At 74.1% G+C, this 112,193-nt stretch carries 107 protein-coding genes and 1 riboswitch (2 of these 108 only partly in view); of the genes, 50 read left to right on the top strand and 57 right to left on the bottom strand.

Features of this window, described 5'->3' with window-relative positions:
* On the bottom strand, window positions 1-933 hold the 5' portion of the coding sequence (locus ACWDD9_RS17695; protein WP_375873317.1) for a CynX/NimT family MFS transporter. Its footprint begins 366 nt before the window's first position; only the first 933 of its 1,299 coding nucleotides appear in the window; the start codon lies at window positions 931-933; its stop codon lies off the left edge, out of view.
* A gap of 116 nt (window positions 934-1,049) precedes the next feature.
* Between ACWDD9_RS17695 and ACWDD9_RS17690 the strand changes: the two genes are divergently transcribed.
* The gene (locus ACWDD9_RS17690; protein WP_074001597.1) at window positions 1,050-1,724 is read left to right on the top strand and encodes a FadR/GntR family transcriptional regulator; all 675 of its coding nucleotides are present in this window, start codon (window positions 1,050-1,052) and stop codon (window positions 1,722-1,724) included.
* Window positions 1,725-1,803: 79 nt separating this feature from the next.
* Here ACWDD9_RS17690 and fabI read toward each other — a convergent pair whose 3' ends face one another.
* Window positions 1,804-2,571 carry an enoyl-ACP reductase FabI gene (fabI, locus tag ACWDD9_RS17685; RefSeq protein WP_049652095.1) on the bottom strand — a complete coding sequence of 256 codons (768 nt, stop codon included), beginning with the start codon at window positions 2,569-2,571 and terminating at the stop codon, window positions 1,804-1,806.
* A gap of 2 nt (window positions 2,572-2,573) precedes the next feature.
* Window positions 2,574-3,293: a 3-oxoacyl-[acyl-carrier-protein] reductase gene (gene fabG / locus ACWDD9_RS17680; RefSeq protein WP_049652094.1), complete on the bottom strand. Its 720-nt coding sequence runs from the start codon at window positions 3,291-3,293 to the stop codon at window positions 2,574-2,576.
* Between the two features lie 313 nt (window positions 3,294-3,606).
* Between fabG and ACWDD9_RS17675 the strand changes: the two genes are divergently transcribed.
* The 6 genes from ACWDD9_RS17675 to ACWDD9_RS17650 all read left to right on the top strand — a co-directional run bounded on the left by ACWDD9_RS17675 (window position 3,607) and on the right by ACWDD9_RS17650 (window position 9,517).
* Entirely contained in the window at window positions 3,607-4,752 is a 1,146-nt protein-coding gene (locus ACWDD9_RS17675) for an MBL fold metallo-hydrolase (RefSeq protein ID WP_380777730.1), read from the top strand.
* Window positions 4,753-4,932: 180 nt separating this feature from the next.
* Window positions 4,933-6,486 carry a TldD/PmbA family protein gene (locus ACWDD9_RS17670; protein WP_387826174.1) on the top strand — a complete coding sequence of 518 codons (1,554 nt, stop codon included), beginning with the start codon at window positions 4,933-4,935 and terminating at the stop codon, window positions 6,484-6,486.
* Entirely contained in the window at window positions 6,486-7,883 is a 1,398-nt protein-coding gene (locus tag ACWDD9_RS17665) for a metallopeptidase TldD-related protein (RefSeq protein WP_449811981.1), read from the top strand. Before ACWDD9_RS17670 ends, ACWDD9_RS17665 begins: the two co-directional genes overlap by 1 nt.
* Before the next feature lie 31 nt (window positions 7,884-7,914).
* Window positions 7,915-8,463 (top strand): RNA 2'-phosphotransferase, encoded by a 549-nt coding sequence (locus ACWDD9_RS17660; RefSeq protein ID WP_074002096.1) that lies wholly within the window; start codon window positions 7,915-7,917, stop codon window positions 8,461-8,463.
* A 166-nt stretch (window positions 8,464-8,629) separates the two neighbouring features.
* Complete coding sequence (locus ACWDD9_RS17655) at window positions 8,630-9,013, top strand: DUF3099 domain-containing protein (RefSeq protein ID WP_049653522.1); 384 nt, start codon at window positions 8,630-8,632, stop codon at window positions 9,011-9,013.
* A 264-nt stretch (window positions 9,014-9,277) separates the two neighbouring features.
* Window positions 9,278-9,517, top strand: coding sequence for a hypothetical protein (locus ACWDD9_RS17650; protein ID WP_049653520.1), 240 nt, complete (start codon window positions 9,278-9,280; stop codon window positions 9,515-9,517).
* Between the two features lie 52 nt (window positions 9,518-9,569).
* Here the strand turns inward: ACWDD9_RS17650 and moaA are convergent, their stop codons facing one another.
* From moaA to ACWDD9_RS17630, 4 genes are all read right to left on the bottom strand, one after another.
* A complete protein-coding gene (gene moaA / locus ACWDD9_RS17645) occupies window positions 9,570-10,559 on the bottom strand; it encodes a GTP 3',8-cyclase MoaA (RefSeq protein WP_049653518.1) in 990 nt (329 codons plus the stop codon).
* Window positions 10,560-10,635: 76 nt separating this feature from the next.
* The gene (locus ACWDD9_RS17640) at window positions 10,636-12,243 is read right to left on the bottom strand and encodes a solute symporter family protein (RefSeq protein ID WP_049653517.1); all 1,608 of its coding nucleotides are present in this window, start codon (window positions 12,241-12,243) and stop codon (window positions 10,636-10,638) included.
* A complete protein-coding gene (locus ACWDD9_RS17635; RefSeq protein ID WP_049653515.1) occupies window positions 12,240-12,599 on the bottom strand; it encodes a DUF485 domain-containing protein in 360 nt (119 codons plus the stop codon). The genes ACWDD9_RS17640 and ACWDD9_RS17635 overlap by 4 nt, the downstream gene beginning before the upstream one ends.
* Window positions 12,600-12,891: 292 nt before the next feature.
* Window positions 12,892-13,935 carry a zinc-dependent alcohol dehydrogenase family protein gene (locus tag ACWDD9_RS17630; RefSeq protein ID WP_049653512.1) on the bottom strand — a complete coding sequence of 348 codons (1,044 nt, stop codon included), beginning with the start codon at window positions 13,933-13,935 and terminating at the stop codon, window positions 12,892-12,894.
* Window positions 13,936-14,060: 125 nt separating this feature from the next.
* Between ACWDD9_RS17630 and ACWDD9_RS17625 the strand changes: the two genes are divergently transcribed.
* Window positions 14,061-15,056, top strand: coding sequence for a DEDDh family exonuclease (locus ACWDD9_RS17625; RefSeq protein ID WP_074001603.1), 996 nt, complete (start codon window positions 14,061-14,063; stop codon window positions 15,054-15,056).
* Between the two features lie 31 nt (window positions 15,057-15,087).
* Window positions 15,088-15,885, top strand: coding sequence for an SURF1 family cytochrome oxidase biogenesis protein (locus tag ACWDD9_RS17620; protein WP_074001604.1), 798 nt, complete (start codon window positions 15,088-15,090; stop codon window positions 15,883-15,885).
* On the opposite strand, the gene trxA is transcribed toward ACWDD9_RS17620, so the two are convergent.
* Window positions 15,882-16,214, bottom strand: coding sequence for a thioredoxin (gene trxA, locus ACWDD9_RS17615; RefSeq protein WP_049653505.1), 333 nt, complete (start codon window positions 16,212-16,214; stop codon window positions 15,882-15,884). The genes ACWDD9_RS17620 and trxA overlap by 4 nt on opposite strands.
* Window positions 16,215-16,217: 3 nt before the next feature.
* Window positions 16,218-16,625 carry a MerR family transcriptional regulator gene (locus ACWDD9_RS17610; RefSeq protein ID WP_449811980.1) on the bottom strand — a complete coding sequence of 136 codons (408 nt, stop codon included), beginning with the start codon at window positions 16,623-16,625 and terminating at the stop codon, window positions 16,218-16,220.
* Between the two features lie 110 nt (window positions 16,626-16,735).
* Here ACWDD9_RS17610 and ACWDD9_RS17605 point away from each other — a divergent pair, with 110 nt between their 5' ends.
* Window positions 16,736-17,497, top strand: coding sequence for an SDR family oxidoreductase (locus ACWDD9_RS17605; protein WP_049653500.1), 762 nt, complete (start codon window positions 16,736-16,738; stop codon window positions 17,495-17,497).
* 11 nt (window positions 17,498-17,508) lie between these two features.
* Here ACWDD9_RS17605 and ACWDD9_RS17600 read toward each other — a convergent pair whose 3' ends face one another.
* The 9 genes from ACWDD9_RS17600 to ACWDD9_RS17560 all read right to left on the bottom strand — a co-directional run bounded on the left by ACWDD9_RS17600 (window position 17,509) and on the right by ACWDD9_RS17560 (window position 24,668).
* Window positions 17,509-18,165 carry an alkaline shock response membrane anchor protein AmaP gene (locus ACWDD9_RS17600; protein WP_449811979.1) on the bottom strand — a complete coding sequence of 219 codons (657 nt, stop codon included), beginning with the start codon at window positions 18,163-18,165 and terminating at the stop codon, window positions 17,509-17,511.
* Complete coding sequence (locus ACWDD9_RS17595; RefSeq protein WP_380737359.1) at window positions 18,162-18,815, bottom strand: DUF6286 domain-containing protein; 654 nt, start codon at window positions 18,813-18,815, stop codon at window positions 18,162-18,164. Before ACWDD9_RS17595 ends, ACWDD9_RS17600 begins: the two co-directional genes overlap by 4 nt.
* Window positions 18,812-19,129, bottom strand: coding sequence for an Asp23/Gls24 family envelope stress response protein (locus ACWDD9_RS17590; protein WP_380777735.1), 318 nt, complete (start codon window positions 19,127-19,129; stop codon window positions 18,812-18,814). Before ACWDD9_RS17590 ends, ACWDD9_RS17595 begins: the two co-directional genes overlap by 4 nt.
* Window positions 19,130-19,218: 89 nt before the next feature.
* A complete protein-coding gene (locus ACWDD9_RS17585; protein ID WP_049658455.1) occupies window positions 19,219-19,410 on the bottom strand; it encodes a hypothetical protein in 192 nt (63 codons plus the stop codon).
* Between the two features lie 61 nt (window positions 19,411-19,471).
* Complete coding sequence (locus ACWDD9_RS17580; protein WP_449811991.1) at window positions 19,472-19,960, bottom strand: Asp23/Gls24 family envelope stress response protein; 489 nt, start codon at window positions 19,958-19,960, stop codon at window positions 19,472-19,474.
* A 193-nt stretch (window positions 19,961-20,153) separates the two neighbouring features.
* Entirely contained in the window at window positions 20,154-20,960 is an 807-nt protein-coding gene (locus tag ACWDD9_RS17575) for an enoyl-CoA hydratase/isomerase family protein (RefSeq protein ID WP_449811978.1), read from the bottom strand.
* A 301-nt stretch (window positions 20,961-21,261) separates the two neighbouring features.
* The gene (locus ACWDD9_RS17570) at window positions 21,262-21,495 is read right to left on the bottom strand and encodes a helix-turn-helix domain-containing protein (protein WP_049658450.1); all 234 of its coding nucleotides are present in this window, start codon (window positions 21,493-21,495) and stop codon (window positions 21,262-21,264) included.
* A 327-nt stretch (window positions 21,496-21,822) separates the two neighbouring features.
* Window positions 21,823-23,421 carry an ABC-F family ATP-binding cassette domain-containing protein gene (locus tag ACWDD9_RS17565; protein WP_049658446.1) on the bottom strand — a complete coding sequence of 533 codons (1,599 nt, stop codon included), beginning with the start codon at window positions 23,419-23,421 and terminating at the stop codon, window positions 21,823-21,825.
* A 236-nt stretch (window positions 23,422-23,657) separates the two neighbouring features.
* A complete protein-coding gene (locus ACWDD9_RS17560) occupies window positions 23,658-24,668 on the bottom strand; it encodes a hypothetical protein (protein ID WP_449811977.1) in 1,011 nt (336 codons plus the stop codon).
* Between the two features lie 369 nt (window positions 24,669-25,037).
* Between ACWDD9_RS17560 and ACWDD9_RS17555 the strand changes: the two genes are divergently transcribed.
* On the top strand, window positions 25,038-26,279 hold the full coding sequence (locus ACWDD9_RS17555) for a glycoside hydrolase family 26 protein (RefSeq protein ID WP_375873298.1): 1,242 nt from the start codon (window positions 25,038-25,040) through the stop codon (window positions 26,277-26,279).
* A 4-nt stretch (window positions 26,280-26,283) separates the two neighbouring features.
* On the opposite strand, the gene ACWDD9_RS17550 is transcribed toward ACWDD9_RS17555, so the two are convergent.
* From ACWDD9_RS17550 to ACWDD9_RS17510, 9 genes are all read right to left on the bottom strand, one after another.
* Window positions 26,284-27,444 (bottom strand): GNAT family N-acetyltransferase, encoded by a 1,161-nt coding sequence (locus ACWDD9_RS17550; protein WP_079271932.1) that lies wholly within the window; start codon window positions 27,442-27,444, stop codon window positions 26,284-26,286.
* A complete protein-coding gene (locus tag ACWDD9_RS17545; protein ID WP_449811976.1) occupies window positions 27,441-28,427 on the bottom strand; it encodes a Wzz/FepE/Etk N-terminal domain-containing protein in 987 nt (328 codons plus the stop codon). The genes ACWDD9_RS17550 and ACWDD9_RS17545 overlap by 4 nt, the downstream gene beginning before the upstream one ends.
* A 49-nt stretch (window positions 28,428-28,476) precedes the next feature.
* The gene (locus ACWDD9_RS17540) at window positions 28,477-29,592 is read right to left on the bottom strand and encodes a glycosyltransferase (RefSeq protein WP_049660228.1); all 1,116 of its coding nucleotides are present in this window, start codon (window positions 29,590-29,592) and stop codon (window positions 28,477-28,479) included.
* Window positions 29,589-30,440: a polysaccharide deacetylase family protein gene (locus ACWDD9_RS17535; protein ID WP_079271934.1), complete on the bottom strand. Its 852-nt coding sequence runs from the start codon at window positions 30,438-30,440 to the stop codon at window positions 29,589-29,591. Before ACWDD9_RS17535 ends, ACWDD9_RS17540 begins: the two co-directional genes overlap by 4 nt.
* Entirely contained in the window at window positions 30,430-32,166 is a 1,737-nt protein-coding gene (locus ACWDD9_RS17530; protein WP_074001613.1) for a lipid II flippase MurJ, read from the bottom strand. The genes ACWDD9_RS17535 and ACWDD9_RS17530 overlap by 11 nt, the downstream gene beginning before the upstream one ends.
* Complete coding sequence (locus tag ACWDD9_RS17525) at window positions 32,163-33,509, bottom strand: O-antigen ligase family protein (protein ID WP_449811975.1); 1,347 nt, start codon at window positions 33,507-33,509, stop codon at window positions 32,163-32,165. The genes ACWDD9_RS17530 and ACWDD9_RS17525 overlap by 4 nt, the downstream gene beginning before the upstream one ends.
* 7 nt (window positions 33,510-33,516) lie before the next feature.
* Window positions 33,517-35,040: a sugar transferase gene (locus ACWDD9_RS17520; RefSeq protein ID WP_449811974.1), complete on the bottom strand. Its 1,524-nt coding sequence runs from the start codon at window positions 35,038-35,040 to the stop codon at window positions 33,517-33,519.
* A 396-nt stretch (window positions 35,041-35,436) separates the two neighbouring features.
* Window positions 35,437-36,591: a glycosyltransferase gene (locus tag ACWDD9_RS17515; RefSeq protein WP_117490060.1), complete on the bottom strand. Its 1,155-nt coding sequence runs from the start codon at window positions 36,589-36,591 to the stop codon at window positions 35,437-35,439.
* 254 nt (window positions 36,592-36,845) lie between these two features.
* A complete protein-coding gene (locus tag ACWDD9_RS17510) occupies window positions 36,846-37,286 on the bottom strand; it encodes an SRPBCC family protein (protein ID WP_074001617.1) in 441 nt (146 codons plus the stop codon).
* Between the two features lie 91 nt (window positions 37,287-37,377).
* Between ACWDD9_RS17510 and ACWDD9_RS17505 the strand changes: the two genes are divergently transcribed.
* Entirely contained in the window at window positions 37,378-38,277 is a 900-nt protein-coding gene (locus ACWDD9_RS17505) for a HipA family kinase (protein WP_049659266.1), read from the top strand.
* Window positions 38,278-38,391: 114 nt separating this feature from the next.
* Here ACWDD9_RS17505 and ACWDD9_RS17500 read toward each other — a convergent pair whose 3' ends face one another.
* From ACWDD9_RS17500 to ACWDD9_RS17490, 3 genes are all read right to left on the bottom strand, one after another.
* Window positions 38,392-39,876 carry a S8 family peptidase gene (locus ACWDD9_RS17500; RefSeq protein WP_049659264.1) on the bottom strand — a complete coding sequence of 495 codons (1,485 nt, stop codon included), beginning with the start codon at window positions 39,874-39,876 and terminating at the stop codon, window positions 38,392-38,394.
* Window positions 39,877-40,128: 252 nt separating this feature from the next.
* The gene (locus tag ACWDD9_RS17495; protein WP_449811973.1) at window positions 40,129-41,247 is read right to left on the bottom strand and encodes an amidohydrolase family protein; all 1,119 of its coding nucleotides are present in this window, start codon (window positions 41,245-41,247) and stop codon (window positions 40,129-40,131) included.
* Window positions 41,248-41,250: 3 nt separating this feature from the next.
* On the bottom strand, window positions 41,251-42,714 hold the full coding sequence (locus ACWDD9_RS17490) for a glutamine synthetase (RefSeq protein WP_449811972.1): 1,464 nt from the start codon (window positions 42,712-42,714) through the stop codon (window positions 41,251-41,253).
* A 560-nt stretch (window positions 42,715-43,274) separates the two neighbouring features.
* On the opposite strand from ACWDD9_RS17490, the gene ACWDD9_RS17485 reads away from it, so the two are divergent.
* The 9 genes from ACWDD9_RS17485 to ACWDD9_RS17445 all read left to right on the top strand — a co-directional run bounded on the left by ACWDD9_RS17485 (window position 43,275) and on the right by ACWDD9_RS17445 (window position 54,899).
* The gene (locus ACWDD9_RS17485) at window positions 43,275-45,050 is read left to right on the top strand and encodes a 3-hydroxyacyl-CoA dehydrogenase family protein (RefSeq protein WP_375873289.1); all 1,776 of its coding nucleotides are present in this window, start codon (window positions 43,275-43,277) and stop codon (window positions 45,048-45,050) included.
* A gap of 224 nt (window positions 45,051-45,274) precedes the next feature.
* Entirely contained in the window at window positions 45,275-46,198 is a 924-nt protein-coding gene (locus tag ACWDD9_RS17480; RefSeq protein ID WP_449811971.1) for a TetR family transcriptional regulator, read from the top strand.
* A gap of 371 nt (window positions 46,199-46,569) precedes the next feature.
* Entirely contained in the window at window positions 46,570-47,907 is a 1,338-nt protein-coding gene (gene ccrA, locus ACWDD9_RS17475) for a crotonyl-CoA carboxylase/reductase (protein WP_049655667.1), read from the top strand.
* A complete protein-coding gene (locus ACWDD9_RS17470; RefSeq protein ID WP_449811970.1) occupies window positions 47,907-49,937 on the top strand; it encodes a protein meaA in 2,031 nt (676 codons plus the stop codon). Before ccrA ends, ACWDD9_RS17470 begins: the two co-directional genes overlap by 1 nt.
* A 42-nt stretch (window positions 49,938-49,979) precedes the next feature.
* Window positions 49,980-50,942, top strand: a complete 963-nt coding sequence (locus ACWDD9_RS17465; RefSeq protein ID WP_049655662.1) for an HpcH/HpaI aldolase/citrate lyase family protein — start codon at window positions 49,980-49,982, stop codon at window positions 50,940-50,942.
* A gap of 6 nt (window positions 50,943-50,948) precedes the next feature.
* Window positions 50,949-51,452, top strand: coding sequence for a MaoC family dehydratase (locus tag ACWDD9_RS17460; RefSeq protein WP_375873287.1), 504 nt, complete (start codon window positions 50,949-50,951; stop codon window positions 51,450-51,452).
* Between the two features lie 198 nt (window positions 51,453-51,650).
* Window positions 51,651-52,853, top strand: coding sequence for an acyl-CoA dehydrogenase family protein (locus tag ACWDD9_RS17455; RefSeq protein ID WP_074001622.1), 1,203 nt, complete (start codon window positions 51,651-51,653; stop codon window positions 52,851-52,853).
* A gap of 488 nt (window positions 52,854-53,341) precedes the next feature.
* On the top strand, window positions 53,342-54,034 hold the full coding sequence (locus ACWDD9_RS17450) for a phosphatidylserine decarboxylase (protein ID WP_049655656.1): 693 nt from the start codon (window positions 53,342-53,344) through the stop codon (window positions 54,032-54,034).
* Window positions 54,021-54,899 (top strand): CDP-alcohol phosphatidyltransferase family protein, encoded by an 879-nt coding sequence (locus ACWDD9_RS17445; protein ID WP_369808332.1) that lies wholly within the window; start codon window positions 54,021-54,023, stop codon window positions 54,897-54,899. The genes ACWDD9_RS17450 and ACWDD9_RS17445 overlap by 14 nt, the downstream gene beginning before the upstream one ends.
* A gap of 105 nt (window positions 54,900-55,004) precedes the next feature.
* Here the strand turns inward: ACWDD9_RS17445 and ACWDD9_RS17440 are convergent, their stop codons facing one another.
* Window positions 55,005-56,330 carry a hypothetical protein gene (locus ACWDD9_RS17440; protein ID WP_074001623.1) on the bottom strand — a complete coding sequence of 442 codons (1,326 nt, stop codon included), beginning with the start codon at window positions 56,328-56,330 and terminating at the stop codon, window positions 55,005-55,007.
* 727 nt (window positions 56,331-57,057) lie between these two features.
* Window positions 57,058-58,164 carry an alpha/beta hydrolase family protein gene (locus ACWDD9_RS17435; RefSeq protein WP_449811969.1) on the bottom strand — a complete coding sequence of 369 codons (1,107 nt, stop codon included), beginning with the start codon at window positions 58,162-58,164 and terminating at the stop codon, window positions 57,058-57,060.
* Window positions 58,165-58,478: 314 nt separating this feature from the next.
* Window positions 58,479-58,609, top strand: a riboswitch (cobalamin riboswitch).
* Window positions 58,610-58,717: 108 nt separating this feature from the next.
* On the opposite strand from ACWDD9_RS17435, the gene ACWDD9_RS17430 reads away from it, so the two are divergent.
* From ACWDD9_RS17430 to cpt, 6 genes are all read left to right on the top strand, one after another.
* Complete coding sequence (locus ACWDD9_RS17430) at window positions 58,718-59,731, top strand: cobalamin biosynthesis protein (RefSeq protein ID WP_375873284.1); 1,014 nt, start codon at window positions 58,718-58,720, stop codon at window positions 59,729-59,731.
* The gene (locus tag ACWDD9_RS17425; protein WP_388045939.1) at window positions 59,728-61,242 is read left to right on the top strand and encodes a cobyric acid synthase; all 1,515 of its coding nucleotides are present in this window, start codon (window positions 59,728-59,730) and stop codon (window positions 61,240-61,242) included. Before ACWDD9_RS17430 ends, ACWDD9_RS17425 begins: the two co-directional genes overlap by 4 nt.
* A 100-nt stretch (window positions 61,243-61,342) precedes the next feature.
* Entirely contained in the window at window positions 61,343-63,469 is a 2,127-nt protein-coding gene (locus ACWDD9_RS17420) for a putative cobaltochelatase (RefSeq protein ID WP_449811968.1), read from the top strand.
* A 6-nt stretch (window positions 63,470-63,475) separates the two neighbouring features.
* The gene (cobO, locus tag ACWDD9_RS17415) at window positions 63,476-64,081 is read left to right on the top strand and encodes a cob(I)yrinic acid a,c-diamide adenosyltransferase (RefSeq protein ID WP_049655361.1); all 606 of its coding nucleotides are present in this window, start codon (window positions 63,476-63,478) and stop codon (window positions 64,079-64,081) included.
* A 4-nt stretch (window positions 64,082-64,085) separates the two neighbouring features.
* The gene (locus tag ACWDD9_RS17410; RefSeq protein WP_449811967.1) at window positions 64,086-65,459 is read left to right on the top strand and encodes a cobyrinate a,c-diamide synthase; all 1,374 of its coding nucleotides are present in this window, start codon (window positions 64,086-64,088) and stop codon (window positions 65,457-65,459) included.
* 137 nt (window positions 65,460-65,596) lie between these two features.
* Window positions 65,597-66,133, top strand: a complete 537-nt coding sequence (gene cpt / locus ACWDD9_RS17405; RefSeq protein ID WP_449811990.1) for a chloramphenicol phosphotransferase CPT — start codon at window positions 65,597-65,599, stop codon at window positions 66,131-66,133.
* Between the two features lie 43 nt (window positions 66,134-66,176).
* Here cpt and ACWDD9_RS17400 read toward each other — a convergent pair whose 3' ends face one another.
* Window positions 66,177-67,904, bottom strand: coding sequence for a serine/threonine-protein kinase (locus ACWDD9_RS17400; protein ID WP_449811966.1), 1,728 nt, complete (start codon window positions 67,902-67,904; stop codon window positions 66,177-66,179).
* Between the two features lie 88 nt (window positions 67,905-67,992).
* Window positions 67,993-68,580 (bottom strand): TetR/AcrR family transcriptional regulator, encoded by a 588-nt coding sequence (locus ACWDD9_RS17395; RefSeq protein ID WP_388045946.1) that lies wholly within the window; start codon window positions 68,578-68,580, stop codon window positions 67,993-67,995.
* Between the two features lie 141 nt (window positions 68,581-68,721).
* Between ACWDD9_RS17395 and ACWDD9_RS17390 the strand changes: the two genes are divergently transcribed.
* Entirely contained in the window at window positions 68,722-69,903 is a 1,182-nt protein-coding gene (locus ACWDD9_RS17390; RefSeq protein WP_449811965.1) for an FAD-dependent monooxygenase, read from the top strand.
* Between the two features lie 272 nt (window positions 69,904-70,175).
* Here ACWDD9_RS17390 and ACWDD9_RS17385 read toward each other — a convergent pair whose 3' ends face one another.
* Window positions 70,176-70,637 carry a prevent-host-death family protein gene (locus tag ACWDD9_RS17385; protein ID WP_449811964.1) on the bottom strand — a complete coding sequence of 154 codons (462 nt, stop codon included), beginning with the start codon at window positions 70,635-70,637 and terminating at the stop codon, window positions 70,176-70,178.
* Window positions 70,638-70,719: 82 nt separating this feature from the next.
* Between ACWDD9_RS17385 and ACWDD9_RS17380 the strand changes: the two genes are divergently transcribed.
* Window positions 70,720-71,391 (top strand): class I SAM-dependent methyltransferase, encoded by a 672-nt coding sequence (locus ACWDD9_RS17380; protein WP_449811989.1) that lies wholly within the window; start codon window positions 70,720-70,722, stop codon window positions 71,389-71,391.
* 48 nt (window positions 71,392-71,439) lie between these two features.
* Here ACWDD9_RS17380 and ACWDD9_RS17375 read toward each other — a convergent pair whose 3' ends face one another.
* Both ACWDD9_RS17375 and ACWDD9_RS17370 read right to left on the bottom strand, forming a co-directional pair.
* Window positions 71,440-71,892 carry a hypothetical protein gene (locus tag ACWDD9_RS17375; protein WP_049655346.1) on the bottom strand — a complete coding sequence of 151 codons (453 nt, stop codon included), beginning with the start codon at window positions 71,890-71,892 and terminating at the stop codon, window positions 71,440-71,442.
* A gap of 97 nt (window positions 71,893-71,989) precedes the next feature.
* Window positions 71,990-72,499, bottom strand: coding sequence for a MarR family winged helix-turn-helix transcriptional regulator (locus ACWDD9_RS17370; RefSeq protein WP_375873277.1), 510 nt, complete (start codon window positions 72,497-72,499; stop codon window positions 71,990-71,992).
* A 162-nt stretch (window positions 72,500-72,661) separates the two neighbouring features.
* On the opposite strand from ACWDD9_RS17370, the gene ACWDD9_RS17365 reads away from it, so the two are divergent.
* The 3 genes from ACWDD9_RS17365 (at window position 72,662) to ACWDD9_RS17355 (ending at window position 75,555) form a co-directional block, all read left to right on the top strand.
* On the top strand, window positions 72,662-73,609 hold the full coding sequence (locus ACWDD9_RS17365) for an EamA family transporter (protein ID WP_117492054.1): 948 nt from the start codon (window positions 72,662-72,664) through the stop codon (window positions 73,607-73,609).
* A 161-nt stretch (window positions 73,610-73,770) separates the two neighbouring features.
* Window positions 73,771-74,574, top strand: a complete 804-nt coding sequence (locus ACWDD9_RS17360) for a serine hydrolase (protein WP_449811962.1) — start codon at window positions 73,771-73,773, stop codon at window positions 74,572-74,574.
* Window positions 74,575-74,601: 27 nt separating this feature from the next.
* On the top strand, window positions 74,602-75,555 hold the full coding sequence (locus tag ACWDD9_RS17355; protein WP_449811961.1) for a hypothetical protein: 954 nt from the start codon (window positions 74,602-74,604) through the stop codon (window positions 75,553-75,555).
* A gap of 18 nt (window positions 75,556-75,573) precedes the next feature.
* On the opposite strand, the gene ACWDD9_RS17350 is transcribed toward ACWDD9_RS17355, so the two are convergent.
* The 4 genes from ACWDD9_RS17350 to ACWDD9_RS17335 all read right to left on the bottom strand — a co-directional run bounded on the left by ACWDD9_RS17350 (window position 75,574) and on the right by ACWDD9_RS17335 (window position 79,893).
* Window positions 75,574-76,377, bottom strand: a complete 804-nt coding sequence (locus ACWDD9_RS17350; protein WP_449811960.1) for a hypothetical protein — start codon at window positions 76,375-76,377, stop codon at window positions 75,574-75,576.
* A gap of 122 nt (window positions 76,378-76,499) precedes the next feature.
* Window positions 76,500-77,531, bottom strand: a complete 1,032-nt coding sequence (locus ACWDD9_RS17345; protein WP_449811959.1) for a TolB family protein — start codon at window positions 77,529-77,531, stop codon at window positions 76,500-76,502.
* Window positions 77,528-78,922, bottom strand: a complete 1,395-nt coding sequence (locus ACWDD9_RS17340; protein ID WP_449811958.1) for an MFS transporter — start codon at window positions 78,920-78,922, stop codon at window positions 77,528-77,530. The genes ACWDD9_RS17345 and ACWDD9_RS17340 overlap by 4 nt, the downstream gene beginning before the upstream one ends.
* Before the next feature lie 5 nt (window positions 78,923-78,927).
* Window positions 78,928-79,893 (bottom strand): alkaline phosphatase family protein, encoded by a 966-nt coding sequence (locus ACWDD9_RS17335; protein WP_449811957.1) that lies wholly within the window; start codon window positions 79,891-79,893, stop codon window positions 78,928-78,930.
* A gap of 284 nt (window positions 79,894-80,177) precedes the next feature.
* Here ACWDD9_RS17335 and ACWDD9_RS17330 point away from each other — a divergent pair, with 284 nt between their 5' ends.
* Both ACWDD9_RS17330 and cobC read left to right on the top strand, forming a co-directional pair.
* Window positions 80,178-80,645, top strand: a complete 468-nt coding sequence (locus tag ACWDD9_RS17330; protein WP_449811956.1) for a cobalamin biosynthesis protein — start codon at window positions 80,178-80,180, stop codon at window positions 80,643-80,645.
* A 69-nt stretch (window positions 80,646-80,714) separates the two neighbouring features.
* Window positions 80,715-81,761 carry an Rv2231c family pyridoxal phosphate-dependent protein CobC gene (gene cobC, locus ACWDD9_RS17325; protein WP_449811955.1) on the top strand — a complete coding sequence of 349 codons (1,047 nt, stop codon included), beginning with the start codon at window positions 80,715-80,717 and terminating at the stop codon, window positions 81,759-81,761.
* A gap of 114 nt (window positions 81,762-81,875) precedes the next feature.
* Here cobC and ACWDD9_RS17320 read toward each other — a convergent pair whose 3' ends face one another.
* From ACWDD9_RS17320 to ACWDD9_RS17285, 8 genes are all read right to left on the bottom strand, one after another.
* A complete protein-coding gene (locus ACWDD9_RS17320; RefSeq protein WP_049656656.1) occupies window positions 81,876-82,943 on the bottom strand; it encodes a cobalamin-independent methionine synthase II family protein in 1,068 nt (355 codons plus the stop codon).
* Window positions 82,944-83,039: 96 nt separating this feature from the next.
* Window positions 83,040-83,633: an HAD domain-containing protein gene (locus tag ACWDD9_RS17315; protein WP_049656658.1), complete on the bottom strand. Its 594-nt coding sequence runs from the start codon at window positions 83,631-83,633 to the stop codon at window positions 83,040-83,042.
* Window positions 83,634-83,704: 71 nt separating this feature from the next.
* Entirely contained in the window at window positions 83,705-84,802 is a 1,098-nt protein-coding gene (locus tag ACWDD9_RS17310) for an LLM class flavin-dependent oxidoreductase (RefSeq protein WP_117490022.1), read from the bottom strand.
* Window positions 84,803-84,995: 193 nt separating this feature from the next.
* A complete protein-coding gene (locus ACWDD9_RS17305) occupies window positions 84,996-85,604 on the bottom strand; it encodes a hypothetical protein (RefSeq protein WP_449811954.1) in 609 nt (202 codons plus the stop codon).
* 220 nt (window positions 85,605-85,824) lie between these two features.
* A complete protein-coding gene (gene glnII / locus ACWDD9_RS17300; protein WP_049656664.1) occupies window positions 85,825-86,847 on the bottom strand; it encodes a glutamine synthetase in 1,023 nt (340 codons plus the stop codon).
* Window positions 86,848-87,134: 287 nt separating this feature from the next.
* Window positions 87,135-88,160 (bottom strand): SCO1860 family LAETG-anchored protein, encoded by a 1,026-nt coding sequence (locus ACWDD9_RS17295; protein WP_449811953.1) that lies wholly within the window; start codon window positions 88,158-88,160, stop codon window positions 87,135-87,137.
* Window positions 88,161-88,522: 362 nt separating this feature from the next.
* Window positions 88,523-89,200, bottom strand: coding sequence for a uracil-DNA glycosylase (locus ACWDD9_RS17290; RefSeq protein WP_049659571.1), 678 nt, complete (start codon window positions 89,198-89,200; stop codon window positions 88,523-88,525).
* A gap of 162 nt (window positions 89,201-89,362) precedes the next feature.
* On the bottom strand, window positions 89,363-90,454 hold the full coding sequence (locus ACWDD9_RS17285) for an amidohydrolase family protein (RefSeq protein ID WP_074001643.1): 1,092 nt from the start codon (window positions 90,452-90,454) through the stop codon (window positions 89,363-89,365).
* 124 nt (window positions 90,455-90,578) lie between these two features.
* Between ACWDD9_RS17285 and ACWDD9_RS17280 the strand changes: the two genes are divergently transcribed.
* Window positions 90,579-91,664, top strand: coding sequence for a pyridoxal-phosphate-dependent aminotransferase family protein (locus ACWDD9_RS17280; RefSeq protein ID WP_117490014.1), 1,086 nt, complete (start codon window positions 90,579-90,581; stop codon window positions 91,662-91,664).
* A gap of 99 nt (window positions 91,665-91,763) precedes the next feature.
* Here the strand turns inward: ACWDD9_RS17280 and ACWDD9_RS17275 are convergent, their stop codons facing one another.
* Window positions 91,764-93,401, bottom strand: a complete 1,638-nt coding sequence (locus tag ACWDD9_RS17275; protein ID WP_449811952.1) for an APC family permease — start codon at window positions 93,399-93,401, stop codon at window positions 91,764-91,766.
* Window positions 93,402-93,533: 132 nt separating this feature from the next.
* Complete coding sequence (locus ACWDD9_RS17270) at window positions 93,534-94,184, bottom strand: hypothetical protein (RefSeq protein WP_449811951.1); 651 nt, start codon at window positions 94,182-94,184, stop codon at window positions 93,534-93,536.
* Window positions 94,185-94,376: 192 nt separating this feature from the next.
* Here ACWDD9_RS17270 and tmpA point away from each other — a divergent pair, with 192 nt between their 5' ends.
* The gene (gene tmpA / locus ACWDD9_RS17265; RefSeq protein WP_375873264.1) at window positions 94,377-95,951 is read left to right on the top strand and encodes a 2-trimethylaminoethylphosphonate dioxygenase; all 1,575 of its coding nucleotides are present in this window, start codon (window positions 94,377-94,379) and stop codon (window positions 95,949-95,951) included.
* A gap of 10 nt (window positions 95,952-95,961) precedes the next feature.
* Here the strand turns inward: tmpA and ACWDD9_RS17260 are convergent, their stop codons facing one another.
* Window positions 95,962-96,804, bottom strand: coding sequence for a GntR family transcriptional regulator (locus tag ACWDD9_RS17260; protein WP_380779248.1), 843 nt, complete (start codon window positions 96,802-96,804; stop codon window positions 95,962-95,964).
* A 411-nt stretch (window positions 96,805-97,215) separates the two neighbouring features.
* Here ACWDD9_RS17260 and ACWDD9_RS17255 point away from each other — a divergent pair, with 411 nt between their 5' ends.
* From ACWDD9_RS17255 to ACWDD9_RS17205, 11 genes are all read left to right on the top strand, one after another.
* On the top strand, window positions 97,216-98,385 hold the full coding sequence (locus tag ACWDD9_RS17255) for an ABC transporter substrate-binding protein (protein ID WP_049657932.1): 1,170 nt from the start codon (window positions 97,216-97,218) through the stop codon (window positions 98,383-98,385).
* 43 nt (window positions 98,386-98,428) lie between these two features.
* A complete protein-coding gene (locus tag ACWDD9_RS17250) occupies window positions 98,429-99,409 on the top strand; it encodes an ABC transporter permease (protein ID WP_074001649.1) in 981 nt (326 codons plus the stop codon).
* Entirely contained in the window at window positions 99,397-100,242 is an 846-nt protein-coding gene (locus tag ACWDD9_RS17245; RefSeq protein WP_449811950.1) for an ABC transporter permease, read from the top strand. Before ACWDD9_RS17250 ends, ACWDD9_RS17245 begins: the two co-directional genes overlap by 13 nt.
* 21 nt (window positions 100,243-100,263) lie before the next feature.
* Window positions 100,264-101,349 (top strand): ABC transporter ATP-binding protein, encoded by a 1,086-nt coding sequence (locus ACWDD9_RS17240; RefSeq protein ID WP_449811949.1) that lies wholly within the window; start codon window positions 100,264-100,266, stop codon window positions 101,347-101,349.
* Window positions 101,350-101,442: 93 nt separating this feature from the next.
* On the top strand, window positions 101,443-102,141 hold the full coding sequence (locus tag ACWDD9_RS17235; protein WP_259316766.1) for an HAD family hydrolase: 699 nt from the start codon (window positions 101,443-101,445) through the stop codon (window positions 102,139-102,141).
* A gap of 1 nt (window position 102,142) precedes the next feature.
* Window positions 102,143-102,466: a DMT family transporter gene (locus ACWDD9_RS17230; RefSeq protein WP_049654278.1), complete on the top strand. Its 324-nt coding sequence runs from the start codon at window positions 102,143-102,145 to the stop codon at window positions 102,464-102,466.
* Window positions 102,467-102,589: 123 nt separating this feature from the next.
* A complete protein-coding gene (locus ACWDD9_RS17225) occupies window positions 102,590-103,081 on the top strand; it encodes a hypothetical protein (protein ID WP_074001651.1) in 492 nt (163 codons plus the stop codon).
* 169 nt (window positions 103,082-103,250) lie between these two features.
* Entirely contained in the window at window positions 103,251-103,547 is a 297-nt protein-coding gene (locus ACWDD9_RS17220; protein ID WP_049654274.1) for a hypothetical protein, read from the top strand.
* Complete coding sequence (locus tag ACWDD9_RS17215) at window positions 103,544-104,863, top strand: putative T7SS-secreted protein (RefSeq protein WP_449811948.1); 1,320 nt, start codon at window positions 103,544-103,546, stop codon at window positions 104,861-104,863. Before ACWDD9_RS17220 ends, ACWDD9_RS17215 begins: the two co-directional genes overlap by 4 nt.
* A complete protein-coding gene (locus ACWDD9_RS17210) occupies window positions 104,856-105,527 on the top strand; it encodes a hypothetical protein (protein WP_449811947.1) in 672 nt (223 codons plus the stop codon). Before ACWDD9_RS17215 ends, ACWDD9_RS17210 begins: the two co-directional genes overlap by 8 nt.
* Window positions 105,524-106,156 carry a hypothetical protein gene (locus ACWDD9_RS17205; protein WP_449811946.1) on the top strand — a complete coding sequence of 211 codons (633 nt, stop codon included), beginning with the start codon at window positions 105,524-105,526 and terminating at the stop codon, window positions 106,154-106,156. Before ACWDD9_RS17210 ends, ACWDD9_RS17205 begins: the two co-directional genes overlap by 4 nt.
* 62 nt (window positions 106,157-106,218) lie before the next feature.
* Here the strand turns inward: ACWDD9_RS17205 and ACWDD9_RS17200 are convergent, their stop codons facing one another.
* The 5 genes from ACWDD9_RS17200 to ACWDD9_RS17180 all read right to left on the bottom strand — a co-directional run bounded on the left by ACWDD9_RS17200 (window position 106,219) and on the right by ACWDD9_RS17180 (window position 110,187).
* A complete protein-coding gene (locus ACWDD9_RS17200; protein WP_304414270.1) occupies window positions 106,219-106,938 on the bottom strand; it encodes a phosphonatase-like hydrolase in 720 nt (239 codons plus the stop codon).
* An 11-nt stretch (window positions 106,939-106,949) separates the two neighbouring features.
* On the bottom strand, window positions 106,950-108,071 hold the full coding sequence (locus tag ACWDD9_RS17195; protein WP_049654265.1) for a TIGR03364 family FAD-dependent oxidoreductase: 1,122 nt from the start codon (window positions 108,069-108,071) through the stop codon (window positions 106,950-106,952).
* Between the two features lie 115 nt (window positions 108,072-108,186).
* Entirely contained in the window at window positions 108,187-108,702 is a 516-nt protein-coding gene (locus ACWDD9_RS17190) for a pyridoxamine 5'-phosphate oxidase family protein (RefSeq protein ID WP_049654261.1), read from the bottom strand.
* A gap of 148 nt (window positions 108,703-108,850) precedes the next feature.
* Window positions 108,851-109,522, bottom strand: coding sequence for a phosphatase PAP2 family protein (locus ACWDD9_RS17185; protein ID WP_074001654.1), 672 nt, complete (start codon window positions 109,520-109,522; stop codon window positions 108,851-108,853).
* Window positions 109,519-110,187, bottom strand: coding sequence for a DedA family protein (locus ACWDD9_RS17180; protein ID WP_375873259.1), 669 nt, complete (start codon window positions 110,185-110,187; stop codon window positions 109,519-109,521). The genes ACWDD9_RS17185 and ACWDD9_RS17180 overlap by 4 nt, the downstream gene beginning before the upstream one ends.
* Before the next feature lie 114 nt (window positions 110,188-110,301).
* Between ACWDD9_RS17180 and ACWDD9_RS17175 the strand changes: the two genes are divergently transcribed.
* The 3 genes from ACWDD9_RS17175 to ACWDD9_RS17165 form a co-directional block, all read left to right on the top strand.
* Window positions 110,302-110,706 (top strand): BlaI/MecI/CopY family transcriptional regulator, encoded by a 405-nt coding sequence (locus tag ACWDD9_RS17175; RefSeq protein ID WP_049654255.1) that lies wholly within the window; start codon window positions 110,302-110,304, stop codon window positions 110,704-110,706.
* Window positions 110,703-111,827 (top strand): M56 family metallopeptidase, encoded by a 1,125-nt coding sequence (locus tag ACWDD9_RS17170; protein ID WP_449811945.1) that lies wholly within the window; start codon window positions 110,703-110,705, stop codon window positions 111,825-111,827. The genes ACWDD9_RS17175 and ACWDD9_RS17170 overlap by 4 nt, the downstream gene beginning before the upstream one ends.
* 169 nt (window positions 111,828-111,996) lie before the next feature.
* Window positions 111,997-112,193 carry the 5' portion of a helix-turn-helix domain-containing protein gene (locus ACWDD9_RS17165; protein WP_220450064.1) on the top strand. It continues 1,240 nt past the right edge of the window, so only the first 197 of its 1,437 coding nucleotides appear in the window; it begins with the start codon at window positions 111,997-111,999; the stop codon falls past the right edge of the window.

Below are 112,193 nucleotides of genomic sequence, written 5' to 3'. Positions count from 1 at the left end.
GGCCAGCAGCACCACGAACAGCCGCTGGTCGCCGCGGCGGGCGGCCAGGTTGGGCAGCACGAAGGAGACCGGCACGCCGATCACCATGGTGACCGCGAGCAGCACGCCGGTGGTGCCCTCGCCGATGCCGGCGTCCTGGAAGATCTGCGACATCCAGCCCATGACCACGTACGCGCCGGTGGCCTGGAGGCCGAAGTACCCGGCCAGCGCCCAGGCGGTCCGGCTGCGGGTGATCGGCAGCCGGACGGGGGCGGTGGCGCCGCCGGCCCGCTCGCCGCGCTCCCGCTTGGCGATCAGCACGAACAGCCAGAGCACCAGGGCGAGCGCCCCCAGGACGGCCCAGACGCCCAGGCCGTAGCGCCAGTCGCCGCCGAGCGACTTGGTCAGCGGCACGGTGACGGCGGCGGCCAGCGCGGTGCCGGCGGACAGCGCCATCGAGTAGAGGCCGATCATCGGCCCGACCCGGTCGGGGAAGTACCGCTTGATCACCACCGGCAGCAGCACGTTGGAGACCGCCACCCCGGCCAGGGCGAGGGCGGTGAGCAGCAGGAACACGGCGGTGCCGCCGGCGAACGAGCGGGCCAGCACGCCCGCCGTGATGGCGCCCATGCCCGCCGTGACGACCGCGATCGGACCGATCCGACGGGCCGCCGCGGGCGCGGCGAAGCCGAACAGCCCGAAGCAGAGCGACGGGACGGCGGTGAGCAGCCCGGCGAGCGTCGGGTTCATCCCGAGGTCGTCGCGGACCTGCTTGAGCAGCGGCCCGAGGCTGGTGACCACGGGGCGCAGGTTGAAGGCGGCGGCGGCGATCGCGACGGCGAACAGCACGCCGAGGTACTTGGCGGAGCCGGAGGCGGCGGGCCGCTCTTCGGTCGGCGGCCGGCTCTCGGTCCGGGAGGAAGCGGTGGTGTCTGCTGCGGGCATAGAGAGCATCATAGAATGATGGGATGAATTGATGCACCTTGGAATTGGCATGATGTGCCGACCGTTCATCCACCGGCCACCTCCCACCCAGGCCCCACCCGAGCCGTAGCCGCAAGGAGTCCCCCGTGGCGCTGTCCTCGCCGAGGCGCACCCCGCTGTCCGACCAGGTGATCGCACAGCTGCGTGCCCAGATCACTTCCGGGGAGTGGCCGGTCGGCTCGCGCATCCCCACCGAGGCCGCCCTGGTCGAACAGCTCGGCGTCGCCCGCAACACCGTCCGCGAGGCCGTCCGCGCCCTCGCCCACAACGGGCTGCTCGACATCCGCCAGGGCTCCGGCACGTACGTGCTGGCCACCAGCGAGCTGGCCGGCGTGATGCACCGCCGCTTCGCCGACGCCGGCCAGGACCAGGTCGCCGAGCTGCGGGCGGCCCTGGAGACCTCGGCCGCGGGCCTCGCCGCCCACCGCCGCACCCCGCGCGACCTGGAGCTCCTGGACGGCGCCCTGGCCCGCCGGGAGGCCGCCTGGCACTCCGGCGACGCCGAGGACTTCGTCCAGGCCGACGCCGCCTTCCACCAGGCCGTGGTGGCCGCCGCCCACAACGACGTCCTGCTCGCCGTCTACGCCGACCTCGGCGAGGTCACCCGCGAGCACCTGCGGCACGACGTCGGCCCCGAGCTGATCGCCGAGCGCTACATCGGCCACCACACCATCCTGGAGGCCATCCGGGACGGCGACGCCCAGCGCGCCTCCGTCGAGGCCGGCCGCGCCATCGGCGCCTGCGGCACCGCGGACGTCTGACCGCGCCGGCGTCCACCCGGAACGCCGCTGCCCGGCACCCCCGCGAGGGAGGGCCGGGCAGCGGCGTACGGGCGGAGCGTCAGGCGCCGATGGCGTGCAGCCCGCCGTCGACGTGGATGATCTCGCCGGTGGTCTTCGGGAACCAGTCCGACAGCAGCGCGACGATGCCGCGGCCGGCCGGCTCCGGGTCGCTCAGGTCCCACTTCAGCGGGGAGCGGTGGTTCCAGGTGTCGGCCAGGTCGCCGAAGCCCGGGATGGACTTGGCGGCCATCGAGCCGATCGGACCGGCCGAGATCAGGTTGCAGCGGATGTCCCGGTCGCCCAGGTAGCGCGCCAGGTAGCGGTTGGTCGACTCCAGGGCGGCCTTGGCCGGGCCCATCCAGTCGTACTGCGGCCAGGCGTACTGCGCGTCGAAGGTCAGGCCGACCACCGAGCCGCCGTCCTGCATCAGCGGCAGCAGCGCCGTGGTCAGCGACTTCAGCGAGTACGCCGAGACGTGCATCGCGGTGGCCACGGACTCCCACGGGGTGTCCAGGAAGTTGCCGCCCAGCGCGTCCTGCGGGGCGAAGCCGATCGAGTGGACGATGCCGTCCAGGGTCGGCAGGTGCTCGCGGACCTGGTCGGCGATGCCGGCCAGCTGCTCCGGGTTGGAGACGTCCAGCTCCAGCACCTTGACCGGCTTCGGCAGCTTCCGGGCGATCCGCTCGGTCAGGCTCGGGCGCGGGAAGGCGGTGAGGATGATCTCCGCGCCCTGCTCCTGCGCGAGCTTGGCGGTGTGGAAGGCGATGGAGGACTCCATCAGCACACCGGTGATCAGGATCCGCTTGCCTTCGAGGATTCCACTCATGATCAGTGACCCATGCCCAATCCGCCGTCGACGGGAATGACGGCTCCAGTGATGTACGCGGCCTCGTCCGACCCGAGGAACCGCACGGTGGAGGCGACCTCTGCGGGCGCCGCGTAGCGGCCCAGCGGCACGCCCGCGACGATCTCCGCGCGGCGCTCGTCACTGAGCACGGCGGTCATGTCGGTGTCGACGAAGCCGGGGGCGACCACGTTGACGGTGATGTTGCGCGGGCCGAGCTCGCGCGCCAGCGACCGGGCGAAGCCGACCAGGCCGGCCTTGGAGGCGGCGTAGTTGGCCTGGCCCGGGGAGCCGGACAGGCCCACCACGGACGAGATCAGCACGACGCGGCCCTTCCTGGCGCGCATCATCAGCTTGGACGCGCGCTTGACCACCCGGAAGGTGCCGGTCAGGTTGGTGTCCACGACGGAGGTGAAGTCCTCCTCGGACATGCGCAGCATCAGCGTGTCCTTGGTGATGCCCGCGTTGGCGACCAGCACCTCGACCGCACCGTGCTTCTGCTCGATCTCGGTGAAGGCGGCGTCGACCTGCCCGGCGTCCGTGATGTCGCAGCGCACCGCGAGGACGTCGTACTTGGCCAGCGCCTCGGGCACCTCGCCCGAGCGGCTGGTGATGGCCACCTTGTCGCCCGCTTCGGCGAAGGCCTGGGCGATCGCGAGGCCGATGCCCCGGTTTCCTCCGGTGACGAGAACCGAGCGGCTCAACGATCCACCTCTCTCCGTGAGTGAGCGCGTACGTCGGAATGCGTACGCAGTGTGACGCTATCGGGCGGTCGGCGACGGCGGCGCATCGGTCTCCCACAGCGCCGCCCCGGCGGATCTGTCGCAATCCGACAATCCGTACCCGTCCGTGCCGTCCCGGCGACGGAGACCGCCCAGGCCCGGGCGCTGCCCGGATCGGGGCGACTGTACGGGAACAACACGGGCGGGCGCACCCGTTGCCCCCGTGGTGCAGGGCCGGCCCGGGACCGGCCGTACCGATCCCCGACCATCCCGGCGAGCGACGAAGGCAGAGCGGATGACCAAGGCACGGCCCCGGAGCACCCACCGACGCGGACGACTGCTGGCCCTCACCGCCCTGGCGGCCGGCCTGGGCGCGACCGCCTGGTCGCTGCGCGACCTGCCGGCGGCGTTCGGGCGACGGCCGGACGGCGAGCGCGAGGAGCGGGTGCGCAACTCCCCGCAGTACCGCGACGGCGTCTTCCACAACGCGCCCTCCGCGCTCGCCCGCGCCACCGGCGCCCCCGGCTTCGACGGCGCCACCGCCCGCCGGATGCTGTTCGAGCGGGCCGGCCGCGTCCCCGCCCACCCGGTGCCGACCGTCCGCCCCGCCACCCCGCCCGGGCCGGCCGCCGAGGGCGTGGAGGTCACCTGGTACGGGCACGCCTCCGCGCTGGTGGAGATCGAGGGCTTCCGGGTGCTGCTCGACCCGGTCTGGAGCGACCGCTGCTCCCCCGCCGCGCACGTCGGCCCCAAGCGGCTGCACCCGGTGCCGGTCGGGCTGGAGGAGCTGCCCCAGGTCGACGCGGTGCTGATCTCGCACGACCACTACGACCACCTGGACATGGCGACGGTCAAGCGCCTGGTGCGCAGCCAGTCCGCGCCCTTCGCGGTGCCGCTCGGCATCGGCGCCCACCTGCGCCGCTGGGGCGTCCCCGAGCACCGGATCATCGAACTGGACTGGGACGAGACCTGCACCCTGGGCGACCTGGTGCTCACCCTGACCGCGGCGCACCACTTCTCCGGCCGCGGGCTGACCCGCAACACCACCCTGTGGGGCTCCTGGGTGATCGCCGGCCCGAAGCGCAAGGTCTTCTACACCGGCGACTCCGGCTACTTCGAGGGCTACGCCCGGATCGGCGCGCAGCACGGCCCGTTCGACGCCGCGCTGGTCCAGATCGGCGCCTACGACGCGGCCTGGGCGGACATCCACATGACCCCCGAGGACGCCGTCCTCGCGCACCGGGACCTGACCGCCGGCCTGCTGGTGCCGGTCCACTGGTGCACCTTCAACCTGGGCCTGCACCCGTGGGCCGAGCCGATCGAACGGCTGGTGAAGGCCGCCAAGGAGCAGGCCGTCCCGCTGGCCGTGCCGCGCCCCGGCGAGCGGGTCGACGTCGACAACCCGCCGGAGCTGGACGGCTGGTGGGAGACCGTCGGCTGACGGCCCGGGCCCGAGGGCCGCGGAGCCGGGCACCGGAGGCCCGACCGGACGGTCCCTCACTGCGGCGCACCGGTCGAAATGCGCTGGCCGGAAACCCGGTGGACGGGAAATGATGCGGTGCGGGCGCCCCTGTGGCGCCGCACCGCCACCCTCCGCGACCTGGGAGCCCGATTGCCTCCGATCCCTCCGGCCGATCGCTCCGGTGCCCCGCACGGGCGCGCCGTCGACCCGGCGTTCCTCGCCCTGCCGCTGCGGCCCCTCGCCGACGCCGCCCTCGCCCGCGCCCGCGAACTGGGCGCGAGCCACGCCGACTTCCGCCTGGAGCGGATCCGCAGCGCCTCCTGGCGGCTGCGCGACGCGCGCCCGGCCGGCACCTCCGACAGCGTGCAGCTCGGTTTCGCCGTCCGGGTGGTGCTGGACGGCGCCTGGGGCTTCGCCGCCGGTGTCGACCTCACCCCCGACGCGGCGGCCCGGGTCGCCGAGCAGGCCGTCGCGGTGGCCCGCCTCTCCGGCGGGATCAGCCGGGCGGCCGGCTCCACCGAGCGGGTCGAACTGGCCGCCGAGCCGGTCCACCGGGACGTCACCTGGGTCTCCGCGTACGAGGTCAACCCCTTCGAGGTGCCGGACGCCGAGAAGACCGCGCTGCTCGCCGAGCGCAGCTCCCGGCTGCTGGCCGCCGAGGGCGTCTCGCACGTCCAGGCGGCCCTGCGGACCGTCCAGGAGAACAAGTTCTACGCGGACACCGCCGGCACGGTGACCACCCAGCAGCGGATCCGGGTGCACTCCGACCTGGAGGCCACCTCGGTCGACGAGCGCACCGGCGCCTTCGACTCGATGACGACCCTGGCCCCGCCGGTCGGCCGCGGCTACGAGTACGTCACCGGCACCGGCTGGGACTGGGACGCCGAACTCGCCGAACTGCCCGTCCTGCTGGCCGAGAAGATGCGGGCCCCGAGCGTCGAGGCCGGCCGCTACGACCTGGTGATCGACCCGACCAACCTCTGGCTGACCATCCACGAGTCGATCGGCCACGCCACCGAACTGGACCGCGCGCTCGGCTACGAGGCCGCCTACGCCGGCACCTCCTTCGCCACGTTCGACCAGCTCGGCTCGCTCAAGTACGGCTCCGAGCTGATGCACGTCACCGGCGACCGCACCGCCGAGCACGGCCTGTCCACCATCGGCTACGACGACGAGGGCGTGGCCACCCAGTCCTGGGACCTGGTCAGGGACGGCGTCCTGGTCGGCTACCAGCTCGACCGCCGCATCGCCGCGCTGAAGGGCTTCGAGCGCTCCAACGGCTGCGCCTTCGCCGACTCCCCCGCGCACGTCCCGGTGCAGCGGATGGCCAACGTCTCGCTCCGGCCGGCCGCCGACGGCCCGGACACCGCGGGCCTGGTCGGCCAGGTCGAGAACGGCCTCTACATCGTCGGCGACCGTTCCTGGTCGATCGACCAGCAGAGGTACAACTTCCAGTTCACGGGGCAGCGCGCCTACGCCATCAAGGACGGCGAACTCGCGGGCCAGGTCAAGGACTTCGCCTACCAGGCCACCACCACCGACTTCTGGGGCTCGATGGCGGCGGTCGGCGGCCCGCAGACCTACTTCCTCGGCGGCGCCTTCAACTGCGGCAAGGCGCAGCCCGGTCAGATCGCGGCGGTCAGCCACGGCTGCCCGTCGGCGCTGTTCCGCAACGTCAACGTGCTCAACACCCAGCAGGAGGCGGGTCACTGATGACCGCGAAGCAGCCCCACGAACTCGTCGAGCTGGCGCTCGGCCTCTCCCGCGCCGACGGCTGCGTGGTGATCGCCGACGAGGAGTCCACCGCCAACCTGCGCTGGGCCGGCAACGCCCTGACCACCAACGGCGTCACCCGCGGCCGCCGCCTCACCGTGATCGCCACCGTGGCCGGCTCCGAGGGCACCGCCTCCGGCGTGGTCTCCCGCGAGGCCGTCACCGCGGCGGAGGTGGAGGGCCTGGTACGGGCCGCCGAGGAGGCCGCCCGCGCGGCCGGACCGGCCGAGGACGCCCAGCCGCTGATCGCCGGCGGGCCCTCCTCGCCGGACTTCACCGAGCCGCCCGCGCTGACCTCCATCGAGGTGTTCGACGCCTTCGGCCCGGCCCTCGGCGAGGCCTTCGCCCGCGCCGCGGCCCAGGGCCAGCTCCTGTACGGCTTCGCCCGGCACGAGATGACCTCCAGCTACCTGGGCAGCTCCACCGGCCTGCGGCTGCGCCACGACCAGCCCACCGGCATGGTCGAGATCAACGCCAAGACCGCCGACCTCTCCAGCTCCGCCTGGGTGGGCGCCTCCACCCGGGACTTCGCCGACGTCGACGTCGCCGGCCTGCACACCGAGCTGACCAGGCGGCTCGGCTGGGGCGCCCGCAAGGTGGACCTGCCCGCCGGGCGGTACGAGGCGCTGCTGCCGCCCTCGGCCGTCGCCGACCTGCTGATCGTCCTCAACTGGTCCTCCGGCGGCCGGGACGCCCAGGAGGGCCGGACGGTCTTCTCCAAGCCCGGCGGAGGCACCCGGATCGGCGACAAGCTCAGCGCCCTGCCGCTGACCCTGCGCTCCGACCCGCGCGAACCCGGCCTGGAGGCCGCGCCGTTCGTGCTCACCCACTCCTCCGGCGGGGACTACTCGGTCTTCGACAACGGCCAGCCGATCACCGCCACCGAGTGGATCCGCGAGGGCGTGCTGAACGACCTGGTCACCACCCGCCACTCGGCCGCCCTCACCGGCCTGCCGCTGCGCCCGGCGATCGACAACCTCGTGCTGGAGACGGCCGACCAGGAGTCCGCGCCGACGCTGGACGAGATGATCGCCCGCACCGAGCGCGGCCTGCTGCTCACCTGCCTCTGGTACATCCGCGAGGTGGACCCGGCGACGCTGCTGCTCACCGGGCTCACCCGGGACGGCGTCTACCTGGTGGAGAACGGCGAGGTCGTCGGCGAGGTCAACAACTTCCGGTTCAACGAGTCCCCGGTGGACCTGCTGAACCGGATCACCGAGGTGGGCCGCACCGAACGCTGCCTGCCCCGCGAGTGGAGCGACAACGTCACCCGCACCGCGATGCCACCCGTGCGTGTCACGGACTTCAACATGAGTTCGGTCAGCCAGGCCTCTTAGCCGCTGACCGACGGGGGATACGAGAGACATGATGGACGAGAAGCGCCTGGTCAGGTCGAGCAAGATGCTGTCGCGGATCCTGCGGCACGAGCCCGGGCTGGCGGGGGTCGCGCTGGACGCGTCCGGCTGGGTCCGGGTCGACGAGCTGCTCGCCGGGCTCGCCGCCCGGGGCCGGCCGCTCACCCGCGCCGAGCTGGACCACGTCGTGGCGACCAACAACAAGCGCCGCTTCGGCTACTCGCCGGACGGTCTCTCGATCCGCGCCAACCAGGGCCACACGGTGGCGGTCGACCTCGGCCTGACCGCCACCGTGCCGCCGCCCGTGCTCTACCACGGCACCGCCGACCGGCACCTGGCGGCGATCTTCCGCGAGGGCCTGCGCCCGATGGCCCGCCAGGACGTCCACCTCTCGGCGGACACCGGGACGGCCACCGGGGTCGGCGCCCGGCACGGCCGTCCGGTGGTGCTGACCGTGAACGCGGCGGCGATGACGGCGGCCGGCCACGAGTTCCGGCTCAGCGAGAACGGCGTCTGGCTCACCGACGCCGTGCCCCCGCGGTACCTCTCCCGCCGCTCCTAGCTCCGCGCCGCACCGCCGAGGGCCTGTCCGCTCCGCCGGACAGGCCCTTCGCGTACCCGACCGGGTGGGTGCGGCCCACCCGGTCTCGTCGCCGGGTGCGCCCGGGCGTACCGTGAGGAGGCCGCGCGGCCAGGCGCGCGGGTGCGCGACGAGGGCGGTAGGACACATGGGCAAGAGCGCCGACGACGGGCAGGTCTTCCGGATCACGGGGGCGCGCAGCAGCCTCACCGAGGACGTCCGGGGACGCCAGCGCCGCTACGTCATCTCGATGCTGCTCCGCACGGTCTGCGTGCTGCTCGCGGTGGTGCTGTGGGACGTCCAGCGCTGGCTGGCGTTCGCGGCGCTGGCGGGCGCCGTCCTGCTGCCGTACTTCGCGGTGCTGATCGCCAACGCGGGCCGGGAGCGGGCCCCGGGGCTGCCGAGCACCTTCGACATCCCGCTGGACACCCCGCTGATGCTCGGCCCCGGTGGGACGGGTGGGGCTGGTGCGAAGGCTGGTACAGGAGAGGCAAAGGCCGTTCCCACCGATCCTTCACAGGACGTGGACTGACCGTCCGTTTCGTGCCGCTTCACCCCCGTCCGGCTCAGCGAAAGCTCAAAAGAAGCTCAGATTAATCATGCAAGACCTCCCCATCCGAGGGTCTTGGCGTGACATACTGCGTACGCGCTCCGCATCCCCCGTCGGAGCGACGGACCGACGCCGGGCGGCTCCCCCCGTGGCTGCCCGGCGTCGCCATGCCCGGATCCGGTCGGCCCGGACGGGCGTGACAGACTGGCGGTGCAGACCCACCCGCCAATCGCTGAGGACGGCCCGATGGACACCCCGCAGACGCCGATCTGCTCCGCCAAGGGCTGCCGGACGGACGCCGGCTGGGTGCTGGTGTGGAACAACCCCAAGCTGCACACCCCGGACCGCCGCAAGACCTGGCTCGCCTGCGACGGGCACCGCGAGCACCTGTCCCAGTTCCTCTCGGTGCGCGGCTTCCTCAAGGAGGTCGTCGCCTTCGCCGACTGGACCCCCGAGCCCGCCGAGGGCTCCGGGAAGCCGGCCTAGCGCCTGCCCGACCGGCTCAACCGGCCCAACCCGCTCGGCCCGCTCGGCCCGCTCAGCCGCCGATCGCGGACATCGGCCGCTCGGGCTGGAGGAACTCCGGGTCGTCGATCCCGGCCCCGGCCTTCTTGCCCCACATCGCCGCCCGCCACAGCGCGGCCAGTTCGGCGTCGTCCGCGCCGGAGCGCAGCGCGGTGCGCAGGTCGGTCTCGCCGGTCGCGAACAGGCAGTTGCGCACCTGGCCGTCGGCGGTCAGCCGGGTGCGGTCGCAGGCCCGGCAGAACGGCCGGGTGACCGAGGCGATCACGCCCACCCGGCCCGGGCCGCCGTCCACCAGCCAGCGCTCGGCGGGTGCCGCGCCCCGGCTCGCGGACGGCTCCGGGGTGAGCGTGAAGCGGGTGCGCAGCAGGTCCAGGATCTCCGTCGCGGTGACCATCGACGTACGGTCCCAGCCGTGCTGGGCGTCCAGCGGCATCTGCTCGATGAAGCGCAGCTCGTAGCCCCGCTCCAGGCACCAGGCCAGCAGGTCGGCCGCCTCGTGGTCGTTGACCCCGCGCATCAGCACCGCGTTCAGCTTCACCGGTGCCAGCCCGGCGGCCTCGGCGGCGGCCAGCCCGTCCAGGACGTCCTGGTGGCGGTGGCGGCGGGTGAGGGTGTGGAACACCTCGGGGTCGAGGGTGTCCAGCGAGACGTTGACCCGGTCGAGGCCGGCCTCGCGCAGCGCCGTCGCGGTGCGGGCCAGTCCGATGCCGTTGGTGGTCAGCGAGAGCTCCGGGCGCGGCTCCAGCTCCGAGCAGGCGGCGACGACGGCGACCAGTCCGGGACGCAGCAGCGGCTCGCCGCCGGTGAAGCGGACCTCGCGCACGCCCAGGTCGCGCACGGCCACGGTGACCAGCCGGACGATCTCCTCGTCGGTCAGCAGCTCGGGCTTGGCCAGCCACCGCAGGCCCTCCTCGGGCATGCAGTAGGTGCAGCGCAGGTTGCAGCGGTCCGTGAGGGAGACCCTCAGGTCGACGGCCTGGCGTCCGAAGGTGTCGAGCAGCACGTTCGTCCTTCCCCGAGATGCGGCCGGCCCGGCCACCGTCACGGCGGGCCGGGCCAGCATAGTCATCGCGGGACGATCAGTGGGCGCCCAGCCCGGTCAGCGAGCGGACCTCCAGTTCAGCGTACTTCGCCGCGTCGGGGCGTTCCCTGGACAGCAGCGTGCCGAGCCAGCCGGCCAGGAAGCCGACCGGGATGGAGACCAGGCCGGGGTTCTCCAGCGGGAACCAGTGGAAGTCGGAGTGCGGGAAGAGCGAGGTCTTCGCGCCGGAGACCACCGGGGAGAAGACCACCAGCGTCACCGAGGTGAGCAGTCCGGCGTAGACCGAGCTGACCGCGCCGACGGTGGTGAAGCGCTTCCAGAACAGCGAGTAGAGCAGGGTGGGCAGGTTCGCCGAGGCGGCGACGGCGAAGGCCAGCGCGACCAGGGCGGCGGTGTTGAGCTTGTCCGCGAAGAGGCTGAGCACGATCGCCACCGCCCCGATCGCGACCGCGGCCCACTTCGCCGACCGCACCTCCTCCTTCTCGCTCGCCTTCCCGCGCCGGATCACGTTGGCGTAGAGGTCGTGGGCGAAGGAGGCCGAGGAGGCGAGCGTGAGCCCGGCGACCACGGCCAGGATGGTGGCGAAGGCGACCGCCGAGATCACCGCGAGCAGGATCGCGCCGCCGGTGCTCCCGGCGCCCCCGCCGAGCGCCTCGGCCAGCTGCGGGGCCGCGGTGTTGCCCGCCGCGTTCGCCGCCTTGATCGCCTTGGAGCCGACCAGCGCGGCCGCGCCGAAGCCGAGCGCCAGGGTCATCAGGTAGAAGACGCCGATGATGCCGATCGCCCAGAGCACCGACTTCCGGGCCGCCTTGGCGGTGGGCACGGTGTAGAAGCGGACCAGGATGTGCGGCAGGCCGGCGGTGCCGAGCACCAGCGCGATGCCGAGGCTGATGAAGTCGAGCTTGGCGGTGCCGCTGCCGTACTTCTGTCCCGGTTGGAGGAAGGCCTCGCCCTTGCCGCTCGCGCTCGCCGCCGCGCCGAGCAGTTCGGAGGGGTTGAAGTGGTACTTGGCCAGCACCAGGACGGTCATCAGCGCGGCGCCGGCGATCAGCAGCACCGCCTTGACGATCTGCACCCAGGTGGTGCCCTTCATCCCTCCTATCACCACGTAGACGATCATCAGCGCGCCGACCCCGACGATGGTCCAGCGCTTGGCGGCGCCCCCCTCGGCCCCCAGCAGCAGGGCCACCAGGGTGCCGGCGCCGACCATCTGGGCGAGCAGGTAGAAGATCGACACCACGATGGTGGAGACGCCCGCCGCGGTGCGCACCGGGCGCTGGCGCATCCGGAACGCGAGCACGTCCGCCATCGTGAAGCGGCCGGAGTTGCGCAGCGGTTCGGCGATCAGCAGCAGGGCGACCAGCCAGGCGACCAGGAAGCCGATCGAGTAGAGGAAGCCGTCGTAGCCGCTGAGCGCGATGGTCCCGGCGATGCCGAGGAAGGAGGCGGCGGACATGTAGTCGCCGGAGATGGCCAGGCCGTTCTGGAAGCCGGTGAAGCCGCGGCCGCCGGCGTAGAAGTCGGCGGCGCTCCTGGTCTGCCGCCCGGCCCAGACGGTGATGCCGAGGGTGGCGAGGACGAACACGCCGAACAGGGCCATCGTCAGGCCGCGGTGCTCGGTGGCGGAGCTGGCGAGCAGGCTCATTCGGCGGACTCCCGGGGAGCGTGGACGACGGCGCCGTGCGCCTCGCGGATCGCCGCGGCGGGCGGGTCGATCCGCCGGTCCGCGTAGCGGGCGTACCAGGCGGCGATGGCGAAGGTGGTCACGAACTGCAGCAGCCCGAGGACCAGGGCCACGTTGACGTGCCCGAGGACCTTGGTGCGCATCAGTCCCGGGGCGTAGCAGGAGAGCAGGACGTAGAACAGGTACCAGAGCACGAAGCCGATGGTGACCGGGAAGGCGAAGCTCCGGAACGAGCGCCGCAGCGTACGGAACTCCTCGCTGTCGTCGATGAGTTGGGCTTCCGTGGCGGCGGTGGTGGTGAGCGGCGGCGAATCCACGCTGTCTCACTCCTTCGGCGTATTTGTCACACGGGGGGAACGATCGAACGTGAGGGGCGTCACATGTCTGGTGTGCGCCGCGCAATGCTAGGAGCGTCCTGCCCGCCCCGGAAGGGGTTGACCGCGATCAGTCGACCGTTCACCCCCTCGCACCATCCGATTGGCCGAAAAACAGTCCATCCCAGCGACCGCACCGCCCACGATCGGCCCCCGGAACCTCCCCGGAGAACGGCTCCGGCCCGTGCCGCACCCCGAACGGGGCGGCACGGGCCGGAGCCGGGAGGCCGAAGCCTCAGAACGCGATCCGCACCTTCAGGGCCGAGCGGTCGTCCATCGCGCGGTAGCCGTCCGGAACGCCGTCCAGGCCGACGGTCCGGTCGAAGACCAGGCCCGGCTCGATGGCGCCCGAGAGGACGTCCGGCAGCAGCTCGGGGATGTACGCGCGGGCCGGGGCGACGCCGCCGTTCAGCGAAACGTTCCGGCCGAACATCTGACCGATGTCGACGCCCGCGCTGCCGCCGTGCGGCACCCCGACGTAGCCCACCGCGCCGCCGTCCCGGGCTATCGAGACGGCCGTCCGCATCGACTCCTCGGTGCCGACCGCCTCCAGCACCGCGTGCGCGCCCTGCCCGCCGGTCAGCTCCTTCACCGCCTCGACCGCGGCCTCGCCGCGCTCCGCCACCACGTCCGTCGCACCGAAGCGGCGGGCCAGCTCGGTGCGGGCCGTGTGCCGGCCCAGCGCGATGATCCGGCCCGCGCCCAGCCGGTGCGCCGCCAGGACGCCGCACAGGCCCACCGCGCCGTCGCCGACCACCGCGACCGTCGCCCCGGGCCGCACCCGCGCCGAGACCGCCGCGTGGTGCCCGGTGGACATCACGTCGGACAGCGCCAGCAGCCCGGGCAGCAGCTTCTCGTCGCCCGCCGCCTCCTTCGGCAGCTTCACCAGCGTCCCGTCCGCGAACGGCACCCGCACCGCCTCGCCCTGGCCGCCGTCCGAACCGACCTGCCCCCAGAACCCGCCGTGCGGGCAGGAGGTCTGGAGGCCTTCGAGACAGAAGTCACACACGCCGTCCGACCAGACGAACGGCGCCACCACGAAGTCGCCCTTGGCGAAGCCGCGCACCTCGGCGCCGACCTCCTCGACCACGCCGAGGAACTCGTGCCCGATCCGCTGCCCGGCCACCCGCTGCGCGACCCCGCGGTACGCCCACAGGTCGCTGCCGCAGATACAGGCGTTCACCACCCGGAGCACCACGTCCGTCGGGTACTGGATCACCGGGTCCGGGACTTCTTCGATCCGGATGTCGTTGGGGCCGTGAATCACGGTGGCACGCATGCGCTGTTCCTTAGCTGAACGGTCTCGACCAGGTGTACGACACCCCCGCTGACCACTCTATTCCGGCCGGTCGGTCGGAACATTCCGGCCGGAGCCCCCCGCCCGGCCCCTTATCCTGTTGGACCATGCAACCGATCCAGCCCGAGACGTACGGAGCGCCGCGGACCGCCCCGGTCCCCGCGCAGCGCTCCGCCGCCCCCGCCGGGGGCTTCGCGGTCGTCGACGTCGAGACCACCGGTCTCGGCCGCTCGGACCGCGTCATCTCGGCGGGCGTCTACCAGCTGGACCCGGACGGCGAGGTCGTCGACCACTGGTACACCCTGGTCAACCCCGAGCGGGACCCCGGCCCGGTCTGGATCCACGGCCTCACCGCCGAGCTGCTCGCCACCGCCCCGACCTTCCCGCAGATCGCCGAGGAGTTCGCCGCGCGCCTGCACGACCGCGTCCTGGTCGCGCACAACGCGCTCTTCGACTGGAACATGATCTCCCGCGAGTTCTCCCGGGCCGGCCTGCGCGCCCCGGTCGAGCAGCGGCTGTGCACCATGGTCCTCTCCCGCGACCTGCGCCTGCCGCTGCCCAACGGCAAGCTGTCCTCGCTCGCCGCCCACTTCGGCGTCCGGCAGCGCCACGCCCACAACGCCCTGGACGACGCCCGGGTGCTCGCCGAGGCCTTCCGCCCCAGCCTGCACCTCGCCCGCGACGGCGGCGTGCCGCTGCCCCTGCAGAACTGCGTCGCGGTCACCGACCTCGGCGAGGAGGAGCCCGCCGCCCCCGGCCGCGGCAACTGGACCGGCGCCTCGTACCGCCAGGCCAAGAAGCGCCCGCCCTGCCCGTACCCCAACCCGGGGCGCTGGCAGGACGGCAAGCCGCTGGTCCAGGGCATGCGGGTGGCCATCACCGGCGACACCGCCACCGACCGCGAGGTCCTGGAGGACCGCGCGGTCGAGGCCGGCCTGCACATCGCCACCTCGGTGAGCCGCCTCACCAGCCTGCTGGTCACCAACGAGCCGGACAGCTGGAGCGGCAAGGCCCGCAAGGCCCGCGAGGTCGGCACCCCCGTCGTCGGCGAGGACGCCTTCCTCCAACTGCTGCGCGAGGTCGCCCCGCACCCCGGTGCGTGAGCCCGTTGTGAGGTCGGCGTACCGTTCCCATGTGTACCGTTTTCTGCTGACCCGACAGTGGCTGATCACCATGCTGGTCGCGCTGCTGCTGATCCCCGCGACGATCAAGCTGGGCTTCTGGCAGCTTCACCGCCACGAGGCACGGGTGGCCCGGAACGAGCTGATCGGCCAGGCCCTCACGGCCGCGCCGGTCCCCTTCGACACCCTGTCGCCGACCCCCGGCTTCGCGGTCCCCAAGGACCTCACCTGGCGCACGGTGACCGCCACCGGACAGTACGACCCGGCACACGAGTTCGTGGTCCGCAAGCGGACCGACTCCAGCGGGACCATCGGCTACTTCGTCGTGACCCCGTTCCGGCTCGCCGACGGCAAGGGCACCCTCCTGGTCAACCGCGGCTGGGTCGCCTCCGGCAACGGCGCCACCGAGTACCCGCCCGTCCCGGCCACCCCGGCCGGCGAGGTCGCCCTCACCGGCCGCCTGCGCGCCGAGGAGACCTACGGCGCCAGCGGCATCAAGGACCGCACCGGCCTGCCCGACCGCCAGTTCAACCTGATCAACACCGACGAGCAGGCCAAGCGGACCGGCGCCCCCCTCCTCGGCGGCTACCTCGAACTCGCCGGCACCACCCCGGCCCCGGCCGACCAGCCCCAACTGGTCCCCGAGCCCAACCACTCCGACATCGGCCCGCACATGGCCTACGCCATCCAGTGGTGGCTGTTCACCGCGATGATCCCGGTCGGCGTCTGGGTCCTCGCCCGCCGCGAGGCCAAGGACCGCGCCAAGCAGGCCGCCGAGGCCGAGGTCCCGCTCGACGCCGTCCCCGCCTAGAGGACGTCCTCCAGCTCCCGCAGCAGTCGCGCCTTCGCCCGCGCCCCCACCACCGACCGCACCGGCTGCCCGCCCCGGAACACCATCAGCGTCGGCATCGACAGCACCCCGTACGCCGCCTGGGTCCGCGGGTTGTGGTCCACGTCCAGGCTCACCACCCGCACCCGGTGCGCCTCCTCCCGCGCGATGTCCGCCAGCACCGGCGCCATCATCCGGCAGGGCGGGCACCAGTCCGCCGTGAAGTCCACCAGCACCGGACCCTCGGCCGCCAGCACCTCCGCGGCGAACGTCTCGTCCGTCACCGCCGGCACACCCGCGATCTCCACCACCGTCTACTCCTTCGCCAGTTCACAATGGGGCGGTTCCTCGACGGCAGCCAGCTCGTCCCGCGCCCGTACGGCCCGGTCGAACTGCCCCGCCACCTGCGCCCTTACGTCCTGGAGCCGGGCGATGCACTCGTCCAGCTCCCCCAGCTTCCGCCGGTACACCTCCAGCGAGGCCGGACACGAGTCCCCGTCCGGGTGCCCCGCCCGCAGGCACTCCACGAACGGCCTGGTCTCCTCCAGCCCGAACCCGAAGTCCTGCAGCATCCGGATCTCGCGCAGCAGCCTGAGGTCCGCCTCGTCGTACGCCCGGTACCCGTTGCCCGCCCGCCGGGCCGGCAACAACCCCAACTGCTCGTAGTACCGCAACGCCCGCGTGGTCGTCCCCGCCCGCTCCGCCAACTCCCCGATCCGCATGCCGAACCACTCCTCCCGCACTTCCGACGACGACCGTAAACCTTCCCCCCGGCGTCAACGCCAGCCCCCTCGACCCGCTCCCCACCCTCCACACCGGGCACTATGTCCCCATGGATCTCGGACTGAAGGACAAGGCCTACATCGTCACCGGCGCCACCCGGGGCCTCGGCCTCGCGAGCGCCCGCGAACTCGTCGCCGACGGCGCCCGCGTGCTCGTCAGCGGCCGCACCCGGCAAGCCGTCGACACCGCCGTCGCCGGACTCGAGACCCTCGGCACCGCCCACGGCCTCGTCGCCGACAACGCCGACCCCGACACCCCCGAGCGCCTCATCGCCGAGGCCCGGCACCGCTTCGGCCGGCTCGACGGCATCCTGATCAGCGTCGGCGGCCCCCAGGCCGGCCCCGTGGAGACCACCCCCGAGGAGGCCTGGCGGGACGCCTTCGAGTCCGTCTTCCTCGGCGCCCTCCGCCTCGCCCGCGCCACCGCCGCCGCGCTCCCCGACGGCGGGGTGATCGCCTTCGTGCTCTCCAGCTCGGTCCGCCAGCCGATCCCCGGCCTGGGCATCTCCAACGGTCTGCGCCCGGGTCTCGCCATGGCCGCCAAGGCCCTCGCCGACGAGCTCGGCCCCCGCGGCATCCGGGTGCTCGGCCTGCTCCCGGCCCGGATCGACACCGACCGGGTCCGCGAGCTCGACGGCCTCGCCGCCGACCCCGACGCGGCCCGCGCCCAGGCCACCGCCTCGATCCCGCTGGGCCGCTACGGCACCCCCGAGGAGTTCGGCAAGGTCGCCGCCTTCCTGCTCTCCCCCGCCGCCTCCTACCTGACCGGCATCATGGTCCCCGTCGACGGCGGCGCCCTCCGCGGCCTCTGAGCCCGACCCGCCTACTCCACCCGCGCCGGCCCGCGCCCCCGCCGACCGCGCCGCCCCCGCCCGGGCCGCGGCTCGGCGTGGGCCGCCTGGAGGACCCGGATCCGCAGGTCGGCCGGCAGCTCCGCCAGCCGCAGGCTCCCGCACGCGTCCGTCCGGGGCCCGTCCTCGAAGTGCTCCACCAGCGCGGCCGGATCCCCGCCCGGCCGCAGCCGCACCGCACCGCGCAGCCTCGGGTGCCCCGGCGCCCGCACCAGCCGCACCCCGGCCCGTTCGACGTCCGGCAGCACCGCCGTCCCGTTCTCCAGCGCCTCCTCCAACGCCCGCGCGCCGACCCGCAGCCGCAGCCCGCTCACCCCCGGCGTCGGCACCGCGATGCTCGACAGCCCGCTGCGCCGCAGCTGCGCCACCAGCCACCACGCCATCCCCGCCACCAGGGCGGTCAGTCCGCCGATCACCGTCGGCCACCACCACGACGACGCCACCCACCGCCCCCGGGACCGCGCGCTCACCACCGGCTGGTCAGGTGAGGTGAGCGGCCACCACTGCGGCGGGTGGACGCCCAGCCGCCGGTACAGGTCGAGCCCGCCCGCCAGCACCAGCACCCCGGCCGCCAGCAGCGCCGCCCCCACCACCCCCAGCACCACCCGGTTGACGACCGTCCTCCTCACCCGGCCGCCCCCTCGCCGCCGGCCGCCCCGGCCCCCGTCCCGGAACCGGTGGTCCCCGCCCCCGGGTCCTCCCCCACCACGCCCCCGGCCCCCCGCCCCGTCCGCACGTCCAGCCGCAGCGGCCGCCCCAGCCCCACCCGCTCCAGCTCATCCCGCAACTGCCGCTGCACCAGCGCCGGGTCCGCCACCCCCTCCAGCGAGATCCGGACCCGCCGCCGCCCGACCCGGATCCGCAGGCGGTCGATCCCGTCCAGGCCCGCCGCCCGGTCCGCGAGCAGGTGTCCGACCCCGGCCCGGTCGACGGCCGCGGTCGTCCCCCCGTAGGGCCGCAGCACGAGCCACCGTCGCAGCCCGGGCGCGACGGCGAGCCACAGCAGCCACCCGCCGAGCGCGGTCGCCGCTCCGGCCCCCACCAGCACCGCCAGGTCGTCGAGGTGGCGGGTCGCCAGCTCGTCCGCGATCTGCGCCCGCCACCGCCGCGCCGGCTGCCCCACCCGTACGGCGACCACGTCGTACAGCAGCGCCCCCGCCACCACCAGCACCGCCGTCGCCACCAGGGCCGCCGCGGCCGTACGGGGTGCCCGCAGCCGCCTGACCTTCTCCGGCCGGGCCCCCGGCACCGCCGCCGTTCCGGGCACCTCCTCGGTCACGAGGCGCCCCCCGTCACCAACTTCTCGACCACGACGACGACTTCCGACACCTTCGTCCCGGTCAGCCCCACCACCCGCTCCGCGATCCGCGTCCGAACAGCCCCGGCCAGCGCCGCGATGTCCGAGGGGAACGGCAGCTCGACCGCCACCCGGACCGTCACCGTGCTCCCCGGTACGGTCACCGAGACGTGCGGCGGCGCCCCCTTCGCCCGCCCGGCGGGCCAGGCCTCGGTCAGCACCTCCCGGACGGCCCGGGCCGCGATCCGCGCGTACACCCGGTCGGCGACCCGGAGCCGCCCCCGGCGCCCCGGCACGGAACCGGAACCAGACCCGGAACCCGGGCCGGGGCCCGGTACGGCACCCGACCCGGAGAGCGCGGCCGGAGCCGACGCGGGGCCCGCCATCAGCGGCGCCGGTCGCGGCCGCGGAGCAGGTCCCCGAGTTCGCCCAGCTCGATGTCGCCCTCCAGCAGGCGCCCGAGCACGAATCCGACCAGCCCGAGCGCGGCCACCAGCAGGAAGGCCGCGAACCCGCCGAAGTACCCGGCGAAGCCGAGGGCCATGCCCACCACCAGGCCGACGATGGCCAGGTTCATCCGCTACTCCCTCGTGTCCCGCTGCCTCGCCGGGTCCGCCGTCGGCCCGCCGCCGAACGCGCTACTTGAGCTTCGGCCGCTGCCCGGAGGGCGCCACCGGCTCCTCTTCCTCCTCGAACTCCGGTTCGTCCGGGAGGTGGACGTCGTTGACCGCGATGTTGACCTCGACGACCTCCAGGCCGGTCATCCGTTCCACCGCGTTGATGATGTTCTCCCGCACCTGGCGGGCGAGTTCGGGAATGACCACGCCGTACTCCACCACCAGGGCGATGTCGATCGCGGTCTGCTTCTCGCCGACCTCCGCCTTGATGCCCCGCCCGACGCTGGGCTTGCCGCCGGGCACCCGGTCCCGCATCGCGCCGAAGGTGCGGGCGAGCCCGGAGCCGAGCGCGTGGATCCCGGCGACCTCGCGGGCCGCCATCCCGGCGATCTTCTCCACCACGCCGACGGCCAGCGCGGTGCGGCCACGCTCCCCCACCGGCTTGGTACCGCCGCCGGCCCCCGGCGGACCGGGGTTCGGGGCGCTGCCGCTGCCGGTGTGCTTGGGCATGGTCGCGGGCGTCGGAGTGTCAGGCATGGGTGCTTCTCCCGTCGTACGGCACCAGCTATATCGCAAACCTCCCCAACTCTGGCATTTCGCCACGATCCCCGCCCGGCGAGCACCGGCGGCCCGCCGGGGGCACGGGAAAGGGCCCGGCCCGGGGGAATCTCCCCGGGCCGGGCCCCGCGTCATCACCGTGCGGTCAGTCGCCGATCCCGGCGAGCTCCCGCAGCCGACGGGCCTGCGCCGCCCGTTCGGCCGAACGCTGCTCGTCGAAGGAGCGCCCGGCGGCGCCCTGCAGCAGCGCCTTGGTCTCGATCACCGCGCCGCGCGGAGCGGCCAGCAGGGCCGCCGCGAGGTCCCGGGCGGCGGCGTCCAGCTCCTCGCCCGGCACCACCAGGTTGGCCAGTCCGATCGCGGCGGCCTCCTCGGCCCCCACCCAGCGGCCGGTCGCGCAGATCTCCAGCGCCCGCGCGTAGCCGACGAGTTCAGTGAGCGGCTTGGTGCCGGCCAGGTCCGGGACGAGGCCCAGCGAGGTCTCCTTCATCGCGAACCGGACGTCCTCGGCGACCACCCGCAGGTCGCAGCCGAGGGCCAGCTGGAAGCCCGCGCCGACGGCGTGGCCCTGGACCGCCGCGACGGAGACCAGGTCCGGACGGCGCCACCAGGTGAAGGCCTCCTGGTACGAGGCGATGGCGGCGTCCAGCTCCTGATCGGAGGAGGCGGCGAGCTGGAGGAAGGTGGGCTCGCCCGGGATGCCCTCGGGGGTGAACATGGCCCGGTCCAGCCCGGCGGAGAAGGAGACCCCCTCCGCGCGCAGCAGCACCACCCGGACGCTGCCGGGAAGGTCGCACCCGGCGGCGGCGAGGGCGCGCCAGAGCGCCGGCGACTGGGCGTTGCGCCGCTTGGGTCGGCACAGGGTCACGACGGCGAGTTCACCGTGGATCTCCAGGCGGACGCCGTCCCGCTCCCAACTCGGGGCCTGCGGGTCGGTGGCGGGAGCGGTCATGCGGGGAACCTCCGGTGGCGAGGGACGTGGCTACCGGAGAGTAACAAACCTCGACGCGCAAGGGCAGGGGCCCCGACCGGGAAGGATCGACGGGGCCCGGGACACTCGGCGGGGGAACGAAGGAGACGGTCCCGGGAGAAATGAACGGACTTCGGAAAACGGGGGACGGACGACACCCCGGACATGACGATCGGCGGCCGGTCCACACGACCCGAGGGCGGACGCCCGGCTGAATGGTCAACCGTCGTCTCCTCGGTCGGCGTCCTGCCGCCGCGTCATCCAGCCAATGGCTGACGAACCGTCAGGAACTGGCCCCGGCAGTCGCTTTGTTCTTGCCCCGCGTGGCACCGCCGCGGCCCCGGAGAATGACTCCGGATTCGCTCAGCATCCGGTGCACGAAGCCGTACGAACGACCGGTCTCCTCCGCGAGAGCGCGAATGCTCGCCCCGGAGTCGTACTTCTTCTTGAGATCGGCCGCGAGCTTCTCACGCGCGGCACCGGTCACCCGGCTGCCCTTTTTCAGAGTCTCGGCCACCCGTGCCTCCTCGTAGCGTTGCTCGGTCAGATTCCCATGATCACCCATCCACCGCGTCCTGGCCACCCATTCGACAAGGTCGATGTCGGAATTGCGTGGTCCACCGGTGGTGATCCGAGCGCAGCAGGGCGCTCACACAGAGTGCGCGCCCCCGGACTGATGCCGCCGTTTGCCGAAAAAGAGCTGATCAGCAGCGTCGGCCCGACCACGATCGAGTGGCGGGCCGACGGAAAGTCCTTAAACGGAATCCAGGTCTACTTCATTCCCGGACACGCCGAAAGGACTAGATATTCTCATCCAAAAAGCGGATCTCGCGTCTACTTCCGGTCAGGCCAGCGAGACCAGATCGGCGTAGCCCGGGTTCCACAGGTCCTCCACGCCGTCCGGCAGCAGGATGATCCGCTCCGGGTCGAGCGCCTCGACCGCGCCCTCGTCGTGGGTGACCAGCACGACGGCGCCGGAGAACTCGCGCAGCGCGCCCAGGATCTCCTCGCGGCTGGCCGGGTCGAGGTTGTTGGTGGGCTCGTCGAGCAGCAGCACGTTGGCGGAGGAGACCACCAGGGTGGCCAGCGCCAGACGGGTCTTCTCACCACCGGAGAGCACCCCGGCCGGCTTGTCCACGTCGTCCCCGGAGAACAGGAAGGAGCCGAGGATCTTGCGGATCTGCACCAGGTCGGTGTCCGGCGCGGCCGAGCGCATGTTCTCCAGGACGCTGCGGTCCGGGTCGAGCGTCTCGTGCTCCTGGGCGTAGTAGCCGATCTTCAGGCCGTGGCCCGGGATCACCTCGCCGGTGTCCGGCGCCTCCACCCCGGCCAGCATCCGCAGCAGGGTGGTCTTGCCGGCGCCGTTGAAGCCCAGCACGACGACCCGGGAGCCCCGGTCGATCGCCAGGTCGACGTCGGTGAAGATCTCCAGCGAGCCGTAGGACTTGGACAGGCCGCTGGCGGTCAGCGGGGTCTTGCCGCAGGGGGCCGGGTCGGGGAAGCGCAGCTTGGCGACCTTGTCGTTCACCCGGACCTGCTCCAGGCCGGAGAGCAGCTTGTCGGCGCGGCGGGCCATGTTCTGCGCGGCCACCGTCTTGGTCGCCTTGGCGCGCATCTTGTCGGCCTGCGCGTTCAGGGTCGCGGCCTTCTTCTCGGCGTTGGCGCGCTCGCGCTTGCGGCGCTTCTCGTCGTCCTCGCGCTGCTGCTGGTACTGCTTCCAGCCCATGTTGTAGACGTCGATGGCGGAGCGGTTGGCGTCCAGGTAGAAGACCTTGTTGACGACCGTCTCGACCAGGTCGACGTCGTGCGAGATGACGATGAAGCCGCCCTTGTACGTCTTCAGGAAGTCCCGCAGCCAGACGATCGAGTCCGCGTCCAGGTGGTTGGTGGGCTCGTCGAGCAGCAGCACGTCGGAGTCCGAGAAGAGGATCCGGGCGAGCTCGACGCGGCGGCGCTGACCACCGGAGAGGGTGTGCAGCGGCTGGGCGAGGATGCGGTCCGGCAGACCCAGCGCGGCGGCGATGGTGGCGGCCTCGGCCTCGGCGGCGTACCCGCCCTTGGTGAGGAACTCGGTCTCCAGCCGGGCGTACTTCTTCATCGCGTTGTCCCGGGTGGCGCCCTGGCCGTTGGCCATCCGGTCCTCGTTCTCGCGCATCTTCTTCAGCACGGTGTCGAGGCCGCGGGCGGACAGGATGCGGTCCTTGGCGAGGACGTCCAGGTCGCCGGTGCGCGGGTCCTGCGGGAGGTAGCCGACCTCGCCCGAACGGGTGACGGTTCCGGCGGCCGGCAGGCCCTCGCCGGCCAGCACCTTGGTGAGCGTCGTCTTGCCGGCGCCGTTGCGGCCGACCAGGCCGATCCGGTCACCGGCGGCGACCTTGAAGCTCGCGGACTCGATCAGGATCCGGGCACCGGCACGCAGTTCGAGGGCGTTGGCGGAAATCATGGCTGGGGACTACTCCTGGGACGTGGGCGGGCGGCCGGGTGCGACGGACCCGGGGCCGGGTTGGCATGAGGGGGGCTTCATCGGCGGTCGGCGCGGCCCTCGCGGCGCCGCCGCCCGCTATTGCCCGGAGAAGATAGCCATGACGGCAAGTCTACCGGGCCCCGTACCGCCCCCGGGGAAGTACCGCCCAGGGGTATCCACCGGCCCGCCGGCCCACCGACCGGAGGCCGTCCCGGCTACTGGGGCTGCCCGGCCGGCTGGTCCCCCGCGGGGGCTCCGGCGGCCGCCGGGGCGTCCGGGGCCGGGTTCCCGGCCGGGGCCTGGCCGGCGGCCGGGTCCGCCGCGCAGCCGCCCTGCGGCCGGACCGCCGCGAACGGCGCCCCCACGCTGCCGCAGGCCGTCTCGGGCGCGGCCGCCTTGGTGTCGAACACCCGGGGCGGGACGACCGGGCCGTCGGTGATCTCCACCCGGCTGCGGTCCAGCACCTTGACCGTGGCCGTCGGGCCGGTGCTCGTCGACCAGCCGTTGCTGTCCAGCCGGTAGCCGGTGATGCCGCCGGAGACGGCCTGCCCGCTGCTGTTGGTGCAGGTGCGCGGGATCAGCACGGCGTAGTCGGTGTGGACGGCGCGCAGCGGGTCGTAGACGCAGCCGCCGGAGGGCTTGTCGTTGTAGCGCAGGTCGCCGTCGGCGTCGCGCAGGCCCATGGTGAGGTTCGGGGTGACCAGGGCCAGCCAGGGCGAGCCGTCCCGCTGGACGGTGTGCAGCGCGGCCGCGGCCCGCTGCTTGGCGAGCGCCTTGCGCTGGGCGTCGGTCCGCTTGTCGGCGCCGGGCTCGCCGTCGCCGTGCAGCCAGTCGGCCAGGCCGGGCACCACCCGGTGCCAGCGCACCTCGTGGTCGCCGGGGCGCACCGAGGTGACCATGCCGTCGTCCCAGACCACGATCGCGTTGTCGCCGGCCATCGCCAGGTAGAGCGCCTCGACGCCCTCGCGGCGGTAGGACCAGGCCTGCTCGCCGGTCTGCTGGTGGAAGGCCTCCAGGCCCGGGCCCACCCGCAGGTCGAGGTCGGCCGAGCCGAGCGACTCGGAGTTCACCGGCGTCGCCCCCGCATCGCCCGGTCCCGCGACCCGGTCGCCGAACGGCACCGGCTTGTTCGCGTGCGCCGCCGCCCCGGCCGCAAGGACCAGCACCACCGCCGAGGCAGGCAGGATCGAGCGGGGGGTCAGTACACGCAGAGGCTTCCAGGACACGGCCGGAGCGTACCTTTCACCGGGTACGCGAGTCAGCCCGGTTCCGCCGCCGCCGGGCCCCGCCGGGCGTCCACCGGGCCCCGCGCGCCCTCCCCGCGCGCCCGCCCGCCCACCTGCGCCGTCGGGGCCGTGGCCGCTCCGCCGGGTCCGCCGGAGCGGGCCGGACGGGCCCGGCCGGACCGTTACAGATCTGATACCTGAGCACCGGCCACCGGTCGTTGCGGCAGACGGCGTTCGAATGGCGCCCACTTTAGGGTGACATTCGGCTTTTTCGTCCCCCTTCGGGCCTACTGTCGGCCAGCGGGGCGTCACGGTCCGTCCACGCCGAGACCGTGCGCCCCGCCCACGCGACGTCCGGAGGAGAGCACCATGCGAATCGGCCGCCTGACGCTGGCCGCCGCCACCCTGCTGCTGATGGCCACGGCCAGCGTCCCGGCGGGGACGCCGTTCAGCCAGACCGAACGGCACACCCTCTCCTCGGACGCCGTCGAGCCGCGCGGCGCGGCCCCCCGCCCTCCGGTCCAGCGGCCGAACCACGAGCCGCCGTTCGGCGCCTTCGTCGGCTCCTGGGACAACCACATCCCGCAGATCCGCCAGTACGCGCAGTGGCTCGGCGACGCGAACATGCAGGTCGGCCACACCTATCTGGCGGGCAACGACTGGAGCGACATCGAGGGCGAGGCGATGGTGCTCGGCCTCTGGTCGCAGTGGCGGCAGGCCGACCCGTCCCGGCTGCTGGTGCTCGGCGTGCCGATGCTGGTGCCCAACGAGGCGAACGTGCCGGACGGCGAGGTCGCCAGGCTGCTCGCCCAGGGGGAGCGCGGGGACTTCGACGCGCACTTCCTCAAGCTCGCGCGCCGGTTGGTCGCGCTGGGCGGCGCGGACACCGTGCTCACGCTCGGCTGGGAGATGAACGGCACCACCTACACCCACCGCTGCAAGCCCGACCCGTCCGCGTGGAAGGCGTACTGGCGGCGGATCGTCGGGGTGATGCGCTCGGTGCCCGGCCAGCGCTTCCGCTTCGACTTCGCCCCCAGCCGGGGCCTGGACGCCGTCCCGTGGACCAAGTGCTACCCCGGCGACGACGTGGTCGACATCATCGGCATGGACAGCTACGACCAGCCCGCCGGCGGCACCTTCGACGACTACGTGCGCGAGCCGTACGGCCTCCAGGACCAGGTGGAGTTCGCCGCCAAGCGCGGCAAGCCGGTCTCCTACCCGGAGTGGGGGTTGTTCCGCAACGGCGACAACCCCGAGTACGTGCGCCGGATGGTCGACTGGATCCGCACCCACGACACCGCCTACCAGACCGTCACCGACTACTGTCCGCACGGCTTCTTCGAGTGCGACCGCAATCCCCGCTCGGCGACGACGTTCAAGCAGCTGATGTCCGGTTCGAAGGGGGCCCCGGCGCCGGAAGGGGTGCCGGCGCCGCCCACCGCCCCGGCACCGGCTCCGGAGGACCCGCCGGACGCGCCCGCCGTACCCGCCGCCCCCGCCGTGCCCGGGGGTGGCGCCACCCCGAGCCGGGCGGCGAGCCCGTCGACCCGTCCGACGGCCCCCAAGCCGACGCACAAGCCGACGGGCGGCGCGCGGCACGCCCGGCACTGAGCGGTCAGCTGCGGCGGCGGGCCAGCAGCGCCTCCTTGAGGCGGGGGAAGCGGGTGCGCAGCTGGTGCGCCGCCGCCTGCCGGGCGCGCACCGCCCCGGCCCGGACGGCGGCCGCCGGTGCCGCCCCCGCCGGGCCGAGCAGCAGCCGCTGGTTGGCCAGCTGGTCCGGCCGCCACCGCTGCTTGTACGGCTCCTGGCCGCGCAGCAGGCCGAGCAGCGGGACGCCGGCGCCGACCGTCTCGTCCAGCGCCGCGCTGAACAGCAGTCCGGCGATGTCCAGCCGCTCGCGCAGCACCGGGTGCGCCCCGTACATGTACAGCCCGCCGAAGGACGGGCAGAGCAGCAGCAGGTTGACCGCGACCAGCTGGCCGTCCAGGTGGAACTGGTGGACGGCGGCCCGGCCGGCGGCGACCAGTCCGGTGCTGGACTCGGCCAGGTGCCGGGCGAACCGCTCGGTGCGGTGCTCGGGCGTGACGCCGCGCGCCTGCCACTGCAGGAAGTGCAGCCGCAGCATCGCGTCCAGCGCCTGCGGCACCTCCGCCACCGGGGTCGAGCGGACCTCCACCCCGGCCTCGGCGATCTTGCGGAGCTTCACCCGGCTGCGCTGGGCGGTCTTGCCGGGCACCCGCTTGAGCAGCCGGTCCATCGGGACGGCCGGCAGGTACTGGCAGAGCGAGTCCTGGTAGCGGCGGCGGCTGCCGCGCCAGTGCCCGTACACCCGGTGCACCGCCGCCTCGGGGTGCACCTCGCGCAGCTCCAGCCAGTGCCAGGGGCGGGTGAGCGGGAGCGCGGCGGCGAACTCGGCGGCGGCCCGGTCGGCGCACTCGTCGTCGAGCAGGACGTCGGTGTAGTCGACCAGCCCGCCGCCGAGGCCGGTCAGGCCGCCGAGCGGCCCGCCGCGGCGCACGAAGGCGCCCGCGCCGACCAGCCGGCCGTCCCGGCGGACCAGCACCACGAGCAGGCCGCCGGGGCGGCCGTAGTGGCGCCACCAGGAGCGCTGCCAGTCCGCGGCCTGGAAGAAGGTGGCGGTCCGGCAGCGGGCGGCCAGGTCGTCCCACTCCTCGGCGAGGGCGTCCAGGGCGTCGTCCTCGCAGCGCAGCTCGGTGGTCCAGGCCGGCGCCGTCGCCTGGGCGGGCAGGCCGCCTCTGCGGGTCTCGGTGCTCATCGACCGCCCCCGACCGGGGCCTGCTGCCGGGCGGGGGCCTGCTCCGCGGTGGCGGGGGCCGGCGCCTCGGCCGGGGGCTGCTCCGCCGCCGGGGGCTCGGCGGCGGCCTGCGTGTCGGCCTTCGCGGCGGGCTTCCCGGCGGGCTTCTTCTCGGCCTTCTCCGGGGCCTTCACCGGGACCTTCACGCTCTTGGTCCCGGCCTTGGGCTCGGTCTTGGGCTCGACCGCGGCCTTGGGCTCGGCCTTGGGACCCGCGGCGGGCTTGGGCTCGGTCCCGGCCCCGGCCGGCTCCTCGCGGCGCGGGCGCGGGGTCGCCGGGACGGCCACCGGCGCGGACGCGGCGGGGGCCTGCGGCACCCGCGAGGCCCGCGGCACCTGCGGCACCTGCGGCGTCGCGGGGCTCCCGACGGCCTCCGGCGCCGCCGGGGCACCCCGGCGGCGGGTCATCATCACCAGCGCGCCCAGCAGCAGCCCGGTCGCGCCGCCGACCGCGACGTCCAGCTTCCCGGACGGCGTGGTCGGCCTGTCCGGCGCGGCGGCCGGGGAGAGCGTCACCAGCCGGACGTTGGTGTCCTTGCTGCTGGTGTTGGCGAAGGCGACCAGCGAGCGGGCCACCGCGTCGGCCGTCCGGGCGGCGTCCTGGGGGCGCTCCCCGGTCCCGGTGATCTCGATCATCGGGGCGTCCGGGGAGGTCGTCCCGTGCACCAGGGACTCCAGCTCGGACCGGGTGTGGCCGGTCTCGGCGGCCGCCACCCCGAGCACCTGCGGCTGCCCGGCCAGCCGGCCGTACGCCTGGGCGAAGTTGGTCGCGATCGCGGCCTCCCCGGGGTTCTGCGCGACCACGAGGACGTAGGCGTTCGCGGCGTACGACGGGGACGCGGCGACGGCGTACCCGGCGCCGACCGCGGCGCCCAGCGGAACCGCGAGCACCACCGGCCACCAGCGGCGGACCAGGCGGCGGGCGCTTCGGCGCGGTGTGGTCATGGGTGTTGCTCCTTGGGTCTGGTACGGCGGTTCCGGCGGTGGCGGGCGGTCAGACGCGGGCCAGCCGGTCGTAGAGGGCGCCCAGGTCGGCGGCGACCCGGACGATGTCGTAGTGGCCGACGGCCGGGGGGTGCGGCAGCGGGTCGGCGGTGTGCCCGCTGAGCGGCCGCAGGTCGCGCAGCGCGGCGGCGTAGGCGGCGGGCTCGGAGGGGACGCGGCGGGCCTGCGGGGCGGCCCTGGGCGGCAGTTCGTCGAGCGCCGGGCAGGCGCTGTAGCGCACCGGCAGCCCGGCCGCGAGGCCCTCCAGGACGCCGAGGCCGAAGGTCTCCGCGGTGGAGGGGGCGGCCAGCACGTCCAGGGCGGCCAGCAGTTCGGGGACGTCGTCGCGCTCCCCGGTGAGCACCAGCCGGTCCCGCACGCCGAGTTCGGCGGCCCGGCGCTCCAGCGCGGCGCGCTCCGGACCCTCGCCGACCAGCACCAGCCGGGTGGCCGGGTCGAGCTCGGCGAGCGCCTCGACCAGCACCTCGAAGCGCTTGCCGGGCACCAGCCGGCCCACCCCGCCGACCACCCAGCCCCCGTACGGCAGCCCGAGCTCGGCCCGCAGCCGGCGGCGGACGGCGGCCCGTTCGGCGGGCGGGAGGCGGTAGCGGGAGGTGTCGATGCCGTTCGGGATCAGCTCGATCCGGGCCGGTGGGACGCCCCAGGAACGCAGCGTCTGGGCGACCTGGCGGGAGACCGCGACGGTGGTGCTGCCGAGCCGTTCGGCCGCCAGGTAGAGGCCCTTGACGCCCCGGGTGACCGGGCGGCCCTCGATCACCCCGGCGTGCAGCGAGTGCTCGGTGGAGACCACCGCGCGCACCCCGGCCAGCCGGGCGGCCGTCCGGCCGTACAGCTGGGCCCGGTACAGGTGGGTGTGCACCAGGTCGTAGCGGCCGGCCCGGACCAGCCGGACCAGTCGGGGCAGCGCGCCGAGGTCCCGGTTGCCGCGCATGCCGAGGTGGTGGACGGTGACGCCGTCGGCGCGCAGCGCCTCGGCGACCGTGCCGGGGTTGGTCAGGGCGAGCACCTCGCACTGCTGGTGCGCCGGCAGGTGCCGCAGCAGCAGGTGCAGTTGGCGCTCGGCGCCGCCGGCGGCCAGGCCGGTGACGATGTGCAGCACCCTCATGGCCGGGGCTCCCGGCGGGCGTGGCGCAGCCCGGTGACGGCGTCCCGCAACCGGTGCCGGCCCTGCTTGGCGCGCAGCCGCCAGGCGCCGTCGCGGTCGCCGACGTAGCAGCGGGGCAGGGCGAAGCGGCCGGTGAGCGGGGAGTGCGCGATGGCGCAGGCGTGGTCGTACCCGGCGTCGCGCACGGCCAGGGCGGCGGGCAGGTCGACGGCGCCGTACGGGTAGCAGAAGCCGGTGACCGGGCCGCCGACGGCCTCCTCCAGCAGCCGCCGGCTCTCCCGGGCCTGGACGGCGAGGGCCTCGGGCGGCAGGCCGGGCAGCGCCCGGTGGCCGAGGCCGTGCGAGCCGATCTCCCAGCCGGCGCCGGCGAGCCCGGTGACCTCCTGGACGGTGAGCAGCCGCTTGCGCGGGCCCTCGGTGTCCCAGCCGTTGTCCCGGCCGAGCAGGTCGGCGACCACGTACGCGGTGGCGGTGAAGCCGTACGCCTGGAGGGTCGGCACCGCGTACCGGGCGATGTCGGCGTAGCCGTCGTCGAAGGTCAGGCCGACCAGCCTGTCGTCCCGGCCGAGGGCGTGGGCCCGCATCAGCTCGCGGACGGAGACGCCGCGTCGGCCGCTCCGGTACAGCCAGCCGATCTGTTCGGCGAACCGCTCGGGGCTGACGGTGAGCCGGTAGGGGTCTTCCTGCTCGACCGCCACCGAGTGGTACATCAGGATCCACGGCGAGGCGGAGCCGGGGACCGGCGGTGCGCCGAGCGGGTGGCGGCTCCTGGGCGGTCGTGCCCGGTCCGGCGGTGCGCTCTGGAGGCCCGCCCGGGCCGAACGGACGGTTCCCCGTTCATTGTCCATCGGGACGCTTCCCTTCTTCGGCGGCGGTTGGCGGGTTCCGGACGGGCCCCAGGGCCCGGGCGAGGGCGAGGACCGGGCCGCGCACCTCGCGGGCGCCGAGCCCGGTGCCGAGGGCCGCGAAGGCCAGCGCCACGGTGAGGCCCCCGAGGAGGGTCGACAGCAGGGGGTCGGCGGCCAGCCCGGCGGCGGCGGTGCCGAGCACGGTGGCCCCGGCGGCGGCGGCCACCAGCCGGCCGTGGCCGCCGAGCACCCGGTGCAGCCGCAGCGGGATGCCGCGCAGCACCAGGCCGTGCAGCAGCAGTGCGGCGGCGGCGGTGATCCCGGCCGCGTTTCCGGCGGCCAGTCCCAGGGCGCCGAAGCGGGGCGTGGCGAGCAGGCCGGTGGCGACGGTGACGCCGAGGCCGAGCACCATCGCGGCGGCCGGGTACCAGTCCAGCAGCCGGCGGCCGTCCTCGGCGCCCGGGTCGTCGGCCCGGCGGACCACCGGGCGCAGCGAGAAGTACGGACGGACCATCACGCCGATCAGCGCCTGGGCGGGCAGGCCGAAGCTGTACACCCGGATGACGTCGGCGGTGGCGGCGGTGTCGTGCGGGCCGAAGGCGCCGCGCTCGAACAGCAGCGAGACCACCGAGGGGGCGCAGGCCATCAGGAAGGCGGTGCCGAACAGGACGACGGCCGCCGCCTGGCCGAGGTCCTTCTCCACCCGGTCGCGGGCGGCGGTGAGGTCCCCGGCGGCCAGCGCCCGGGCGACCAGCGGGAAGGTGACGGTGCAGATCAGCAGGCCCGCCGTCATGGCGAGCTGGGAGACCTTGGCGGCGTAGTTGAGGTGCGAGATGGTGCCGGGCGGCAGGGCCGAGCCGAGGTAGCGCTCGACGAAGACCTGGGACTGCCGGGTGAGCGTGAAGGCGGCCACCGGCAGCAGGGCGAGCGGCATCAGCACCAGGGCCCGGCGCGAGCGGCGGCCCCGGCCGGTGCCGGGCGGGCCCTGGCGCAGCCGGCGCAGGAACGGGCCGACCAGCAGACCGGCCATCAGCAGGCTGCCGCCCGCGACGCCGAGGGCGGCGGACCGCACGCCGAGGTAGGAGTGGAGGCAGAGCAGGACGGCGAGGATGCCGAGGTTGTAGGCGACGTAGATGCCGGCCGGGGCGGTGAAGCGGTGGTGGGCGCGCAGCGCGGCGGCCAGATAGCCGGCCACTCCGAAGGGCAGCACGGTGACCGCGGTGATCCGGGTGCAGGTGACGGCCAGGCCGGGGTCGGTGAGGCCGGGGGCGAGCAGGTCGACCAGTTCCGGGGCGCCCAGGGCGACGGCCAGGGCGAGGCCGCTGAGCGCGAGCAGCAGCCAGGGCAGGGTGGCGCGGACCAGTTGGCGGACCGGGTCGGGGGCGTCCGGGTCCTCCTCGCGCAGCACCAGGGCGAGGGCGAACGCGGGCACCATGAGGAAGGACATGGCGTCCTCGATCAGCAGCGGCGCGGCGGTCTCCGGGACGGTCCAGGCGACCAGGAAGGCGTCGGTGCCCTGGTTGGCGCCGAAGTAGCGGGCCAGCAGGAGGTCGCGCAGCAGGCCGAGGCCGGAGCCGGCGGCGCTGAGCACGGCGGTGATGCCGAAGGCCTTGGCGAGGAAGCCCCGCCGGGGGGCCGGGTGGGGCCCGGCGGACGGGTCCCCGCCGGGGGCGCCGCGGGGGGCCGGGAGGGGGGAGGCGACGGCGGCGGGCCGGTCGGTGGTCACCGGGCCGCTCCGGTGGTCGCCGGACCGGCGGCGGGGTGCCCGGGGTGCTGTGCGGCCGCGCGGGCGGCGAGCCCGAGGACGACGGAGGTCAGCACGGTGGTGGTGCCGCCGATGTCGGAGTACAGGAAGTCGACCAGGACCCAGGTGAGCAGGGCGAGGGCGGCGAGCCCGGGGCCGCGGCGGTGGCGCAGGCAGCCGATCAGCAGGGCGAGGAAGAGCGCGGCGTAGGCGGTGATGCCGATCAGGCCCTGCTCGCTGAGCACCAGGAAGTACATGTTGTGCGGGGAGAGCAGGGGTTCGCGCTGGAAGCCGATGGTGGCGTCGGCGGCGTCGCTGCCGGAGGACAGCCGCAGCGGGGCGTGGCTGTCGCGCAGTTGCTGGAAGGCCTTGGGGCCGGCGCCGTGCACGGGGTGGTCCTGCCAGATCCGTCCGGCGGTGGACCACAGGTCGTACCGGTCGGAGACGGACTGGTCGGGGGCGGCGGAGACGGAGCCGATCGAGCTGAGCCGCTTGGTGACGCCGGAGCCGCCGAGGCCGAGGCCGCCGACCAGGACGACCGCGGCGGCCAGGCCGAGGACGGCGCCGCGCACCAGCAGCCGGGCGTCGACGCGCAGCAACAGGACGGTGGCGGCGAGGCCGGTGGCGATCCAGCTGCCGCGGCTGAAGGAGACGGCCAGCGGGAAGGCGAGGAAGGCGGCGACGGCGAACATCGCGCGGCGCAGCCGGGCGTTTCCCCCGGATCCCCGCTCCCCGAGGGCCAGGGCGAGGGCGGCGAGCAGGCCGAAGCTGACCACGCTGGACATCGCCATGATGTCGAGCGCGCCGAAGGTGCCGACGGCCCGGATCGGCTGGCCGGTGTAGGAGGCGCCGGTGTGGGTGAGGTACTGCTTCGCGCCGACCACGCCCTGGATCAGCGCGGCGAGGACGAAGGAGCCGAGCACCAGGCGCTGGTCGGTGCGGTCGCGCAGGGCGCAGAGGACGGCGGCGGGGACCAGGACGAACACCTGGGCGAGCCGGACGAAGCCGGTGACGCTGGCGGCCGGGTCGGTCGAGCCGAGGGTGGCGACGGCGGCGGCGACCACGATCCCGCCGAACAGCGCGCAGGTGGTGCGGCTGACCGCGGGCAGCCGCCCGCGCAGCAGGTTGAGCGCGGTGAGGGCGACCAGGGCCAGCGAGGCGAGGTCGGCGGCGGTGACGTGGACGGCGGCGGCGACGTCCTTCTCCCCGGTGGGCACGCAGACCAGCAGGACGGTGGCGGCGGCCAGCGGGCTGGTGCGCTCGGTGAGCGCGGGTAGGGCCGCCCGTAAGGCCGGGCGGGGGAAGGCGGGGAGGGTCAGGGCCACGAAGGGGTCAGCTCCCGTCCGGGTGGAGCATCAGGGCCGCGGTGCGGCACAGGATCTTGACGTCCTGCCAGAGGCTCCAGCTCTCGATGTAGCGGTTGTCGAAGCGGGCCCGGTCCTCGATGGAGGTGTCCCCGCGCAGGCCGTTGACCTGGGCCAGGCCGGTGAGGCCGACCGGGACGCGGTGGCGGTCCGCGTACTCGGGGTAGGCCTGGCCGAACCGCATGACGAAGTACGGCCGTTCGGGGCGCGGGCCGACCAGGCTCATGTCGCCGCGCAGGACGTTCCACAGCTGGGGCAGCTCGTCCAGCGAGCTCTTGCGCAGCAGCCGGCCGACGGCGCCCATCCGGTGGTCCTGGGAGATGTTCCAGCGGGTGGCGGACTCGTGCTCGTTGCTCGGGCGCAGGGTGCGGAACTTGAGGACGGTGAAGACCCGGCCGTCCAGGCCGGTGCGCTGCTGGCGGAAGAGCACGCCGGGGCCGGTGTCGAAGCGGACGGCGAGGGCGCAGAGCACCAGGACGGGGGCGAGCAGCAGCAGGCCGACCGCGGCGGCGGTGACGTCCAGGGCGCGCTTGGCGGCCCAGCCGGGGCGGCGCATCGCGGGGCTGCCGAGCCGCAGGCAGGGGAAGCCCCACAGGTGGTCGCCGCCGGTGATCGGGGCGGCGGGCAGCGAGCCGTACTCGCGCAGCGCGGGCACCAGCCAGACCTGGCAGCCGAGCTGGGCGGCGTCGCGCAGGGTGGCGGCGGTCTCGGCCTCGTCGGCGGCGCCGGCGGTGGCGATCACGTGCTGGACGCCGTGCCGGCGCACCTCGCGCTCCAGTGCCTCGCGGCCGCCGAGCACGGGCAGGTCGGTGTCGCCGGGCAGCAGCGGCGGGTCCGCGTCGAGGAAGCCGACCGGGCGCATCCCGTACTCGCCGTGCGCGCGGAGGGCGGCGGCGACCCGGCGGCCGAGCCGGCCGGCGCCGAGCACCAGGACGGGGCTGGGGCGGCTGCGGCGGATCCGCCGGACCAGGTGGTAGAGGACGGCGCGGCCGACGGCCACGATCAGCAGCTGGGCGCCGAGCAGGACGGTGAGCCGGGCCGGGCTGGCCGGGCCGCAGTCGGGCCAGTGGCCGCCGAGGCCGCCGGACAGGGTGACGGCGAAGGCGGTGGCGACCACGGCCCGGGCGGACAGCGCGGGCAGTTCGTCCAGGACGGACAGGGTGAGCCGGGGGCGGTAGAGGCCGCCGGCCAGGTTGAGCAGGAGCAGCAGGGGCAGGACGGCGGGGACGCCGAGCAGCGGGTCGAGCGGGGCGGCCGGGTCGAAGGCGCGGTTGGCGATGCCGCCGGCGGAGCACAGCGCGATGACGTCGGCCTGGACCAGGGCGAGTGACAGGGCCAGCCGGGAGCGGACCGTCCCACGGGACCGGTGCTGCGGCGGGACCGTCCGGAGGTGCGCCGCCCCCGCCGGCCGGTCGAGCAGCCCGGTGCCGGGCCGGCGGGGGCCGGACAGGGGTCCGCTCGATCGCGGCACACTCTCGTGGTCAATGGTCATCAGCGCACGATCTCCCCTGCTGTGTGCCCGGGGTGACGGTGCCCCGGCACCGGTTGGCGCGGGGCGGCCGTCCCGGCCCGGTGGGCGCGGTCCTGACAGCACCTGCTGCCGCTCGCGGCTTCCGGATGTCCGGCGGCGGGGCCGATCGCAAAGGAACTGGTCACGAAGAAGTCGGTCGCGAGGGGCCCAGCCGTGAATTCCCGACATGAAATCCGAACGAAGCAGGCAAAATCCGACAATACAGAACCGGGCGGTACAGGCCGGAAGTTGACTTGCCGATTCATTCCAGCCGCCCATTAATAGGTATTTCGGATTTGACGCCTCGCCTCCCTATCCGGCCGAGGGTGCGAATACGACAACGCCGGAAACGGCGGGCATTCACGGCATGTGAAACGATCAGATCCGCTCTGGGACACGGGCCCGGCGCCGCCCCGCCGCCGGTCCCGCGCCCAGCAGGTGGCGGTAGAGGACGTCAACCTGTTCGACCACGGTGCGCACGTCGTGCCGGCCCACCACGTGCTCGCGCAACCGGGCGCCGCGCCGCTCGCATTCGATCGGATCTGACAGCGCGTCCCCCATACGGGTGGCGAGGGCCCGCGCGTCCTCGGGCGGGACCACCGCGTGCGCCAGCTCGGACGGCGGCAGGCACTCCCGGGCGCCGGGCACGTCGGTCAGCAGCACCGGACGGGCGGCCGCCATCGCCTCCAGCGGGGCCAGCGCCATCCCCTCCCAGCGTGAGGGCAGCACCACCAGGTCGGCCGCCGCCAGCCACGGGCGCGGGTCCGGCACGTCCCCGACCAGCCGGATCCGGGCGGGCTCGGCGGTCTGCCGGACCAGCTCCGCGACCCGCTGCTCCTCCGGCCCGCCGCCGACCAGGGCCAGCCGGGCCCGCGGCACCCGGCGCAGCACCTCCGGCCAGGCGGCCAGCAGCACGTCCTGGCCCTTCTGCCGGCACAGCCGCCCGACGCACACCGCGAGCGGGGCCTCCAGGTCCAGGCCGAGCGCGATCCGGGCGGCGCGGCGGTCGGCGGGCGCGTAGTGGCGCACGTCCACGCCGTTGGGCACCACCGCCCAGTCGGCGTGCAGCCCGGCCGCCACGCCGTCGGCCCGCTCCTGGACGCTGACGCACAGCAGCCGGTGCGACCAGCGGGTGGCGAAGCGCTCCCAGCGCAGCGTGGCGGCGGCCAGCGCGCCGTCGACGGCGGCGAAGGACCAGGCGTGCGGCTGGAAGACGGTCGGCACCGTGCCGTGCACCGCGAGCCGCCCGGCCAACCCGGCCTTGGCGCTGTGCAGGTGGACCACGTCGGGGGCGGCCGCCCGGACGATCCGGCGCAGCCGCCAGGCCTCGGCGGGGGTGCCCGGGCCGGGCGGGCGCCGGGCGGGCCAGTCCTGGACCAGCGCGCCCACCGCGGCGGCCTCCGCGGCCAGCCGCCCGCCGCGCGGGCAGGCGACCAGCACCCGGTGGCCGGCCTCCCGCTGGCCCCGGACCAGATCGGCGACGACGCGGGCGACCCCGCCGTCCACCGGTTGGGAAATGTGAAGGATCGTCATATGCACGGCGGCGAGCCTAGGGTGGCCCACCGGTGCCGGGCGGCCCCCGTCACCCGCAGGTGGCGGTTCGGCCACCCGTACGGCTTTCGGCTCGTACGGGAGACCGAACCGCTCGAATCCCCGGGCGATTCGAGCGGTTCGATGGATCTACGCGCGCGAATCGCGCGGTTGGCGAATCCGCGGGGCCGGCGGACCGCGGTGGTCCCGGCGGCCCCACGTGGACCTCAGCGGACCTCAGTGGACCTCGGTGGGCCTCAGCGGACCTCGGCGGCCAGGTTGGCCAGCACCTGGTCGTGGATCCGGTTCAGGCCCTTCGGGGCGAAGGTGCGCTCGAAGAAGCCGCCGATGCCGGTGGCGCCCTGCCAGGTGGCGGTCACGGTGACCTTGGCGCGGCCCTCGCCGACGGCCGAGACGGTCCAGGTGATCACCATGCTGGAGTTGGCGTCCTTCTCGACCAGCTGGTCGGGCTCGGGCGCGGAGACGGTGAAGAGGCAGTCGCGCACCCGCTTCTCGGTGGCCTGGAGCTTCCAGTGCACCTGGGTGCCGGCGCCGGTGCCGCCGACCCGCACCTCGTACTCGCTGTACTGCGCGGGCAGCAGCTTCGGGCGGGTCACCTGGTAGTCGGCCAGCGCCTCGTACACCCGCTCGGGCGCGGCGTCGTAGACCCGCTCGGTGGTGGCCTGCACCTGTCCCATGACCTTGCTCTCCTCATGTGGTGGGAACCGCTCTGTCCGGCAAGCCAATCACAGGGTCCCGCCCGCGACGCGGCGGGATAGGGTGGCCGGTGTGCTCGATCTGGTGACTGCTGTGCGCTACGTCGACCCGCTGCGGGCCGGCGGCTCCGTTCCGGGCGTGGTGGAGACCGACGACCTAGGCACGTACGTGGTCAAGTTCACCGGGGCCGCGCAGGGCCGCAAGGCGCTGATCGCCGAGGTCATCGTCGGTGAGCTGGCCCGGCGGCTGGGCCTGCGGGTGCCGGAGCTGCGGCTGGTGGACTTCGACCCGGCCGTCGCCGCGGACGAACCGGACGCCGAGATCCAGGACATGCTCAAGGCCAGCGCCGGGGTCAACCTCGGGATGGACCTGCTGCCCGGCGCGCGGGACTTCCGGCCGGGGATGATCACGGTGGACTCGGCCGAGGCCGGCCGGGTGGTCTGGCTGGACGCCCTGACCGGCAACGTCGACCGCACCGTGCACAACCCCAACCTGGTGGTCTGGCACGGGCGGCTCTGGCTGATCGACAACGGCGCCGCGCTGATCTTCCACCACCGCTGGGCGGGGGCCGAGGCCTCGGTCGGCAAGCGGTACGACCTCAGCGCCCACGCGCTCGGCGGCTCGGCCCCGGACGTCCGGCTGGCCGACGAGGAGCTCGGGCCGCTGGTCACCGTGCCGCTGCTGGAGGAGGTGGCGGCGCTCGTCCCGGACGAGTGGCTGGCCGGCGAGCCCGGCTTCGACTCGGTGGACGCCGTCCGGCACGCCTACGTCGCCCACCTCGCCGCCCGGGTGGTGCTCTCCGAGGAGTGGCTGCCGGAGGGCTTCGCCACGCCCGAGCAGCTGCGCGAGGCGGAGCGGCGGCGGGCGGCCCGGACCAGGGCCGGGCGGCCGGCCTGGCTGCGGGACGTACCGGACCTGCACGGCAAGCCGTCGGTGGAGACGGCCTGGGAGCAGTACGCCGACGAGGGCTAGCCGGGTTCGGGCCCGACGCGGCCGGAACGCCGACGGGTGGGAACGCGACCGGGGAGCGGACCCAGTGGGCCCGCTCCCCGGTTCTACTGTTCAGTGCTGTCCGCGGTCAGCGCGTCAGCGCCACCACTGGACCGCCTTCTCGGCGTTGACCAGGCCCGCGCCGTAGAAGCCGTTGTCGTTCGTGGTGCCCTCGCAGGTGGCCTTCCAGGCACCGGCGCCGCCCGGGTTGAACTCGCCCTTCGGGCACGGGACGGACTCGGCGTGGCTGGTCAGCATCTCGGTCAGCTCGTCCGGGCTGGCCCACGGGAAGGTGCTGGCGAGCAGCGCGACCACGCCGGCGACGTGCGGGGTGGCCATCGAGGTGCCCTGCATGTAGCCGTACTTGCCACCGGGGATGGTGGACAGGATGCGGCCGTCCTTGTCGGGGGTGTCCGGGAGCTGGAAGCGGCGGTCGCCACCGGGCGCGGTGACGGAGACGACGCCCTTGCCGTAGCTGGAGTAGTACGCCTTGACACCCTCGGAGCCCACCGCGGAGACGGCGACGACGCCGGGCAGCTCGGTCGGCAGCGACAGGCAGTCGTTGGTGACCGGGCGGGAGGCGGGGGTGGTGTCGTCCGGGCTCGCCACGTCGACGGTCTTGTGCGCCAGGTCGAGGTTCTCGTTACCGGCGGCGGCGACGTTGAGGACGCCCTTGCGCTGCGAGAAGGCGACGGCCTTGCGGACGGCGTCCGAGATGGCGGCCTGGTCCTTGTCCGTCTTGCAGTTGAACATCCACGGGTCGACGAAGTAGCTGTTGTTGGTCACCTTGAAGCCGTGCTCGCCGGCCCAGACGAAGCCGCAGACCGCGTTCTCCGGGTAGATGAACCCGCCGTCGTCGACGACCTTGACGGCGGCCAGCTTGACGTTCGGCGCGACACCGACGATGCCCTTGCCGTTCTTGGCGGCGCCGATGGTGCCGGCCACGTGGGTGCCGTGGTCGCTGGTGGTCGGCTGCCAGGCCTTCCAGTCGGTGTTCGTCTTGCCGTCGATGCAGGAGACCGACTGCGAGGCGTCCACGTTGGCGGCCAGGTCCTCGTGGGTGGCGTCGATGCCGGAGTCCAGGACGCCGACGGTGACGTTGCGGCTGCCGAGCGAGATCTTGTGGGCCTTGTCGGCACCGATCTGACGCATGTCCCACTGGTAGGCGTCGTAGGGCTCCTGGCCCGGGGCGGCCGCGGCGGCCGGCTCGGCGGCGACGTCGGCCTTGCCCTGGTCGGAGGCCTGGATGCCCTTGGTGCGGCTGGCACCGACCGAGTCGACGCCCTTGGCCAGGCGCAGCTTCTCGGCGAACTTGGTGTCGTTCGAGCGGGCGACCACGACGCCGACCTGCTCGTACGACTGGACCACCGTGCCGCCGAGGCCGGTGATGGCCTTCTCGACCTTCTGCACCTGACCGTGGTTGGCCTTGGTGTTGACGACGTAGCTCATCACCGGACCGGTCGTCGGGTCGGCCGCGGGGGCCGCGACGGCGGTGCCGGCCGGCAGCGCGAGGGCGCCGGCAGTGGCGAGCACGACGCCCACTGCCGCGTACCGGGTACCGCTGATCCGAGGAACACGCATGAGGGTTGGCCTCCCGAGTCGTCAAGGCGGCAGCTGCGGTGGCAGGTGCGCTTGGGAATGACCGGGACGCTAATGAATATTTGCTTATAAGCGCAAGAGGTAGTCATCTAATCGTCACATCTGAACCAGAAACCGGGATGCGACCGTTCGGGGGTCAACAGGGAAACAGAGGTCAAGAGTGTTAAAAAGTGATGGTTCGCCGACGTGCGGCCGCACCCCTCGGAACCTCGGCCACCAGCGCGGATCGCGCCGCTACAACGCGTACAACCGACGCGCGTTGCCGCCCGCGACCAGGCCCGCCACCCGCTCGGCGTCGGCCGCGGAACAGGCGCCGTCGGCCTGCCAGTCCGCCAGCACCGCGCCCAGTCCGTACCGGAACTGACAGGTCCCCACCAGAAAGAGTTCGGGCAGCCCGTAGGCGTCGGTGGAGAACAGCAATTTTCCGAACGGGGCCAGCTCCAGCATCTCGCCCAGCACCGCGGCCACCCGCGGCCCGGTGTAGGAGGCCGTCAGCCCGAGGTCGGTGTACACCGTCGGGAAGGCCTGGGCCAGCCAGGCGGCCTGCCGGTGGTACGGGTAGCCGTGCAGCAGCACCAGCGGGACGCCACTGGGCTCGGCGGCCCGCACGAAGTCCGTCAGCAGCGACGGGTCGGCCCGGTGCAGGGTGAGGTCCGGATCGCCGAAGCCGGTGTGGAGTTGGAGCGGCAGGCCGAGCTCGGCGCAGACGTCCACGGCCGTCCAGAGCAGGTGGTGCAGCAGCACCGGATCCGTCAGCCGGCCCCGCCCGGCGCGCAGGTGGGCGCCGGCCGCGGCCACCACGGCCGCGGTGGCGGGGCGTTCGGCGGGGGCCGCCAGCCCGTGCCGGTAGGCGAGCACCGACTTGACCGCGACGGCCCCGGCGGCGGCCGACCCGAGCGCCTGCGCGACGGCCCCCGGCCAGTCCCCGGCGCCGGCCGTCACCGCCGCGGCGACCGACTCCAGCCGGACCACCTCGCGCACCGACGCCCCGGTGGCCCCGGCGAGTTCGGCCAACGGCAGCAGCTCGTGGCCCGCGGCGGTGGTCAGCCCGGTGTCCACCAGGCAGGTGTCCAGCCCGGCGGCCGCCAGCAACCGCCCGGTGGCCCCGGCCGCGCCCAACTCCCGCCGCCGGGCCAGGTAGTCGGCGGCCGGGGCGTGCGCCGACAGGCCGAGCACGGGCGGGCACCAGCGCCGCACCGCGAGGCCCAGCGCGCTGTCGAAGGGCGAACAGCCGGGCGCGGGCGGGCGGTCGGACTCGGTGAGCAGCCCGGCCAGGGCGTCGTCGGCGAGCTCGGCCGCCACCACGCTGTGGCAGTGGTGGTCGACCAGCGCGGGCCCCTCCGGCCGGGCCACCGCTCAGTACCGCCAGCGGGTGGCCGCGACCAACTCCTCGGGCGTGACGGCCGCGTACTGCTCCCGCTCCGCCCGGCGCACCGCCAGCACCGCCTGGTAGAGCGGCTCGCCGAGGGCCTCGCGCAGCACCGCCGAGCGCTCGTACGCGGCGATCGCCTCGGCCGGGGAGGCCGGCAGCCGGGGCACCGCGCCGGGCTCGGCGGCCGCCGGATCGCCGGTGAACTCCGGTGGCAGCGCGCGGCGTTGCTCCAGCCCGGCGAGGCCGGCCGCGATCACCCCGCCGACCGCCAGGTACGGGTTGGCGCTCGCGTCGAAGCACTTGACCTCGGCGTTGGCGGCGGCGGACCGCTCCCCGGTGGAGCCCGTCACCAGGCGCAGCGCGGCCTCCCGGTTCTCCAGGCCCCAGCACTGGTAGGCGCCCGCCCAGTGCGAGGGCACCAGCCGCAGGTACCCGGCCGGGCTGGAGCAGCCCAGCACCAGCAGTTCGGGCAGCGCGTCGAGCACCCCGGCGAGGAAGCCCTCGGCCTCGGCCGTCAGGCCGTGCGGACCGGGGCCGCCGTGGCCGAGGTTGCGCCCGTCGCGCCAGAGGCTGACGTGCAGGTGCCCGCCGTTGCCGACGGCGCCGGCCTCCACCACCGGGGCGAAGGAGACCCGCAGGCCGTGCCGGGCGGAGACGGCCCGGACGGTGTGCCGGACCAGGACGGAGGTGTCGGCGGCGGCGACCGGGTCCTCGGGGGCGACCGAGACCTCGAACTGGCCCGGGGAGTACTCGGGGTGGATCTGGAGGACGCTCAGGCCCTGCCGACCGAGGGCGCGCAGGACGTCCCGCAGGTAGTCGGAGAGGTCGGTGACCCGGTGCATCCCGTACGCCGGGCCGTGCGTCGGGTACTGCGGCTCCTCCCCCGGGGCGCCGGCCAGGGCGACCGTCCACTCGACCTCGATGCCCGCCTTGAGGCTCAGGCCGCGCGCGGCCGCCACCGCCCGGGCCCGGCGGGCGAACAGCCGCTGGCAGCCGGGGTGCGGGGCGCCGGCCTGGGTGTACCTGTCCCCCGGGGCCCAGGCCCAGCCGGGCTGGGCGGCCAGCGGGACGATCCGGTCGAGGTCCGGGTAGAGCCTGAGGTCCCCGGTGGGGCCGCCGATGATCGGGCTGGTGGTGATCGCGTCGTCGGCGAGGAAGACGTCGAAGCAGGGCGCGGTGCCGACGCCCCACTGCGCGGCGTGCAGCAGGCCGCCGAGCGGCACGGCCTTGACCCGGGTGATGCCCGCGTTGTCCACCCAGGTGACGGCCACCGCCTCGACGGCCTCGGTGCGCAGCCGGTCGACGGCCTGCGCCGCCCGGGCGGCCCGCTCCTCGCGCGGTGGCAGCGCGACGGCCGCCACCGCGGCGGCGGCGAGCCGTTCGGCGGTGACGGGCGGCTCGGCGGGCCCGGGCGCGGTGGGGTCGACGGCGGCGGTTCCGGTGGTCATGCCGTCATGCTGCCCCGCCGGTCGGGGTCGGGTAACTCCCCTATCGGGTGGTCCTGCGGGCGCCCCCGTTCACCCGTTCACCCGTTCGGGGCGGGCACGTCGGCGGGCACGTCGGCGGGCACCGGGACGGCGAACGCCCGCGGCCCCGAACGGTTTTCCGTCCCCGCCCTCTTCCTACTCGCCAGTAGCTTCGCTACAGTGGCCGGGCACGCACCACCGCCGGGCTTCGGGAGCCGCACCGGCGGCAGGCCGCGGTCGCCGCTTCTCCGGCGCCCGCGCGGTGCGCCTTCACCTTCACCGGCCGGTGCCGCGGACCGCGGCGGGCCGGGTTCCTCCTCGTATCAGGGCCGTCTCCTTCACCTTCGAGCGCCTGAGCACCACGGCACACCCGCGATCGGGCCGGAGCGGACCGGCCCCCGCCCCGGTGTGCCGACACCCCGTCATCTCCCCAGCCCTCGCGCGTGGACCCTCCTCCGGCGGCGGCCGCCCCCGGCGTACGGGCGCGGCGGCGTGCCCGCCGGAGCACGCGCGGGCCCTTCATGACTAGGAGTACAGGACAGATGGAGCGTCCCTTCCCCACTGTCGCCGTCGTCGGCCTCGGCACGATGGGTGCCGGCGTCGCGGTGGCCGTCGCCAAGAGCGGCCGCCGGGTGATCGGCATCGAGGCCACCGAGGACTCGGCCGCCCGGGCGCTGGCCCGGATCGAGGAGGCCACCGCGCACGCGGTCGGCCGGGAGCGGCTCACCGCCGAGGAGCGCACCGGGCTGCTGGCCCGGATCTCGGTCGGCCACGAGCTCGCGGCCGCCGCCGGGGCGGACCTGGTGATCGAGGAGGTCCCCGAGCAGCTGGAGCTGAAGCGGGAGGTCTTCGCCGAGCTGGACCGGATCTGCCCGGAGGGCACCGTGCTCGCGACCGGCACCACCGCGCTGTCGGTGACCCGGATCGCCGCCGCGACCGCCCGTCCGGAGCGGGTGCTCGGCCTGCACTTCTTCAACCCGGTGCACGGCATGAAGCTGGTCGAGGTGGTCCGCACCGTGCTGACCTCCCCGCGGACCGCCGAGGACGCCGCCGCCTTCGCCCGCGACCTCGGCAAGGAGCCGGTGGCGGCCGGCGACCGGGCCGGCTTCGTGGTGAACGGCCTGCTGTTCGCCTACCTGAACCAGGCCGCCGCGATGTTCGAGTCCAAGTACGCCTCGCGGGAGGACATCGACGCCGCGATGCGGCTCGGCTGCGGCCTGCCGATGGGCCCGCTGGCGCTGCTCGACCTGATCGGCGTCGACACCGCGCGCACCGTGCTGGAGGCGATGTACGAGCAGTCCCGGGACCGCCTGCACGCGCCCGCCCCGATCCTCGGCCAGCTGGTCGCGGCCGGGCTGCTGGGCCGCAAGACCGGCCGCGGCTTCTACACCTACGAGGCGCCGGGCTCGTCCCGCGCCGTGGACGCGGCGACCGGGCCGGCCCTGCCGAAGGTGCCGGGCCGGGAGGTGCGCACCGTCGGCGTCTGCGGCTCCGGGACGATGGCCACCGGCATCGCCGAGGTGTTCGCCAAGGCCGGGCACCCGGTGCTGCTGGCCGCCCGCAGCCAGGAGAAGGCCGAGGCGGCCAAGGCGCAGCTGGCGAGGTCGCTGGAGCGCTCGGTGGCCAAGGGCCGGCTGTCCGCGCAGGCGCGGGACGCCGCGCTGGCGCTGGTCACCCCGGTCGGCCAGTACACCGAGCTGGCCGAGGTGGACCTGGTGGTCGAGGCGGTCGCCGAGGACCTGGCGGTCAAGCGCGAGCTGTTCGCCACCCTGGACAAGATCGTCCGGCCGGGCGCGGTGCTCGCCACCACCACCTCCTCGCTGCCGGTGATCAGCTGCGCGACCGCCACCTCGCGGCCGCAGGACGTGATCGGCATGCACTTCTTCAACCCGGCCCCGGCGATGAAGCTGGTCGAGGTGGTCTCCACCGTGCTGACCGCGCCGGACGTCACCGCGACGGTGCTGGAGCTGACCGCGAAGGTCCGCAAGCACCCGGTGGAGTGCGGCGACCGGGCCGGCTTCATCGTCAACGCGCTGCTCTTCCCCTACCTGAACGACGCGGTGCGGATGCTCCAGGAGCACTACGCGACGGTGGACGACATCGACACCGCGATGAAGCTCGGCTGCGGCTACCCGATGGGCCCGTTCGAGCTGCTGGACGTGGTCGGCCTGGACGTCTCGCTGACGATCGAGCGGGTGCTGCACCAGGAGTTCCGCGAGCCCGGCCTGGCGGCCGCGCCGCTGCTGGAGCACCTGGTCGCGGCGGGCTGCCTGGGCCGCAAGACCGGCCGCGGCTTCCGCGACCACGCGCGCCGGTGACCATCCCGCAGGCCGGGGGCGGCCCGTACGAGCTGCCGTACGAGCCGCCCCCGGCCGGACCGCACGCCGCGCCGCCACCGGGCTCCGCGGCCTCCCCGCGCCCCGCCTGGAGCCCCGGGACGGCGACCTCCCGCTGGCCCCGCCCGGCCGTGACCGGACCGGTGGTGCCGGTGCGGCGGGGAAGGGCCGCGGGCGCGCCGTCCGGGCCGTGTAGCGTTCCGGACATGGATCGGGTTCAGTCAACCTCCCCGCAGCACCCCGCCGGGCCGCACGGCGGCGCCGACCGGACCAGCCCCTCGACCGGGGGCACCGGGCCGGAGGGCGGGCCGGGCAGCCGCCGGGCGGCGGCGCAGCGCCAGCAGATGCGCCAGGACCTGGCCACGGCCGCGATGGAGCTGTTCGCCTCGCAGGGCTACGAGGAGACCACGGTCGACCAGATCGCGGCCGCCGCCGGGGTGGCCCGGCGCACCTTCTTCCGGTACTTCCGGTCCAAGGAGGAGGCGATCTTCCCGGACCACGACGACACCCTGGTGCGGGTGGCCGACCTGCTGGCCAGCGCGGAGCCGGAGGAGCACCCGCTGGACGTGGTCTGCCGCGGCATCAAGGAGGTGCTGCGGATGTACGCCTCCACCCCGGGGGTGTCGGTGGCGCGGTACCAGCTGATCCGTCAGGTCCCGGCGCTGCGCGAGCGGGAGATCGCCGTGGTGGCCCGCTACGAGCGGCTGTTCACCCGTTACCTGCTGGGCCGTTTCGACACCGGCGAGTCCATCCCGTCCGGCTGGCAGCGCGGCGGCGAGGACGACTCGATGCTGGCCGAGGTCTCGGCGGCGGCGGTGGTCGCGGCGCACAACCACGTGCTGCGGCGCTGGCTGCGGGCCGGCGGCCGGGGCGACGTGGAGGCGCAGCTGGACCACTCCTTCGAGGTGATCCGGCGGACCTTCTGGGCCTCCAGTGCCCCGGGTGCCAGGAGGCGGGGATCGGTGGTGGCACCGGGTGCCAACGGGACCCCGGGGGACGCCGGGGTCGAGAGCGCACTGAGTGCCAGTCCCGGAGGTGAGGTGCTCATCACAGTCGCCCGGACGGACGCTCCGCTGGACGTCGTGGTGGACAGCATCCGGGCCGCGCTGAGTGGCTCCCGGGAGTCGTAGACCCAGTATTCACGCAGGTCAGAGCGGTATCGAGGGCCCGCGCCGGGATGTCGGCGCGGGCCTTTCGCATGCCCGCGCAACGCGCGTCACGCGGCCTCTGAACCGACTGGAATTCCTGGCACCCGGTGTCTTTACGAGTGGCACAGGGTGCCACTACCTTGTTACTCACCAGTCGCGGCGCCGCGGCTCCCCACCTCGGCGCGCCGTCGTCCGGCGTTCCCACACCCCGGGAGCAGAGAGCCAGAACGGCCCGGTCCACCCCGGGTGCCCCGTCTGACCCGCCCACCACCCACCTCAGCGAAGCCGGTGTCCGCTCCCGGCTCCCCCAGACGCCCTGTGACCCTCGCACAGGTACGCCTTCGGAGGCAGCCATGCAGGAAATCCTCGACGCGATCCTCAGCACCGACAGCACGTCGGCGGACTTCGCGGCGATCAAGCTCCCCGAGTCCTACCGGGCGGTGACGCTCCACAAGGACGACGAGCAGATGTTCGCGGGCCTCGCCAGCCGCGACAAGGACCCCCGCAAGTCCCTTCACCTCGACGAGGTCGCCCTGCCCGAGCTGGGCCCGGGCGAGGCCCTGGTCGCCGTCATGGCCAGCGCGGTGAACTACAACACCGTCTGGAGCTCGATCTTCGAGCCGGTCTCCACCTTCGGCTTCCTGGAGCGGTACGGCCGGCTGTCGCCGCTGACCAAGCGCCACGACCTGCCGTACCACGTGGTCGGCTCCGACCTGGCCGGCGTGGTGCTGCGCACCGGCGCCGGGGTCAACGCCTGGAAGCCCGGCGACGAGGTCGTCGCGCACTGCCTCTCGGTCGAGTTGGAGTCCGCGGACGGCCACAACGACACGATGATGGACCCGGAGCAGCGCATCTGGGGCTTCGAGACCAACTTCGGCGGCCTGGCGCAGCTGGCCCTGGTGAAGACCAACCAGCTGCTGCCCAAGCCCCGGCACCTCACCTGGGAGGAGGCCGCCTCCCCCGGCCTGGTCAACTCCACCGCGTACCGCCAGCTGGTCTCGCGCAACGGCGCCGGCATGAAGCAGGGCGACAACGTGCTGATCTGGGGCGCCAGCGGCGGCCTCGGCTCGTACGCCACCCAGTACGCGCTGGCCGGCGGCGCCACCCCGATCTGCGTGGTCTCCAGCGACCAGAAGGCCGAGATCTGCCGCGCCATGGGCGCCGAGGCGATCATCGACCGCTCCGCCGAGGGCTACCGGTTCTGGAAGGACGAGAACAACCAGGACCCGCGCGAGTGGAAGCGCCTCGGCGCGAAGATCCGCGAGTTCACCGGCGGCGAGGACGTGGACATCGTCTTCGAGCACCCGGGCCGGGAGACCTTCGGCGCCTCGGTGTACGTCACCCGCAAGGGCGGCACCATCGTCACCTGCGCCTCCACCTCCGGCTACATGCACCAGTACGACAACCGGTACCTGTGGATGTCGCTCAAGCGGATCGTCGGCTCGCACTTCGCCAACTACCGCGAGGCCTTCGAGGCCAACCGCCTGATCGCCAAGGGGAAGATCCACCCGACCCTCTCCAAGGTCTACTCCCTGGAGGAGACCGGCCAGGCCGCCCTGGACGTGCACCACAACAGGCACCAGGGCAAGGTCGGCGTGCTCTGCCTGGCCCCCGAGGAGGGCCTGGGCGTGCACGACGCGGAGTTCCGCGCCAAGCACCTCGACGCCATCAACCGTTTCAGGAACATCTGATGACCGAGCCCCAGAAGCGCGACCGCCCCTGGCTGATGCGCACCTACGCCGGCCACTCCACCGCGAGCGACTCCAACGCGCTCTACCGGCGGAACCTGGCGAAGGGCCAGACCGGCCTGTCCGTCGCCTTCGACCTGCCGACCCAGACCGGCTACGACTCCGACCACGTCCTCGCCCGCGGCGAGGTCGGCCGGGTCGGCGTCCCGGTCGGGCACGTCGGCGACATGCGCACCCTGTTCGACGGCATCCCGCTCGAACGGACCAACACCTCCATGACGATCAACGCCACCGCGATGTGGCTGCTGGCGCTCTACCAGGTGGTCGCCGAGGAGCAGGGCGCGGACATCGCCGCGCTCACCGGCACCACCCAGAACGACATCGTCAAGGAGTACCTGTCGCGCGGGACGCACGTCTTCCCGCCCGGCCCGTCGGTGCGGCTGATCACCGACATGATCGCCTACACGGTCGGCAGCATCCCCAAGTGGAACCCGATCAACATCTGCAGCTACCACCTGCAGGAGGCCGGGGCGACGCCCGTCCAGGAGATCGCCTACGCGATGTGCACCGCCATCTCGGTGCTCGACGCCGTGCGCGACTCCGGCCAGGTGCCGGCCGAGCGGATGGGCGAGGTGGTCGCCCGGATCTCCTTCTTCGTGAACGCCGGCGTGCGCTTCGTCGAGGAGATGTGCAAGATGCGCGCCTTCGCCCGGCTGTGGGAGAAGGTCACCCTGGAGCGCTACGGCGTCACCGACCCCAAGCAGCGCCGCTTCCGCTACGGCGTCCAGGTCAACTCGCTCGGCCTGACCGAGGCCCAGCCGGAGAACAACGTCCAGCGGATCGTCCTGGAGATGCTGGCCGTCACCCTCTCCAAGGACGCCCGGGCGCGGGCCGTCCAGCTGCCCGCCTGGAACGAGGCGCTCGGCCTGCCCCGGCCCTGGGACCAGCAGTGGTCGCTGCGCATCCAGCAGGTGCTGGCGTACGAGTCGGACCTGCTGGAGTACGGCGACATCTTCAACGGCTCCCAGGTGATCGAGGCCAAGACCGAGGAGCTGCTGGCCGGCGCCGAGGCGGAGATCGCCAAGGTGCTGGAGATGGGCGGGGTGATCCCGGCCGTCGAGTCCGGCTACCTGAAGTCCAACCTGGTCGCCTCGCACGCCGCCCGCCGGGCCCGGATCGAGTCCGGCGAGGACAAGATCATCGGGGTCAACTGCTTCGACACCACCGAGCCGAGCCCGCTCACCGCCGACCTCGACACCGCGATCATGGTCGTCGACCCGGCCTCCGAGCAGTCCGTGCTCGCCGCCCTGGAGGCCTGGCGCGCCGAGCGCGACGAGGCCGCCGTCCAGTCGTCGCTGGCCGAGCTCAAGGCCGTCGCCGCCACCGAGGCCAACCTGATGCCGGCCACGCTCGCCTGCGCCCGGGCCGGCGTCACCACCGGCGAGTGGGCCTTCGCCCTGCGCGAGGTCTTCGGCGAGTACCGGGCGCCCACCGGCGTCGGCGGCGCCCCCGTCGCGGTGGCCGCCGAGCCCGGCGGCGAGCTGGAGCAGGTCCGCGCCGCGGTCGCCGCGACCGCCGCGGAGCTGGGCGCCGGCAAGCTGCGCCTGCTGGTCGGCAAGCCCGGCCTGGACGGGCACTCCAACGGCGCCGAGCAGATCGCCGTCCGGGCCCGCGACGCCGGGTTCGAGGTGGTCTACCAGGGCATCCGGCTGACCCCGGAGCAGATCGTCTCCGCCGCCGTCGCGGAGGACGTCCACTGCGTGGGCCTGTCCATCCTCTCCGGCGCGCACAGCGAGCTGGTGCCCGACGTCCTGAAGCGGCTGCGCCGCGCCGGGGTGGAGGATGTCCCGGTGATCGTGGGTGGCATCATCCCGGCAGCGGACGGCGAGGCCCTCAAGGCCGCCGGCGTCGCCGCCGTGTTCACCCCGAAGGACTTCGGCATCACCACCATCATCGGCCGGATCGTGGACGAGATCCGGCTGGCCAACAAGCTCCAGCCGTGGACGTCCGCACCGACCGCGGCCACGAACTGACCAGCTGACCAGCTGACCACTGGGAAGGAACCCTCGATTCTGATGACTGCTGTCAACCGACTGCGCCCGCGCCGCTCCTGCCTCGCCGTACCGGGCAGCAACCCGCGCTTCCTGGAGAAGGCCCAGGGCCTGCCGGCCGACCAGGTCTTCCTCGACCTGGAGGACGCCTGCGCCCCGCTGGTCAAGGAGAGCGCCCGCCACAACATCGTCGACGCCCTCAACAACGGCGACTGGGGCGGCAAGACCCGCGTCGTGCGCGTCAACGACTGGACCACCCACTGGACCTACCGCGACGTGATCACCGTGGTCGAGGGCGCCGGCCCCAACCTCGACTGCATCATGCTGCCGAAGGTGCAGGACGCCGAGCAGGTCAAGGCGCTCGACCTGCTGCTCACCCAGATCGAGAAGACCATGGGCTTCGAGGTCGGCCGGATCGGCATCGAGGCGCAGATCGAGAACGCCAAGGGCCTGATCAACGTCGACGCCATCGCCGAGGCCTCGCCCCGGCTGGAGACCATCATCTTCGGCCCCGCCGACTTCATGGCCTCCATCAACATGAAGTCGCTGGTGGTCGGCGAGCAGCCGCCCGGCTACGGCGCCGACGCCTACCACTACATCCTGATGCGCATCCTGATGGCCGCCCGCGCCAACGACCTCCAGGCGATCGACGGCCCCTACCTCCAGATCCGCAACCAGGAGGGCTACCGCGAGGTCGCCCGCCGCTCGGCCGCCCTCGGCTTCGACGGCAAGTGGGTGCTCCACCCGGACCAGGTCGCCGCCGCGAACGAGATCTACTCGCCCTCGCAGGAGGACTACGACCACGCCGAGCTGATCCTCGACGCGTACGACTACTGCACCTCCGAGGCGGGCGGCGCCAAGGGCTCCGCGATGCTCGGCGACGAGATGATCGACGAGGCCAGCCGCAAGATGGCGCTGGTCGTCGCCGGCAAGGGCCGGGCCGCGGGCCTGCAGCGCACCACCAAGTTCGAGATCCCGGAGGCCTGAGCAGCCATGCAGTTCGGACGCACCTACGAGGAGTTCGAGGTCGGCGCGGTCTACAAGCACTGGCCCGGCAAGACGGTCACCGAGTACGACGACCACCTCTTCTGCCTGCTCACCATGAACCACCACCCGCTCCACCTGGACACCAACTACGCCGGGAAGACGACCGACTTCGGCAGGAACGTCGTGGTGGGCAACTACGTCTACTCGCTGCTGCTCGGCATGTCCGTCCCGGACGTCTCCGGCAAGGCGATCGCCAACCTGGAGATCGAGTCGCTGCGCCACGTCGCGCCGACCTTCCACGGCGACACGATCTACGGCGAGACCACCGTGCTCGACAAGTGGCCGTCCAAGTCCAAGGACGACCGCGGCATCGTGTACGTCGAGACCAAGGGGTACAAGCAGGACGGCACGGTCGTCTGCGTCTTCCGCCGCAAGGTGATGGTGCCGACCGCGACGTACACCGAGGAGCGCGGCGGCGAGCAGCCCGGCCGCCCGACCCCGCTCTCCTGAGCCCCTCCCCTCTATAGGGGCCCGCTTTTCACCGCGGGCCCCTCGAGAGACCCCGGACGGGCAGGCCGCCGTCATCGGCCGCGCCCCACCCGGCCCGGGGGCCCTGCTGCCGCAGCCACGCCGGCAGGGCCCCCGCAATCCCCCCCCCCGGGATTCCGCGACTTTTCCGCAGACCCTCAGACCTTTCGGAGCCGCACGATGGGACGCCTCGCACAGACCGACGGCCTCACCGAGATCCAGCGGGACATCCTCGCCACCGTGCGGGATTTCGTCGACAAGGAGATCATTCCGGTCGCGACCGAGCTGGAGCACAAGGACGAGTACCCGACCGCCATCGTCGAGGGGATGAAGCAGCTCGGCCTGTTCGGCCTCACCATCCCCGAGGAGTACGGCGGCCTCGGCGAGTCGCTGCTCACCTACGCCCTGGTGGTCGAGGAGATCGCCCGCGGCTGGATGTCGGTCTCCGGCATCGTGAACACCCACTTCATCGTGGCGCACATGATCAACGCCCACGGCACCCAGGAGCAGAAGGACCACTTCCTGCCGAGGATGGCGGCCGGCGAGATCCGCGGCGCCTTCTCGATGTCCGAGCCGGGCCTCGGCTCCGACGTTTCGGCCATCTCCACCAAGGGCGTCAAGGACGGCGAGTTCTACGTCCTCAACGGCCAGAAGATGTGGCTCACCAACGGCGGCACCTCCACCCTGGTCGCGGTCCTCTGCAAGACCGACGAGGGCGGCAGCAGCCCGTACAAGAACATGACCACCTTCCTGATCGAGAAGGAGGCCGGTTTCGGCCCGAACCCCTCGGTTCCCGGCCTGACCGTGCCCGGCAAGATCGAGAAGATGGGCTACAAGGGCGTCGACACCACCGAGCTGGTCCTCCAGGACGTCCGCGTCCCGGCGAACCGCGTCCTCGGCGGCGTCCCGGGCCGCGGCTTCTACCAGATGATGGACGGCGTCGAGGTCGGCCGCGTCAACGTCGCCGCCCGCGGCTGCGGCGTCGCCCGCCGCGCCTTCGAGCTCGGCATCGCCTACGCCCAGCAGCGCTCCACCTTCGGCAAGAAGATCGCCGAGCACCAGGCGATCCAGTTCAAGCTCGCCGAGATGGCCACCAAGGTCGAGGCCGCCCACCAGATGATGGTCATGGCCGCCCGCAAGAAGGACGGCGGCGAGCGCAACGACCTCGAGGCCGGCATGGCCAAGTACCTCGCCTCCGAGTACTGCAAGGAGGTCGTCGAGGACGCCTTCCGCATCCACGGCGGCTACGGCTTCTCGAAGGAGTACGAGATCGAGCGCCTCTACCGCGAGGCCCCGATGCTGCTCATCGGTGAAGGTACTGCGGAGATCCAGAAGATGATCGTCGGGCGCCGGCTCCTCGAGGAGTACCGGATCGCCGACTGACCCCCGGGCCGCCCGCCGACGCACCCCGTCGCCGGGCGGCCCCCTCGAACCGCCGGTCGACGGGCGTGCGGGCCCGTCCCGGCGCGGGGCCGTGCCCCGTCACGGGCCCGGCCTGGTCCGCCTGGGTCCGGCACGGCCCGCCGGAAGCGGCCGCAGGGCGTACAGCTGCAACGACGCGCCCTGCGGCCGCTTCCGCACACCCGCTTCCGGCCGCTACGGCCGTTTCGTCCGCCGGGTTCCGTCCGCGCACCCGTTGAGACAAGAGTCACCAGCCCTGTCGGGTCCCTTGGGAACCGGACCGGGCCGAGCTACGGTCGTAGGAGTGGACGCGCACACGCGCCGCCACCGGACACGTGAACGAGCAGGCGGGTTGCCCACCCACCGTCTGCTCCCGATAGCATCCACCGGGACAGCAAGCCGTCCCTCTATTACCGATTCCGCGGTGGCCCCCGTCCAGCGGCCATGATCCCCCGCGACAAAGGTCTTCGATGCCCATCAGCCCGTCCCCTCACACCTCCGTCACGGACCGCGATGCCCTCGCAGCCCCGACGGCCGGTCGGCGACCCCGCGTGACCATCGCGCGCGGAGCCACCCCCTGGTTCGTCCCCACCCTCGCCACGGCCGCCGTGACCACCGCCCTCACCCGGCGCAGCGGCAAGTGGGCCCTGGCTGCGGTACCCGCCTGTGCCCTCGGCGCGGGCATGCTGTGGTTCTTCCGCGACCCCGAGCGTGAGATCGGCACGGGCAGAGTGATCTCCCCCGCCGACGGCGTGGTGCAGAGCATCGACGCCTGGCCGGACGGCCGCACCCGGGTCGCGATCTTCATGAGCCCGCTGAACGTCCACGTCAACCGCGCGCCCCTGCCGGGCACCGTGACGTCGGTCGAGCACGTCGCGGGCGGCTTCGTCCCCGCGTTCAACAAGGACAGCGACCAGAACGAGCGGGTCGTCTGGCACTTCGACACCGAGCTCGGCGACATCGAGATGGTCCAGATCGCGGGGGCCGTGGCCCGCCGCATCGTGCCGTACGTGGACGCCGGAACCAAGGTCGAGCAGGGCGACCGGATCGGTCTGATCCGGTTCGGGTCCCGCGTCGACACCTACCTGCCGGCCGGCGTCGAGGTCGGCGTCGAGGTCGGCCAGAAGACCACAGCCGGGGTGACGCGCCTTGACCGTGACTGATCCTGAGACAATCGTCGGCCTGGACGACGAGGAGACGGCCCTGCGCCGCCGCCGCTGGGCACGGGACCGCGAGCTGCGTGCCCCGCGCTCTCCCCAGCACCTGTCCACGGCCGACTTCCTGACCCTGGGGAACGCCGTCTGCGGCTTCCTGGCGATCTACTCGATCACCACCGGGGTCCTGGTCCCGCACATCACCAACCCGGACGCCGCTCCGGACCGGCACAGCGCCGCCACCGCGGTCACGCTGCTGCTGATCGGCTCGATGTGCGACCTCTTCGACGGGCTGGTGGCGCGCAAGCTGCGCTCCTCCGCCCTCGGAGCGGAACTGGACAACCTCGCGGACCTGATCAGCTTCGGCATCGCGCCGGCCTACTTCGTCGCGGTCTGGGGCATGGTCTCCCCGGGTTCCAACAGCAAGCTGTCGGCGCTGATCGCGCTGACCGTACTGCTCGCGGTGGTCCTGCGGCTGGCCCGCTTCTCGGCCGTCAAGATGCGGCCCGGGGTGTTCCAGGGCATGCCCTGCCCGATGGGCGCGATGACGGTGATCGCCATCGTGCTGCTCGACCCGCCGTTCCTGCCCGGTCTGCTCGCCATCTTCGGCGCCGCGTACCTGATGGTCAGCCGGATCGAGTACCCGAAGCCGCAGGGGCTGCTGGCCACCGCCACGCTCTGCTGGGTCGTCGTCGCGATCGGCTGCCTGGCCGCCTGGGCGACCGGGCTGCCCGGCGGCGACAGCCTGATGCACGTCGGCGCGTTCGCCCAGATCACGCTCGCCGCGATGGCGCCGCTGCTGGTCATCCGCCGCAAGGTGGGGCAGAAGGTCGGCGACGTCCGCGCCCGGCGGGCGGAGTCGCGGCTCGGCTGAGCCGTCCCACGACCGACATGGGGAAGGGCCCGGAACCTGGTGGTTCCGGGCCCTTCCCGTGTTCCCGTCTTCCTGTGCGCCCGTGTTCCCGTGCGCCCGTGCGGCTCAGGCGCCGCCGGTGTGCACGCTGAACGCCGAGCGGCGGGCCGCCCGGGCCACGCCCGGGTCCGGGTGCACGCTCGAGACCGCCGTCAGCACCGAGGCCGCCCGCGGGTGGCCGGACTGCCGGGCCCGGGCGAACAGCCGGACCGGGTCGCCCGCCGCGGCGCCCTCGACGTGGCCCACCAGCAGCTCGGTCTCGCCGTGGTCGAGCACCGCGGCCGCGGTGTCCACCCAGAGCCAGGCCGCGTCCTCCGCGCCCAGCACGTCCGCCGGGGCGACGCCCTCGTCCGCGCGCTCCGCCAGCCACAGCAGCGCGTACGGGCGCAGCACCGGCTCGTCCACCGCCGCGCGCACCGCCTGCTCGGCCGGTCCGCCGGCCACCCGCAGCGCCTCGAAGGCCAGCCCGCGCACCAGCGCGTCGTCGCCCTGGGCGGCGTCCAGCAGCTCGCCCACCGCCCGGTCGGCCGGACGGGCCGCGACCCAGGCCCGGAACTCGGCGCGGGCCGGGCCCGGCGAGTAGTCCGCACAGGCGTTCAGCAGCTCGAAGGCGCTCTGCTCGATGTGCCCGGCCGCGGTCTGCGCGACCGTGCAGATCTCCTCCAGCTTCGCCCGCACCGCCCAGTGGCCGAGCGGCGACAGCTCCGCGGCGTCGTTCCTGCGCACCAGGGCGCCGACGGCCGCCAGGCCGTCCAGCATCCAGTCCAGGACGGCGGCCACGTCCGAGGGCGCGGCCGGGGTGTCGATCTGCGGCGCACGGCAGGTGCCGCGGACGGCGGAGACGGCCGAGGCCGCGTGCGGCACCGGCGACAGGCCGGGTCCGCCGAGGCCGGTGCCGACCCGGCGCTCGTCCAGGCCGCGGCGCAGCAGCTCCAGCAGCTCGCTCTCGGCGACCGGGCCGTCCACCAGGTGCAGGAAGGAGAGCAGCTGCGGGGCCTGGTCCACGGCCTGCCCGGCCAGGACGGCGAAGACGCCGCGCAGCGCCGCGGGCGGCACCGGGGCGAGCAGGGTCCAGGCGTCGAACAGCGCCGACCAGCCGCGCACCACGGCCTCGTCGTCGTGCTCCCAGGCGTGCAGGCGCCAGCCGGGGCCGGCTCCGCCGTCCCGGGCCTCCACCAGGCCCACCAGCAGCGCCTGCCCCCACGCCTTGGCGGCGGCACCGACCGTCATGGCCAGGGCCCGGCCCGCCGCGCGGGCGTCGTCCGGGAGCAGCTCGCCGCGCTTGTCGACCTCGGCCAGCTCACCGGCCCAGCGGGCGACCCGGACGGCGTCCACCAGCATCCGGCGGGCCAGCGGCGCCAGCTCGGAGGGTGCCGGAAAGCCCTCCGGCACGGGAACCCTGCCCCGCCCGGGAGCCGGAGCGGGCCCTCGTCGCCGGGGTACTGCGTTACGGGGGACTCCCGCCCCGCCCGGCCTGCCACCGGCGGGCCGTTGGGCCGTTCCGGGGAGACGGGTCACCGTCGCACCGGTACCGATCGTCGGCGGGAGCGGGGCATCACGGTCGCGCGGGTTCCGAGACGTCACGTCGAGCAGTCTTCCCCTTGTACCGGCCTTCTGTCACATCCGGTTGTCCGTACGACCGGGCGACCGCCGGTGGCACCTCCGCAAGATCGGGCAACAACGGCAAACCGCCTGGCCGGAAACGTGTGACCTGCCCATGCCACGGGGGGCGGCCCGGTTGCCGGGAATGCTCGGGCGGTCACCGTGCGTACGGGTGGGGGGTAAGGGGTCGGGCCAAATATTGCTCCTGACAGCCGAGGGGCCCGTACGGGGGCGTTTCGGCCCGGCGACGCCCGGCAGGACTGTCCAGCCCGAATCCGGACGGATGGCGGGCGGGGTGATCGGGATCGAGCCGCACCGGAAGTCGGCCGGGCCGACTTTTCACGCGGGCCCGGAGGAATGGGAGGAACGTTCATTCTCGGACGGGGGGAATCGCGCCGGGAAAAGCGGCGGGGACCAGCCGAAAACGCCCTCGCGCACAGGGGGGGTGGTTGAGGGGCCAGGGCCGGTCTTCGGACTCGCCTCTGCGGGGCGAACGACGGGAGTCCGAAGACAGGTCCTAGAGCAGCGGGGTGAGCCAGCGGCGGAGGAGTTCGGTGTAGCGGTCGGGGGCGGTGTTCCAGAGGGTGGCGTGGTCGGCGCCGGGGAAGGGCTGGAGGCTCACCACGTCGCGGCGGGCGGCGGCCAGCTTCTCGGCGGCGCCGAAGGGCGCGATCCGGTCCCCTGGGCTGTGCAGGAGGAGGGTCGGCACCCGCAGGTCGGTGCCGTCGGCGATGCGGCCGAAGTCGGCGAGGTCGACCCCGGTGCGGCCCTCGGCGGCGAGGGCGCCGAGCTCGGCGGCGACGCCCTGGAAGCCGGCCCGGGCGGCGTCCCGGCGGGCGGAGGCGGGCAGGTCGAGCACGGGCGAGTCGAGGATCAGACCGCGGACGGCGTGCGACCAGGCGGAGCGGGCCACGGTCTGCAGCACGATGGTCGCGCCGACGGACCAGCCGTACAGGATCACCTTGCCCGCGCCGCTGTCGAGCGCCAGCCGTACCGCCGCCTCGATGTCGCGCCACTCGGTCTCGCCGAAGTGGCTGAGCCCGTCCGGGGAGGCGGGGGCGCCCCGGTCGCCGCGGTAGGTGACGGCGAGGGCGGGCAGGCCGAGCCGGTCGAGGACGGGGAGCACCGGGAGGGTCTGCCGGCGGTCGTCGCCGGGGCCGTGCACCAGGATCACCCAGGTGCCGCGCTTGCCGTCGAGCCGCCAGGCGGGGAGGGCGCCGAGCTCGCCGTCGGCGGTGGTGTCGGCGAAGGCCAGGCCGAGCGCCTCGGTGGGGTCGCCGAGGTGGACCCGCGGGGTGAAGCGGACCTCCGTGCCGGGGACGAGGGTGCCCCGGTCGGCGCGGACCAGTCGGCGGGTGACGCCCTGTTCGTCGGCGTGCAGCACCTCCTCGACGACCGCGTGCCCGCCGTCCGCCCACTCCACCGCCCAGCGGCCGGGGCGCAGGCTCGCGGGGCCGCGGGTGAAGGTGACCCGGCCGGCGGCGAGGGCGCGGACCTGGACCGGCCCGGACTCCTGGACGGCGGTCACCGGACGGACCATCCGCTCGGAGGCCCGGCGGCCGACCACCAGCACGGCGGCCCCCACCGCGGCGGCCGCCACGACGGCGGCGGTTCCCCAACGCATCTCGCTCCCCGCTCTGTTGTTCACGGACGTCGTTCACGGACGTTCTTCACGGACCGGACGGTGTTCGAGCCCCAGTTCACCGGCGCTCCGCCCGACCGGCCACCGGGCTGGGCCGTCCGGGTCACCCGGCGGGCGCTCCCGGGGCGCTCAGGGCAGTACTCAGGGGGTGCCGGTGGCGGGGGTCGGGGCGGGGCCGCGCCGGGCGATCCGACCGGGCGTCAGCGGCGTCCCCGTGTGACCAACCCCTCCGTGACCTCGGTTGACTCCCGGTTCGGGCCCGTGATGGGATCCTGGGGCCAAACGGAGGCATGGAGAGGAAGCCGGTGGAAGTCCGGCGCGGTCCCGCCACTGTCACCGGGGAGCACGCTCGGAACATCGCCACGGCGGGCCGTCGACGGCCGCTGGAAGGCCCCGGGGGTGCGTTCGACCCGGAAGCCAGGAGACTCTCGCCGCCGTCACGTCGATCCAGGGCGCGGACCCTGAGTGAGGACACGCACGCGATGCAGGCTGCCCCGCCCGGCCGGACTCCGAGCTGCCCTCCGCCGTGCGGCCGATGACCCCGCGCGCGCCTTCCCCCGCTCCGCGCCCGCTGACCCGAGCCTCGCGCCCGCTGGCCCGCGCCGCCGTGTTCGCACTCGGCGCCGCCGCGGGCTACGCCGCCGACGCCCGCTTCGCCGACCCCCGCCGGGGCCACCCGGTGGCCTTCTTCGGCAGCGCCGCGACCCGGCTGGAGCGGCGGCTGTGGCGCGACGACCGCGCCGCCGGGGCCGGGTACACCGCGCTGTGCGTGGGCGCGGTCGCGGCGGGCGCGTTCGCCCTGGACCGTACGGTGGGCCGGCGCCCGCTGGGCCGGGCGGCGCTGGCGGCGGCCGCGACCTGGACGGTGCTTGGCGGCACCTCGCTGACCCGGGAGGCCCGCACCATCGGCCGCTCGCTGGCCGCCGGCGACCTCGCCGCCGCCCGGGAGCGGCTGCCGCACCTGTGCGGGCGGGACCCGAGCGCGCTGGACGGGCAGCAGATCGCCCGGGCGGTGGTCGAGTCGGTGGCCGAGAACACCGCCGACGCCGTGGTGAACGCGCTGACCTGGGGCGCCCTGGCCGGCACCCCCGGCCTGCTGGCCTTCCGCGCCGTGAACACCCTGGACGCCATGGTCGGCCACCGCTCGCCCCGCTACGCCCGGTTCGGCTGGGCCTCGGCCCGGCTGGACGACGTGGCGGGCTGGCCGGGCGCCCGGCTGACGGCGCTGCTGACGGTGGCCGCCGCCCCCGAGCCCCGGACCGCCTGGCGGGTCTGGCGGCGCGACGGCTCCGCGCACCCGAGCCCGAACGCGGGCCAGGCCGAATCGGCGTTCGCCGGCGCGGTGGGCGTCCGACTGGGCGGCACGCTGCGGTACGGGGAGCGGGTGGAGCACCGGCCCGTCCTGGGCGCGGAGCTGCGGCCGGTGACGGTGGACGACATCGAGCGGGCCTGCGCGCTCTCCCGGCGGGTGGGCGCACTGGCGCTGGGTACGACGGTCGCGGGGCACGTCCTGCTGCGGGCACTGCTGAAGAAGAGGGGACGGGCATGAGCAACGCACTGCTGGTCGCGGGGACGACCTCGGACGCGGGCAAGAGCGTGGTGACGGCCGGGATCTGCCGGTGGCTCGCCCGCCAGGGCGTGCGGGTCGCGCCGTTCAAGGCGCAGAACATGTCGCTCAACTCCTTCGTCACCGCCGACGGCGCCGAGATCGGCCGCGCCCAGGCGATGCAGGCGCAGGCCGCCCGGGTGGAGCCGGAGGCGGCGATGAACCCGGTGCTGCTCAAGCCGGGCGCGGACGGCCGCAGCCAGGTGGTGCTGCTCGGCCGGCCGGTGGCCGAGGTCGGCGCGCTGGACTACCGCGAGCGCAAGCCCGTCCTGCTGGAGCGCGCCCTGGAGTGCCTGGCCGACCTGCGCGGCCGCTACGACGTGGTGGTCTGCGAGGGCGCGGGATCGCCCGCCGAGATCAACCTGCGCGACCGCGACATCGCCAACATGGGCCTGGCCACGGCCGCCGCCCTGCCGGTGGTGGTGGTCGGGGACATCGACCGCGGCGGGGTCTTCGCGGCGATGTACGGGACGCTGGCGCTGCTGTCGGCGGAGGACCAGCGGCACGTGGCGGGCTGGTTCGTCAACAAGTTCCGCGGCGACGCGCGGCTGCTGGCGCCCGGGCTGGAGATGCTGCACGAGCTGACCGGCCGTCCGGTGCTGGGCACGCTGCCGATGCTGCCCGGGCTCTGGCTGGACGCCGAGGACTCGCTGGACCTGTCCACCGTGGCGGACCGGGCGGACGGGCCCGGGCCGCTCGGCGCGGACGTGCTGCGGGTGGCCGTGGTGCGCTTCCCCCGGCTGTCCAACTTCACCGACATGGACGCGCTCGCGCAGGAGCCGGGCGTGCTGGTCCGCTGGGCGACCAGGCCGGAGGAGCTGGCCGACGCCGACCTGGTGGTGCTGCCCGGTACCCGGGCCACCGTCGCGGACCTCGCCTGGCTGCGCGAGCGCGGCCTGGAGCCGGCCCTGAAGGCGCGGGTGGCGGCCGGACTGCCGGTCCTCGGGGTCTGCGGCGGCTACCAGATGCTGGCGCACTCGATCGTGGACGAGGTCGAGTCGAAGGCGGGCGCCGTCGACGGTCTCGGGCTGCTGCCGACGCACGTGCGGTTCGGCGTCGAGAAGGTGCTGGCGCGGCCGGTCGGCGAGGCGTTCGGGCAGCGGGTCGAGGGCTACGAGATCCACCACGGGGTGGTGACCGTGGAGGGGGGCAGCCCCTTCCTGGACGGCTGCCGGGTCGGCCCGGTCTGGGGCACCACCTGGCACGGCGCGCTGGAGAACGACGGGTTCCGCCGCGAACTCCTGCGCGAGGTCGCCGAGTTGTCCGGCCGGGCGTTCGTCCCGGCGCCGGACACCTCCTTCGCCGCGGCGCGCGAGGCCCGGCTGGACCGGCTGGGCGACCTGATCGAGGAGCACGCGGACACCGACGCGCTGTGGAAGCTGATCGAGGGCGGGGTGCCGGCGGCCGGATCGCTGCCGTTCCTCCCGCCCGGGGCCCCTGGGAGTGACGCATGAGCCGGACACGGGCACAGGGCTGGGCAGGACCGCCGAACCGGGCGGGGCGGCAGGGCCGGGCACGATCACAGAGTCAGGCACGACAGGACTGGGGTACGGCATGAGTGACGTCCGCTATCCGTTCACCGCGATCGTCGGCATGGCCGACCTGCGGCTCGGACTGCTGCTGAACGCGGTCTCCCCGGCCGTGGGCGGCGTGCTGGTGCGCGGCGAGAAGGGCACCGCGAAGTCGACCATGGTGCGCGCGCTGGCCGGCCTGCTGCCGTCCATCGCCACCGTGGACGACTGCCGCTTCGCCTGCGACCCGGCCGCGCCCGACCCGCAGTGCCCGGACGGGCCGCACGACTCCCCGTCCTCCTCCGAACGGCCCTCCCAGCTGGTGGAGTTGCCGGTCGGCGTGGCCGAGGACCGGATCGTCGGCTCGCTCGACCTGGAGCGGGCGCTGGCCGAGGGCGTCAAGGCCTACGAGCCCGGACTGCTCGCCCGGGCGCACCGCGGCGTGCTCTACATCGACGAGGTGAACCTGCTCCAGGACCACGTGGTGGACCTGCTGCTGGACGCCGCCGCGATGGGCCGCTCGTACGTCGAGCGCGAGGGCGTGTCGGTGCGGCACGCGGCCCGGTTCCTGCTGGTCGGCACCATGAACCCGGAGGAGGGCGAGCTGCGGCCGCAGCTGCTCGACCGGTTCGGCCTGACCGTCGAGATCGCCGCCACCCGGGACCCGGCCGAGCGCGCCGAGGTGGTCCGCCGCCGGCTCGGGTACGACGCGGACCCGGCCGGCTTCGCCGCGCGGTTCGCCGAGGAGGAGCGGGCGCTCGCCGAACGCATCACCGCCGCGCGGGAGTTGCTGCCCAAGGTCGAGCTGACCGATGTGGCGCTGCGTCAGATCACCGCCGTGTGCGCCGCGTTCGAGGTGGACGGGCTGCGCGCGGACATCGTGATGGCCCGCACCGCCGTCGCGCTGGCCGCCTGGGACGGGCGCGCCGAGGTGCTGGAGGAGGACGTCCGCAAGGCCGCCCAGCTGGCACTGCCGCACCGCCGCCGCCGCAACCCCTTCGACGCGCCCGGGCTGGACGAGGAGCAGCTGGACCGGACGCTGGAGGAGCACGCCCAGCAGGAGGAGCCGGAGCCCGAGGACGACGGGCCCGGCCCGGACGGCGACGGTGGCGGCAGCGACGACGGCGACGGGCCGGAGGGCGGCCCGGACGGGGGCGGCCCCGACGGCGGCGGCGCGCCCGAGCCGTCCGACGCCGGCCCCGAGGCGCCCGAGGCGCCCTCCCCCGAGGACCCCGCCTCCGATGGCCCCGAGGCACCCGCGCAGCCGCCCGTACCGGCCCAACACCCGGCCCCTACACGGGAGTCGGCGCCGGTCGCAGCCGGCGACCCGTACCGGACGCGGCTGTTCACCGTGAAGGGCACCGGGCACGGCGCCCAGGGCCGCCGCTCCCCCGCCGAGACCACCGGCGGGCACACCATCCGCGCCCGCCGCCCGCAGGGCGCGCTCGCCCGGCTGCACCTGACCGCGACCCTCCAGGCCGCCGCTCCGCACCAGGCCGCGCGCGGGCGCAGCGGGCGGGCGCTGGTGGTACACAAGGACGACTTCCGCGAACAGGTGCGCCAGGGACGGGAGTCCAACCTGGTGCTGTTCGTGGTGGACGCCTCCGGCTCGATGGCCGCCCGGCAGCGGATGACCGCCGTCAAGGGCGCGGTGCTGTCGCTGCTGATGGACGCCTACCAGCGCCGCGACAAGATCGGCATGATCACCTTCCGGGGCTCGGGCGCCGAGCTGGCACTGCCGCCCACCTCCTCGGTGGAGGTCGGCGCGGCCCGGCTGGAGTCGCTGCCCACCGGCGGGCGGACCCCGCTGGCCGCCGGCCTGCTGCGCGCCCATGAGGTGCTGCGGGTGGAGCGGCTGCGCGACCCGAGCCGGCGCCCGCTGCTGGTCGTGGTGACAGACGGCCGGGCCACCGGCGGGCGGGACGCGCTCGCCCAGTCGCGCCGCGCGGCCGCGCTGTTCGCGGCGCAGGGCACGGCCAGCGTGGTGCTGGACTGCGAGTCCGGCCCGGTCCGCCTGGGCCTGGCCCGCACCCTGGCCGGGCTGCTCGGCGGCACCGCCGTCAGCCTGGACGAGCTGCGCGCCGAGGGCGTGGCCTCGCTCGTCCGCGAGAACCGCGCCGCGGACCGCTCCGCGAACCGTTCGACCACTTCGATGCGAAAGGCGGCCTGAGCCGACATGCCCAAGGGAGTCCCCGAGAGCGTCCCCGACGACGGTCTGACGACCCGTCAGCGCCGCACGCTGCCGATCACCGCCGTGCACACCGGCCCCGGCAAGGGCAAGTCCACGGCCGCGTTCGGCATGGCGCTGCGGGCCTGGAACCAGGGCTGGCCGGTCGGGGTGTTCCAGTTCGTGAAGTCCGCCAAGTGGAAGGTCGGCGAGGAGAACGCGCTGCGCGTGCTCGGCGCCTCCGGCGAGGGCGGCACCGTCGACTGGCACAAGATGGGCTCCGGCTGGTCCTGGATCCAGCGCTCCGCCGAGCAGGAGATGTCCAGCGAGGAGGCGGCCAAGGAGGGCTGGGAGCAGGTCAAGCGCGACCTCGCGGCCGAGACCTACCGCTTCTACGTGCTCGACGAGTTCACCTACCCGATGCACTGGGGGTGGGTCGACCCGGACGAGGTGGTCGCCGTGCTCAAGGACCGCCCGGGCAGCCAGCACGTCGTCATCACCGGCCGGTACGCGCCCGAGGCGCTGACCGGCTTCGCCGACCTGGTCACCGAGATGACCAAGGTCAAGCACCCCATGGACGCCGGCCGCAAGGGCCAGCGCGGTATCGAGTGGTAGACCGTTGAGCAACATCCCCCGCCTCGTCGTCGCCGCGCCCTCCTCGGGCGCCGGCAAGACCACCGTCGCCACCGGCCTGATCGCGGCGCTCGCCGCGCGCGGGCTGGCGGTGTCGCCGCACAAGGTCGGCCCCGACTACATCGACCCGGGCTACCACGCGCTCGCCGCCGGGCGCCCGGGCCGCAACCTGGACGCCTTCATGTGCGGGCCGGAGCGGATCGCGCCGCTGTTCCTGCACGGCGCGGCGGGGGCGGACGTCGCCGTCGTCGAGGGGGTCATGGGCCTGTTCGACGGGGCCTCCGGGCGCGGCGAACTGGCCTCCACGGCGCACGTCGCCAAGCTGCTGCGGGCGCCGGTGGTACTGGTCGTGGACGGCTCCTCGCAGTCCCGCTCGGTGGCCGCGCTGGTGCACGGCTTCGCCTCCTGGGACCCGCAGGTGCGGCTGGCCGGGGTGATCCTCAACCGGGTCGCCTCCGACCGGCACGAGCACCTGCTGCGCGAGGCCCTGGAGGAGGGCTCCGGCGTGCCGGTGCTGGGCGCGCTGCGCCGCTCGACGGCGGTCGCCACACCCTCCCGCCACCTCGGGCTGATCCCGGCGGTGGAACGCTCGGCGGAGGCCCTCCGGGCGGTCGCCGACATGGGTGAACTGGTCGCCTCCTCGGTCGACTTGGACGCTCTGCTCGAACTCGCCCGGACGGCACCGGAGTTGGACGCCGAACCCTGGGACCCGTCGGCCGAGGTCACCCCGGTGGCCGGCCGGCCCCGGATCGCGGTGGCGGGCGGCGCGGCCTTCTCCTTCTCGTACGCCGAGAACGCCGAACTGCTCGGCGCGGCGGGCGCGGAGGTGGTCCCGTTCGACCCGCTGCACGCCTCCTCGCTGCCCGCCGGAACGGCCGGCCTGGTCATCGGCGGCGGCTTCCCCGAGCTGTACGTCCGCGAGCTGAGCGGCAACGCCCCGCTGCGCGCCGCCATCTCCGCGTTCGCCGCCGCGGGCGGGCCGGTCGCCGCCGAGTGCGCCGGACTGCTCTACCTGGGACGGGAGTTGGACAGCCTGCCGATGTGCGGCGTGCTGCCCGCCGACGCCCGGATGACCGAACGCCTCACCCTCGGCTACCGGGAGGCGGTCGCCCTGCACGACTCCCCGCTGGCCCCGGCCGGCACCAGGCTGCGCGGCCACGAGTTCCACCGCACGGTCTGCGAGCCCGGCGCGGGCGAACTCCCCGCCTGGGGCTGGCGCCTGCCGACCGGCCCCCGCACCGAGGGCTTCGCGAGCGGCAACGTGCACGCCTCCTACCTGCACCTGCACTGGGCGGGCGCACCGGCGGTGGCCGCCTCCTTCACCGCCGCGGCGGCGGCCTTCGCGGCGGGGGCGGCGTAGTCCGGGGCTTCGGCGGTGGGGGGCAGCGTTGATGGGGGGCGGTCGGGGCCGTGCGGTCCATGGCCGCACCCCTGTGGCGCCCCCGGGATAACGCCGCGACGACGCGGGGTGTGCGGCCGTAGGCTCCGCGCATGCATGTGATCGTTCTCAACGGCGGGTCCAGCTCCGGCAAGTCGAGCATCGCCCTGCGCCTGCAGGAGCTGCTGCCGGACCCCTGGCTGCACCTCGGCGCGGACACCATGGTCGAGGCGCTGCCGCCGTCGCTGCGCACCGGCGGCGAGGGCATCGGCGGGCTGGAGGACGGGGACGGGACGGTCGAGGTCGGCCCGGTCTTCGCCACCCTGGACGCCGCCTGGACGCTCGGGGTCGCGGCGATGGCCCGGGCCGGGGCCCGGATCGTGGTGGACGAGGTGTTCCTCGGCGGCGCCGCTTCGCAGGCCCGGTGGCGGTCGGCGCTGGAGGGCCTGGACGTGCTCTGGGTCGGGGTGCGCTGCGATCCGGCGGTGGCCGCGAAGCGGGAGGCCGCCCGCGGCGACCGGGCGGCCGGGATGGCCGCCGCGCAGGCCTCGCTGGTGCACGAGGGCGTCACGTACGACCTGGTCGTCGACACCTCGCAGGCCTCGGTGGACGACTGCGCCCGGCTCGTCGCCGGGCGGGTAACCTCCGACGGCTGAGGCCGCACCGTACCTGATGCCGCCGCCGGACCCGTCGCCGCCGCTACAGCGCGAGGGTCTGCCAGCCCCGGGTGATCTGGTCGTGGACGGCCGCCGGGTCCGGCGCCGTCGGCTGGGCCGCCGCCAGCGCCGCCAGCAGGGCCGTGCCGTCCGCCGGGCGCTGTTCGGGGGCCATGGCCAGCGCGCGGGTGACGACGGCGGCGAGCGCCGGATCGAGGGTTTGGACCGCCGCCAGCGCCGCGGGTTCGGGCCCGGTCTCCACGATCCGGCGGATCACCGCTCCCGTGTTGGTCGCCGCGAACGGGCTGGCGCCGTGCGCCGCGCACACCACGCAGCACGCCCAGGCCCACACGTCGGCCGCCGTACCGACCCGCTCCTCGCCGAACTGCTCCGGCGCCATGTACGTCAGGGTGCCCGGCCCGCCGCCGGTGGCGGTCAGCCGGGTGCCGTCCACGATCGCCGCGATGCCGAAGTCCAGCAGGCGCGGACCGGCCGTGGTCAGCATGATGTTGGCGGGCTTGAGGTCCCGGTGGACGAGCCCCAGCCGGTGCACCCCGGACAGCGCCACGGCCAGCGCCAGCGCGAGGGCCCGCAGCGCCTCGGCGGAGCGGATCGGCCCCTGCTCGCGCAGGTGGGCGTCCAACGGGCGGCCGTCCAGCAACTCCATGGCCAGGTACGGGCGTCCGGAGTCCACACCGGTGTCGAGCACCCGGGCGGTGTAGGCGCCGGGGACCATCGCCAGCACCTCGGACTCGCGCTGGAAGCGGCGCAACAGGTCGGCGTCGTCGAGGAGTTCGAGGTTGATGGTCTTGAGCGCGACCTGGGTGGCGGAGCCCTGGCGCTGGGCGAGGTAGACCGTGCCCATGCCGCCGGAGCCGATCCGGCCGAGGAGCTGGTAGCCGCCGATCGTGCGGGGCTCGTGAGCGCCGAGGGGGCTGCCGACGGGCGGCCTCGGCAGCACCGGCGGGGCGGCCGGGGCAGCCGGCACCGGAGGGGCGGGCTGCGCGAACTGCGTGGGGACGTACGGGGCCTGAGGCGGGGCGTACGGCGTCTGCGGCGGGACGTACGGCGCCCGCGCCGGCGCGGTGGGCACGTACGGGTTCGGCGACGCCGGGAACGCCTGGACCGCTTGGGCGGCCTGGGCCGCCTGGGCCACTCGGGCCTCTTCGGTGCGCACCGCCTCCGCGCCGACCGGCCTGGCCCGGCGGCTCGCCGCCATCGCGACGGCCTGGAACACCAGCGCGGCGACGATCAGCCCGACCGGCAGGAGGAACACGGCGAGCACCGCGCGGAGGGCGAGCAGGCCGGCTACCCGGGCCCGGGTCCGGCCGGCCCGCCACAGCCGAGGCGGCATGCCGACGGTCCACAGGTTGCGCTGGGTCAGGCACCAGAGCAGCAGCCAGAGCAGCAGGCAGACGACGAAGGAGGTGATGTACCAGGTCCGCGCCGAGTGGAGGGGCAGGTGCGAGACGATCGTGAGGTACCGCGCGTTGTAGACGTCGAACGACCGCCCCAGCCCCTCGAAGAGGACGCTGCTCCAGGCGCGCAGGACGGCCAGCACTCCCACCGCGGTCAGCAGACCCACCGTCAGTTCGCCGATCGTCGCGCCGGTGCCGCCCCGCGCACCTCCGGCCGGGTCCGCACCGGCGGCCGCCAACGCCCGGCGGCGCGTTGCCGCTTGGGCACGAACCAGCACCGGCAGCGTCGCCAGCCGCACCAGCAGCGCCACCCCGACCACCACCAGTACCGCGACGTCGAGCGTGTTCAGCATTTCTTCCCCCTGCCTGATCGGGCAGAGGGAGTATAGGCGGGCACCCCCGGGCCCCGGCCCTGCCGGGTCCCACCGGTCCTACCGGCTCCTACCGGTCGAGCAGCACGGCGAGGTAGCGGTCGATCTCCTCGCGCAGTTCCTCCGGCATCGGCACGTGCCAGTGCCCGCTGCCGGCCGTGGCGTTGAACAGCACGCCGTCGCACCAGCGGATCAACCGGCGGGCGTCCCCCGTGGGGTCGCCCGAGCCGGAGGCGGCGAGCAGCTCGGCGGCACGCTGGGCGAAGCGCGCGCCCAGGCGGTCGTAGAGGGTGCGCAGTTCGGGCCTGCGGGTGGCCTCCAGGGCGAGTTCCAGGCGGGCCAGGGTGAGCCGGCGGCCCTCCGTGAGAGCCCGGAAGAGCACCTCGGCGCCGACCTCGGCCAGAAGTTCGCGCGGCGGGACGGCGGCCTGCGGCAGTTCGCCCTCGGCGAGGACCGGGAAGTCGGCGGTCTCCCGCTCGACGATCCGGGTGAGCACGAGCTCCAGCAGGGCGGCCCTGGTCCGGGCGAGGTTGGAGGTCGAGCCGGCGGGCAGGCCGGACGCGTCGTCCACGGCGCGGTGGGTGAGCCCGCGCAGGCCGGCGTCGGCGATCAGGTCGATGGCGGCGTCGGCGATCAGGGTCGGGCGCGGGGGTGTCATGGGTCCGATCATGGCCTTTCCACTCGGGCTCCCCCAACTCACTACAGCCGTAGTTTACGGCTCACTACACATGTAGTAGCGTGCCGGACATCGGACACTACACCTGTAGTGGCCGGGTCGCGCGAGAAGAGGAGCCCCCTCATGGGCCTGCACCAGGCGATCGTCATCGGCGGCGGCATCGGCGGCCTCACCGCCGCCCTCGCCCTCCACCGGCAGGGCATCCCCGTACGCGTCCACGAACGCGCCGAATCCCTCGAACCCGTCGGCGCCGGGCTCGCCCTCGCCCCCAACGCCCTGCGCTCCCTCGACCGGCTCGGCGTCGGCGCGCGCCTGCGCGCCCTCGCCGCCCCGCACCCCGCCGTCGGGCTGCGCCACCCCTCCGGCCGCTGGCTCGCCCGCCTCGACACCACGGCCTTCGAGGCCCGCTTCGGCGACACCATCGCCGCCGTCGCCCGCGCCGACGTCATCGCCGCCCTGGTCGACGCGCTCCCGGAGGACACCGTCCGCACCGGCTCGCCCGCCACCCTCGTCACCCCCGGCAGCGCCACCGAGCCCGCCGTCCTGCGCACCGCCGACGGGGAGGAGACCGCCGACCTGGTCGTCGCCGCCGACGGCATCCGCTCCGCGACCCGGGCCCTGCTCTTCCCCCGCCACCCCGGCCCCCGCTACAGCGGCTTCACCACCTGGCGCGCCGTCGTCACCCCCGACCGCCGCCCGGCCGCCGTCGGCGAGGTGTGGGGCCGCGGCCGACTCGCCGGAGTCGTCCCGCTCGCCGACGGCCGGGTCTACGTCTACGGTGCCGCCCTCGCCCCGGCCGGCGAGCGGGCCGCCGACGGGGACGAGCGGGCCGAACTCCTGCGCCGGTTCGGCGACTGGTGCGCCCCCGTACCGCAGCTGTTCGCCCTGGCCGAGCCCGAACGCGTCCTGCGCCACGACGTCTGGGACCTCGCCGACCCGCTGCCCGCCCACCACCGCGGCCGGGTCGCCCTCCTCGGCGACGCCGCCCACGCGATGTGCCCCTTCCAGGGCCAGGGCGCCTGCCAGGCCATCGAGGACGCCGTCGTCCTCGCCTCCCTGCTCACCCCCGCCGCCGACCCGGCCGCCGCCCTGCCCGCCTACACCGCCGCCCGGCTCCCCCGCACCACCGCCGTCGTCGCCGCCTCCCGCCGCATCGGCGACCTCGTCGCCCTCCGCTCCCCCGCCGCCACCCTCCTGCGCGACACCGCCCTCACCCTCACCGGCCTCCTTCCCGCCCGCACCCTGCTGAACCGCTCGGCCGCGACCTTCAACTGGCAGCCGCCGACCCTGGGCCGAGCGGGATGAGGCGGACCGGGGCGAGGAGACCCTCAGCCGCCGGAGCCAAGGCCGGCTACGTGTCGGTGTCCTTGGGGTGCCGGGGCGAGGCGTAGACGAAGTGGACGGTGCGGGCCGCCTCGTCCACCAGGTACCGCACCCGGCCGCCCGCCGTCACCTCGTACTCCCATTGCGGCAGCTCGACCCCGCCGAAGACCCGGGTCGCCAGGCGCCCCCGGAGCCGGTGCTGCCGATCGGGGTCCCGCGCCGAGACGGCGGGACGTCGTCGCCGCGCTTGGGGCTCACGACTCGACCACCTCGCCGTGGTCGTCGCCGGGGAGGGGGCCGGTGAGCTCGGCCGCCAGTTCCGGATCCGCGAGGACCCTGGCGGTGGCGCGCCACTCGGCTATCACCCGGTGCAGGCCGGCGTGCACGTCCAGCTCGACGACGTCACGCGTCACGTCGACGAGGTCGACGACGAACTCCCGGATCTCCTCGGCCGACAGGTGCCTGACCCAGGGGAAGACCGCGGGAAAGGCCAGCAGCACGGCCCGCGCACCCTCATCGCTGCCGATCAGCGCGGCGAGCAGGCGCGCGGTGACGTCCGCGGTCTGCTCGCGCTGGCGGTCGTGGCGCTCGGTGGTGAGGTAGAGGTCCTCGCCGTCCCGCCGCGTGACGCGCACGCGCTGGGCCCGCTCCACGGTGTCCGCGACACGCTTGGAGTTCTTCGACAGCTCGGAGAACGACACGGTGAGGGTCGGCATGGTCCGACGGTAGTTCGGAGTACGTTCCGAAGTCCATCGCGACGAGGCCGTCGGGCGGCCCGTGTCGGTGGCGGTTGCGATGATGCGCGCCATGGATGACTCCGGCCGCCGCGCCATTGCCGAGTACTGGGACGCGGCCGCCGCGGCCTTCGACGAGGAGCCCGACCACGGGTTGCGGGCGGAGCCTGTGCGGGCGGCGTGGCTTCGGCGGGTGCGGGGGTGGGTGCCGGGCGGGGCGGCGGACGTGCTGGACGTCGGGTGCGGCACCGGCTCGCTGTCGCTGCTGCTCGCGGCGGACGGGCACCGGGTGACGGGCGTGGACCTGGCGCCGCGGATGGTCGGGCGGGCCAGGGCGAAGCTGGTCGCGGCGGGCCTGACGGCGCGGTTCCTGGTGGGTGACGCGGGCGCGCCGCCGCTCGGGGACGAGAGCTTCGACGTCCTGCTGTCGCGGCACCTGGTCTGGACGCTCCCCGAGCCCGAGCGGGCGCTGCGCGCCTGGGTGCGGCTGCTGCGGCCGGGCGGCCGGCTGGTCCTGGTCGAGGGCCGCTGGCGGGAGACCGGGCAGGCCACCGTTTCGCCGTACCCGGCCGGGGCGGGGCCGCTGCCGTGGGGCGGCGGGGTCGGGGCGGAGGAACTCGCGGCGGCCGTACGGCCGTTGGTCTCCGAGCTGCGGGTCGAGCCGCTCGCCGGGGAGGCCGAGCTGTGGGGCGGCCCGGTGAACGACGAGCGGTACGCGCTGGTCGCACGCCGTTGAGCGGCCCGGTCGGGCAGCCCGATCGGACCTCCCGGCCAGACGGCCCGGTCAGACGGGCTGGCCGAAGGTACCGGTGAGCGGGTCGGAGTGGTGACAGGCGGCGCAGCGCAGCCGGGTGTAGATCGCCACCGCGCCCATGAAGACGTCCTCGCGCCCGTCGGCCGGGGACGTGGAGGCGGCGGGTTCCCCGCAGTCCAGGCAGACCCGGCGGGGGCGGGCGGCGATCGAGCAGGCGCGGCAGATCAGGTGGGTCGGGTGTTCCGCGTGCACGACGACGGGCTGCGGCCCGCCGTACAGCAGGTGGTCGCACCAGGTGCAGGACTCGTCCCGCTGCGACGCCAGCATCCGGGCGCGGGTCTCCTGCTGCCACTTCGCCGCCTCCTGCAGAGGCACCTTGACCGGCGGCCCCCACCCGGAGGCGGTCAGCCACTGGGCACCCTCGGTGCCGGCGGCCCGCAGCTGGTCGCCGACGGCGATGTCCCTGGGGGTCTTCTCTTTCATCGGGGCCTCTCCTCCGGTGGGCTTCCGCAGGGGATAACGCCGCCGGGACACCGCTGGACACGCCGCCCGCGCCCGCCCCTGGAGGCACCGGCCCGGCTCAGAGGAGCGGCTCGGTGTCCCCGTGCGCGATGAGGAGCTTGCGCAGCAGGGCGTCGAGCCGGTTGCGCTCGTCCGCGTCGAGGGCCGAGAGGATGCGCTCCTCGTTGCGGACGTGACCGGCCAGGGCCCCGTCGATCAGTTCCTTGCCGGCCGGGGTGAGGCGGACCAGGACGGCCCGGCGGTCGGTCGGGCAGGGGTTGCGCTCGACCAGTCCCTTGGCGGACAGCCGGTCGACCCGGTTGGTGATGGCCCCGGAGGTGACCATCGCGGACTTGAGCAGCGCGCGGGCGTTGAGCTCGTACGGCTCGCCGGAGCGGCGCAGGGTGGCCAGCACGTCGAACTCGGAGGAGTCCAGGCCGCAGGCGGTGAAGTACTCGCGCAGGGCGTTGTCGACCCGGACGTTGAGCCGTCGCAGCCGGCCGATCAGAGCCATCGGCCCGGCGTCCAGCTCGGGGCGGGCCCGGGCCCACTGCTCGACGATGTCGTCCACGGTGTCGCGCTGCTGCATGCCCGCCGCCCTTCCGGAGCCGTCTGTCCGTAGCCGTCCGGTGTCCGCTGCCCACCCGACGTAGATATCTTAACATTCACATACTTGACGTTCGCGGATCCCCGGCGTAGAAATTATCTCAACGTTCAGATAATCAACGTTCAGGGGGACGTCATGGCCGTCATGGACCGCAAGCGCGCGGGGATCGCCGCCACCGCCGCACTCGCCCCGGCCGCGTGGGGCACCACCTACCTCGTCACCACCCAGCTGCTGCCCGACGGCCGCCCGCTGCTGCTCGCCGCACTCCGTGCGCTCCCGGCCGGACTGCTCCTGCTGCTGATCGGCCGCCGACTTCCCAAGGGGCGCTGGTGGGGGCGCGCGGCCGTGCTCGGGATGCTCAACATCGGGCTGTTCTTCCCGCTGATGTTCGTCGGCGCCTACCGCCTGCCCGGCGGCGTCGCCGCCACCATCGGGGCGATCCAGCCGCTGCTCGTCGCCGGGTTCTCGATCGGCGTGCTGCGGGTGCGACCCGGACGGCGGGCGGTGATCGCCGGACTGGTCGGGGTCGGCGGAGTGGCCCTGCTGGTGCTCAAGAGCGGCGCCCGGCTGGACGGCGTCGGCATCGCCTCGATGGTCGCCGGGATCTCGCTGATGGCCATGGGCACCGTCCTCACCCGCCGCTGGGGCCGCCCCGAGGGCGCCACCCTGCTCGACCTCACCGGCTGGCAGCTCCTGGCCGGCTCGGTCTTCCTCGTCCCGCTCGCCGCCCTGGTCGAGGGCGCACCGCCCGCCCTGAGCGCCGCCAACCTGGCCGGCTTCGCCTACCTCGGCCTGTTCGGCACCGCGCTCGCCTACTCCCTCTGGTTCCGCGGCATCGAGCACCTCGGCGCCGGCCCGGCCTCCTTCCTCGGCCTGATCAACCCGGTCGTCGCCACCCTCGGCGGCCTCCTCGTCCTCGGCCAGACCCTCACCCCCTGGCAGGTCCTCGGCCTCCTCCTCGCCCTCGCCGCCATGCTCGTCGGCCAGGCCCCCACCCGCCGCACCCCAACCCCGGCCCCGACCACCACCCCCTCCACAGCCGCGGCCGAGCCCCCCACCCCCCGCCCCGAACCGGCCACCGCCGCCCGCTGACCAACCCCTCCCGAACGCCCGCCGGCTACCCGCCCGCGGGCGTTCGGCCGTTCCCGGCCTCTCGGCCCCGCCCGGTCTCCGGACCGGGGCGTACGGCGCTCCCGTGCGGGTAGGGAGCCGTTGGCCCGACTCGACCAGAGCGGGAGGAAGGGGACTGCCCGATGGTCGATTCCGACGGATTGCACTCCGCGATCGCCGCACAGATCGAAGCGTTCACGACGGCCGGCGGCACAGGCGTGCGCAGCGTCCTGGTGAAGACGCTCGACGGCCCCCGGCTCACCGTCGCCCACCGGGCGGACCTGGTGCTTCCTGCGGCGAGCCTGACCAAGATGATCCTCGGGGTGGCCCTCTTCGACTCGGCCGAACGCGGCGAGCTCGACCCCGATGAGCGCGTCCGGATCGGGGCCCTCCCGGGCACGATGTACCCGAGTGTGCTGCAGGCCCTCGACCCCGATTCGACCGTCACCGTACGGGAGTTGTGCGGGTTCGCCCTGGTGACCAGCGACAATCCGGCAGCCGAGCACGTACGCGCCGTCCTGGGCCAGGAGCGGATCGACGCCACGATCAAGGCCGTCGGACTGCACAGCACGACCTTCCCTGCCGGGTTCTCCGAGCGGGAACTCGGTCCGCTCGGCCGGGCCAACACCACGACCGCCGAGGACATGCTGAGGCTGGTCGAGTACATCGACCGGACGCCCCACCTCGAGCCGGTCCGCCGCTACCTGGTCAACTACCTGCGCAACGACCGGATTCCGTCCCGCCTGGACGACGACGTCCCGGTCCGGCACAAGACCGGAAGCCTGCGCGGCATCGTGAACGACGCGGGCATCGTCCTGCATCCCGCACACCGCGTCGCCATGGTCTTTCTGACCGAGGGGCAGGCGGACAACATTCGTACGGCACAGGAGATCGGGGAGGTCTCCGAACGCATCGTCCGGATCATCACAGAGGGGTCGGCGCTCTGACGCGGCCCACGGGGGTGGCGCGTGGCCTTGCCTCGTGAACGACAACTGCGCAAGATCCTCGCGCTGATCAACACCCTCGCATTGACGGTGGGGCTGGTCTGCGTGGTGACCGCGGCACTGATGACCCACCAGCAGGTCCTCGCCACCGTCCTCAGCCTCATCGGCGGCGCCTTCGTGTCGGCGGCGGCCGTCACCCTCGCGATCGGCTCCCTCACCGTACGGGAGACCACGGAACAGGTGGACAGCGCCGTGCTTCGCGGCATGCAGGACGTCCTCGGTCCGGTGCGCGACCCGCTGTTCGCCGGAGCGCTGTCCGCCTACCGCTACGACTGCCTGCTCTCGCCCGCACCAAACGGCGACGCCCATCCGGACTACCTCTACCAGAGCTTCCGGATCTCCTACCGGATCGAGGCCCTGCCCGGAACGGTGACGATCGCCTGCCTCGCCTCCAACGACGACGCCGGACTGGACGGCTTCACCGGGCCCGAGTGCCTGCTCCGGTGGATGATCGACGACAACCTGGATCCGGACGACCCGGAAGTCTTCACGGTCGGCGCGGTCCGGGTGGACAACCGCGAACTGGAACGCGCGCCCGCCACGCACGAGGACGTCGTCGGCGGACGCGCCAGGGTCGAACACTTCCCGGTACCGCGCGAGGTTCAGGCCACCGCGGGCCACCTGGTGGAGCTGAGCGTCACGGCACGCAAGTTCGTGGGAAACGACCGACGGATTCGCGTCCAGGCCCAGGTGTTCCGCCATGTCACCGATGCCGAGTACCGGCTCACCGTTGATCCCGCGCTCCGGCCGACCCGCCTGAGCGTGAACGCGTCGGAGATCAGCGCGCTCGGGGCCGCCCACGGTGCGAGCGTCCGGGCCACCTTCCCCGCGCCGTTCAACAACACCGCCGGGCTGATCCAGCTCCCGTTCCCGCTCCAACCCGGCAGCGTCATGGCCTTCACCATCGACCGACACGTGGCCTGACCCGGCGCCCGGCGGGGGTCAGCCGGTGGCGCGGATGTAGATGTCGGCGGCGCCGGGGAGGCCGCCGGAGATGGTGGCGACGTAGATGCGGCGGGCGGTGGGGGTGTGGGTGGGGAGGGCGGTGGGGCTGGGGGTGGGGGTCCAGGTGGGGCTCGGGGTGGGGTCGTCGGGGGTGGGCTCGTCCGGGGCGGCGGGCTCGTCCGGGACGGGGTCCGGGGCGGGGGCGACCACGGGGGCCGGGTCGGCGGGGTCGGCGGGCTCGGCGAGGGGGTCGTCGGACTCCGGGGCGGGGGTGGCCTCCGGGGACGGGCTCTCGGCGGGGGTGGGGGTGGCCGAGGGGGTGGGGGCGGCGGCGGGCGGCGGCGGGGAGTCGGGGAGTTCCGGGGCCTCGGCCGGCTCGTCGCCGCCGAGGGCGGCGAGCAGGTCGGCGGGCAATGGGGCGACCGGGCCGGGCGCGGGGAGGTCGTAGGCGCTGAGGAAGTCGCCGAGGCCGGGGGCCCGGCCGCCGCCGAGGCGGTAGTGCAGGTAGGCGACCGGGGCGCCGTCGGAGGTGTGGGTGTAGACGGCGCCGACGGGGACGTAGAAGCGGCCGACGCCGGGGTGCTGGGAGGGGTGGAGCCCGGCCAGGCGTTCGGCGCGGTCGCGGTCGGTCTCGCGGCCGGTGCCGCCGGCGGTGAGCGCGTTGACGCCGCGCACCACGAGGGCGGCGGCGACGGACACGCACAGCACCAGCCCGACGGCGACGGTGCGCCGCAGGACCGGGCGGCCGTGCAGGGCTGGCCACGAGTCGGTCACCGTGCGCTCGGGTGGGATGCCGTCCACGGTTGTCTTGCTCCCCCGTTCGGTCAGAACGCTCGATCAGGACGTCTGATCAGGACATTTGTTCGAGGTGCCTGATCGGGACGTCACACTCTGCTCGACGTGGGACGGTAGCCGAGAGTTCCTCAGCCCAGGTAGGCGGGGGCGACCGCGGCCTTGGTGACCGGCTCCGCGCGGCCCGAACCGTCCGCCGGGACGGTCCACAGGTCGGCGCCGTAGTCGCCGGGCAGGGCGTAGACCAGGGTGCCGGCGCCGGACCAGAGCGCCTGGTCGTCGATGTTGCGCTGCTCGGCGGTGGCGGTCTCGGTCATGGTGGCGAGGTCGAGCACGTACAGCCGCCACGGGGCGTCGGCGGGCAGGCCGGGGACGCGCTTCTTGTACGCGACGCGGGTGCCGTCCGGGGAGAGCGAGGGGCACTCGACGTTGTCGTGCAGGGCGGTGAGGGTGCGGGCGGTGAGGTCGCCGCGGACGAGGTGGGTCTGCCCGGCGCTGGCGAGGGTGGCGTAGAAGGTGGTGTCGTCGGCGAAGGTGACGCCCCAGATGTTGATGTCGTGCGCCTGGTACGGGCGGCCGTCCAGGACGACCGCGAAGTCCTCCAGGTTCTCCCGCAGGTTCCAGTCCCGGACGTCCACGATCGAGGTGCGGGTGGAGAAGTCGCTGCCCGCGTACGAGTCGCCGCTGACGAAGACCGTCCAGGCGGCGAGGTGCCCGGACGGCGAGACCCGGGAGCGGGTGGGGATGCCGGCCGCCGGGAACGAGCGGAGTTCGCGCAGGTGGTCGTCCAGGACGACGGCGCGGTAGGTGTCCTCCAGCGCGCCGTGCTGGGCCTGGAGGCAGATGCCGGTGCCGGCGGCGGCGTGGAAGCGCAGGCACTGGACGCCCGAGGCGGTGCGCGGGCCGTCCGGGTGGTCGGCGGCGACGGTGGTGATCTCGTCCCGGTGCGGGCCCCAGGCCATGTTGCGGAACAACAGCCGTCGTCCGCCGGACTGCACCTGTAGTGACACCGGGCCGGACGCGACGGACGGCCCGCCGGGCTGGGCCTGGTCCCGGCGGGCGGTGCGGTCGGCGGCGTAGAGGACGGCCCCGGTGCCGACCGCGCCGAGCAGCACGACGGCGACCAGCAGGATGATCACCCTGGTCCGGTTCCGCAGGTTCATCGGCTCTTCTCCTCCGGGGGCTTCACGACGACGGGTTCGGACGGGTGCGGCACCGCCGCGGCGGAGGGTTCGGACCGGCGCAGCACCGCCGCCGCGCCGAGCACGCACAGCGCCAGCGCCCCCGCCGACCAGCCCAGCGCCGCCGAGCCGCCGACCGCACCCCACAGCGCGCCGAACAGCAGCGAGCAGGCGAACCGGGCCAGCGCCTGCCCGGTGCCGACCAGGGCGAGCCCGGCGCCGCGCTGCTCGGCGGGTACGGCGTCGGCGGCCGCCGCGGCGAGCACGCCGTCGGTGGCCGCGTAGAAGGCGCCGTGCAGCGCCAGCACGCAGAGCACCGCCGGCAGCCCCCGCAGCGGCGAGAGCAGCAGCCCGTACGCGAGCAGCAGCACCCCGTGCCCGGCGAGGAAGAGCCGGTGGCGGCCGATCCGGTCGGCGAGCGCGCCGAGCGGGACGGCGAGCAGCAGGAAGGCCGCGGCGGTGCCCAGCGGCAGCAGCGGGAACAGGTCGACGGGCAGGTCCAGTCGGCGCTGGACCAGCAGGTAGAGGAAGGAGTCGCTGACGGTGGTGAGGCCGAGCAGGACGGCGCAGAGCGTCAGCCGGCGCAGCCCCGGCAGCCGCAGCAGGGTGAGGCTAGCGCGCAGCGAGGGGGCGGGCGCCGAGGCGTCGTCGCCCTGCTGCCGGTTCGGCACGAACAGCAGCAGGATCAGCACGCCGAGCGCCGCGACGCACGAGCTGACCGTGAACACCGCGTCGTAGCCGTGCCGTTCGCCGCCGTCGGCGAGCAGCGGGCCGCCGGCCAGCCGCAGCACCAGGAAGGCGGTGAGCGGGCCGAGCAGGGCCCCGGCCGTGTCCATCGCCCGGTGCACCCCGAACGCCCGGCCGCGGTGGGCGGGTTCGGTGGCGAGCGAGATCATCGCGTCCCGGGGCGCGGTGCGCAGGCCCTTGCCGGTGCGGTCGACGGCGATCACGGCGCCGATCAGCGGCACGGTGTGGACGAACAGCAGCAGCGGCCGGCACAGCGCGGACAGCCCGTACCCGACGGCCGCGACGGCCTTGTGGCGGGCGGCGCCGTCGCGGCCGCGGCGGTCCGAGAGGTGGCCGCCGACCAGCCGGACCAGCGCGCTGAAGCCGTTCTGGATGCCGTCGAGCAGGCCGAAGCCGAGCGGGGAGAGGCCGAGGCCGGTGAGCAGGTAGAGCGGGAGGACGGCGGTGACCATCTCGGAGGAGATGTCGGTGACCAGGCTGACCGTGCCGAGGGCGAGGACCGCCCCCGGCACGGCGCCCCGCCGCGCCCGACCGGTGGCCGGCGCGGGGGCCGCCCCGAGGGGGGCCGCGTCGGCGTCGGTCGGGGCGGCGGGGGCCTTCGAGCTGCGGGAGTCCGCGACGTACACGGGCGTCAGTTCCAGATTCCGGTGATGTCGGCGGCGCCGGCCGAGTTGCCCGCGTGGGCGTTGACCCCGGCCAGGTCCTCCAGGGTGTGCAGCACGTCGTAGTGGTTGTACGTGGTGGCGGTGCTGCTGCCGGGGGCGACGTGGGCGCCGTAGACGAGGGTCGGGATGCGGTTGCCGGACAGCTTGTTGTCCTCGTCGAAGGTGAGCAGGAGCAGGCTGTTGTGGCTCTTCGCCCACTGCGCGTACCCGTCGAGGTTGGCCTGGAGCCAGGAGTCGCCGGTGCCGACGGAGCAGTCGTGCATGTCGTCGCAGAGGTCCGGGACGACGAAGGAGACCTTCGGCAGGGTGCTGTAGTCGCTCGGGAAGGCGTCCATGCCGTACGCGCTGGAGGTGGGCACGTTGCCGAAGCCGAACCACGGGTTGTGCTTCTGGGCGTAGTTGCCGCTGCTGCAGTCGGTGGCGCCGGGGCCGGGCAGGCCCTCGTTGTAGCTGGCCCAGGTCTGGCCGGCGCCGATCAGCTCGGACGCGAGGTTGGGCTGCTGCAGGGCGCCGACGTCCACGCAGCCGTCGTCCACGATGCCCTGGGAGCTGCCGGAGAACAGCATGTAGTAGTTGGGCTGGCTGGGGTGGGTGAGCGCGTAGGACTGGGTCAGCGTCGCGCCGCCGACCACCAGGGTGGTGTTGATGTACGGGGCCTTGGAGCTGCCGATCACCTGGGAGTAGGCGTGGTTCTCCAGGACGACGACGACCACGTGGTCGGGCGCGGGCAGGCCGGCGGCGGCGCCCGCGGCGGTGTCGGCGGCCGCGCTGCCGCCGGCGGCCCAGAGGCCGAGCGAGCCGGCGACCAGGCCGAGGCCGGCGGCCAGCGCGGTGAGCGGACGCAGCGGGCGCGGCCGGCGGCGGCCGGGGCGCGGGAGGGAGGCGACGGCGGAAGAGGGGGTGCCGGGGGTGCGCAGTCGTGCGAAGGCCATGGGGTCCTCCGGATGTCGGGGCTTCCTGGCGGGAGCGCCGAGAACAGTAGGAGTGCCGCGGTGACGTGTACCGCACAAGACAAGTGAAGAACAGGCGAACAGCTGCCGCGCCCCGGCGGACCGGCGGCGTCGGCAAGAGCATCGGGAAGGACACCGGGAAGGGCGTCGGGAAGGGCGTCGGGAGCGGCGACGGCACCGGCGTCGGATCTCACACCCGCCGCGATTGACCCGTTCCGCCCGGGCGTGGTGGGATCACCGGAGCTTGGGACGAAAGGGTGCGGCACGTGAGCGGACTGGTCGCCGTCGTCCCCCGCACCCTGGTGGTCGGGATCGGTGCGAGCAGCGGCGCCGAGCGGACCGAGGTGCTGCGGCTGCTGACGGACACCCTCCGGGAGGCCGGGCTGGACCGTTCCGAGGTGGCCCGGCTGGCCACCGTGGCGGGCAAGGCGGACCACCCGGCGGTGCGCTGGGCGGCCGACCACCTCACCGGCGTACCCGTGGACGAGCACCCGCCCGAGGCGCTCGCGGGCGTGCCGGTGCCGAACCCCTCCGCCGCCGTCGGTACGGCCGTCGGCACCGCGAGCGTGGCCGAGGCCGCGGCGCTGGCGAGCGCGCCGGGGGGCCGGCTCGTGGTCACCAAGCGGAAGTCGGCGCGGGCCACGCTCGCGATCGCCCGGGCGGCGGCGCACGGACGGCTCGCACCGCTCGACCTCGGCGACGACCCGCGGCCCACCGCACCACCCGGCCCGTAGAACCGCATCACGTCCACCACCAGTCGCGACCACCCGAACCAGCCGCACCACCCAGCGAGGAGACCCCGCGTGACCGCCCCCGAACCCGACCTGCGCCACCACGGCGACGCCGAGGTGCGCGCCGACGGGCTCGGCCTGGTCGACCTCGCCGTCAACGTCCGCACCGGCACTCCCCCGACCTGGCTGCGTGAGCACCTCGCGGCCACCCTCGGCGACCTCGCCGCCTACCCCGACCAGAGCGCCGCGCGCGCCGCCGTGGCCGCCCGGCACGCCCGCCCGGTCGAGGAGGTGCTGCTCACCTCGGGGGCGGCGGAGGCCTTCGTCCTGCTGGCGCGCGTACTGACGCCACGTCACATCGTCGTGGTGCACCCCCAGTTCACCGAGCCGGAGGCGGCCCTGCGGGACGCCGGACACCACGTGCACCGGGTACTGCTCTCCCCCGGCGACGGCTTCCGGCTGGGCGCCGTCCCCGAGGAGGCGGACCTGGTCGTCCTCGGCAACCCGACCAACCCGACCTCCGTGCTGCACCCCGCCGAGGCCGTCGCCGCACTGGCCCGGCCGGGGCGCACCCTGGTGGTGGACGAGGCGTTCATGGACACCGTCCCGGGCGAGCGGGAGTCCCTCGCCTCCACCCGGGACCTGCCCGGCCGGGTCGTCGTGCTCCGCAGCCTCACCAAGACCTGGGGGCTGGCCGGACTGCGGGTCGGCTACGTGCTCGGGCCCGCACCGCTGATCGCCGACCTCGGCGCCGCCCAGCCGCTCTGGCCGGTCTCCACCCCGGCGCTGGCCGCCGCCGAGGCGTGCAGCGGCCCGGCAGCGCTCGCCGAGGCGGAGCTGGCGGCGGCCGAACTGGCGCTCTGGCGCGAGCACTTGGTGAAGGGCCTGGCCGCCTTCCCGTCGGTGCGGCTGTACGGCGAACCGGCCGCCTCCTTCGTCCTGGTACGGCTGCCCGACGCGGCGGCGGTCCGGCGGCGGCTGCGCGAGCACGGCTTCGCCGTCCGGCGCGGGGACACCTTCCCGGGGCTGGGCGAGGAGTGGCTGCGGATCGCCGTCCGGGACGAGGCGACCACCGACCGGTTCCTCAACGCCCTTGAGGCCGTTCTCCGTTCGGCCTGACCGGCGCAACACCAGCCCACCCCCGGCCGCCGGCCGCCCTCCCGTCAGGGCGGACGGACGGGCAGACGGCCGGGCGGACGCACGACAGCACACCCCCGGCCGACCCGGCGAGCGCTACTGGAGCCCGAGCGCCTCCGCCGCCAGGGCGGTGCCCTTCACGCGGGCCGCGATCTTGGCGAAGGCGGTGTCCCGCGAGGTGGAGGCGTCGTCTGCGAACGGCGAGAATCCGCAGTCGTCGGTCGTGCCGAGCTGGTCGACCGGGATGTGCCGGGCTGCGGCCAGCACCCGGTCCCGCACCTCCTCCGGGGTCTCCACCCTGGGGTCGATCGGGTCGGTCACTCCGACGAACACCCGGATTCCGGGGCGGAGTTGATCCGCGATGACGGCGAGCACGCGGTCGGGGTCGGCCTCGCTCGCCAGCTGCACGTAGAAGTTGCCGACCCTGAGCCGGAAGAGCTTCGGCAGCAGCTCGGCGTAGTCGACGTCCAGGCTGTGGGTGGAGTCCTGGTCCCCGCCCGGGCAGGTGTGCACGCCGAGGCGGGCCCGCTCCTCCTCGGCGAACCGGTCGAGCACCTGGTTGTTGAGGGCCACGAAGTCGTCCAGCAGACTGCCCGACGGGTCCAGCTTGAGCGACAACCGGGCCTCGGTGAAGTCGAGTTGGACGACGTGGGCGCCCGCGTCCAGGCAGCCGCGAATGTCGGCCTCGGCCTCGTCGGCCAGGTCCTCCAGGAAGTTCTCGCGCGAGTACCCGTCGATGCCGTCGGCGGGGTAGAGCAGGCTGAGCGCGGAGGGTGCGATGACGGCCTGCTTGACGGGCTGCGAGGTGTGCCGCAGGGCGTCGCGCAGATAGGTCTCGGCACGGACCCGGTACCGGAAGGGTCCGGCGGTCAGCCGCGGCAGCTGCCGGGTGTGTCCGTCGGCGAAGGGGATGACGGCGCCGTCCCCGGCGAGGGAGGTCAGCCCGGCGAGGGGGTACGTGACGAAGCTCGGCTTCGCCTGCTCGCCGTCCACCAGGACGGGGCAGCCGAGCTCCGCCAGCCTGGCCAGGGTGTCGGCGGTGGCCTCGTCCTGCAGCTTCTTCAGGTCGGCGTCGGACAGCCGCCCCTCGGCGTGTTCGGTCAGGGCGTTCAGCAGAGTGCTCGGCCGGGGGATGCTGCCGATGGGCTCCGTGAGAATGGTCATGACGGGACGGTAGAAAGGGCGGCGCCCCGAGCACAACGGGGCGCTCGGCGCACTCCGCTCGACCGTTCACACCTCGCGCGCCCCACTCTTCTCCGTTCACGCCCCTGGAACAGCACACCCCTCCGCCCAATCCCGTAGCGTGGCGAAGTCGTCGGCGAGCAGGCCGAGTCGGGGGTTGACGTGCAGGGCGAGCGCCGGGCCGGGGTGGTTCGCCTCGATCCACTCCTCGTCCCGCGGGCCGAGTTCGTCGTCGACCCAGACGAACGGGCGCCCGGCGGCCCAGGCGACCACGTCCCTGGTCTTCCAGTGCAGCCCGTCCCGCGCCTCGCCGAACAGGTCGGACCAGCTGATGTACGGGAGTTCGGGCAGGCCCAGGTGCGGGCCTATGTGGGTGTTCGCGTCGCCCATCCAGCCGGTGGCCCACACCAGTTCGTAGGGCAGTGCCAGCAGTTCCGCGCCGTGCGAGGGGTTGAGCCAGACCCGCAGCGGCTTGACCCGGACGGCGGGGGGCTTGGCGTGCCTGGCGCGGGTCGCCTGCCGGGCCTGGACCGCCGCCAGGTGCTCCTGCTTCGCCACCCACCAGGAGGGGCGCAGCCGGTGGGTGGCGTAGCCCTCGGGCCTCCGCTTCGGCGCGGCGTAGGGGTTGAGCGGTCCGTCCACGTCGAGGAGGAGCAGGGGCTGCTGGGTCATGCCATGAATTCTCGGTCCGGCGGGGGCGCTTGACCAGCGGTTTGCGGGTCGACGCGCGGAGCGGGCGCCCGCTACGGGCGGGACCACAGGTTGCGGGCGGCGAGCAGCGGGAGCACGCCCTCGCCGAACCAGTACGCCTCCTCCAGGTGCGGCATCCCGCTCAGCACGAACTCGTCGACGCCCAGCCCGTGGTACTCGCAGATCAGGTCCGCGACCTCCCGGTGGCTGCCCACCAGCGCCGTGCCGGCGCCGCCGCGCAGCAGCCCGATGCCGGCCCACAGTCCGGGGTACACCTCCAGCCGCTGCGCCGAGCCGCCGTGCAGCGCGAGCATCCGCCGCTGGCCCTCCGACTCGCTCCGGGCGAGCGCCCGCTGGGTCTCCCGCACCCGCTCCGGGTCCATCGCGGCGAGCAGCCGTTCGGTCTCCGCCCAGGCCTGGGCGGCGGTGTCCCGGGTGATCACGTGCAGCCGGATGCCGAACCGTACGGTCCGGCCCCGGGCGGCGGCCAGGCCGCGGATCCAGCGGATCTTCTCCCGGACCTGGGCGGGCGGTTCGCCCCAGGTCAGGTAGACGTCCGCGTGCTCGGCGGCGACGTCGCCGGCGGCCGGGGAGGAGCCGCCGAAGTACACCGCCGGGACCGGGTCCGGCAGCCGGTTCAGCCGCGCCCCCTCGACCCGCAGGTGCGGCCCGTGGTGGTCGACCGTCTCCCCCGCCCAGAGCCGCCGGGTGATGCCCAGGAACTCCCCGGTCCGCGCGTACCGGGCGTCCTTATCCAGGAAGTCCCCGTAGGCGCGCTGCTCGGCGGACTCCCCGCCGGTCACCACGTTGAGCAGCAGCCGCCCGCCGGACTGCCGCTGGTAGGTGGCGGCCATCTGCGCGGCCAGCGTCGGGCTGATCTGCCCGGGCCGGAACGCCACCAGGTACTTCAGCCGCTCGGTCACCTGGCTGAGCATCGCGGTGGTCAGCCAGGCGTCCTCGCACCAGGCCCCGGTCGGCGTCAGCACCCCCTCGAAGCCCAACTGCTCGGCGCTGCGGGCGATCTGGCCGAGGTAGCCGACGCTCGGCGGCCGGTCCGAGCCGGCCGTGCCGGGCGTGGAGCCGTGCCCGCCACCGACGATCAGCCGGCTGTCGCCGTTGGTGGGGAGGAACCAGTGGAAGGTGAGAGCCATGGACGGACACACTCCTGGGGCCGGTACTGCCTGCGGTCGGTTGACGGAACCCGCCGACCGCGACACCCGTCCGCCCACACCCGCCCCAGGTCCACGTGCAGACGGCGCACGAGGAGGGGGCGGTCCGGAGCAGTCATGGCCCGATTCTCCGGGACCGCCCCACCCCGATCAAGACCCGGCCGGAACCGGCTCGCTACCGCGCCGTCCAGCCGGTCCAGCTGCCGTTGGTGTCCCGGGCCCGGGACCAGGTCCGGCCGTCGGCGCCGGGCACGTCGATGCGGAAGGCGCCGCCCATGGTCGCCGCGGTGATCTCGACCTTGCCGGCCATGGTGCCGCCGAGGGACTTCCAGTCGGTCAGCTTGGTGGAGTTGGCGATGGTCGACCGCGTGTACACCGCGTGGTTGGTGCCGATCACCAGGATCAGGCGGGTGCCGTCCCGGAAGTCGAAGAAGGTCGCCCCGCTGCCGTAGCTGCCGCCGCAGTAGAACGTGCCGCCGAACAGTCGGTCGCTGCAGGTCGTGACACCCGGCACGGGGGTGCTCCCGGAACCGGCCGGCTCGACGGCGAGGCCCTGCGCCACACCCGGCCCGGCCGGCTTGCCCGGCGTGATCGGCACGCCCGGCCTGGGAGCGCCCGGCGCCGTGGTCGGCACACCCGGCGAGGGAACGCCCTGCACCGTGATCGGCACGCCCGGCGTGGTGGCGGTGGTCCCGCCGGCGGCCGAGGCGGGAGCCGCAGCCGCGGCCAGCCCGATGCCCGCGAGGGCGGCGGCGGAGACGAGGGCCGCCTGGATCTTCTTCATGAACGCTCCTGAGTGAACGGTTCGGGCCGCGGACGGCGACCGGTCGGCGCGCGAGCGCTCCCCGGCGCCCGCCCGTCGGGCCCTCTCCGGTAGCAACGGGAGCCCCGCTCGGCCGAGTTCAACGACTGGTCCGCCGATTTCGCGGAGCCGACCGGAACGCCGCCGGGCCTCCCCTCGCGTGGAGGGGAGGCCCGGCGGACTGCTCAGGAGACGCGGCGGATCAGACCTGGCCGGCCTTCTCCAGGGCCTCGCAGCAGGTGTTGATCAGGAGCCGGGTGACGACGTAGGGGTCGACGTTGGCGTTCGGGCGACGGTCCTCGATGTAGCCCTTCTTGTCCACCTCGACCTGCCACGGGATGCGCACCGAGGCGCCGCGGTCGGAGACGCCGTAGCTGTAGACGTTCCACGGGGCGGTCTCGTGCTTGCCCGTGAGGCGCGACTGGATGTCGTGGCCGTACTGGTTGACGTGCTCCAGCACCTTCTCCTGCGAGGTGCCGAGCGACTCGCAGGCGGTGATGATGGCGTCGTAGCCCTCGCGCATCGCCTTGGTGGAGAAGTTGGTGTGGGCGCCCGCACCGTTCCAGTCACCGCGGGCCGGCTTGGCGTCGAGGGTGGCGTCGATGCCGAACTCCTCGGCGGTGCGGTACAGCAGGTAGCGGGCGATCCACATGTCGTCCGAGACGGTCAGCGCGTCGACCGGGCCGATCTGGAACTCCCACTGGCCGGGCATGACCTCGGCGTTGATGCCGCAGATGGCCAGGCCGGCGTCGATGCAGCGGTCCAGGTGCAGCTCGACGATCTCGCGGCCGAAGACCTCCTCGGCGCCGACGCCGCAGTAGTAGCCGCCCTGCGGGGCCGGGAAGCCGCCCTCCGGGAAGCCGAGCGGGCGGGAGCCCTTGAAGAAGGTGTACTCCTGCTCGATGCCGAAGATCGACTCCTGCGAGGCGTACTTCTCGGCGACCTCGCGCAGCAGGGCGCGGGTGTTGGAGACGTGCGGGGTGCCGTCCGTCTCCAGGACCTCGCAGAGGACCAGGATGTTGTCGCCGCCGCGGATCGGGTCCGGCGTCACCCGCACCGGGTCCAGCACGCGGTCCGAGGCGTGGCCCTCGGCCTGGTTGGTCGAGGAACCGTCGAAGCCCCAGGTCGGGATCTTGTCGGCGTTGGGCAGGACGCGAGTCTTGGAACGGAGCTTCGCGGTCGGCTTGGTGCCGTCGATCCAGATGTACTCGGCCTTGATTGCCACTGCGTGTCCCTCGCATTGCTGGGTGGTGGGTGCCCGCGTAGCGTCGCAAGCCGCCGTTTCCCGGTTGTTCCTCTTGTGTAACGCGCAGGTGAACCAACCGTCCGCATTGGCACGGTCACGGTGCGGGAGTGCCGGGGGCGACACTCCCGCCATTCCGGGTGCCATGAGTGACGACGCCGGTACGTTCAGTGACGACGCATGATCAGCGCCACCCCGTGGTCAGCGGAGCCACACGGTCGGTACCGGCGGACGGTCAGTACCGGCGGGCGGTCAGTACCGCCGCCCGGTCAGTGCCGGCGGGCGTGCGCGGCGCGACGGCGCCGGGTGGCCCACAGCGCGGCCGCCCCGCCCGCGACCAGGGCGGCGGCCCCCGCGGCCAGCGGGCCGGTGGCGCTGCTGCCGCCGGTGGCGGCCAGCTTCTCCGACTTCTCCGGCTTCTCCACCGCGGCCTGCGGAACGGGGGTGCGCGAGGCGGTGGTGTCGGCGACCGGCTCGACGGCGGGCGCGCTGGTGGGCGCGGCGCTCTGGGTGGCCGGGCCGGACGGGGTGGCCGCCGGCCCGGAGGGCTTCTCGCAGCTCACCGAGGCGACGGTGACCTTCCCGGTGACCTTGGCGACGTTCAGGTTGAGCGGGTTCACCTCCACCTGCACCTCCAGGGCGGAGGCGGCGGCGGTGGTCGTGGTGACGGTCTTCTTGGAGAACTCCACCGAGACGCTGCCGACCAGCGGCACGTCCACCTTGGTCGGCCCGTACAGGCCGACGGTGACCGGCTTGCCGAGCACGCTGAGCTTGAGCGGCGCGACCACGTCGGCGGTGGGCTGCCCGTCCACCGGGCAGCTGGCCTCGGCGCTCATCGCCTCCAGGCCGAGCAGCGCGGTGGCGGGCAGGCCGGGGGCGTGCACGTCGGCGTTGACCAGCTTGACGGAGGCGGTGGCGCCCTTGGCGTCGACGCGGGTGACCGACTTGCCGACGTCCGCCTTGACCAGGGTGACGGGGCCCGTCTGGTCCACCCCGGCCACCGTGGCGGTCAGGATCGAGCCGTCGCGCTGCGCCGGCGACTCCACCTTGTTCAGCGCGATGTTCACCGGGACGTCCACCGCCTTGTTCAACAGGCTGACGTCCAGGTCGAGTTCGGCGGTGACGGCGCGCGCCTTACCGGGCGACGACGGGGCGGGCTCGGCCGCCTGGACGGGCGCGGCGGTGAGCAGTGAGCTCGCCACCACGGCGGTGGCCGCGGCGGCGGAAACGATTCGGCGAGAGGACGGGCGAGCGGACGGGCGCGAAGACGAGGCCGAAGACGGGCGAGAAGACAAGGCGGTACCCCCACACAGATGAAACGATGAGCCGCCAGTCTTCTCGAACAATCCGTCACATGAGTAACACAGAACGTCATTTCACCCGTTGGAGTGAGATTGGCGTTCTGCGCTGACCCATCTCTGCTAGGGCCTGTCGTCGAACTCCCGTCGTCCGCCCGGAGGGTGGGCGGGGCGGCGTCGGGGTGCGTGCATCGCAAGGCGAAGGAGGGAGCCACTGCGGTGGGGGCACCTCCCGGCCGAAGGCTGGGGGCCATTGGCGACCGACGACAACGCGGCGAGGTGCGCTTGTGCCCTGGGGGTACCTCCCGGCCGAAGGCTGGGGGAGCGGCGCCCCGCAGACGCGAGTTCGACGACAGGCCCTAGGGCAGCCGCCAGTCCACCGGCTGCGCCCCCTGCCGCACCAGCAGCTCGTTGGCCCGGCTGAACGGCCGCGAGCCGAAGAAGCCGCGGTCGGCCGACATCGGGCTGGGGTGGACCGACTCCACCGACGGGACGTTGCCCAGCAGCGGCCGCAGGTTGCGGGCGTCGCTCCCCCACAGGATCGCCACCAGCGGGCCACCGCGCGCCACCAGCGCCCGGATCGCCTGCTCGGTGACCGCCTCCCAGCCCTTGCCCCGGTGCCCGCCGCTCTTGCGCGGCTGGACGGTGAGCACCCGGTTGAGCAGCAGCACGCCCTGGTTCGTCCACGGGGTGAGGTCCCCGTTGGACGGCTCCGGCAGGCCCAGGTCGGTGCCGTACTCCCGGTAGATGTTGATCAGGCTCGCCGGGATCGGCCGCACCTCCGGCGCCACCGAGAAGCTGAGCCCGACGGCGTGGCCGGGGGTCGGGTACGGGTCCTGCCCGACGATCAGCACCCGCACGTCGGCGAAGGGCTGCTGGAAGGCGCGCAGCACGTTCGGGCCGGAGGGCAGGTAGGTGCGGCCTGCGGTCAGCTCGGAGCGCAGGAAGTCGCCCATCGCGGCGACCCGTCCGGCGACGGGTTCCAGGGCGGTGGCCCAGCCGGGCTCGACGATCTCGTTCAGTGGACGCGGTGCCATGGTCGCCACCCTATCGGCCTACACCGACACGGCTTTCAGCGGATGATCATGTGATCGAGAGGGCCCGGCGGGCCGGCGGAACCCCGGCGGCGGGCCGGACCGGGGCCGGCGGAACCCCCGCCCGGACACCCTCCCCGGCCCCGCGGCGGAACCCCGGCGCGACTACCCGACCGGCCGCCCCCGCAGCACCACCAGCCGCGGGTCCGCGAGCACCCGGACGTCCGCCCTCGGGTCCTGCGCGTACACCACGAAGTCCGCCGGCGCGCCCTCCTCCAGCCCCGGCCGCCCCAGCCACGCGCGCGCTCCCCAGCTCGCCGCCGACAGCGCCTCGGCCGGGCTCAGCCCCGCCTTCACCAGCTCCGCCACCTCCTCCGCGACCAGCCCGTGCGCCAGCGAGCCGCCCGCGTCGGTGCCGACGAACACCGGGATGCCCGCGTCGTGCGCGGCGCCCACCGTGGCGTACCGGCGCTCGTGCAGCCGCCGCATGTGCGCCGACCAGGCCGGGAACTTGGCCTCGCCGCCGGCCGCGAGGTCCGGGAAGGTGGCGATGTTGACCAGGGTCGGCACGATCGCCACCCCGCGCTCGGCGAAGACCGGGATCAGCTCCTCGGTCAGGCCGGTGGCGTGCTCGACGCAGTCGATCCCGGCCGCCAGCAGGTCCGGCAGCGACTCGGCGGAGAAGCAGTGCGCGGTGACCCGGGCGCCCTCCTCGTGCGCCGCCGCGATCGCCTCGGCCAGCGCGTCGCCGGGCCAGCAGGCGGCGAGGTCGCCGCGGTCGCGGTCGATCCAGTCGCCGACCAGCTTCACCCAGCCGTCCCCGCGCCGGGCCTCGGCCCGGACGTAGGCGGCCAGGTCGCCGGGCTCGATCTCGTGCGCGTAGTTGCGGATGTAGCGGCGGGTGCGGGCGATGTGCCGCCCGGCCCGGATGATCCGGGGCAGGTCCTCGCGGTCGTCGATCCACCGGGTGTCGGCGGCCGAGCCGGCGTCGCGGATCAGCAGGGTGCCGGCGTCCCGGTCGGTGAGCGCCTGCTTCTCGCTGGTCTCGGCGTCCACCGCGCCGTGCGCGTCCAGGCCGACGTGGCAGTGCGCGTCCACCAGGCCGGGCAGCACCCAGCCGGTCACCGTCCGGACGTCCCCGGCGGTCGGCGGGCGGGTGAAGCTCACCCGGCCGTCCACCACCCAGAGTTCGTCCCGGACGTCCTGCGGACCGACCAGCACCCGACCCCGCACGTGCAGCACCGCGCCATCGCTCATGGCCGCACTCTACCGACGGGCGGGTTCCGTGTAAGCAGTCACAATGCGGCAGACTCGTTTCCGCACCCCACCCCGCACGACCCCCGCGCGACTCCCGCGAAACCCCGCGAAAGGCGATACCGACGTGAGCCCCTTCCTCGACCTGCCCCCGCTCAGCGCCGCCGAGTTCGCGGCGATCGAGGACCAGGTGGCCGCCCTGCTGCACACCGGGGCCGACGTGATCGTCACCCAGGGCGAGGCGCTGCTCCCCCTGGAGGCCGCGATCCGCGGCGCCGCGCACCCCGGCTCGACCGCCCTCAACGTCGTCACCGGCCCGTACGGGCAGACCTTCGGCAACTGGCTGCGCTCCTGCGGGGCGAAGGTCGTCGACCTGGCCGTGCCCTTCGACAGCGCGGTGAGCGCCGAGCAGGTCGCCGCGGCCCTGGAGGCGAACCCGGAGATCGACTTCGTCTCCCTGGTGCACGCCGAGGCCGCCACCGGCAACACCAACCCGGTCGCCGAGATCGGCGCCGTGGTCCGCGAGCACGGCGCGCTGCTGATGCTCGACGCGGTGGCCTCCGTCGCCGCCGAGCCCGTGCTCACCGACGAGTGGGGCGTCGACCTGTGCGTCATCGGCGGCCAGAAGGCGATGGGCGGCCCGGCCGGCGTCTCCGCCGTGTCCGTCTCCGAGCGCGCCTGGGCGCGGATCGCCGCCAACCCGGCCGCCCCGCGCCGCTCCTACCTCTCGCTGCTGGACTGGAAGGAGCGCTGGACCGACGCCGGCCGCGCCGTACTTCCGCACGCCCCGGCCCAGTTGGAGATGCTCGCGCTCGGCGCCTGCCTGGACCGGATCGCCGCCGACGGCCTGCCCGCCGTGATCGCCCGGCACCGCGCCGCCTCGGCCGCCACCCGGGCCGGCGTCCGCGCGCTCGGCACCCTGGCCCCGTACGTCGTCGAGGACGCCCACGCGGCCCCGGTCGCCACCACCCTGCGCACCCCGGACGGCGTCGACGCGACCGCCCTCGCCGCCCGCCTCGACCCGGCCCTGCCGGTCCAGCCGGGCGGCGGCGCGCTGGCCGGTTCGATGCTGCGGGTCAACCACTACGGGCGGGCCGCCTCGCTGGACACCGTCCGCGCCTGCCTCACCGGCCTCGCCGCCGCCACCTCGGCCGACCCGGCGCCCGCCCTGGCCGCCGCCGAGGCCGCCTGGAACGCGACCGTCGCGGCCTGACGCGCGCACGGCGACGCACGCACGGCGACCGTCGCGGCCCGACGCACGCACGGCGGCGGCCCCGGGAACAGCTCCCGGGGCCGCCGCCGTACCCGGCCGTCAGTGCCCGTTGACGTCCACCACCTCCACTCCGCGGATGTTCCGCTCGATCTCCTCCGCCGGCAGCGCGATCGCCAGCGCCCAGTAGTAGACGACCAGCGAGAACACCACCACGACGGCGATGTCCCACCACAGCGGCAGGTTCCCCTGCGCGCCCGCGCCGAAGGTGCCCTGCCAGGAGACCACGCCCATGCCGAGCAGGTAGACCGGCAGCCACTGCCCGGCCCGGAAGTCCATCCGGGGCGCGTTCGGCATCCCCTTCGAGCGCGCGTACCAGGAGTACCCGCCGAGCAGCAGGTAGCCGATCACGATCGCCAGGCCGAGCCGCCACAGGGTGTCCCAGCCGGACCAGTAGATGACCAGGCTCGCCACCACGAAGGCCAGCGGCGAGACCACCGAGCCGCCGGGCAGGTGGTACGAGCGCTCCATCCCCGGCAGCCGCTTGCGCAGCACCCCGAAGGCCAGCGGGGCGCCCGCGTACATCAGCACCACCGCCGAGGTGATGAAGCCGACCAGCCGCTGCCAGCTCGGGAAGGGCAGGAAGCAGATCACCCCGGCCACCCAGGCGATCAGCAGGCCGAGCCAGGGCACCGCGCGCTTGTCGGTGGACTGCAGCGCCTGCGGGGCGTAGCCGTTGCGGCTCAGGCCGTAGGTGACCCGGGAGCTGGAGGTGATGTAGACCAGCCCGGTGCCGGCCGGTGAGACGACCGCGTCGATGAACAGCACGGTGGCCAGCCAGCCCAGGCCGATCAGGGTCGCCAGGCCGGCGAAAGGTCCGCTGATCCCGGGGTAGTCGAGCGTGGTCCAGCCCTTGGCGAAGGTCTCCGGCGGCAGCGCGCCGATGAACACCACCTGGAGCATCACGTAGACGACCGTGCCGATCACCACCGAGCCGAGCACGGCGCGCGGGATGTCCCGGCGCGGGTTGCGGCTCTCGCCCGCCCACTGGATGGCCTGCTCGAAGCCGAGCAGCGCGAAGATCACCCCGCTGCTGCTGATCGCGGCGAGCACGCCCTTGGCCCCGTCCGGGGCGAAGCCGTGGACGGTGAAGTTGGAGCCGTGGAACTCGGTGAGGCCGAGCGTGACGATGGTCAGCACCGGGATGGCGACCTTCCACACGGTGGCCGCGCTGTTGGTGTGCGCGAGCAGCCGCACGCCGAGGAAGTTGACCGCGACGAAGACCCCGAGCAGGAGGGCCGCGACGACGAACCCCCAGCCGGTCAGCGTCAGGTCCTTGTTCAGCAGGCCGTCCGCCCAGCTCCAGTGCTGGGCGTAGTTGATCATCGCCTGCACCTCGATCGGCGCGATGGTCGCGGCCTGCAGCCAGGTGAACCAGCCGAAGGACATCCCGGCGAACCCGCCGAAGGCGTAGTGGGGGTAGCGCGCCGTGCCGCCCGCCACCGGGAACAGCCCGCCCAGTTCGGCGTGCACCAGCGCCAGCAGGATGATCGCCACCGCACCGACGCCCCAGGACACCAGCGCCGCGGGCCCGGCCGCCACCGCCGCCTTCTGCGCCCCGAACAGCCAGCCGGAGCCGATGATCGCCCCGACCGAGGCCCAGAGCAGTCCGATGACGCCGACCTCGCGCCGCAGCGCGGTGTGCCCCGAGCCGGGCGGATTGGAGGAGGAATGGGCCATTGCTCGCACCTCTCATATATCGGGACAAATCCACCCCGACAGTGCCGCAGCCCCCACCCCTCCCCCACCGAAACGCGCGGCGCCCCGCACCCCCTCACCCGAACAGCCCGCCGGAGGCGGCGGCCGGGCGGCTCAGGACGGAACTTCGGCCGTCCTGCGGAACTCGCGGGTACGGGCGGCGACGGCGTCGACGGAGAGCGCCCGGCCCGGCAGCCACTCCACGTAGACGCCCCACATGCTGCCGTCGGCCCAGGCGCAGACGGCGACGGGCTTGCCCAGGGTGTTCCCGAGACCGCACTTCATGGCCCCGCCCCGCTCGCCGGGCTCGACGTCGCGCAGGCCCGTGAGGGTCACCTCCTCGGTGTCCTGGGCGGCGACGACGTCGTCGAGCTCCGAGGAGGGCAGGAAGATGTGCTTCTCGTAGACCATGACGACGGCCCCCCGACTGTCGGCGGGGTCCTGGTAGCCGGTGCTCGTGACACCGGAGTGCCCGCCCAGACTGGTGGACTGCTTGGCCTGGGAGACCTCCGGGCGCAGTCGCATCCCGTCGAAGGACTCCGGCGCGCGGTACCCGTACGCGCCGAGGGCGGCGAAGTTGTCCGCGAAGGCGACGCCGAAGACCGCGGCTCCGAGGACGGCGACACCGGTGACGCCCAGCCAGAACCTGCGGCGGGAACGCGGGAGCGGGCCGGCGGGGGCCTCGTCCACCACGGATTCGGCGTGGACGCCGTCCGGTACGGGCGCGGCGGGGACGGCGGACGGGGCGGTATCGGCTTCATGCACGCGCAGATTGGAGCAGGTCCGGACCATCACGTGCAAGGACTTTCCGGAACGGCCCACCGGGCACAGTTCCCGTGGCGTTCACCCGCCGGGCACGTGGAACTCACCGAGGGCGGGCAGGCTCCCGGCAGGGCTGAAGTTGGCTATACAACTTCAGCCGACACGACAGCCGTAGTGCCGCCGAGGAGAAGACCGATGACCGAGCTGCCGCCGTACTGGCTGCGCGACAACTGCCCGTGCGCCGAGTGCCGGGACCCGCGCAACGGACAGAAGCTGTTCCAGATCCACGAGCTGCCGCCGGACCTGGCGGTCGCCGCGAGCACGGAGGCCGACGGGCACCTGGAGGTGCTCTGGTCGGACGGGCACCGGTCGCGGTACCCGCGGGAGCGGCTCGACGGGACGGACGAGGGCGACGGGCGCACCGAGCGGGGCAAGCGGCTCTGGACGGCGGCGGACTTCGCGCCCGGCCTCCCCGGGGCGTCGTGGGAGGCCTACCTGACCGACCCGGCCGAGCAGGCCGCGGTGCTGGCCGCCGTCCGGGACAGCGGCTTCGCCGTGCTGCGCGGGGTGCCGACCGTCGAGCGGCAGGTGCTGCGGGTGGCGGAGAGCTTCGGGTACGTGCGGGTCACCAACTACGGGGAGCTGTTCGACGTCCGGGTCGAACCGTCCCCCAACAACCTCGCCTTCACCAGCGTCGCCATCGCCCCGCACACCGACAACCCGTACCGGGACCCGGTGCCGACCCTCCAGCTGCTGCACTGCCTGGAGAACTCGGCGACCGGCGGCGACTCCGGACTGGTGGACGGCTTCAAGGCCGCGGCGGTCCTCCGGGAGGAGGCGCCGGAGGCCTTCGAGGTCCTCACCCGCACGCCCGTCCCGTTCGTCTTCCGCGACCGCCGCACCGAGCTCCGGGCCGACCGCCCGCTGATCGACCTGGACCCGAAGGGGCGGATCCGCGAGGTCCGGTTCAACAACCGCTCGACCGGCACCCTGCGCGGATCGGGCCTGGACGCCTTCTACGCCGCCTACCGCCGCTTCGCCGAGATCACCCTGCGCCCCGAGCTCCAGCTCACCTTCCGCCTCGGCCCCGGCGACTGCCTGGTCTTCGACAACACCCGCCTGCTGCACGCCCGGACGGCCTTCCAGCAGGACGGCCACCGGCACCTCCAGGGCTGCTACGCCGACCTCGACTCGCTCTCCTCCACCCTCGCCGTGCTGCGCCGCCGGGCCGCCGCCCTGGACACGATCGCCGCACTGTTCGCCGGCGAGGGCGCCGCGGAGTACCTGGGCGAGGAGGTCACCATGGCCGAGCACATGCTCCAGGCCGCCGCTGCCGCCGAGGCGGCCGGGGCACCCGACCACCTGGTCGCCGCCGCACTGCTGCACGACGTCGGCCACTTCCACGGGGCCCTGCACGGAACGGATCTGATGCAGGGTCAGGACAACCGCCACAGCGACTCCGGGGCCGACTGGCTGGCGGGCTGGTTCGGCCCGGAGGTCACCGAGCCGGTCCGGCTGCACGTGGCCGCCAAGCGCTACCTGTGCGCGGTCGAGCCCGGCTACCGGGAGAAGCTCTCCGCGGCCTCCGAGTACACCCTGACCGTCCAGGGCGGCCCGATGGACGAGCAGCAGGCCGCCGCCTTCGCCGAACTCCCGGGCGCGCGGGACGCGGTGGCGGTGCGGCGCTGGGACGAGCAGGCGAAGGAGGCCGGCGCCCCGACGCCCGGCTTCGCGCACTACCGCCCGCTGCTCGCCGCGCTCATGCGGTAGTCGGCGGGGCTCAGTCCAGCTCCCGGGCGTGTCGCGAAAGCGCCGACGTGGCCAGGGAGTTGTGCACGCTGAACGCCACCGTCCCGGGCAGGTAGCGGTCCTGGGACCACTCCACCGGCGTGCCCGTCGGGTCGGTCGTGCGGCGCCGCTCGCGCAGCAGCGGACCGCCCCGGCGGCAGCCGAGCAGCCGGGCGTCCTCACCGTTGGCCGGGACGATGTCGATGGTGTGGTCGGCGTCGGTGAACAGGATGCCGTGCTCGCGCAGCACTTCGGTGTGCGAGACCACGTCCGGCGGCAGCTCGGCGACGATCTCGCCGACCCGCGGCGGGTAGACGGTGCGCTCGACCATCACCGGCGTGCCGGAGAGCGTCCGCAGCCGGACGATGACGTACACCTCGGCGCCCTGCTCCAGGCGCAGTTGCTCGCGTTCGGCGGCGTCGGCCGGGCGGCGCACCAGCGAGTCGAGGATGCCGCCGGGCTCCTCGCCCATCGAGTACGCCCAGTGCGTGAAGCTGAGCAGTTCGGAGAAGCTCTGCACCCGGGCGCCGCCGAGGACCACCCGGCGGGTGCCGCGGCGGGAGGTGACCAGTCCGTCGGAGCGCAGCACCGCGAGCGCCTGGCGGACGGTGCCGCGGGAGACGCCGTACTGCTCGGCCAGCGCGCCCTCGGCGGGCAGCCGGCCGGCCTCGCCGTACGCGCCGGTGGTGATCGCCTCGCGCAGGTCGGCGGCCACCTTCCGGTACAGCGCGCCGGGGCGCTCCGCCGGGGACTCCCCGGCCGCCGAGGGGGCTCCGGCCGCCGGGCTCCCGTCCGCGGCCGGGGGGCCCTCGGGGCGCTGGGGCTCAGTTGCCACGTCAGTCAATGTCCCTCCTGGGGCGGTGTCCTGCGCAGCCGTACCGGCGCGGACAGCCCGACCTTACTCCGCTGCGCCTTCGAAGCATCGCACCGAACGGATCACGCTCCGATGGCCGGATTCCACCGTTCCCGCACCCGACCCCGGCGCTGGGCCGTCCGTTCACCTTCCCGTCACCGGACTCCGGCGTACTTACTGCCGTCAGCGAAGTTGGCTAGTCAACTCGGACGACGTCGATCGATCGCTCACCCCGGTCGGCCCGCCGCCCTCCGCAAGGCCTCGCGAACCTTCGCAAGGCTTCACGAACCTTCGCAGGCCGTCCCAGGCCTTCGCGATCCTTCGCGAGACGCCAGCCCGCGGAACCCCCCGCGAGCGCCCTCGCAGTACGCCCCCTTAACAGGAGACTTCCCCGTGACCGTGCACCGCGCCCGCGCCGCCGCCTTCGCGGCCGTCCTGACCGCCGCCGCGCTCTCCCTCACCGCCTGCGGCTCCGCCGGTTCGAGCGCCAAGTCCGGCGACACCGCCCAGGGCGGCGCCAAGGACGCCAAGACGGCCACCTCCGCCGCCGACTTCGGCGGCATGGACGGCCTGATCGCCGCCGCCAAGAAGGAGGGCAAGCTGCACGTCATCACGCTGCCCCGGGACTGGGCGAACTACGGCAAGATCATCGACAGCTTCAAGGCCAAGTACGGCATCGAGGTCGAGGAGGAGAACCCGGACGGCTCCAGCCAGGACGAGATCAACGCGATCAACTCCCGCAAGGGCCAGGACCGCGCCCCCGACGTGGTCGACCTGGGCAGCGCCTTCGCCCTCCAGGCGGTCAAGGACGGCATCCTCGCCCCCTACAAGGTCGCCACCTTCGACAAGGTGCCGGACACCATGAAGGACGCGAACGGCGCCGCCGTCAACGACTACGGCGGCTACGTCTCCATCGGCTGCGACGCCAAGAAGATCGCCAACTGCCCGAAGACCTTCGCCGACCTGCTCAAGCCGGAGTACAAGGGCCAGGTCGCCCTCAACGGCAACCCGACCAAGTCCGGCTCCGCCTTCGGCGGCGTCTACGCGGCCGCGCTCGCCAACGGCGGTTCGCTGGACAACATCCAGCCCGGCATCGACTTCTTCGGCAAGCTGAAGCAGTCCGGCAACTTCAACCCGGTCGAGTCGACCCCGGCCACCGTCGAGAAGGGCGAGACCCCGATCTCGATCGACTGGTCCTACCTGAACGCCGGCTACACCGACGAGTTCAAGGACAAGGGCGTCGACTGGAAGGTCTCCATCCCGACCGACGGCTCCTACGCCCAGTTCTACAACCAGGCCGTCAACAAGTGGGCCCCGCACCCGGCGGCCGCCCGCCTGTGGCAGGAGTACCTGTTCAGCACCGAGGGCCAGAACCTCTTCCTCGGCGGCTACGCCACCCCGTCCACCTTCGAGGCCCTGAAGAAGGACGGCACCCTGGACGCCGCCGGCGCCGCCAAGCTGCCCACCGTCGAGAAGCCGTTCACCACCTTCCCGACCGTCGACCAGATCAACGCGGCCAAGAAGGTCGTCACCGAGAACTGGACCAAGGCGATCGCGGGCTGACACCCAGGCCACGTACCGCACTTCGGGCTGAGAAAAGGCACTCATGACCACGGCTCCCACCCCGGTGCCGACCACCCCCGCCGCCACCTCCCCCGGTGGCGGCGCGGGGGCGTCCGCCACCGCCACGACCACCTCCCCCACCACCACCGCGCCCGGCCCGCGGCGCCGGCCGCTCGCCCGCCTCGGCGGCGCGTCCTGGCTGGCGGCCGTGCCGCTGCTGCTGTTCTTCCTGATCGGCTTCGGCCTCCCCGCCGTCGCCATCGTGATCGGCGCGTTCACCACCTCCAGCGACGCGGAGTCCGGTGCCGGGCAGTTCACCTTCGACAACCTGACGGCCTCCGTCCAGGGCGGCTACCAGACGGCCATGCTGAGCAGCCTCAAGCTCTCCGCGCTGACCGCGCTGCTCGCCACCGTCCTCGGCCTGCCGCTCGCCCAGGCCGTCGTCACCTCCCGGCGCGGCTGGCTGCGCCAGGCGGTGCTCACCGCCTCCGGCGTGCTCGCCAACTTCGGCGGCCTGCCGCTCGCCTTCGCGTTCGTCGCCACCCTCGGCAACGCCGGCGAGATCACCAAGCTGCTGCACCTCACCGACCACGGCTGGTCGCTGTACTCGTTCACCGGCCTGACCGTCGTCTACCTGTACTTCCTCGTCCCGCTGATGGTGCTCACCATCACCCCGGCCCTGGACGGCCTGCGGACCCAGTGGCGCGAGGCGGCCCAGAACAACCGGGCCACCACCGTCCAGTACTGGCTCCACGTCGCCCTGCCGATCCTGCTGCCCTCCCTGCTCGGCGGCTTCGTGCTGCTCTTCGGCAGCGCCTTCGCCGCCTACGCGACGGCCGCCGCCATGGTCGGCGCGACCGTCCCGCTGGTCAGCCGCTCGATCGCGGACGCGCTCTCCGGCAACGTGCTGGTCGGCCAGGGCAACCTCGCCCTCGCCCTCAGCCTCAACATGATCTTCGTGGCCGTCCTGGTGATGGCCGTGTACCTCCCCCTCCAGCGCCGGAGCGCCCGATGGCTCAGCTGACCACCCCCGCCCGCCCCGGCCGACGCACCGTCCGCTGGTGGCGCGGAGCCGTGCTGCTGCTCGCCGGCGTCTACTTCGTCGTCCCGCTCGCGGCCTCCTTCTGGTTCTCGATCGACGACCCCCAGGGCATCTCCTTCGCGGCCTACACCGGGCTGCTCTCCGCCCCCGGCTTCCTGGACAGCCTCTGGCTGACCCTCGGCCTCGCCGTCGTGACCGTCGTGGTGCTGCTGTTCCTGCTCGTCCCGGCGCTGATCTCCGTGCGGCTCGGCTCGCCGAAGCTGCGCCCGGTGCTCGACGTGCTCTGCACCCTGCCGCTGGTCGTCCCGCCGGTCGCGCTGACCGCCGGCCTGATCGGCGTGCTCCGCTGGGGCCCGGACTACCTGATGGACACCCCGTTCTTCCAGACCTTCGTGTTCATCCAGGACCCGGACTTCCCGCTGGTGCTGGTCATCGCCTACGTGCTGATGGCCCTGCCGCTCGCCTACCGCGCCCTGGACGCCGGCCTGCGCTCGATGGACGTGCGCACCCTGGTCGAGGCCGCCCGCAACTGCGGCGCGAGCTGGCCGCGCGCGGTGTTCACCGTCGTCCTGCCCAACCTGCGCGGGGCGCTGCTGAACGCCTCCTTCCTCACCCTGGCCCTGGTGCTCGGCGAGTTCACCACCGCCTCGATCCTCGGCTTCCAGCCCTTCCCGGTCTGGATCTACTCGGTCGGCAACAGCCAGGCCCACATGTCGGTCGCGGTCTCCATCCTGAGCCTGCTGCTCACCTGGCTGCTGCTGCTCCTGCTGGCCACCGCCGGGCGCGAGCGCCGCGCCAAGACCGCCACCTCCTGAAACCCCCCGGAGTCACCAGTCATGACCACGGCCACCGCCATCGCCGCCGACGCCCCGCTCGCCCCCGGCAGCGCCACCGTCGAATTCCGTTCCCTGCGCCGCGCGTTCGGCGCCACCACCGCCCTCGACGGCCTGGACCTGACCGTCCGCCCGGGCGAGCTGCTCGCCCTGCTCGGCCCGTCCGGCTGCGGCAAGACCACCGCGCTGCGCATCCTGGCCGGCTTCGAGCAGCACGACTCCGGCGAGGTGCTGGTCGACGGCCAGGACATCACCGCGATCCCCGCGCACAAGCGCGACGCGGGCATGGTGTTCCAGTCCTACAGCCTCTTCCCGCACCTGACCGCGCTGGACAACGTCGCCTTCGGGCTGCGGATGCGCGGCACCGGCAAGGCCGAGCGCCGCAAGCGGGCCCAGGAGCTGCTGGAGCTGGTCGGCCTGCCGCACCGCGCCGACCACTACCCGCACCAGATGTCCGGCGGCCAGCAGCAGCGCATCGCGCTCGCCCGCGCGCTCGCCCTCCAGCCGCGCGTCCTGCTGCTGGACGAGCCGCTGTCCGCGCTGGACGCCAAGGTCCGCCTCCAGCTGCGCGAGGAGATCCGCCGCCTCCAGCAGGAGCTGGGCATCACCACCCTGTTCGTCACCCACGACCAGGAGGAGGCGCTGTCGATGGCCGACCGGGTCGCGGTGCTGCGGGCCGGACGGCTGGAGCAGTGCGCCGCCCCGTCCGAGCTGTACGGCCGGCCGGCCACCGCCTTCGTCGCCGAGTTCGTCGGCACCATGAGCCGCATCCCGTGCACCCGCACCTCGGACGGCGTCGAGGTGCTCGGCCGCCGGCACGCGGTGGACGGCGAGGTCCCGGCCGACGGCGAGCTCCAGGTGCTGGTCCGCCCGGAGAACGTCGCCCTGACCCCGGCCGAGGACGGCCCCGCGCTGGTGGTCACCGCCTCCTTCCTGGGCGCCGTCACCCGGCTCACCGTCCGCCTGGACGACGGCACCGAGGTCAAGGCCGACCTGCCCACCGAGGCCGCCGCCGCGCTGCCGGCCGGCGCCCGGGCCGCGCTCACCCTGCCGGAGCGCCCGGTGCTGGTGGACCGCCGCGCCGCCTGAGAGCCTCGTACCTCCCCGCTCCGCCCGACGACGTACCGGCGGAGCACCGAAGAAGCGCCGACGAAGCGCCGGAGAACCACCGAAGGTACCGCCATGCCTGACACCGCCATGCCCGCGTCCAACGCGCTGCCCGCCGCCGTCCTGTTCGACATGGACGGCACCCTGGTCGACACCGAGCAGCTGTGGTGGCAGACCGCCGCCGAGCTCGCCGAGGAACTGCGCCACCCGCTCACCGACCAGGACGCCCCCGAGGTGCTCGGCCAGGCCGTCGAGCACACCGCCGCCCACCTGCACGCGGTCAGCGGCACCGCCCTGAGCGAGGCCGAACTCGCCGCCCGGCTCGGCGAGTCCTTCGCCGCCAAGGTCGCCGCCGAGACGGTGCCGCGCCCCGGCGCGCTCGCCCTGCTGGCCGCGCTGCGCGACGCGGGGGTGCCGACCGCGCTGGTCTCCGCCTCCCCGCGCCGGGTGGTGGACCTGGTGCTGTCCGCCATCGGCCGGGACTGGTTCGCCGTCACCCTGGCCGCCGAGGACACCCCGCGCACCAAGCCCGCGCCCGACCCGTACCTCGCCGCCGCCGAACGGCTCGGCCTGGACCCGGCCGACTGCCTCGCCGTCGAGGACACCCCGACCGGGGTCGCCTCCGCCACCGCGGCCGGCTGCGCCGTGCTCGCCGTGCCGTCCACCCCGGTGCCGATGCCGCGGGGCGAGCGGATCACCCTGCTCGCCAGCCTGGAGCAGGCCGACCTCGCCCTGCTCGGGAAGCTCGCCGGCGCCGGCGCGGTTCGACCCTGACATGCCCTATCTCCTGCTCGCCCTGGCCATCATCAGCGAGGTCTGCGCCACCAGCTGCCTCAAGCTCACCGAGGGGTTCACCCGGCTCTGGCCGAGCCTCGGCGTCGGTGTCGGCTACGTGCTCTCCTTCCTGCTGCTCGGCCGCGCGCTCAAGCACATACCGGTCTCGGTCGCCTACGCGGTCTGGTCCGGGGCCGGCACCGCGGCGGTCGCCGGGATCGGGGTGGTCGCCTTCGGCGAGTCGCTCGGGCGGCTCCAGTGGCTGGGGATCGCGCTGGTGATCGTCGGGGTGGTCGTGCTCAACCTCAGGGGCGGGCACTCCTGACGCCGTTTCCGACGCCCTTTCTGACGTTCCGTCAACTCTGAATTCGCTGGTCAACTCCCCTGCCGGGGCGGGAAGTCGGACGTGCCGACGACCCGCCCCGGACGCTTCGCTACGGTGTCCCCCATGACGGACCCCCGCCCACACCACTACCGCTTCGTCCACCGCGAGCTGGCCCGCCAGGTGCTGGAGTTCGGCCCGCGCGTGGCCACCCCGACCCCGGACGGCGGCAGCCTGCTGCCCGTCGTCACCCAGATCTGGGACGACCTCGGCAGCACCCTGCCGCCCGAGGACCGCCTGCCCGACCACGGCCTCGACTGCCGCCACCTGTCGGTCGACGGCCACCACATGCTGCTGGTCACCCTGCCCGCCCCGGTCGGCGCCACCGAGGCCCACTTCGTCGCCGCCGTCCAGCCGGGCGGCGCCAGGACCGTCCGCTACGTGACCCTGGAGCACGCGTTCAGCCCCTTCGACGGCAGCCCCGGCACCGTCCTCGGCGAGTGGACCGCCGAGAGCCACCTCAACCACGGCCCGGGGCCCTCCCCCGTCGCCGAGCTGTTCGTCACGGCCGTGGTGCGGCTCGTCACCCCGAAGAAGCGCGGCTTCTGGCGCCGCTGAGAGCGACCGTACGTATACACCTCGAAGCTGGGCCGCCGACGTCAAGAAGGCGTCGACGGCCCGTAAAGGTCCCGTAACGACCGCCTCCGGTTACGACCGTGACGATCTCTCCCCGGTCGGCTGGAGCTATGCTCGCCCGGTCCGACAATCGACGCATCGGGGGGCGAAAGTGTCCGACTTCAAAGTCAGTACCGAATTCCTCGCAAAACTGGCCCAAGACCTCAAAGGCTGTGCCGACGAACTCGACCAGGGCCTCAAGGCCTTCGAGGCGGCCGGCCACACCGGCACCGGCTTCGACTTCCTGGACGAGGCCTGCGGGCACTTCAAGGACAAGTGGCAGTTCGGCCTGAAGAAGGTCCGCGAGTGCGTCAAGGCCCTGGACGAGGGCCTTGAGCAGGTGCAGAAGAACTACGACGGCACCGAGCAGAGCATCGTCAAGGTCCTCGCCCCGGCGGGGCAGTCGTGAGCGCCCCCACGCCGGCGCCCGACTGGTCCGGCCTCGGCTTCAACCCCACGCCCGGCGACTCCGCCGCCGTCACCGCGCTCAGCACCAGCCTGCGCCGGGTCGGCCAGCACCTGAGCGGTGTACACACCACGCTCTCCCAGATCTCCAACAACGAGGGCCAGTGGACGGGTGAGGCCGCCAAGAAGTTCTCCGAGCAGTTCGGCAAGCTCCCCGGCTACCTCCAGGACGCCGCCGACTCGATCACCTCGGCCTACACGGCGCTCGACGTCTGGTACAAGGCGCTGACCGAACACCAGCCCAAGGCCGCCGAGTTGGCCGCCTCCGCGGTCACCGCCAAGAAGAAGAAGGAGGAGGCGGACAAGGCCCACAGCGCCGCGGCCGCCGCCCCCGACCTCCAACTGGCCGGCCGCTCCTACCCCGACGACGCCAGCCTCGCCGCCGCGGAGCAGCGCTACAACACGGCGAAGAACCACCTGGACTCCGCCGCCGGCCTGCTCACCAGCGCCTCCAACGAGCTGGCCGGCCTCCAGAAGCAGGCCCACGAGCTCGCCGGGACCCACAAGTCGGACGCCCAGAAGACGGCCGAGGCCGTCCGCAAGGCCGCCGACAGCAAGGCCCCGCCGGAGCCGGGCATGCTCAGCAAGATCGGCGACTGGTTCAGCAAGCACGGCGGGGACCTGCTGACGGTGGCCTCCGGCATCTGCGGCGTCGCGGCCATCTTCTGCCCCGCGTTCGCCCTGCCCGCCATCCTGCTGAGCGTCGGCGCGGCGGGCCTGCACGCCAAGCAGTACGGCATCAAGGGCCTGATGCCGACCAGCTGGGACAACCTCGGCAACGACCTCACCCTGGCCGGCGACCTCCTCGGGGCCCTGCCCGGAGGCGCCCTCCTCAAGGGCGGGGTCACCGCGTTCCGGGGCGCCCGCGCCGCCGAGGGCGGGGCCAAGGCCGTGAGCGCCGGCGCCAAGGAGATCCGCGTCGCCGCCCGGGCGATGGACCCGGCCAGCCCGATCTTCACCACCGCGATCGAGAAGCCCGCCATGAAGCTCGGGCTCTCCAAGGCCGCCGCGATGAACGTCTCCGACGGCGTGCAGGCGGCCAGCGGGGTCGCGCTGACGGCCCCCACCGCGGCCGGCCTCTTCACCGACAGCCCGAGCCCGGGGCTGGGCGCCGCGATCAACTACACCACCGGCGGCGGCACCGCGCTCAACGGAGCCGGCGGCGCCATCGGCGGCAGCGGCAAGGGCCGGATCCTGCCCGCCCTGCTCGGCGGCGGCAGCGCGATCGTCACCGGTGTCTGGGGAGTGGGACATGACTGATACGACCATGCCGTCCGTCTGGCTCTCCCTGCCCGAGGGGTTCACGGACATCGACCTGGCCGAGGACCCGGGCGACCGGATGAGCCGGATCGTGGACGGGCTCGACGGGCTCACCGACGCCGGTCCGGAGCAGAAGCTCGGCATCGCCGTCTCCGCCGAGCTCGCCCTCCAGGCACAGCTGCGCGAGGGTGCGGTGCACGTCTCCAACTGCCTGGTGCAGACCGAGGAGGGCCAGATCGTCCAGGGCGTGTTCAGCCTGTACCTGCGCGAGCAGGAGCAGGGCGCCCCGGGCGGCTACCCCCAGCGCGTCGCCCGGGAGCTCGCGACCGCCTGGCCGGACGCCGACATCGAGGTCCTCGACTTCCCGCTCGGCCGGGCCGCCGTGACCGTCCGCGACCTGGCCGTGCCCGTCTCCGGGACGGCCTACGGCCTGCCGGGATCGGGCGTCACCACCGTCCGCCAACTGGAGGCCCTGTTCGCGCACCCGTGGAGCCCCCACGTGCTCGCCGTCGTCTTCTCCACCCAGCACCTGGACTACTGGGACGGCTGGTCGGTCCTGGTGGGCGCCGCCATCAGCGGGATCTCCTTCTACCCCCCGCTGAACGAGACGTCGAACGCCCTGCCGCCCGAGCGGCAGGACAACATCCGGAAGGCCTTCGGGTGACGATCACCCAGCCCGACCAGGGCACCACCCAGAGCGGGCCCCGCCGACTCGGCGGGGCCCTGGCCCTCATCGCCGTCACCACGGCGGTGCTCGTCGGCGTCATCGCGCTGGACGTCTACGTCAACTCGTTCCTCGCCGCGGTGGTGGGGCTCGCCTACCCGCTGATCGTGCTGTACGCGTTCGCCGTGCGCCGCGACGCCGACAGCAACCCCCGGTTCCAGAAGAACATGGTCGCCTGGGGCCTGGGCATCTCCGTCGTCGGCTTCGTCGCCTACCTGGCCGGTACCGAGGCCTGGGCGAACCTGATCCTGGGTTCGGGGCGGACCGTGCAGGCCGTGGTCGTCGACGAGAAGGTCACCGACGCGCTCCACGGCACCGGGCGGGCGTACAGCCTGGCCTCCACGGAGCTGAACGACGACGTGCCGGGCGGCCCGCTCACGGAGAGCTCCCCCCGGTTCAAGCGCGGCCAGGTGATCACCGTCCGGATGGACCCGGCCGGGCGGGTCGCCCCCAAGCTCCCCGGCGAGGCCGACTCCTCCGCCTACCTGCTGGCGTTCCTCGGCTGCAACGTCCTGATCGACGGCACCCTGCTCTGGTCGGTGCGCCGGCCGAAGGAGTCGTCCGCCTGAGCCGGCCGGTCGCCTGAGCCCACCGTTCCGCCCCGGGCCGCCGCCCGGGGCGGAACGCCGCATCAGCCCAGCAGCGCGGGCAGTTCGGCGATCGAGCCGAGGACGTGGGTGGCGCCGTCGGCCCGCAGCCGGGCCTCGTCGTGGGCGCCGGTGAGGACGCCCGCGACGACCGGGGCGCCGGCCCGGGTGCCGGTCAGCATGTCGTAGCCGGTGTCGCCGGCGACGGCGATCTGGCGGACCGAGTCGGTGCCGGTGCGCAGCAGGGCGGTGAGCGCGAGGTCGGGGTACGGGCGGCCGCGGCCGGCCTCGGCGGGGCAGAGGGTCAGGTCGGCGACGGACCGCCAGCCGAGGGCGTCCAGGATGCGGTCCTGGGTGGCCCGGGAGAAGCCGGTGGTGAGGACCACCTTGCGGCCCTGGCCGCGCAGTTCGGCGATGGCCTCGGCGGCGCCGGGCAGGGCGGCGCAGTGCCCGGCGTCGACCAGGTCGTGGTAGGCGGCCTCGAAGGCGGTGTTGGCCCGCTGGGCCTTCTCCTCCGCGCCGAACAGGTGCCGGAAGACGGAGATCTTGGACTCGCCCATGGTGGCCCGGACATGGGCCAGCATCGGGTCGAACTCCGGGCTGCCGGCCTCGACGCCGAGCGCCGCGGCGGCCGCGGTGAAGGCCTGCTCGACGAGGCCGTCGTCGGCCACGGTGGTGCCGGCCATGTCGAGCACGACCAGGCGGATGTCGGCGGTCACAGCGGCATTGGTCACAGCGGTATCGGTCACAGCGGTGTTGCTCACAGCGGCGCTCCTTACAGGTTGGCGAGGTCGGCGGTGGTCTCGGCGATGGCGGGCGAGCAGGTCATGCCGCGGCCGCCGGGGCCGGTGACCAGCCAGACGCCGTCGCGCACGCGCTCGCGGTGGACGACCCGGGTGGTGTCGACGCACTGCGCGTACACCCCGGCCCAGCGGCGGCGGATCCGCGGCATCGGGCGGCCGAGCAGGTCCTCGACGACGCCGACCAGGTGGTCGTACGGGTCCTCGACGACGTCGAAGCCGAACGGCTGGTCGTACTCGTGGGTGTCGCCGATGGTCAGGCCGCCGTCGCGGCGCTGGACCATCAGCAGCTGCATCCGGTGCTCGGCGGCGACGGGCGGCTGCGGCTGGGTCTCGCGCAGCCGGTCCAGGGCGGTGCCGGCGAAGGCGGGGTAGTAGCGGAAGCTGTCGCCGTCGGCGACGGAGGTGGTGAGGGTCTCGCCGAGCGGGTCGGTCTGCATCATCTGGAGCCGCACCCGGCGGACCGGCAGGGCGGGGGCGAGTTCGCGGACCAGGCCGCCGAGCCAGGCGCCGGTGCAGAGGACGACCAGGTCGCCGGTGTGGACGTCGCCGTGGTCGTCGCGGACGGCGTTCTCGCCGACCACCTCGCGCACCTCGCGCCCGGGCAGGAAGGTGTACCGGCCGGTGGCCTCCAGGGCGGCGCGCAGCGCGGGCTGGGCGGTGCGGGGTTCGACGGCGGCGTCGCGCCCGCACCACAGGGCGCCGAGCAGCTTGCCGCGCAGGGCCGGGTTGGCGGCGCGGGTCTCGTCCGGGTCGAGCAGCCGGTAGCCGCGGGCGGCGGCGTCCGGCAGGGCCAGGGCCTGTTCGGCGACGGCGAGTTCGGCCTCGGTGCGGATCGCGGTGAGCGATCCGTTGGCCCGGAAGCCGAGGTCCGGGACGCGGGCGCCGATGGACTCCCACAGTTCGCGGGCGCGCAGCGCGGTGTCCAGTTCCTCGCCCTGCGCGCGGCCGCTGACCCAGACCAGGCCGAAGTTGCGCACCGAGGCGCCGCGCGCCTCGGTCTCGCGCTCCAGGTGGACGACCTCGTGGCCGCGTTCGACGGCCTGCCAGGCGTGCATGCTGCCCAGGACGCCTGCTCCTACGACGATGACTCTCATGCGTCCAGGCTGGTGCGCCCGGGTGTCCGAGGGGCGTCGGGACGCCGTCCCGCAGATGAACCACCTGGGAAGTTGTACAGACAACACGTCGGCCACCCCGAGGCCGCCGCGGCGGCTACGACCGCACCACCCGGGCCCGCAGGTAGTTGCGCCGCCCGAAGTTCGGCTCGTCCACCGCCGTCAGCTCCTCCACCTGGAACCGGTACAGCGCCGCCGCCCCGCCCCCGGTCAGGAACTGCCGCCGGACCTCCTCGTCCCGCGCGAAGACCGGGTAGCGCCCCTGGTAGGCGGCCAGCGCCGCCTCGGCCTGCCGCCCCCAGGCCTCGCTCGCGCTGCCGGTCAGCTGGAGGCCGCGCAGCTGCTCGCCGAAGACCGGCGGCGGCAGGAAGACGGTGGCGGCGGCCCGGGCCTCCTCGGCCAGGTGGTGGCTGTGCCGGGTGGAGCGCTCGCTGACGAAGTAGAGGACGAGGTCGTCGTCGTACGCGAAGAAGGCCAGGTTGGCGTGCGGGCCGTGCTCGTGGCCCGCGGTGGCGAGGGTGAGCACCATGGCCTCGGCCAACAGCCCCTCGACGCCCTTGTGCAGCAGGTCGCCCGGCCAGTCCCCCTGCGTGATGTCGAGTCGGTACGGCATTCGGCACTCCCTCCGCTGGCACGCCCGGCGCCCGCGCGCCCGAGCACGACTGAGCCGGGCGGGCGCCCCCCGAAGGAGGCTCCACGCCCGGCTCACATGCTCCACCCGCCGTCCGAGACCGGACAAGGGGCAGGGGCGGAAGTCCGGCTCAGCGCTGCCGGGACTCGTACGACGCGTACCCGCGGGCCACGACCGGCGGCTGCCCCGGTCCGAGCAGCGGCCGCAGCGCGCCCGCCCGCATCCGGTCCACCAGCGGACCGCAGCGCCCGGCGAGCGGCGCCAGCACCGCCGCGGCCAGCAGCCCGACCAGCGCGCCCACCGCCACGTCGTGCGGGTAGTGCACGCCGACCCAGACCCGGGAGGCGGCCATCAGCACCGCGAACAGGCCGGCCACCAGGCCGAGCCGCCGGTTGACGAACCAGAGCGCGGTCGCGGCGGCGAAGGCGATCACCGAGTGGTTGCTCGGGAAGGACCAGTCCCCGGTGCCCGGGCAGGTCTCCAGCGAGACGCTGCCGGGGATCTGCGCGCACGGCCGGAGTTCCTCGACCGCGCCCTTGAACACCGAGTTGACGCCGTAGGCGACGACCACGATCACCGGCGAGGCGAGCACCCTGGCCATCACGGCCGAGTCCGCGCCGCGCGCCCGCCACCAGGCGTAGAGCATGAAGACCGCGAACAGCCCGAGGCCGAGCGCCGACCAGACCTTGATCAGCTCGTCCAGCCAGTGCGGCGCCGACTGCGCCCAGCCGTTGACCCGGGTGTACAGGCCGCCGTCGATTCCGCTGCCGTCGTACACGGCGAGCGCCCTGGAGGGCGTCACATGTCACCTCCGTGACGTCGCGCCTTACGGGCGCGGAACAGTTCGAGAACAATAGGGAGCACGGAGACAACTACTACCAGACCGATGATCGGCAGCAGGTACTGGTCGATGCCGGGGATGGACGAGCCCAGCCCGTACCCGGCGAACACCACGCCGACCGTCCAGACCACGCCTCCGACCACCTGCCACAGGGTGAACGAGCGGACCGGCACGTCGAGCACGCCGCAGAGCGGATTCAGCACCGTTCGGACCACCGGGATGAACCGGGCGAGCACGATCGCCTTGCCGTGGCCGTACTTGGCGAGCAGCTCCTCGGCCCGCGCCACGCCCTCCAGCAGGCTCTTGCGCCTGGTCCGGCCGAGCAGCGCCCGGCCGCCGCGCCGGCCGATCAGGTAGCCGACCTGGGCGCCGACGAGCGCGCCGACCAGGGCGGCGGGCAGCACCTGCCACAGGTGCAGCTGCGGGCCCTTGGTGGCGCCGGGCACGCAGAGCAGCCCGGCGGTGAACAGCAGCGAGTCGCCGGGCAGGAAGAAGCCCACCAGCAGCCCGGTCTCGGCGAACAGCACGACGGCGATGCCGAGCGCGCCGAAGGCGGCGAGCAGTGAGGACGCGTCCAGCGGGTTCACCGCGAGGTGAACGGCCGGATCGGCGAGGAACTGGAGCAAGGCCGACGGACCTCCCGTACGTTGGAGGGCGGTTCGCACCGAACCCGCCCGGACCGTCTACAGTTGCGTAGACGGTCTACACGACTGTAGACGATACTTGGAGGAAGCGCCGCCATGCCCGACGTACCGTCCGCCCGCCGGCCCGCCGGGGAGCTGGAGGCCGAGGTGCTGGCCGCCCTCTGGTCCGCCCGGCAGCCGATGACGCCGCAGGACGTCCAGGCCGCGCTCGGCGGGGACCTCGCCCGCACCACCATCGCGACGATCCTGGCCCGGCTGTTCGACAAGGGGACGGTCGAGCGCACCCGGGCCGGCCGCGCCTACGCCTACACCCCGACCGTCCAGGACACCGCCGGGCTCGCCGCCCGCCGGATGCACACCGAGCTCGGCCGCGAGACCGACCGCTCCACCGTGCTGGCCCGCTTCGTCTCCGACCTCTCCGCCGAGGACGAGCAGCTGCTGCGCGACCTCCTCGGCGACGGCAACCCCGGGGCTCAGACACCGGGAACGGCGGGCCGATGATGCTCGCCGTCTGGGTCCCCCTGCTGCTGCCCTTCCTGGCCGCCCCGCTGGCCCGCCGCCTCGCCGATGCGCTGCCGCCGCGGGCCGCCGCCTGGATGCTGGCCGGCAGCGCCGCCGTCCTGGCCGGCGGCACCCTCTGCTCGCTCGGCCTGCTGGCCGCCGCCGGACTGCTCCAGCTCCCGCCGGTCGCCGCCCTCGGCCACCTCTCGCTGCCCTGGCTCACCGCGGCCGCGCCCGACGCGCCGTTCCCGGCCGCGCTGGCCGCCCTGGCCCTCCTCGCGCTCGGCGCCCTGGCGGTGCGCACCGCCCGCCGACGGCTGCGGGAGTTGCGCGCCGCCCGGGCCGCGCTCCCGGCCGACGCGCACCGCGCGGAGCCCGCCGACGGCCCCCGTCCGGACCGTGGACCTTCCCCCGCCCAGCATCCGGACACGCGCCCCCCGCGCGCCTCCGTGCGCCGGTCACGCCCCCCGGCATGGCCGGCCGCGCTCCTCCGGCCCGCCGCCCTGCTGCGGCCCGCCGACCACCCGCTCACCGTCCTCGACGACGAGTGCGCCGACGCCTTCGCCCTGCCCGGCCGCCTGGGCCGCCCCGGCCGACCGGGCGAGCCCGGCCGGATCGTGGTCACCTCCGGCATGCTGCGCGCCCTCAGCGGCCCCGAGCGCTCCGCCCTGCTCGCCCATGAACGGGCCCACCTGACCGCCCGCCACCACCTCTTCCTCGCCCTCGCCGAGCACGCCGCCGACGTCCACCCGGCACTCCGCCCGCTGCGCGCACCCCTCGGCTACCACCTGGAGCGCTGGGCCGACGAGGTGGCCGCCGCCCGGGTCGGCGACCGCGCCGTCACCGCCCGCGCGGTCGGCCGGGCCGCCCTGGCCGCGAGCCGCTCCCCTTGGCCGGCCCGCCCCCGGCTGGTCGCCGCCGCCCACTCCGGCCCGGTCCCGCGCCGGGTCGCCGCACTGCTCCAGCCCCGCCCGGCCACCGCCCCCGGCACCTGGCTGCGGGCCGCCGCCGTGGCCCTGGCCGCCTGCCTGGCGCTGAGCACCGGCGCCGCCCTGGAGGCCGGCGCCGACCTGCACCACACCGTGGAGGCGGCCCAGCAGGGCTCCGGCGCGCAGCGCTGACCCCGTCCGGTCGCCAGGCGGTACGGCGGTACGGAACGCGGGCCCGCGTTCCGTACCGCCCGGTATGCCGACTTGCCCGACCCCGTCCCCAGCGGCCCACCGCCCCCGTACGCTTTCGTCAGCGCGTCGGCCCCGACGCGTCCTCGAACGGCGGCGAGGAGCGAAGCGAGTGCGGCAGACCGGACGGCAGTCCCGACGACCCGAGCGCCGCACCCCGCCGACCGCGTCGGAGCTGGCCAAGGTCCACGACCGCACCCTCGCCGACGCCGCCGCCCGGGAACTGGCCGTTCCCGCCCTCACCGAGGAGACCGGCGGCCCCGGCCTGCTCGAACCCCGCCCCGAGATCGGCGACTCCTGGGCCCGGCT

Source organism: Kitasatospora sp. NPDC001119, assembly GCF_053598475.1.
The sequence above is the reverse complement of the archived record's forward strand: the minus strand, read 5'-3'. Positions and strand labels throughout refer to the sequence as shown.

Coding starts and splice junctions, on each gene's coding strand:
- fabI (WP_049652095.1), bottom strand. CDS start 2,571: ATGAGTGGAATCCTCGAAGGCAAGCGGATCCTGATCACCGGTGTGCTG.
- ACWDD9_RS17675 (WP_380777730.1), top strand. CDS start 3,607: ATGACCAAGGCACGGCCCCGGAGCACCCACCGACGCGGACGACTGCTG.
- ACWDD9_RS17665 (WP_449811981.1), top strand. CDS start 6,486: ATGACCGCGAAGCAGCCCCACGAACTCGTCGAGCTGGCGCTCGGCCTC.
- ACWDD9_RS17660 (WP_074002096.1), top strand. CDS start 7,915: ATGGACGAGAAGCGCCTGGTCAGGTCGAGCAAGATGCTGTCGCGGATC.
- ACWDD9_RS17655 (WP_049653522.1), top strand. CDS start 8,630: ATGGGCAAGAGCGCCGACGACGGGCAGGTCTTCCGGATCACGGGGGCG.
- ACWDD9_RS17650 (WP_049653520.1), top strand. CDS start 9,278: ATGGACACCCCGCAGACGCCGATCTGCTCCGCCAAGGGCTGCCGGACG.
- ACWDD9_RS17640 (WP_049653517.1), bottom strand. CDS start 12,243: ATGAGCCTGCTCGCCAGCTCCGCCACCGAGCACCGCGGCCTGACGATG.
- ACWDD9_RS17630 (WP_049653512.1), bottom strand. CDS start 13,935: ATGCGTGCCACCGTGATTCACGGCCCCAACGACATCCGGATCGAAGAA.
- ACWDD9_RS17625 (WP_074001603.1), top strand. CDS start 14,061: ATGCAACCGATCCAGCCCGAGACGTACGGAGCGCCGCGGACCGCCCCG.
- ACWDD9_RS17610 (WP_449811980.1), bottom strand. CDS start 16,625: ATGCGGATCGGGGAGTTGGCGGAGCGGGCGGGGACGACCACGCGGGCG.
- ACWDD9_RS17605 (WP_049653500.1), top strand. CDS start 16,736: ATGGATCTCGGACTGAAGGACAAGGCCTACATCGTCACCGGCGCCACC.
- ACWDD9_RS17585 (WP_049658455.1), bottom strand. CDS start 19,410: ATGAACCTGGCCATCGTCGGCCTGGTGGTGGGCATGGCCCTCGGCTTC.
- ACWDD9_RS17580 (WP_449811991.1), bottom strand. CDS start 19,960: ATGCCCAAGCACACCGGCAGCGGCAGCGCCCCGAACCCCGGTCCGCCG.
- ACWDD9_RS17575 (WP_449811978.1), bottom strand. CDS start 20,960: ATGACCGCTCCCGCCACCGACCCGCAGGCCCCGAGTTGGGAGCGGGAC.
- ACWDD9_RS17565 (WP_049658446.1), bottom strand. CDS start 23,421: ATGATTTCCGCCAACGCCCTCGAACTGCGTGCCGGTGCCCGGATCCTG.
- ACWDD9_RS17555 (WP_375873298.1), top strand. CDS start 25,038: ATGCGAATCGGCCGCCTGACGCTGGCCGCCGCCACCCTGCTGCTGATG.
- ACWDD9_RS17550 (WP_079271932.1), bottom strand. CDS start 27,444: ATGAGCACCGAGACCCGCAGAGGCGGCCTGCCCGCCCAGGCGACGGCG.
- ACWDD9_RS17545 (WP_449811976.1), bottom strand. CDS start 28,427: ATGACCACACCGCGCCGAAGCGCCCGCCGCCTGGTCCGCCGCTGGTGG.
- ACWDD9_RS17540 (WP_049660228.1), bottom strand. CDS start 29,592: ATGAGGGTGCTGCACATCGTCACCGGCCTGGCCGCCGGCGGCGCCGAG.
- ACWDD9_RS17535 (WP_079271934.1), bottom strand. CDS start 30,440: ATGGACAATGAACGGGGAACCGTCCGTTCGGCCCGGGCGGGCCTCCAG.
- ACWDD9_RS17520 (WP_449811974.1), bottom strand. CDS start 35,040: ATGACCATTGACCACGAGAGTGTGCCGCGATCGAGCGGACCCCTGTCC.
- ACWDD9_RS17515 (WP_117490060.1), bottom strand. CDS start 36,591: ATGACGATCCTTCACATTTCCCAACCGGTGGACGGCGGGGTCGCCCGC.
- ACWDD9_RS17510 (WP_074001617.1), bottom strand. CDS start 37,286: ATGGGACAGGTGCAGGCCACCACCGAGCGGGTCTACGACGCCGCGCCC.
- ACWDD9_RS17500 (WP_049659264.1), bottom strand. CDS start 39,876: ATGCGTGTTCCTCGGATCAGCGGTACCCGGTACGCGGCAGTGGGCGTC.
- ACWDD9_RS17490 (WP_449811972.1), bottom strand. CDS start 42,714: ATGACCACCGGAACCGCCGCCGTCGACCCCACCGCGCCCGGGCCCGCC.
- ACWDD9_RS17485 (WP_375873289.1), top strand. CDS start 43,275: ATGGAGCGTCCCTTCCCCACTGTCGCCGTCGTCGGCCTCGGCACGATG.
- ACWDD9_RS17480 (WP_449811971.1), top strand. CDS start 45,275: ATGGATCGGGTTCAGTCAACCTCCCCGCAGCACCCCGCCGGGCCGCAC.
- ccrA (WP_049655667.1), top strand. CDS start 46,570: ATGCAGGAAATCCTCGACGCGATCCTCAGCACCGACAGCACGTCGGCG.
- ACWDD9_RS17470 (WP_449811970.1), top strand. CDS start 47,907: ATGACCGAGCCCCAGAAGCGCGACCGCCCCTGGCTGATGCGCACCTAC.
- ACWDD9_RS17465 (WP_049655662.1), top strand. CDS start 49,980: ATGACTGCTGTCAACCGACTGCGCCCGCGCCGCTCCTGCCTCGCCGTA.
- ACWDD9_RS17460 (WP_375873287.1), top strand. CDS start 50,949: ATGCAGTTCGGACGCACCTACGAGGAGTTCGAGGTCGGCGCGGTCTAC.
- ACWDD9_RS17455 (WP_074001622.1), top strand. CDS start 51,651: ATGGGACGCCTCGCACAGACCGACGGCCTCACCGAGATCCAGCGGGAC.
- ACWDD9_RS17450 (WP_049655656.1), top strand. CDS start 53,342: ATGCCCATCAGCCCGTCCCCTCACACCTCCGTCACGGACCGCGATGCC.
- ACWDD9_RS17435 (WP_449811969.1), bottom strand. CDS start 58,164: ATGCGTTGGGGAACCGCCGCCGTCGTGGCGGCCGCCGCGGTGGGGGCC.
- ACWDD9_RS17430 (WP_375873284.1), top strand. CDS start 58,718: ATGACCCCGCGCGCGCCTTCCCCCGCTCCGCGCCCGCTGACCCGAGCC.
- ACWDD9_RS17425 (WP_388045939.1), top strand. CDS start 59,728: ATGAGCAACGCACTGCTGGTCGCGGGGACGACCTCGGACGCGGGCAAG.
- ACWDD9_RS17420 (WP_449811968.1), top strand. CDS start 61,343: ATGAGTGACGTCCGCTATCCGTTCACCGCGATCGTCGGCATGGCCGAC.
- cobO (WP_049655361.1), top strand. CDS start 63,476: ATGCCCAAGGGAGTCCCCGAGAGCGTCCCCGACGACGGTCTGACGACC.
- ACWDD9_RS17400 (WP_449811966.1), bottom strand. CDS start 67,904: ATGCTGAACACGCTCGACGTCGCGGTACTGGTGGTGGTCGGGGTGGCG.
- ACWDD9_RS17395 (WP_388045946.1), bottom strand. CDS start 68,580: ATGACACCCCCGCGCCCGACCCTGATCGCCGACGCCGCCATCGACCTG.
- ACWDD9_RS17390 (WP_449811965.1), top strand. CDS start 68,722: ATGGGCCTGCACCAGGCGATCGTCATCGGCGGCGGCATCGGCGGCCTC.
- ACWDD9_RS17385 (WP_449811964.1), bottom strand. CDS start 70,637: ATGCCGACCCTCACCGTGTCGTTCTCCGAGCTGTCGAAGAACTCCAAG.
- ACWDD9_RS17380 (WP_449811989.1), top strand. CDS start 70,720: ATGCGCGCCATGGATGACTCCGGCCGCCGCGCCATTGCCGAGTACTGG.
- ACWDD9_RS17375 (WP_049655346.1), bottom strand. CDS start 71,892: ATGAAAGAGAAGACCCCCAGGGACATCGCCGTCGGCGACCAGCTGCGG.
- ACWDD9_RS17370 (WP_375873277.1), bottom strand. CDS start 72,499: ATGCAGCAGCGCGACACCGTGGACGACATCGTCGAGCAGTGGGCCCGG.
- ACWDD9_RS17365 (WP_117492054.1), top strand. CDS start 72,662: ATGGACCGCAAGCGCGCGGGGATCGCCGCCACCGCCGCACTCGCCCCG.
- ACWDD9_RS17360 (WP_449811962.1), top strand. CDS start 73,771: ATGGTCGATTCCGACGGATTGCACTCCGCGATCGCCGCACAGATCGAA.
- ACWDD9_RS17345 (WP_449811959.1), bottom strand. CDS start 77,531: ATGAACCTGCGGAACCGGACCAGGGTGATCATCCTGCTGGTCGCCGTC.
- ACWDD9_RS17335 (WP_449811957.1), bottom strand. CDS start 79,893: ATGGCCTTCGCACGACTGCGCACCCCCGGCACCCCCTCTTCCGCCGTC.
- ACWDD9_RS17320 (WP_049656656.1), bottom strand. CDS start 82,943: ATGACCATTCTCACGGAGCCCATCGGCAGCATCCCCCGGCCGAGCACT.
- ACWDD9_RS17315 (WP_049656658.1), bottom strand. CDS start 83,633: ATGACCCAGCAGCCCCTGCTCCTCCTCGACGTGGACGGACCGCTCAAC.
- ACWDD9_RS17310 (WP_117490022.1), bottom strand. CDS start 84,802: ATGGCTCTCACCTTCCACTGGTTCCTCCCCACCAACGGCGACAGCCGG.
- ACWDD9_RS17305 (WP_449811954.1), bottom strand. CDS start 85,604: ATGAAGAAGATCCAGGCGGCCCTCGTCTCCGCCGCCGCCCTCGCGGGC.
- ACWDD9_RS17290 (WP_049659571.1), bottom strand. CDS start 89,200: ATGGCACCGCGTCCACTGAACGAGATCGTCGAGCCCGGCTGGGCCACC.
- ACWDD9_RS17285 (WP_074001643.1), bottom strand. CDS start 90,454: ATGAGCGATGGCGCGGTGCTGCACGTGCGGGGTCGGGTGCTGGTCGGT.
- ACWDD9_RS17275 (WP_449811952.1), bottom strand. CDS start 93,401: ATGGCCCATTCCTCCTCCAATCCGCCCGGCTCGGGGCACACCGCGCTG.
- tmpA (WP_375873264.1), top strand. CDS start 94,377: ATGACCGAGCTGCCGCCGTACTGGCTGCGCGACAACTGCCCGTGCGCC.
- ACWDD9_RS17250 (WP_074001649.1), top strand. CDS start 98,429: ATGACCACGGCTCCCACCCCGGTGCCGACCACCCCCGCCGCCACCTCC.
- ACWDD9_RS17245 (WP_449811950.1), top strand. CDS start 99,397: ATGGCTCAGCTGACCACCCCCGCCCGCCCCGGCCGACGCACCGTCCGC.
- ACWDD9_RS17240 (WP_449811949.1), top strand. CDS start 100,264: ATGACCACGGCCACCGCCATCGCCGCCGACGCCCCGCTCGCCCCCGGC.
- ACWDD9_RS17235 (WP_259316766.1), top strand. CDS start 101,443: ATGCCTGACACCGCCATGCCCGCGTCCAACGCGCTGCCCGCCGCCGTC.
- ACWDD9_RS17230 (WP_049654278.1), top strand. CDS start 102,143: ATGCCCTATCTCCTGCTCGCCCTGGCCATCATCAGCGAGGTCTGCGCC.
- ACWDD9_RS17225 (WP_074001651.1), top strand. CDS start 102,590: ATGACGGACCCCCGCCCACACCACTACCGCTTCGTCCACCGCGAGCTG.
- ACWDD9_RS17210 (WP_449811947.1), top strand. CDS start 104,856: ATGACTGATACGACCATGCCGTCCGTCTGGCTCTCCCTGCCCGAGGGG.
- ACWDD9_RS17195 (WP_049654265.1), bottom strand. CDS start 108,071: ATGAGAGTCATCGTCGTAGGAGCAGGCGTCCTGGGCAGCATGCACGCC.
- ACWDD9_RS17190 (WP_049654261.1), bottom strand. CDS start 108,702: ATGCCGTACCGACTCGACATCACGCAGGGGGACTGGCCGGGCGACCTG.
- ACWDD9_RS17175 (WP_049654255.1), top strand. CDS start 110,302: ATGCCCGACGTACCGTCCGCCCGCCGGCCCGCCGGGGAGCTGGAGGCC.
- ACWDD9_RS17170 (WP_449811945.1), top strand. CDS start 110,703: ATGATGCTCGCCGTCTGGGTCCCCCTGCTGCTGCCCTTCCTGGCCGCC.